Origin of the sequence: Micromonospora sp. NPDC005197, from assembly GCF_040608295.1 — a bacterium.
In the GTDB taxonomy this organism is placed as follows: Bacteria; Actinomycetota; Actinomycetes; order Mycobacteriales; family Micromonosporaceae; genus Micromonospora.
Genome location: NZ_JBEXHY010000005.1, coordinates 57,672 through 141,319 on the forward strand (window position 1 = coordinate 57,672; position 83,648 = coordinate 141,319).

An 83,648-nucleotide genomic window follows, 5' to 3' on the forward strand; every position below is an offset into this window, starting at 1 on the left:
CTGCCCGGCCACGGTGACCGCCGCGATGATCCGAGGGTCGCGGGTCAGTGTCGCGGCCAGCAGGGCCAGCGCCGGCGTGCGCAGCGCGTCCCCGAGCCGGGACGAGACGGCGGCGGACCAGAGCAGCCGGAAATCCCGGCCCAGAGCGGAGGAGGTCATGCCGCCGAACGTGCCCTCTCGACCGGGTCGAGGGTCAAGCCGCCGGGCGAAAGGGGGACGCGGGCCGTCGGTGATCATCGGTACGGTGGGCGCCGGCATCGGGACCGGGGAGAACTCAGGCGTGGACCACACTTTCCAGGTCGACCTGCGTGGCGTGGTCGACCTGCTCAGCCATCACCTCTACGGCAGCCCGCGGGTGTACGTCCGTGAGCTGCTCCAGAACGCCGTGGACGCGATCACCGCCCGGCGTACGACCGAGCCGGACGCCCCGGCGCTGGTCCGCATCGAGCCGCCGGAGATCACCGGCGACGGCACCCTGCGGGTGTACGACACCGGCGTCGGCCTGACCGAGGCGCAGGTGCACGAGCTGTTGGCCACCATCGGCCGCAGCTCCAAGCGCGACGAGCTGGGCTTCTCCCGGCACGAGTTCCTCGGCCAGTTCGGCATCGGCCTGCTCTCCTGCTTCCTGGTCGCCGACGAGATCCAGGTGCTCACCCGGCACGGCGACAACCCCACGGTCCGGTGGACCGGGTACGCCGACGGCCGCTACGCCGTGACCGTGGCGCCGCCGGAGGCCGCCCGCGTCGAGCCGGGCACCACTGTCACGCTGGTGCCCCGCCGCGACGCCGACCAGTGGTTCGCCACCCCGACCGTCACCGACCTGGCGCGGCTCTTCGGCTCGCTGCTGCCGGTCACCGTCCGGGTCGGCGACACGGTCACCACCACCGGCGAACCGCCGTGGTCGACCGCGCCGGGGGCGCCGCTCGACCGCGCGGCGTTGATCAGGTACGCCCGGGAGACGCTCGGCGTGGAGCCGTTCGACGTGCTGCCGCTGGCCGTGCCGGAGGCCGGGCTGACCGGTGTCGCCGTCATCCTGCCCACCCCGGTGAACCCGGCGGCCCGGGCCGGGCACCGCGTCTACCTCAAGCGGATGCTGCTCACCGAGAACGCCGACAGCCTGCTGCCGGACTGGGCGTTCTTCGCGCACTGCGTGGTCGACGCGACCGAGCTGCGCCCGACGGCCAGCCGCGAGGCCCTCTACGAGGACACCCTGCTCACCGCGACCCGGGAGGCGCTCGGCGATCAGGTACGCGGCTGGCTGGTCCGGCTGGCGCGACACGACCCGCACCGGCTGGCCGAGTTCCTCCAGGTGCACCACCTCGGCGTGAAGGCGCTGGCGCTGCACGACGACGAGATGCTCCGGCTGGTCGACAGGTGGTGGCCGATGGACACCAACGTCGGCACGCTCACGCTCGCCGAGTTCCGCGAACGCCACGGGGTGCTCCGCTACGCGGCCAGCCTCGACGAGTTCCGCCAACTCGCCGCCGTGGCGGCCGCACAGGACCTGGCGGTGGTGAACGCCGGCTACACGTACGACACCGAGCTGATTGAGCGGCTGCCGGCGGTGGACCGGTCGGTGCTGATCGAACGGCTGGAGCCGAGCGACCTCACCACCCGGTTCGAGGCTCTCGACCCGCAGGTCGAACTGGCGCTGCGGCCGTTCCTCACCGCCGCGCAGCGGGCCGTCGAACGGTCCGGCTGCGAGGTGGTCATCCGGGCGTACGACCCGGTCTCGCTGCCCGCGCTCTACCTGGTCAGCCGGTCGGCAGCGTTCAACGATCAGCTCGCCGCCAGCCGCGACCGCGCCGACGAGCTGTGGGGCGGAGTGCTCGACGCGCTCGCCGCCACCGCCCCGCCGGACCGCCCGCAACTGGTGCTCAACCACCGCAACCCGCTGGTCCGGCGGGTCACGATGCTTGGCGACCCGGAGCTGGTCGGCCTCGCCATCGAGGCGCTGTACGGGCAGGCGCTGCTGCTCGGCCACCATCCGATCCGCGCTGCCGACGCCGCGCTGCTGAACGATTCCTTCCTCGGCCTGCTCGGCCGGGCCGTGCCGGGACGGGAGTGACCATGAGCGACGAGGACCTGTGGCGGGTGCTGCGTGGCATCGCCGACATGCCGTACGGGGCGGGGCAGATCGCCGCGCTGGAGCAGTTGCTGCGCCGGGTCGACGCCGCCGACGACCGGCACCTCGCCTTCGTCACCCGGATGCAGGCCACCACCGGGTACGTCTACGGCGGTGAGCCGGCGAAGTCGTTCGTGACCTTCTCCTGGTGCCTGTCCGAGTTCGACCGCGACCCGCAGCCCTACCACCAGCGCCATCTGCACCAGTTGCTGTGGCACTTCAAGTACATGGTGTCCGGCCTGCTGAAGTTCCCCGAGGTGCCGCTGGACCGCACGTACGCGGTGCTCGACGACATGGAGCGGCGTTACCGGGCCGGTGGGCACAGCCTGCAGACCGTCCACAAGCACCGGTTCCGGGTCGCCGACCACGTGGGCGACGCCGAGGCCGCCGCGCACTGGTACCGGCTCTGGCAGACCACACCCCGCGACGAGCTGTCCGACTGCGCCGGCTGTGACCCGACGAGTCAGGTGGGCTACCTCGCCGACACCGGGCGGGACGCCGAGGCGGTGGCACTTGCCGAGCCGGTGCTCGCCGGCAGACTGACCTGCACCGAGCAGCCGCAGGCGATCCTCACGGCGCTCCTTCTGCCCTATCTGCGTACCGGCCGAGGTGAGTCGGCGCGCGACGCGCACCGGGAGGCGTACCGCAAGCTGCGCGGCAACCTCGCCGACCTGTGGGACATCGGCGACCACGTCGAGTTCTGCACGCTGACCGGCAACGAGGCGCGGGCGGTCGAGCTGGTCGAGCGGCACCTGGACTGGCTGGACCGGCCGCCGTCGCCGGCCGCCGCCATGCACTTCGCGGCGACCGCCGCGGCCGCGCTGCGTCAGGCTGGTGCGGCGACGGTGTACCGCCGGGCCGCCGAGGGCCGGCCGGCCGCCGAGGTGCCCGCGCCGACGCTGGCCGACGAGCTGGCCGGGACCGCGACCGCGCTGGCCGCCCGCTTCGACGCCCGCAACGGCACCACGCACCAGTCGGAGTGGATCGCCCGCCGGCTCGCCGTCCGGCCCAGTGGCGAGCACCTGCCGCTCTCCGCGAGCGTCCGCCGCCGTCCGGCCGATCCAACCGTTGCGCTCGGTGCGGCCACGCCCGCGTCCGCCGACCGAGGTGGCCGGGATCGGGCCGAGGCGCCCGCCGTGACCCTGCCCGCCGACGCCGACGCGGACGAGTTGCTGACCCTCGCCGAGGAGAGCTGGGGCCGACACGACCGGGCCGCGTTCCAGGCGGCGCTGGCCGCGTGCGACGACCGGTTCGGCTCCGCCGACCTGCCGGCGCGTACGGTCGCGCACCGGCTGGCGCTGCGGGCCGCCGAGCGCGGCGACGAGGACGACATCGAGGGCGCGGTCGAGTTGAACCGGGCGGCGCTGGACCTGTACCGCTCGGCGGGCGAGGAGGTGCCCGCCCAGGTGGTCGCCGGGCGGCTCGGCGTGCTGCTGACCAGGGCCGACGAGCACGCCGAGGAGGGGCTCGCGCTGGTCCGGGAGGCCGCCGAGGTGCTGGACCGGCTCGGTGACGCCCGGCAGCGGGCCGCGGGGCACGACCGGCTGGCGTTGGCGCTGCTGCACCAGCAACGGTGGGCGGACGCCCTCGCGGCGCTGGACCGGGCACCGGCCGACGCGGGTGGCGACCGGCACCTGGCGGCTCGGATGGCGCTGCACCGGGCACACCTGCTGGAGCAGTCCGACCGCGTCGACGAGGCCCGCGCCGCCGCCGAGGAGGCTCGCGGCATTGGTCGTGAGCTGGGCATCGGTGAACTGCTCACGGCGGCCTGCCTGGCCTGGGCGCGGACGGTCGACGACCCGGCGGAGGCGGTGGCCGCCTGCGACGAGGCGCTGCGGGTGGCGCCGGCGGACGCGGAGCTGCCCGTCCGGGTCGCCCGCGCGCGGGCACTGCTCTCCGCCGGCCGGGCCGCCGACGCGGTGGACGATTTCGTCGAGGCGGTGACGCTCTGCGTGGAGCGCGGCGCCGAGGGGGACGCGTTCCTGCGCTGGGAGCTGGCGAACGCGTACCGGATGGTGGGCCGGCTCGCCGAGGCGGCCGAGGTCGCCGAGGAGGCCGTGCTCGGCCTGGACCGGCTGGGCGCCCAGGCGGAGGCCGACCGCTGTCGGCACCTGCTGGCCGGCGTGTACGCCGGGCTCGGCGAGATCGATCCGGCGCTGGCCCTGCTGGAGCAGTTGTCCACCAACCTGGACGGCCCGGACAACCTCCCGCACCGGGCGCAGGTGCTGGAGGAGGCCGGCGGGATCCTCTACGACGCCGACCGGGACGCGGTTGCCGCCGAGCGGTTCGCCGCCGCCGCCACGGCGTACCGGCTGGCCGACCTGCCGTTGGACGAGCTGCGTGCCCGCCGGAGGGAGGCGTACGCCTGGTTCTGGTCCGACGACCGACCGGCGGCGGTCCGGACCATCGAGCTGGTGGACGGGTTGGCGGCCGCGTTGGCCGGGCAGCCGGAGCCGGAGCCGCCGGTGACGTACGAGCTGGCGATGGCGGCCGAGGCCGGTGCGCGGGTGTTGGTCGGGGAGGGGCGGCCGGACGAGGCGCTGAACCGGCTCGCCGGGGTGCCGGACCGGCTCCGGTCGATCGAGGCGTTCGGCGAGGCGGCCCAGGTCGAGATTCTCGTCGGTGAGCTGCTGCTGCGCCTGGACCGGCCGGCCGAGGCGGAGCCGCTGCTGCGCCGCGTACTCGGTGGGCTCCCGGCCGGCTCGCGGCCGGTCCGCCAGACGGCCTGGCTGCTGGCCCGCGCCCTGGACCTGCTGGATCGACCCACGGAGGCCGCCGCGCTGCGCGCGGAGCATGACCTCGACCCGGACGAGTAGACCTCTTCCCCGACCGGCCGGCCCCCGCCCGAGCGGGGGCCGGCCGGTGGCGTGGCGCACGCAACCGACCGGTAACCGCCGCCCCACCGCGGTCGGCTCGCGGTCTACGCTTGCCCCGTGACGGTGGAACAGCAGGCACGGGGTGCGGGCCGGCGCCGGTCCCGCAAGGACGAGATCCTGGAGATCGCGGTCGGTCTGTTCGCCGCCCGTGGCTATCACGGCGTGTCGATGGACGACATCGGTGCGGCAGCCGGGGTGACCGGCCCCGCGCTCTACCACCACTTCGCCGGCAAGGAGGCCATGCTGGCCGCCGCGCTGATCCCGGTCAGCGAGGGGCTGTTGGCCGGCGGCCGGGAACGCGCCGCCGGGCATCCGGACGACCCGCGCGGCGCGCTGGAGTCGCTGATCGACTTCCACGTCGAGTTCGCGCTGGCCAACCCGGCGGTGATCGCACTGCACCTGCACGAGCTGGACCGCCTGCCGGAGGAGCCGCGACGACGGATCCGCCGCCTGCAGCGGATGTACGTCGAGGAGTGGGTGACGGTGCTGACCGCGCTGCACCCGGGCATGCCCGACGGTGAGGCGCGGGTGTTGGCGCACGCCGCGTTCGGCCTGATGAACTCGACCCCGTTCCTGGGCGGCGAGGTGGACCGTCGGCGTCGCGCCGAGCTGCTGCGCGGCGCCACCCTGGCCGCCCTGCTCGCCTGAGCCCGGCCGCGCTGCTCGCCTGAGCCCCGGCTCGTCAGGAGTGGGCCGGTCGTGGTTCCCTGGCATCGTCCCACCATCCGGACGCCGGGAGGAAACATGATCGAGTCACTGCTGGTCGCCAATCGGGGCGAGATCGCCCGCCGGGTCATCCGGACCGCCAAGCGGCTCGGCATCCGCGCGATCGCGGTGTACTCGGAGGCCGACGCCGACCTGCCCTTCGTCGCCGAGGCGGACGAGGCCGTCCTCATCGGCCCGCCGAACCCGGCCCAGAGCTACCGCAACGTCGAGGCGATCCTCGCCGCCGCGAAGTCGACCGGCGCACATGCCATCCACCCCGGCTACGGTTTCCTGTCGGAGAACGCCGAGTTCGCCCGTACCGTCGAGGCGAGCGGGCTGATCTGGGTCGGGCCCGGCGCGGACGCGATCACCGCGATGGGCGACAAGATCAATGCCCGGAACCTGATGGCGGCGGCCGGCGTCCCGGTCGCGCCCGGCACCACCGACCCGGCCGCCGACCTGGACGCGGCGGTCGCCGCCGCTGCGGAGATCGGCTACCCGGTGATGGTCAAGGCCGCCGCGGGTGGCGGGGGCATGGGCATGGGCGTGGCCGTCGACGAGGCCGCGCTGCGCACCGAGTACGACAAGGTGCGCGCGTTCGCCGAGCGGATGTTCGGCGACGGTTCGGTGTTGATCGAGCGGTACTTCCCCCGGGTGCGCCACGTGGAGGTGCAGATCCTCGGCCTGGCCGACGGTCGGGTGGTGGCGCTCGGCGAACGGGAGTGCTCGGTGCAGCGGCGCAACCAGAAGCTGGTCGAGGAGTCGCCGTCCCCGGCAGTCTCGCCGGAGCTGCGGCAGCGTTTCCTGGCCGCGGCGGTGCGCGCCGGTGAGGCCGTGGGTTACCGCAACGCGGGAACTGTCGAGTGTCTGCTCGACCCGACCACGAACGAGTTCTTCTTCCTGGAGATGAACACGCGGTTGCAGGTGGAGCACCCGGTGACCGAGTACGTCTACGGGATCGACCTGGTGGAGGAGCAGTTGCGGGTGGCGTCCGGGCTGGCGCCGACGTTCGACCCGGACGCGTTGACGCCGAGCGGGCACGCGATCGAGATGCGGATCAACGCGGAGGATCCGAAGCGCTTCCTGCCCGGCCCCGGCGTGGTGAAGACCTGGGTGGAGCCCACGGGTGCGGGCGTCCGGGTGGATTCCGGCTACACCGGCGGCAACACGGTCACTCCGTTCTACGACAGCCTGATGGCCAAGCTGATCGTCAGCGGCGACACCCGCGAAGAGGCGTTGGAGCGCGCGAAGGCGGCGGTGGCCGCCTTCCGGATCGAAGGCCCGAAGAACAACCTCCCGTTCTTCGCCGAGCTGCTGGAGAACGAGGAGTTCCTCAGCGGCGCGTACGACACCGGCATCGTCTCCCGCATGCGCTGACCCGCCGTCATCGTTGATCAAGAGGTTCGCGTCAGGATTTCGGTCCTGGATGACGCGAACCTCTTGATCGACACTGGGGGGTGGCATGCTGGGAGAACCCCAGCACAGCTCTGTCACAGTGAGGTGACCCCTTGGCTGAACTGCCAGATTTCGTGTCGATTCGTGAGGTCGGGCCGCGGGACGGGCTGCAGAACGAGGAGCCGATTCCCGTCGACGCGAAGGTGCGGCTGCTCGACGCGCTCTCCGGCACCGGCGTACGCCGGATCGAGGCGGTGTCGTTCGTGCACCCGTTGGCGATCCCGCAGATGGCCGACGCCGACGAGGTGTGGCGGCGGGCCACGAAGGCCGACGGGGTGCGCTACTCGGCGCTGGTGCCGAACACCCGGGGCGCGCAGCGGGCCCTGGCCGCCGGGTTCACCGAGATCGAGGTGGTGGTGTCGGCCAGCGACACGCACAACCGGCGCAACGTCAACCGCTCGACCGACGAGTCGTTGAACGACATCGCCGAGCTGATCGACCTCCTGCACGGGGCGTCCGCGCGGGTCGAGGTGATCGTGGCGACCAGCTTCGGGTGCCCGTACGAGGGGGACATCGACCCGTGGCGGGTCGCCGGCATCGTCGACCGAGTGGTCCGCGACGGCGCGGACCGGGTGGCGTTCGGCGACACGACCGGCATGGCCACTCCGCGTCGGGTCCGTGAGCTGCTGACCGCGGTACGCGACCGCAACGCGCACGTGCCGGTGCTGCTGCACTTCCACAACACCCGGGGTACGGCGCTGGCCAACCTGCTGACTGCGCTGGAGCTGGGGGTGACCGAGTTCGACGCCAGCGTCGGCGGCTTGGGCGGCTGCCCGTACGCCCCGGGGGCCAGTGGCAACCTCGCCACCGAGGAGGCCGTGCACATGCTGCACGACATGGGCGTCGACACCGGCATCGACCTGGCTGCCCTGATCGAGGTGGCCGAGCTGGCCGAGGAGCTGCTCGGCAAGAAGCTTCCGTCCGGTGTGCTGCGGGCGGGCCCGCGTACCCGGCTGACGCCGATGCCGAGCTGAGGACGCGACGAAGGGGCCGGCGAACACGCCGGCCCCTTCGTTCGTGCCAGGTCGGTCAGTTCACCGGGGTGAGCACGCTCGGCCAGCTGTCCCGGAAGATGTCCGCGCTGCGGCCGGCGCTGCGCTCGGTGGCGCTGAGGGTGCCGGCGAAGAGGCTGCTCACCCGGTTCGCCTCGGCGGTGCTCGGGTACGGGTTGGTGCAGCTGGTGCCGGCGCTGCCGCCGGACATCAGGATCGCGCAGTTGCCGTTGTAGTTGTCCGGCAGGCCGAGGATGTGCCCGATCTCGTGGGTCATGATCCGCAGCGGGCTGTACTGCGCCGCCTGCTGGGTGTCGATGTAGACCCGGCCGTTGCCGAGGCTGGTCCGCACGGCGTAGGAGCCGCCGCCGGTGATCTGGTAGATCCGCAGGTTGGAGCCGCAGTTCGCGGTAAGCGTCAGGTTCGTGGTGGCGTTGTTCCAGATCGAGGCGGCCTGGTTGGCGGTGCCGGCGTAGGCGCCTGCCTGGCTGGTGTTGTAGCAGATGGTCATCGCGGCGGACGCGGGCGCGGGGTTGGCGACCGTGACGCCGAGCGTGGCAACTGCCGTCGCGACAAACGCGACGGCGAGCCGACCGAGTCGTGAGGTCATCGCTGACTCCTATCCGGGAGGGGGTGCCAGGAGCCTATCCACAGAGATTAATAGATTTCAATGTTTCGTTCAAAGAAGCGTCGGCCGGTCGTGGGTCGCCGGGAGGTGCGCGAATGCGATAGCCTAACGATCGTTCAGGTCAGTACGGGCGAGGGAGTCGGCGTGACGCTCGACGGTGAGGCGCTGGAGCAACTGCGCAAGCGGGCCCGGTCCGGCGGCGCGGACAAGTACCACGCGGCCAACGAGGCCAAGGGCAAGCTCTTCGCCCGCGAACGCGTCGCGCTGCTGGTCGACGAGGGTTCGTTTGTCGAGGACGGCCTCTACGCCAACGCGCTCGCCGACGGGCTGCCCGCCGACGGCGTGGTCACCGGCACCGCCACGATCGACGGGCGGCAGGTCTGCCTGATGGCCAACGACTCCACCGTCAAGGCCGGCAGTTGGGGCGCCCGGACCGTCGAGAAGATCATCCGGATCATCGAGCGGGCGTACGGCGCCGGCGTGCCGATGGTCTACCTGGTCGACTCCGCCGGCGCCCGGATCACCGACCAGGTCGACCTCTTCCCCGGCCGGCGTGGCGCCGGCAAGATCTTCTGGAACCAGGTCCGCGCCTCGGGTTCGATCCCGCAGGTCTGCGCGCTGTTCGGCCCGAGCGCCGCCGGTGGGGCGTACATTCCGGCGTTCTGCGACGTGGTCGCCATGGTCGACGGCAACGCGAGCATGTATCTCGGCTCCGACCGGATGGTCGAGATGGTCACCGGGGAGAAGACCACCCTGGAGGCGATGGGCGGCGCCAAGGTGCACACCGCCGAGTCCGGCGTCGGGCACTTCCTCTGCAAGACCGAGGCCGACGCGCTCGACGTGGTGAAGACCTACCTGTCGTACCTGCCCGCGAACTGGACCCAGGCGCCGCCGGCCGCGCCGGCGGTCGCCGCGCCCGCGAAGGCCGACCTGGCCGCGCTCGTGCCGGCCAGCGAGCGGCAGGCGTTCGACATGCGGCGGTACGTCAAGGGCCTGCTCGACGAGGGCTCCTTCTTCGAGATCCAGGCGCTGTGGGCCAAGGAGTTGACCATCGGGTTCGGCCGCCTCGACGGCCAGGTCGTCGGCGTGCTCGGCAACAACTCGATGTTCAAGGGCGGCGTGCTCTTCGTCGACTCGGCCGACAAGGCGACCCGGTTCGTGCAGCTCTGCGACGCGTTCAACGTGCCGCTGCTCTTCCTCAGCGACGTACCCGGCTTCATGGTCGGCAGCGCCGTGGAGAAGCAGGGCATCATCCGGCACGGCGCCAAGATGATCACCGCCATCTCCGAGGCGACCGTCCCGAAGATCTGCGTGGTGGTCCGCAAGGCGTACGGCGCCGGCCTGTACGCGATGGCCGGCCCCGGCTTCGAGCCGGACGCGACAATCGCGCTGCCCACCGCGAAGATCGCGGTGATGGGCGCCGAGGCCGCCGTGAACGCCGTCTACGCCAACAAGATCGCGGCGATCGAGGACGCGGACGAGCGGGCCGCCTTCGTGGCCGCCAAGCGGGCCGAGTACGAGCAGGACATCGACGTCGTCCGGCTCGCCAGCGAGCTGGTGGTGGACGCCATCGTCGAGCCGCACGACCTGCGTGGCGAGCTGGTCCGCCGCTTCGCCGCTGCGCGTACCAAGGACCGGCACTTCTCCCGGCGTCGGCACGGCGTGACCCCGGTCTGACCCTCGCCCCACCCCCACAGCGATCCGCCTGCGGCGTCACGAGCGCCGGGGCGGCCGTCCACACAGGAGGATGAGATGGACTTCCGGCTCACCGACGAACAAACGGCGCTGCGGGAGAGCGTGCGGGACTTCGCCCGCGAGGTGGTCGCCCCGGTCATCGCCGAGCACTACGAGCAGCACACCTTTCCGTACGAGGTGATCCGGCAGATGGGCAAGATGGGCCTGTTCGGCCTGCCCTTCGGCGAGGAGCACGGCGGGATGGGCGGCGACTACTTCGCGCTGTGTCTGGCCCTGGAGGAGTTGGCCCGGGTCGACTCCAGCGTGGCTATCACGCTGGAGGCGGCGGTCTCACTGGGCGCGATGCCGATCTACCGCTTCGGCACCGAGGAGCAGAAGGCCACCTGGCTGCCGAAGCTGCTCAGCGGCGAGGCGCTGGCGGGCTTCGGGCTCACCGAGCCGGGCACCGGATCCGACGCCGCCGGCACCCAGACGCGCGCCGTGCTGGACGGCGACGAGTGGGTGATCAACGGGTCGAAGGCGTTCATCACCAACTCGGGGACCGACATCACGGCCCTGGTCACCGTCACCGCCGTGACCGGCACGAACGCGGACGGCTCCAAGGAGCTGTCGACGATCATCGTGCCCACCGGTACGCCCGGATTCACGGTGGCCCCCGGTTACTCCAAGGTCGGGTGGACCGCCTCGGACACCCACGAGTTGACCTTCGACGACTGTCGGGTGCCCGCGGCCAACCTCCTCGGTGCCCGCGGCCGAGGGTTCGCCCAGTTCCTGCGGATCCTCGACGAGGGCCGGATCGCGATCGCCGCACTGGCCGTCGGCCTCGCCCAGGGCTGCGTCGATGAGTCGATCAAGTACGCGCAGGAGCGGGAGGCGTTCGGCCGCCCGATCGGCGCCAACCAGGCCATCCAGTTCAAGATCGCCGACATGGAGCTGAAGGCGCACACCGCCCGGCTGGCCTACTACGACGCCGCCGCCCGGATGCTGGCCGGTGAGCCGTTCAAGCGACAGGCCGCCATCGCGAAGCTGCACGCGAGCACCATCGCGGTGGACAACGCCCGGGAGGCGACCCAGATCCACGGCGGGTACGGCTTCATGAACGAGTACCCGGTCGCCCGGTTCTGGCGGGACTCCAAGATCCTGGAAATCGGCGAGGGCACCAGCGAGGTGCAGCGCATGATCATCGCCCGCGACCTGGGTCTCTGAACCACCCACACCGCACCTGGACGCGGCCCGGTCCCGCTCCGCCTCTCCCTGCCCGCCACCGGCCGGCCGTCTGCCACCGGCCGGCCGTTCGACGCCGGCTTGCTGTCTGACGCCGGCTTGCCGTCGTGGGCCGGCCAGCCGTTCGGCTGTCGGATTTTCGGCGAGCGGACGTCGGCAGACCGACGTTCGACTGCCGATGGTCGGAGTCGATCCGTACTCTTCGTGGCCATGACTCCGGAGCATGATCGGTCGCGGAGCTCGGCCGGTCGTAGCGGGCTGCCGGAGCTGCTGCGTGCGCACCGGCGCGCGGCCGGCCTGACTCAGGCGGAGCTGGCGTCCCGTGCCGGGGTCGGCGTGCGGACGGTGCGGGACCTGGAGCGCGGCCGGTCGGTCCGGCCGCAGCGCACCACCGTCGAGTTGCTGGCCACGGCGTTGGAGTTGGCCGGCGCGACCCGGGCGGCGTTCCTGGCGACGGCCCGCGGCGCCGCCGGCGGTGAGTCGCCCCGGCCGGACGTCATCTCGGGCACGCTCGGGGTTGGCGCCGGTGTCACGTCGACAGCCGGAGCCGCCCGGGCCGCCGCTCGGGTGGCCCTCCCCCCACCGGTAGCCCTGATCGGCCGCGACCGCGACGTCACCGAGCTGGCCGGAATGCTGACCGCGGAACGCGGCCCCCGACTGGTGAGCCTGGTCGGGCTGGCCGGGGTCGGCAAGACCGCGCTCGCGCTCGCCGTTGCCCACGCAGCCGCCCGCGCACATCCGGGCGGTGTGGCCGGCGTGCTGGTCGGCGAGGGCTCGGACGGACCGGACGTGCTCGCCGCCACGATGACCGTCCTCGGCGCGGCCCGGCTGCCGGAACTCGTCGCCCGGCTCGCCGGACGGCCGGCACTGCTGGTCATGGACGCGGTCGAGCGCGCCCCCGGCCCGGTGGCCGAGACCCTGCACCGGCTGGGCATCGTGCTGCCGTCGTTGCGGGTGCTGGTCACCGGACGGCACCCGGTCGGGCTGCCCGGTGAACGGGTCTGGCCGGTAGCCCCGCTCGAGGTGCCGCCGCCGGACGCCGAGCACTCCGGGCCGGCCACGCTCGGCTCGTGGCCGGCGGTCGCGCTGTTCACCGCGCGGCTCGCCCAGGTCCGTCGGGAGCCGCCGACTCCGGACGAGCTGCCGGCGTTGGCCGCCCTGGTCCGTCGGCTGGGCGGCCTGCCGCTGGCCATCGAGCTGATGGCCGCCCGGGGCCGGTTGCTCGACCTCACCGAACTGCTCGATCGGTACGGCGATCGCGTGCTCGACCTGACCACCTCGGCCGACCCGGCGGCCCGTAACCGCTGGGACGGGCCGGAGGCGGCCACCCGCCGCCCGTATGCCACCGATGCCACCCGGGCGGCGGTGGCGGTGACCCTGCGGGACGCGGTGGCGACCAGCTACCGACTGCTCGCGCCGGATGAGCGCGACGCGCTGCGGCGGCTTGCCATGTTCGGCAACCGGTGGTCGGTGGAGCTGGCCGAGGAGATGCTCGCCGACGAGGCCGACCGGGACGGTACGGTCGCCATCGATCCGGTCCCGCTGCTGGACCGCCTCGTCGAGCTCGGCCTGCTGAGCGTTCGCGGCACCGGGCCGTTCCGGTTCCGCCTGCTCGACGCGGTTCGTGACTTCGCCATCGAGCAGGCCGTGGGCAGTGGTGAGCTGACCTGCGTACGGCGTCGGCATGCGGAGGTGGTCGCCCGCCTCGTGGCGCGGACCGCCTCCGACCTGGCCGGCCCCCGGATGCTCGACGCGGTGCACCGGCTCGACGAGGTGAGCAGCGACATCAGCACGGCGCTGGCCCACGCGGCCACCGACGACCCGCTGACCGCGCTCCGTCTGGCGGCCTGCCTGCCCCGTTGGTGGCGCTTCCGGGGGCGCGATGTCGCCGGGCGGCAGTGGCTGCGGCGGTTGCTGGCCGACCCCCGAACCGCGGACGCGGACCCGATCCTTCGCGGCTGGGCCAGCCTCGGGGTGGCCCGGCTCGCCGCCGAGCACGGTGCCGAGGTCGACGAGTTGCCGACGGCGCGGGCCGCGTTGGAGGCGTTCCGACAGGCCGGCGACGTGACCGGCGAGCTGGAGGCGCGCAGCGTGCTCGGCGCGCTGCTGACCACCGTCGGCGGGCACGACGAGGCCCGGGAGCAGGCCGAGGCGGTGCTCCGGCTCGCCGCCCGCAACGGGCGGACCCGGGAGCTGGCGGTGGCGCAGAACAGCCTCGCCTGGCACGAGATCCGCATCGGTGACCTGGGCGCGGCACGCCGTCGGCTGGCTGCCGTGGACCGGCTCGCCGCCGAGGGCGGTGAGCAGCGGTTGCGGGTGTTGGCCTGGGCCAACCGGGCCGAGGTGTCCCGCCTGGAGGGCCGGTACGCCGATGCCGTCGACCAGGGCCGGCGCGCGGCGTCGGCACTGTTCGAGTTGGGTGACCCGGGGCATCGACGGCGGGTGCTCGGGACGGTCGGATTGGCGCTCGCGCAGGACGGGCGTGCCACGGAGGCGACCGAGGTGCTGACCGAACTGCGCGCGGGGGGCGCCGAGGCGACAGTTGTCGTGGCGGGCCAGCAGTGGGTGGAGCGGGTCGGACTCCCGCGACCGCGCTCGGACGACACGGTGTTGTCCTGGGGCGGGCCGGAGGCGGGTATCTGTGCGCTGATCGAGGGGAACCTGGCACTGCACCGGGGTGACCGGGAACTGGCGGCCGAGTGGTTCGCCGCCGCTGCCGAGGCCGGTCACGATCGGCGGGACGTGGTGGAGGCGCTGGTGGGCCTCGCCGCGAGCACGTCGGACCCGGCGGTTCTCGATCGTCTCGACCGGGTCTGCGAGGAGAGTGGCATCCGGTTGCTGCCGCAGGAGTCCGGGCTGCTCTATGCGCTGATGGCCGCGCGGGGCGGGTCCGTCGAGCGCTAGTTGGGCGCCCGTCGGTGGCCGGCCCGATGGAGAGTGGCGCGAGCGAAGAGCCCCCTTGGTGCTACCCCTCGCTGTTCGCCCGCGCCGTCACCCCCCGGTGATTCCCCGGTGGACGAAAGCCTGCCACCGCTGCCGGGGTGGAAGGTGCTCTTCAAGAGGTTTGTCCGGTCTGCAAAGTCAGTTCTGCCGGTCTTTCTGCCGGTGCTGCCGGCACCCGCCGCACGCCTCGGTCGACCGCTCGGACGTCGCCCCGACACGGCTCGACCGCCGCCGGTGACCCGGGTGGCCGCCGTCGGTGAGGTCGGGCGGCCACGGTCGGTCAGGCCCGGGTGTCAGCGGTCAGGCCGGGTCGCAGTCGTCGGCCACTTCCTGGTCGGTGCTGCCGGCGGTGGCACCGGGATGGACGGCGTCCCGCACTCGGCGCAGGCCGTCGAGCAGTGCCGCCAGAGCCTCGGGGTCGAGCTGGCCGGTGAACCACTGCTCGATGATCCGCAGATGGCCGGGCAGCGTCTCGTCGAGCCGCTGCATGCCGGCCGCGGTGACCACCGCGTACGAGCTGCGGCGATCGTTCGGGCAGGCTCGGCGGGTGAGCAGCCCGTCGCGTTCCATCCGGTCCACCACACGGGTCACCCCGCTGGTGGACAGTGACGTCTGCGCGGCGAGGTCGGTCATCCGCAGCTGGTTACCGGGTGAGCGGGCCAGTCGAGTGATCACCTCGAACTCGACCGTGGAGAGGTCGTGCTCCTCGAGTTGGGCGGCGAACCGGGCCGAGAGCCCGGCGTGGACCTCGTAGAGGAGGCCAACCGCGGTGATCCGGGGGTCGTCGAACACGTTGGTCACTCGTTAACCCTACCAGTCCTTGACAGAGGGAATGTTGTTGCGGTTATATTTGCTCAAGCAGTCGTTGGGCTACTAAACAATCTTCTGGAGGACACCAGCATGACCAGCAGCATCGATGCGGTTACCCGCGACTGGGACGGCCTCACCATCCCGACGGCCGGCACCTACGTGCTGGACGCGGCGCACAAGCGGGTCGGCTTCGTCGCCCGGCACATGATGGTGAGCAAGGTCCGCGGTGAGTTCAAGGAGGCGACCGCCACCATCACCGTCGCCGAGGACCCGCTGCAGTCCTCGGTCGTCGCCACCATCCAGGGTGCCAGCATCGACACCACCCAGGGCGACCGGGACGCGCACCTGCGCAGCCCCGAGTTCCTGGACGTCGAGAAGTACCCGACCCTGGAGTTCCGCAGCACCGGCGTCAAGTCCCGCCGCGGCAACGAGTTCGTGCTCACCGGTGAGCTGACCATCAAGGACGTCACCCGTCCGGTGGAGCTGGAGGTCGAGTTCGAGGGCGTGGGTCGCAGCCCGTTCGGCCAGGACATCTTCGGCTTCTCCGCGAGCACCGAGATCGACCGCGAGGAGTTCGGCCTGACCTGGAACGTCACCCTGGAGACCGGTGGCGTGCTGGTCGGCAAGAAGATCAAGATCGAGATCGAGGGCGAGGCCGTCCGCCAGGCCTGATCCCACGGATCACCGGTACGCCGGGCCCGCGCCGCACGTCGGCGCGGGCCCGGCGTCGTCCGTACCGAGGGCGTGTGAATTGTCACGACTTGTTGGCACCGCCACGGGGTCCGGCGCGGCAGCGACGGGGTAGAGATGGCGCCACGAGCGCATCCGCTCCGGCCAGCGTCGGATCACCGTCGTCGGCCTCTGGCCCTGGCCAGGCGAGCGCTCTTAACGTGGATGGTTCACAATGCGCTTTCCGGGACGGCAGGATCCCGACCGCGCCGGTTGTCGGGAGGACACATGGGCAGGGACGTCTCGCAGGGCGCCTTCACCCGGGAGGACCGCGTCCGCTACCGGCAGAAGGTCCGGCGGTGTCTGGACGTCTTCGCCCTGATGCTCGACGACTTCGGGTTCGACGCCGACCGGCCGATGACCGGCCTGGAGATCGAGCTGAACCTGGTCGACTCGCGGGCCGAGCCGGCGATGCGCAACGAGGAGATCCTCGCCGACATCGCCGATCCGCTGTTCCAGACCGAGCTGGGGCAGTTCAACCTGGAGTTGAACGCCGAACCCCGACTGATCGAGGGCGCCGGTCTCGCCGACTACGAACACGACCTGCGTAGCAGCCTCACCCGGGCCGACGAGCGCGCGGCCAAGTCCGACGCGAAGATCGTCCTGGTCGGCATCCTGCCCACCCTCACTGAGGGTCACCTGGTCGAGGACAATCTCTCCACCAACGAGCGCTACCGGGTGCTCAACGACCAGATCGTCGGCGCCCGGGGCGAGGCCATCGAACTCGACATCCGTGGCGTCGAGCAGTTGCAGACGCACACCGACTCGATCGCCCCCGAGGCGGCCTGCACGAGTCTCCAGTTCCACATCCAGGTCGCGCCGGACAGCTTCGCCGACTACTGGAACGCGTCCCAGGCCATCGCCGGTGTGCAGGTGGCGGTCGGAGCGAACTCGCCCTTCCTGTACGGCCGCCAACTCTGGGCCGAAACCCGTATCGCCCTGTTCAAGCAGGCCACCGACACCCGCCCGGAAGAACTCAAGGCTCAGGGCGTACGCCCCCGGGTCTGGTTCGGTGAGCGGTGGATCACCTCGATCTTCGACCTGTTCGAGGAGAACGTGCGGTACTTCCCGCCGCTGCTGCCGATCTGCGAGGACGAGGACCCGGTGGAGGTGCTGCACGCCGGCGGAGTGCCCCAACTGGGCGAGCTGCGGCTGCACAACGGCACCGTCTACCGCTGGAACCGCCCGGTCTACGACATCATGAACGGCCGCCCGCACCTGCGGGTGGAAAATCGCGTGTTGCCCGCCGGTCCGACGGTGGTGGACATGCTGGCCAACGCGGCCTTCTACTTCGGGCTGGTCCGTGGCCTGGCCGAGGCGGACCGGCCGATCTGGAGTCAGCTCACCTTCAGCTCGGCCGAGGAGAACTTCCACGCGGCGGCCCGACGTGGTCTGGACGCCGTGCTGCACTGGCCCCGGTTCGGTGACGTACCGGTCACCAAGCTGGTGCTGGAGCAGTTGCTGCCCGTCGCCGCGACCGGCCTGGACGGGTTCGGCGTCGACCCGGCGCAGCGGGACCGGCTGCTCGGCATCATCGAGCAACGCTGTCGTACCGGCCGCAACGGCGCCGTCTGGCAGACCGAGGCGGTCTGGGCGGCGGAGCGCCACCGGGGCATGGACCGCAGCGCCGCCCTGCACCACATGGTGCAGCGCTACGCGGAACTCCAGCGCTCCAACGAACCGGTCCACACCTGGCCCGTCGACTGAGCGCAACCCGCCGGCGGGGTCGGACCGGGAGTCAGTCGGTGGGGCGGGTGCTCCTCCGGGGCGGACGGGCACGCCGGGGTGCCGGGTCCTCGGTCGGCCCGGTGGTGGCGGGTTCGGCCAGAGCCGTGTCGTCCGGGGACGGCCGAGGCGTCGGTACCCGGGGTGCGGCGTTCGCGTCGCCCGACCGGGCCTCCGACCTGGTCACCGGCGACGTGGTCCTGCCGCGCCGAGGCGCCGTACCGGTCGAGGTGTCCGTCGCCGGCCCGTCGCCGTCCGGCCCAGCGCCGGTCGCCCGGCCGCCGGGAGTCGGTACGGTCGCGCCGGCCGAGGTGCTGCCGATCCGAGCGCCCGGGCGGGTGGTCGGATCGGGCTCCATCGGGGCGGTCGGTGCGGGCTGCGTGCCGGCGGCGGCTGACCGTCGGTGGGCAACGCGCCTGCGGCCGGCCCGCTCGGCGAGGACGGCGGCCAGCACCGAGCCGCCGACACCGGCGATCACCGCGTACGGGGCGATGAGCTGGGTGGAGAACTGTGCGGGCCCCAGCGTGACCCAGCGCGGCACCGTGGTCAGGTAGGCGAGCGCGACGAGCAGCGGACCGGCCGCGCCGGAGGCCGCCGCGCCGATCCGGTGCCCGTCCGACCGCGCGGCGCCCCGAGCCGCGAGCGCACCGATCAGGAACGCGGGTACGAGCGCCAGCAGCGCGCCGGGCCAGTAGAGCTGGCCCCCGATCCAGTACCGCGCGTGGTCCGGGTCGAGCTGCCAGGTGCCGAGCTGAGCGCCGGTGAGCCCGCGCCCGACGCGTACCCCGTCGATGACCGAGACCACCGCGAGCAGCCAGAGCCAGGCGGCCGTCGCGGTGACGTTCAGCGCGGCGGTGCGGGAGCGCAGCGCCCAGAGCGCGACGAACACGCCGATCAGAATGCCCAGCACCGCGTGCAGGGCGGCGACCCGTTGCGGCGTGCCGCTGTCGGCACCCGCGGCGACCCGGGCCGGTACGGCGACCAGCAGCACGGTGACCAGTCCACCGAGCCCGGCGCCGAGCGCCAGCGACAGCCTGCGGAACAGGCCGCCGGGCTCGTCGGGCGGCGTGTCGGCCACCGGTGCCGCTCGATCGACCGCCGAGGGCGGCCGGGCCCGCGCCGCGTCGGCGCCCTCGACCCGGGCCGGCGTTCCCTCTTCGAGCGCCGCCGGCTGCGGCAGAGCCGTCTCGGTCGCCGGGGCGGGTGCCGTCGGCTCGGCGCCGGTGGCCGGCTGGTCAACCGCTGGGGGTACGGCACGCTGGTGCAGTCGCTGCGCGCAGACCGCGCCGAGCACTGTCGAGCTGGCGGCGAGCCAGCTGGCCCAGGCGAGGCCATCCGCCCAGGCCGTGTCGTTGGCCCCGGCGTCGGTGGGCGTCCAGGTGATGACGCCGAGCCCGTAGCCGAAGCCGAGCTGCGCGGCGCCCGCGCCGGCAGCGACCCCGATCGCCGTCACGATCGATACTCCCCAGCCCCGTCTGGCCATGCCGGGCAGCGTAACGTCCCGTCGTCGGTGCGGCGAGTCGTGGTGACCCGCCGGTATGGACCGTCGGCACAACGTGATGGGCGGCTAACGGTACGGTCGCCGGTGATGAGGCGGTGGGCGGTATGACGGACGCGAACACGGGTCGGCAGGATTCCGCCGGCGGCCAGGCCGGCGGCGGTGGAAGCCGGGCCAGCGTGCTGCTCGGTGGCGGGCTGGTCGCGGTGCTGCTGGCCGTGGTCGGTGCGACAGGTGGCTGGCTGCTGGCCGGCGACGATGGCGAATCTCCGGCGAACCCGCAGGCGGTGGCCACCACGGCCGGTACGCCGACCGGCCGGGCCACCTCGTCCCGGCCGACCACCGGCCGGACCACGCCGTCCGCCCCACGGACGACCGCCTCCACGACGAAGGGGACCGGGCTGACCGTGCCACCGGTGGTCGGCGCCGACTTCGTGCAGGCCCGCGAGATGCTGCGTAAGCAGCGGTTGGGCTGGCGTCTGGTCTTCGGCGGCGGCACCGGCCGCACGGTGGAGAGCGCCTCGCCGGCCGTGGGCACCGAGGTGGCCCGGGGCGCCACTGTCCAGCTCCAGGTGGCCGGTCCGGCCCCCGCCGCCGAGGTGCCGGACGTGGTCGGCGACGACTGCGCCGAGGCGGCCGATGAGCTGGTCGAGGAGGGGCTCTACCCGCGTTACCGCAGTGGGCGCAGCGGGAAGGTCAGCCGGCAGGAGCCGGCCGAGAACGGCCCGGCCCGCTGGAACGACGAGGTGAGCATCTGGTGCGGGGCTGCGCCCCCGCCGAGCCAGCCGACCGTGAAGCCCACCCTCTGACCCGCACCGCTCTGCGGCGTCGACCCACCCGGCCTGGCCCGTCGGACACCAGCTGACCCGACCGCGGCACGCGGCTCGCGGCACCGATACCGGCCGATGTCGACGTGGGCGGTTAGGTTGACGGTCGAGGGCCACGGCGCCCGCCCGGTTCGGGAAAGGACGTGCGATGAGCGACGACCGCCAGGAGCCGCCCGCCGGGGAGCCCGAGGACGACCGTACGCGCCCCCTGCCGCCCCCCGGCGGCAACCGGCCGCAGCCGCCGGACCGCACCGCGTCGCCGGACGAGACGATGCCGATCGACCGGGCTGTTTCGGTTGGTCGTGGTGGGTCGCCGGACGAGACGATGCCGATCGACCGGGCCGCCGCGGAGCCGTCGGGTGACCGGACGGCGCGGATGCCGGTGGAGCGGTCGACGCCGCCGCCGTGGTCCGGGCGGGCCGAGGTGCGCGCGCCCCGACCGGCCGAACCGACTGCGGACTGGTACGTCGAGGAGCAGGGTGGCCGGCGTTGGTGGCTGCCGATCCTCTGGGGCGTACTCGCTCTGCTGCTCGCCGGGCTGCTCGGGGCGGCTCTGTGGGTGGTGCTCAACGCCCGGGACGACGACCCCGACAACCCGGCGACGCCGTCTGTCCCGCCGGCCAGTGCCAGCGCCCCGCCGAGCAGCAGCGCCCCGACCTCGGCGGCGCCCAGCAGCGCGACGCCGAGCAGCCCGGCGGCGACCACCGAGGAAGCGCGGCTACCGGTGCCGCCGCTGACCGGCCTGCCGCAGGCCACCGCCGAGAGGCTGCTGGACCGGCTCGGCCTGAGCTACCGAGTGGTGTACCGCCCGTCCGAGCTGCCGCCGGGGACGGTGGTCAGCACCGATCCGGAGGCCGGCGCGACGGTGCGGACCGACGAGGAGGTGCTGCTGGTGATCTCCCAGGCGCGGCCCTCGACCGCTACCAGCCCGACCAGCCCGAGCCCGACGGTGACGACCACGCCGTGACCGATGTTCACCACATCCGGCGGCGGGTGCCGACGAGGCCGAGGCCGGCGAGCGAGATGGTGAGGCCGAAGATCCCGGACCAGAACAGCGAGCGGCGGACGTCCGTGGCGGTGTGCCCCGCCGGTGCGGCGTCGCTGAGTTCCTGCGGTCCGTCGGACTGACCGCCGGCGCCGGCCCCGGCGGCCGGGCCGGCCGGGTCGGACGCTCCGACGCGTCCGTCGGGGGCATCGGCGCTGATCCAGCCCGATTCGTCGGCGGGCGGGTCCGCGTCGACCACGGTGATCTCCGGAGCCGGCACCGGAACGGCCAGCCGGGTGGACGACAACGCCGGGTCGCGGACCAGGACCACGATGGTGGTCACGGCGCCGAGGAGAGCGAGCAGTCCGAGAGCGTAGGTGATACGGGAGCGGTGGTGCCGCCGCACGGCGGGCTGATTGACCATGACCATCCCAGGCTCAGGGTCCTGGACGTGCGGTGGAACATGCCGGGGTGGGCGTACCGATTCTATGGCGACGGCACGCCTACCCGCGGCGGTTCGCGCTGGTCAGCCGACCCTGACCGGCGTACGGGCGACCGGTCGTCGGGTCCGTACGGTGTGCGGGCGGGGCTCCGGCGCGGCCTGCACCTGTCGCAGCCCTTCCCGCTGTACGAAGATCGACCGTCGGTTGACGGCATCGCCGGCGGCGTTGAGCTCGTAGCCGTCGAGCCAGAGCCAACCGTCGTAGGTCGGCCAGTCGAGCACCCGGATCACCCGGAACATGATCGGCCTGAGGAACTGGACACTCGCCGCGCGAGTCACGTGCAGAACGTCACCGGAGCGGGGAAGCACATGGGCTCCTGGGGAGGGAGAGCCGGCGTCGTGCCGGCGGGTGACTGGTCTGGGATGTCTCGGCCCGGTGACGGGATCGCGCCTCGTGGACCGGTTGGTGCGTGATGGTGGTCGGGCCGTACCCGCTGGTGGCGTGCCGCCACCCGACCATCACCTGACTGCTTCCGGGAACCGCGCCCACCGCCGCAGTCAGCTGGCTTGCAGCGGTGGGGTCATCACCCCGGCGCAGGTCTGAGTGGCGCCGGCCGGGCCCGCGCCCCGCCCGGCCATCCGGGGTCGGTGGGGTCACCACACCCGGAGAGCGGACGGAGACGCTGAGTGATCCGTGCCATACGGACAGACTGCATCAGCGACGTGCTTCATGCAAGTTGCACGTCGACTTTTGCCGATACGTGAGTCCGCCACGCAAAGCGGCGCTTGAAGCCATCCGCGTACGGACGGCACACTGAGGGCCGGTTTCGCCCGTCGCGGCCGGCCGATGACCGGCACCACCCCTCGTCGCGAACGCTCGCCGGTCGACGGTCGCGCCCCCGGTGAGCGGCAGCCAGTGGCGCGTCGACCGGAGGTAGCCCGAGAGTGGGGTCGAGCAACCAGCGGCGAGGACCAGAGACTCCGAGGCCGCGCAATGAGTGAGCGGCGCAGCCCGACGATCCGACGGCGGCGGCTCGGCGCCGAGCTGCGCCGGCAGCGGGAGTCGGCCGGGATCACCATCGAGGTTGTCGCCGAGCAGTTGGAGTGCTCGGCGTCCAAGATCTCCCGGATCGAGACGGGGCACACCACGGCCACCCCGCGCGACGTGCGGGACATGCTGAGGATCTACGGCGTCGTGGGTGCCGAGAGCGACGAACTCGTCCAGATCGCCCGGGAGGCGCGGCAGAAGGGCTGGTGGCACCCGTACAGCACGGTGCTGGTCGGGGCGTACGTCGGGCTGGAGGCGGCGGCGAGTTCGATCCGGGCGTACGAACAGCAGGTCGTTCCGGGCCTGTTGGAGACCGAGGAGTACGCCGGGGCGATGATCCGAGCCGCCCGTCCGGACTTCACCGCCGATCAGGTACACCAGAGGGTGCGTGTCCGTCTGGGCCGTCAGTCGTTGTTGACCCAGGACGATCCGGTCGATCTGTGGGTGGTGCTCGATGAGGCGGTGGTAAGTCGGCCGGTGGGCGGGGACGAGGTGATGCGCGGCCAACTCAGGCGGTTGGTCGAGGTGGCCGAGTTGCCGAACGTGACGCTCCAGATCCTCCCCTTCGAGGTGGGTGCGCACGCCGGCATGGACGGGACCTTCACGATCCTCAGTTTTCCCGAGCCCGGTGATCCGGATGTCGTGTACGCGGAGAACGCCACGGGTGGGCTTTTCCTTGAGAAGAGCGACGAACTGCAGAAGTACAGCTTCATCTTCGATCACATCCGCGCTGCGGCCATTCGTCCAGAGGAGTCCATCGCACACATCGCAAAACTGGCAGAGGAGCCGAGATGGCGACCAAGGGGTTCCCCGTGGACCTGACGCAGGCGACGTGGTTCAAGAGCTCGAAGAGCGGGCCGAACTGCGACAACTGTGTGGAGGTGGCGTACGTGACCGGGGCGGTCGGAGTGCGGGACTCGAAGGACAAGGCCGGCCCGGCCCTGGTCTTCGCTCCCGGCGACTGGCACGCCTTCGTCGCCGGCACCAGGGATGGTGTGTTGGGCTCGGTCTGACCGAGTGAGCAGTCGAGGTCCCCGTCCGGTCCCGACCGGGCGGGGACCCTCCGTGTCCCGGAGCGCCGCCGACCCGCAGCGAACGGCCGGGCCCGGTGAGGTTCCGCCGGGATTCCCGTCGCCACAGCGGGTCCGCCTCGTTGAACCGGTCGGTACGGCGCTGGTCGACGACCCGCCGCACCGACCCGCACCCGAGCGAGGCAGGCGAGACGGATGACGACGATCGGTTCAGAGAACCTCACCAACGGTCCGGGCAAGCCGGAGCGGTTCGGTGGCAAGTACCGCGGGGCGCGTCGGGACACCGTACTGACCGAGGTGGTCTCGACCGACCAGGAGCTGGACGGGCGGGAGGCGACGGCCCAGGAGGTGGCCGACGCGCCGCTCTCGCTGCCGTCGCTGGACCCGAACCCGCTGGTCGAGCCGTCGTTCCCGCCGACCGGCTGGCCGATGGAGCCGGCCGGTTCGCTGGCCGACCACCCGCTGCTGCGCGGCCTGCTGCTGGAATTGCCGCCGAAGGGCAGCATCCCGCCGCCGGGCTGGCTGGACCGCTGGTTCGAGGCGACCCGGGCGATCCTCGAGCTGCTATACGTGCAGGGGTCCGGCCGCTCGCGCTGACCGGGGCGCGGCGGGCTGAGCCCGCTCGGTGAGCCGGCTGTGCCGCAGCGCGTGCCGGACGCCGATCGCGGCCACCGCGAGTGCGCCGACGGTGATCGCCGGCCCGGTGACCCCGGGCTCGGCGCCGAGGTCCGCGCCGGCCGCCGCGATCACCGCCGGCACCGTCGCCAGGGCGGTCACCTGCAACGGCAACCCGATGAGCGGGTGCGCCGCGGCGGCGCGCAGCCCGTGCGGGGCGGGTGTCCCGGGTGCGGTGTCGAACGCGCCGGCCCCGGCCCGCAGGCGGCGGATCCGTCGTACGGAGCAGACGGCCACCACGAGCGCCGGGCCGGTGGCGAGGGTGAGCCCGACGGCGGCCCGGTCGACCGGCGCGGTGCCGGCGCTGAGCAGCCCGCCGATGGATACGGCCGCGACCAGCGCCACGCCCGCCAGCGCGAGCGCCAGCAACCATCCGGTACGCCGACGCAGCGCACGCGCGTCGCGCAGCCGGGGCAGTCGGTCGGCCAGGACCCCGGCGGCCAGCCAGACGGCGGCGACCGGCAACACGATGGTCAGCTGACTCTCCATGTCGGAGACTCTTCCCCGTCCGGGAGCGCGGCGAATCCGGGCCGGACCCCCGTTGGCCCCGGAAGCCGGGCCCGTAGGGGGCATCCCATCGACGTGATGGACGTTTCGACATGTTTATCTGCCCGGCCTCATCGATCTACTCTCGGCTCGATCGGCAAGTGTCGATCGGTGTGGTACCGGTGGTCGCGTTTCGCCGCCGGTCGGAGGGAGGTAGGGAGATGGGTCTTCCACGCAGGTCCGTACTGGTCGGGGTGACCGCCGCGACCGTACTGGCCGTCGGCACCCCGGCCCTGGCCGCCGAGCCCGTCGGCGTCGTCCGGGAGGCCGGTGGAGCCACCGCCGTGCCGGACAGCTACATCGTCGTCCTCAAGGACACCGCCGTGACCTCCAGCCGGGTCGGTGACACCGCGCAGCGGCTGACCGGCCGGCACGGCGGAAGGGTCGCCCGCACCTACGGCACGGCGCTGCGTGGCTTCGAGGTCGCCGTCAGCGCGGGCGCGGCGGCACGGATCGCCGCCGACCCGGCCGTCGCGTACGTCGAGCAGAACCACACGGTGTCGATCTCCGGAACGCAGGCCAACCCGCCCTCCTGGGGCCTGGACCGCATCGACCAGCGCAACCTGCCGCTGGACAGCTCCTACACCTACCCGAACACGGCGAGCAACGTGCACGCCTACATCATCGACACCGGCATCCGCTTCACCCACAACGACTTCGGCGGCCGGGCCACCTCCGGCTACGACGCCGTGGACGGCGGGTCGGCCGACGACTGCAACGGGCACGGCACGCACGTCGCCGGCACCGTCGGCGGATCCTCGTACGGGGTGGCCAAGGGCGTCCAACTGGTCGGCGTACGGGTGCTGAACTGCTCCGGCAGTGGCACCAACGCCGGTGTGATCGCCGGTGTCGACTGGGTCACCCAGAACGCGATCAAGCCGGCGGTGGCGAACATGAGCCTCGGCGGCGGCGCGAACAGCTCGCTGGACACCGCCGTCCGCAACTCGATCGCGTCCGGTGTCACGTACGGCCTCGCCGCCGGAAACGACAACGGCGCGAACGCCTGCAACACCTCGCCGGGGCGTACCGCGGAGGCGATCACGGTCGGCTCGACGACCAGCTCGGACGCCCGGTCGTCGTTCTCCAACATCGGCACCTGCCTGGACATCTTCGCGCCGGGATCCTCGATCACCTCGGCCTGGTACACGAGCAACACCGCGACCAACACGATCAGCGGCACCTCGATGGCCACACCCCACGTGGTCGGCGCGGCGGCGCTGCTGGCCAGCGCCAACCCGAGCTGGACCCCGCAGCAGATCCGCGACCAGATGGTGGCCAACGCGACCCCGAACGTGGTGGGCAACGCCGGTTCGGGCTCGCCGAACCGGCTGCTGTACGTGGGCACCGGAACCACCCCGCCGCCTCCCACCGGCTGCACCGGCACCAACGGCACCGACGTGTCGATCCCGGACGCCGGCGCGGCGGTGACCAGCTCGATCACGATCGCCGGCTGTGGGCGCAACGCCTCGTCGGCCTCCACGGTGGCGGTGGACATCGTGCACACGTACCGCGGTGATCTGGTCATCGACCTGCTCGCCCCGGACGGCAGCGCGTACCGGCTGAAGAACAGCAGCACCTCGGACAGCGCCGACAACGTGAACACCACGTACACGGCCAACGTGTCCGGTGAGGCCGCCGACGGCACCTGGCGACTTCAGGTGCGCGACACCTACTCGGCCGACACCGGCTACATCAACAGCTGGACCCTGACCGTCTGACCTGTTCCCCAGGGACGAGGCCCCATCCGGACGATCCCGGTGGGGCCTCGTGTCGTACCCGATCGGGGGTCAGACCGCGAAGGTGGCCGGCCGCTCGGTGGCCGGGGCCGGCGGGCGGGCCTTCCACAGACCGGTCTTCTGACCGGCGAGCCGGGTCAGGTAGGCGGGGTTGAGGATCACGTAGCGGCGCCAGAGCCGTTTCGGCTCCAGACCGAGCCGCCAGAACCACTCCAGGCCGGCGCGCTGCATCCACGGCGGGGGCTGGCGCAGCAGCCCGGCGTGGTAGTCGAAGGCCGCGCCGACCGCCATCAGCGGCATGTCGAGCAGCGGGCGCATGGCGTACGTGAAGACCTCCTGGCGCGGGCAGCCGAGCCCGACCAGGACGAGCCGGGCGCCGCTGGACCGGATCCGGTCGGCGATCTCGGCGTCCTCGCCCGGCTGGACCGCGCGGAACTTCGACGGCTCCACACCGGCGATCTTCAGCGCGGGGAACATCCGCTCCAGCGCCGGGATCAGCTTGGCCAACGTCTCCTCGGTCGAGCCGTACAGGTAGACCGGCAGCCCCTCGTCGGCGAAGCGGGAGAGCACGTGCAGGGTCAGCGTCGGCCCGTAGACGCGGTCGGTGAGCCCGGCGTGGTGCAGCAGGTTGAGCGCCCAGCGCACCGGCTGTCCGTCCGGGGTGACCACGTCGAAGGAGTTGAGCCGGGCATTGTGCGCGGGATCCAGCACACCGGTCATCACGCCGTGCACGGCCAACGCGGTAAGCGCGAGTGGCCGCCGCTCGTGCGCCGCGGTCACCACGGCGTCGGTCGCCGTGGCGTAGTCGGTGGCGTCGACGAGGACGCCGAGCACGTTGCGCTTGGTCTTGGCCGTCATGACTGTGGCACCCACTTGTCCACGTTGGCCTCGTAGATCTCCCGCAGGATCATCGGCACGTCGTACGTGATCTTCCACTCCGGGTACTGCTCCTCGAACCGGGCCATGCTGCTCACGTACCACTGGTGGTCGCCGGTGCGGGCCTGCTCGACGTAGTTGATCTGCGCCTCGCGGCCGGTGATCTCCTGGGCGATCGCGAACGCCTCGATGTGCGAGGTGTTCGAGTGCCGGCCGCCGCCGAGGTTGTAGACCTCCGCGGAGCGGGGCGACCGGAAGAACGCCTCGAACGCGGTCAGCACGTCGTGGGAGTGGATCGCGTCGCGGACCATCTTGCCCTTGTAGCCGAACAGGTTGTACGTCCGGCCCTCCATCACGCAGCGCATCAGGTAGGCCAGGAACCCGTGCAGCTCGGCGGCCGAGTGGGCCGGGCCGGTCAGGGTGCCGCCCCGGAAGCAGGCGGTCTTCATGTCGAAGTAGCGGCCGTACTCCTGCACCATCACGTCCGCGGCGACCTTGGAGGCGCCGAAGACCGAGTGCAGCGAGTGGTCGATCGACATCTCCTCGGTGATGCCCTGGTACCAGCGGTGGTCCTCGGGCAGCTCGTACCGGGTCTCCAGCTCGATCAGCGGCAGGCTGTTGGGCCGGTCGCCGTAGACCTTGTTGGTCGAGCAGTGGATGAACGGCGCGTCGATCGCGTGGCGGCGGGTGTTCTCCAGGATGTTGAGCGTGCCGCCGGCGTTCACGTCGAAGTCCGTGTACGGCTCCTTGGCCGCCCAGTCGTGGCTCGGCTGCGCCGCGCTGTGGATCACCACGGCGATGTTCGAGCCGTACTTCTTGAACACCTGCTCCAGACCGTCGCGGTCCCGGATGTCCACCGCGAAGTGGGTGTAGGAGTTACCCAGGTCACGGCCGAGCCGTTCCAGGCTCCACGAGGTGGAGCCGTCCGCACCGAAGAAGTACCGACGCATGTCGTTGTCGATGCCGACGACGTCCAGACCGAGGCCGGCGAAGTGCCGGACCGCCTCGGAGCCGATCAGACCGCCCGACCCGGTCACCAACGCGACACTCACACGCCACTCCTGGTCCATCGGAGGCAGAAACCATCGGAGCATAGCGTGACGCCCGGCACGCCCCGATATGACGGAAGGGCCCCGCATTCCGCGGAGCCCTCGTCTTGTGGTGGGGATGGGGGGAGTTGAACCCCCACGCCCTTTCGGGCACACGGACCTGAACCGTGCGCGTCTGCCATTCCGCCACATCCCCGTGGCACGACCCGAGACACTGTAGCCGCCCCGGACCCGCTGTCTCCAACAGGCCCCGGGAATACTACGCTGTCCCAGACGCTCGCCACGAGCGGTTACCGTTCGTGGCGGACGAAAGATTAGCACGGCAGTCCCGGTCCTTCCGAACGGGCCGGGAGCAGCCGGCCGAGCGGCGTGTGAGCTGCGCGCGCGCCGGCCGGATACCATCATGTCCTCGGGACCCGAGGAGGAGCCGGTGAGCGTGCTGCAACGCTTCGAGAAGCGTCTGGAAGGCCTGGTCGAGGGGGCCTTCGCCAAGGTCTTCAAAGGGGTGGTCCACCCCGTGGAGATCCTCAACGCCATGCAGCGGGAGGCCGAGGCGCACAAGGCGATCCTGGCCGGTGGGCGCACGTTGGTGCCCAACCGCTACGTGATCGATCTCTCGCCGTTCGACCACAGTCGTCTGGCGCCGTACGCCGCCGCGCTGGCCCAGGAGCTGGCCCAGTCGCAGGCGGAGTTCATCGGCGAGCAGGCCTGGACGGTCTACGGCGACGTGATCGTCGAGATCGAGCGGGGCGAGGGCCTGGACACGGGAATGTTCCGGGTCACCGCCGAGGTCTACACCGGCGGCGAGGTCGCCCCCGTGTCGGCGCCCGGCTACGACGCCGGCCCGCCCGCCTACCCCGCGTACGACCAGGGTGGCGGCTACGGCCCGCCGCCCGGGCACGGTGGCGGCCGCAACGTGCGGCTGGTCTCCGGTGACGGACGCACCTACCCGCTCCAGATGGGGTCGACGGTGATCGGTCGCGGCGACCAGGCGAACCTGCGCCTGCCCGACGTCGGCATCTCCCGGCGACACGCCCGGCTGGATTTCGATGGCGGCCAGGTTGTGCTGACCGATCTGGGCTCCACCAACGGCACCATGGTCAACGGGCAGCGGGTCTCCGCCGTCGCCCTCAACCCGGGTGACATGGTCCAGCTCGGCACCACGACGCTGACCTTCCGCGTGGACGGCTGAGCCGCCTTGCCGGCACTGGTCATCACCGTTGCCCGGTTCGGGTTCCTGATCCTGCTGTGGATCTTCGTGTTCACGGTGGTCGGCGTGATCCGTCGGGATCTCTTCGCGGGGGCCCGGTCCGGTCGCCTGGTGGCGGCACCACGCGCGGTTGGCGCCTCGACGGGGCAGGCGGCCAAACCGGCGAAGGTGAAGCGGGGCAGGGCGGCCCACCAGTTGGTGGTCACCGCAGGTCAGCTGGCCGGCACCCGCATCACCCTCGGTGAAGCGCAGATCACCATCGGTCGGGCCGAGGACTCCACCCTGGTCATCACCGACGACTACGCCTCCGCGCGGCACGCGAGACTCGTGCCGCGCGAGGGCCAGTGGTTCGTCGAGGACCTCGGCTCGACTAACGGCACGTACCTAGATCGCGCTAAGGTCACCGGACCAACCCCCGTACCCCTCGGCGTGCCGATCCGGATCGGCCGCACTTCCCTCGAATTACGGCCATGACTCTGACCCTGCGCTATGCGGCCCACAGCGACCGCGGTCTGATCCGTGACGGCAATCAAGACTCCGTCTACGCCGGGCCGCGGCTACTCGCCGTTGCCGACGGCATGGGCGGCATGGCCGCCGGTGACGTCGCCAGCAACATCGTCATCGGTGCCATGGCGCCGCTCGACGAGGACGTCCCAGGGGACGCTCTCGTCGATGCGTTGCGTTCGGCCGTGGGCACCGCCAACCAACAGCTCCGCGACACGGTGGACGCCAACCCGCAGTTGGAGGGGATGGGCACCACGCTGACGGCGACCCTCTTCTCCGGCAGCAAGCTGGGGATGGTCCACATCGGCGACTCGCGGGCCTATCTGCTGCGCAATGGTGAGTTCTCGCAGATCACCAAGGACGACACGTACGTCCAGATGCTCGTCGACGAGGGCCGGATCAGCGCCGAGGAGGCGAGCAGTCACCCGCAGCGGTCGCTGCTGACCCGAGCTCTCGACGGCCGGGACATCGACCCGGAGTACTCGGTGCGCCAGGTGCTGCCCGGCGACCGGTACCTCATCTGCAGCGACGGCCTCTCCGGCGTGGTGAGCGCCGAGACCATCGGCGAGACCCTGCGGGAGTACACCGACCCGCAGCAGTGCGTCGAGCGGCTGGTGCAGCTCGCGCTGCGCGGCGGCGGTCCGGACAACATCACGGTGATCATCGCCGACGCCACCGACCACGACATCGTCGAGGCCACCCCGATCGTCGGCGGCGCCGCCGCCCGGGACCGGGGCATGGCCACCTCCGCCGACGACTCGACCCCGGCCGCCCGGGCCTCGGCGCTCTCCGCGCCGCGCCCCGCGGCGCCCGAGGAGCCCAACGCGTCGGACGACGAGCCGGAGCGGCCGAAGCGCCGGCCGGTACGGACCGCCGCGATGGCGCTGGCCCTGCTGGTGATCGTCGGTGGTGCGGCCTTCGCCGGCTGGACGTACACCCAGCGGCAGTACTACGTGGGCGCCACCGAGGAGGGGCAGGTCGCCGTCTTCCGTGGCATCCAGGGGCAGATCGCCGGGATGGACCTGTCCACCGTGCACCGCACCAGCGGTACCCGGTTGGACGACCTCACGGTCGCCGCTCAGGACACGGTCAAGGTGGGCATCCGGGCCAAGAACGAGCCGGATGCCGAGCGCCAGCTCGCCGAGCTGACCAGCGACACCCCGACCAACCCCAACCTGAAGCCGATCTGCCCGCCCGACCCGGGCGCGGCGACCGGCACTCCGACGCCCGCCCCGTCCCCGACCCCGCCCGCGACGTCCCCGACGCCGAACACCAGCCCAAGCTCCGGCGCGGCGGTGAACGGGGTCGTCAGCGCGAGCCCGACCAACGCGGCCACCGCCGCCGGGACCGATCCGACCACCACACCCGACGCCACGCCCTCCGACTCGGCCACGCCGGCGCTCGACCCGGCCGGCTGCCGGTCTCCCGAGTGAGCGTCGGCTGAGATCCCAAGGACTCCACCCGTGACCGTAGCGGCCACACCGGCACCCTCGCCCGCCACCACGGGCGGGGAGTCCGGCGTACGCCTGGCCCGGTCCCGACGCAACGCCGAGCTGTCCCTGCTGCTGCTGGCGATGGTGCTGGTGGCCGCGTACATGGCGACCGTCGAGGCGAACCTTCTGGACACGGTCACCCCGGACTTCTGGATGCCCGCCGCCGCCCTCGGCGCGGTCTTCCTCGGCCTGCACCTGGTCATCCGGTTCCTCGCCCCGTTCGCCGACCCGGCCCTGCTGCCGGCGGTGGCCCTGCTCAACGGCCTCGGGGTGGGCTTCCTGCGCCGGATCGACCTGGGCGAGGCCGCCCCGGTCGACCGGGAGGATCTGGCCACCTTCGCCGGCATCGGCGGCCGGCAGCTCGCGTGGACGCTCGCCTCGGTGATCCTCGCCGCGGGCCTGCTCGCCATCATGCGCGACCACCGTTCGGTCTCCCGGTACGCGTACACCCTGGGGCTTGCCGGCATCGTGCTGGTGATGCTTCCGGCGGTGCTGCCGCGCAGCATCTCCGAGATCAACGGCGCCAAGCTGTGGATCCGGGTCGGCGGCTTCTCGCTTCAGCCGGGTGAGTTCGCCAAGCTGGCGCTGCTGGTCTTCTTCGCCTACTACCTGGTGCGCAAGCGTGAGGTGCTGTCGCTGGCCAGCCGGCGGTTCCTCGGCATCGACTTCCCGCGTGGTCGGGACCTCGGCCCGGTGGTCGTGGTCTGGCTGATCAGCCTCCTGGTGTTGGTCTTCGAGAAGGACCTGGGCACCTCGCTGCTCTACTTCGGCATGTTCGTGGTGACGCTCTACATCGCCACCGAGCGGGTCAGTTGGCTGCTGATCGGTCTGGTCCTCTTCTTCGGCGGCGCCTACCTCGCGTACGTCCTCGGGTCGACTGTCGGCGGGCCGTTCGCCAACTTCTACCTGCGCGCGGAGATCTGGCTGGATCCGTTCGCCGACCCGACCAACAAGGGCTACCAGCTCGTCCAGGGTCTGCTCGCCCTCGGCACGGGTGGACTCTTCGGGGCCGGGCCGGGCGGCGGTCAGCCGGACATCCTGCCCGAGGTGCAGAACGACTTCATCTTCGCCGGCATCGGCGAGGAGATCGGCCTGTTCGGCCTCTCCGCGCTGCTCGTGGTCTACCTGCTGATCGTGGAGCGGGGCCTGCGCGCCGCGCTCGCGGTGCGCGACTCGTTCGGCAAGCTGCTCGCCGGCGGTCTCGCCTTCACCCTGGGCCTGCAGGTCTTCGTGATCGTCGGCGGCATCAGCAAGCTCATTCCGCTGACCGGCCAGACCACCCCGTTCCTGTCCGCCGGTGGTTCGTCGCTGATGGCGAACTGGCTGCTCATCGCGGTCCTGTTGCGGGTCTCCGATGGGGCCCGGCGACCGGTGACCGGCGGTGCCGGCAAGGCGGCCCGGCCCTCGGGCGGCCCGCCCGAGCAGTTGCATGGTGCTCCCACGGAGGTGATCAAGCCGTGAACGCACCCCTGCGCCGTGTCGGCATCGTCGTCATGGTCCTGTTCGGTCTGCTCTTCGCGAACCTCAACTGGATCCAGGCGTACAAGGCCGACGAGTACCGCACCAGTGACTACAACGGCCGGGTCCAGGTCGCCGACTACAAGCGCAAGCGCGGCAACATCGAGGCTGGCGGCACGGCGGTGGCCACCAGCAAGGAGACCACCGGCAAGCTGAAGTTCCAGCGCACCTACCCGGGTGGGGCCAAGTACGCGCACGTGCTCGGCTACAAGCCGGTCAACCTGGCCGACACCGGCATCGAGCAGGTGGAGAACGACTTCCTGGCCGGCACCAGCGACCAGTTGATCGGCGACCGGTTCAAGGACATGTTCACCGGCGACGAGACCGGTGGCGGCAACGTGCTCCTCACGCTCTCGAAGCGGGCGCAGGACGTGGCGTACGACCAGATGCGCAACAACCAGGTGGATGCGAAGCGCGGCGCGGCGATCGCCATCGACCCGCGGACCGGTGCGGTGCAGGCCCTGGTGTCCATGCCCAGCTTCGACCCGAACCCGCTGGTCAGCCACAACACGACCGAGGCCGCGGCGGAGATCAACAAGCTGGAGCAGGACCCGGACGGCCCGCTGAAGAACCGGGCCCTCTCCGAGACGCTGCCCCCGGGCTCCACCTTCAAGATCGTGGTCGCCGCGGCGGCGCTGGAGAACGGCGTCACCAAGACGACCCCGATCCCGGCCGGCTCCAGCTACACCCCACCCACCTCGGGCAGCCCGATCCGCAACGCCGCCCCGTCGATCTGCCCCGAGCCGCAGGTCACCCTGCTGGAGGCGGTCACCGAGTCGTGCAACACCGGCTTCGCGCAGCTCGGCGTACGGCTCGGCGCCGACAAGGTCAAGGAGAAGGCCCGGCAGTTCGGCTTCGAGCAGGAGGACCTCACGGTCGGGCAGCTCGGCGAGGACGGTCTGCGGACGGCGGCCAGCCGGACCGGCGACATGCTGAACCCGGACGGCAGCACCGACCCGGCCGCGTTGGCCCAGTCCTCGATCGGTCAGAACAACGTCCGGATGACGCCGCTGCAGGGCGCGATGATCGCCGGTTCGGTCGCCAACGGTGGCAGCCAGATGCGGCCGTACCTGGTCCGGCAACTCCTCGCCCCGGACCGGACCACCAGCTACTACACCGCGAAGCCGCGGGAGCTGCGTCAGCCGGTCAGCGGTCAGGTCGCCAGCGACCTGCGCGACATGATGGTCAGCGTGGTCCAGAAGGGCACCGGCCAGAAGGCGGCGATCAGCGGCTACACGGTCGGCGGCAAGACCGGCACCGCGCAGTCCGCCCCGGACCGGCCCGACCACGGCTGGTTCATCGGCTTCGCCCTGGACAAGAACGGCAACCCGGTCTCCGCGGTGTGTGTCGTGCTGGAGCAGGCCGGCAGCGGCGGCAGCGCCGAAGCGGCCCGGATCGGCGGCCAGATCATGCGGGCCGCCATCGCCGACCCCGGGGGCCGCTGACATGCTCAGCCCCGGCGTCCAGCTCGGCAACCGCTACCGCCTCGACGAGCGGATCGCCAGCGGCGGCATGGGTGACGTCTGGCGCGGCACCGACCAGGTGCTCGGCCGGACGGTAGCGGTCAAGAGCCTGCTCCCCGCGCTGCTCGACGACCCCGACTTCGCCGAGCGGTTCCGGGGCGAGGCGCGGACCATGGCGACCATCAACCATCCCGGCGTGGTGGACGTCTACGACTTCGGCAACGACCAGCAGATCGCCTTCCTGGTCATGGAGTACGTCGAGGGCGACGCCCTGTCGTCCACGCTGAGCCGGGTCGGTCGGCTCACCCCGGCCCGGACGATGGCGCTTGTCGCGCAGGCCGCCGACGCGCTGCACGCCGCGCATGAGAAGGGCATCGTGCACCGCGACGTGAAGCCGGGCAACCTGCTGGTCCGTCCGAACGGCACGCTGGTGCTCACCGACTTCGGCATCGCTCGCTCCGACATCGTCGGCCAGCTCACCGCCGCCGGCTCGGTGCTCGGCACCGCCTCGTACATCTCCCCGGAGCAGGCCACCGGTCAGGTCGCCACCCCGGCGTCCGACGTGTACGCGCTCGGCGTGGTCGCCTACCAGTGCCTCGCCGGGCGGCGACCGTTCGAGGGCGACAACCCGCTCGACATCGCCATGCGGCACGTCCGGGAAACGCCCCGGCCGCTGCCGTCCGACATCCCGCCGCAGGTCCGGGCGGTGGTGGAACGGGCGCTGGCCAAGGATCCGGCCGCCCGCTGGCCGAGCGCCGCCGCGCTCGCCGGAGTCGCCCGCCAGCTCAAGGCCGCGCTGTCCCAGCAGGCCCGGGCCGGCGGTCACACCGGCCCGGTCTCCGGTGCGCCGTCCTCACCCGCCGCGCCCGGCCGGGCCCAGGTGCCGCAGTCGCAGCAGCTCCGCCCGCCGAACGCCCCGCACCGGCAGCCTCCCGTCGGGCAGCGCCCGACGACTGTCGCGCCGGCCCAGCAGCCCCGCCCCACAGCTGTCGCACCGGCCGTACCGCACGCGCGTCCGCCGGTCGCCCCGGCCGGCTACCCGCGCGGCGCCGCGGCGGTGCCGCCGGCACAGACCCGGCAGGAACAGCCACCGGCGTACGCCCGGCAGGCCGTCCCGGGGCTGCCGGCGCCCGAGCCGCGTCGGTCCCGGCCCGGGATGGTGCTCCTCGCCATCCTGCTGGCCTTACTGGTCCTGCTCTGCTCCGGCGTGATTTCCTACAACCTGCGGAAGCAGTCGCAGACCGGTGCGTCCGGGGCGTCGGCTTCACAGACCGTGACGTCCGGCGCGCTGCGGCTCGACGGACGCGACGATGCGACCCGGACGTCGTACCGTCGTGAGGTACGACTCCGGCCGGGTGACGGCGGGACGACGACGAGCGAAGGACGACAGACGCGATGACAGCGCAGGCCCGCCTGCTCGGTGGCAGGTACCAGGTCGGCGAGCTGCTCGGCTACGGCGGCATGGCCGAGGTGCACCGCGGTCGCGACCTCCGGCTCGGTCGGGACGTCGCGATCAAGATGCTCCGCACCGACCTCGCCCGGGACGCGACGTTCCAGATGCGGTTCCGCCGGGAGGCGCAGAACGCCGCATCGCTGAACCACCCGGCGATCGTGGCGGTCTACGACACCGGCGAGGAGACCGCGCCGACCGGCGAGACGCTGCCCTTCATCGTCATGGAGTTCGTCAACGGGCGGACGTTGAAGGAGGTCCTCGGGGCCGAGGGCCGGTTGCAGCCCCGCCGTGCGCTGGAGATCTGCGCCGACATGTGCGCGGCGCTGGAGTTCAGCCACCGGCACGGCATCATCCACCGGGACATCAAGCCGGGCAACGTCATGCTCACCCAGACCGGCCAGGTCAAGGTGATGGACTTCGGCATCGCCCGGGCGCTGGCCAGCGGCGCGACCACCATGACGCAGACCAGCGCGGTGATCGGCACGGCCCAGTACCTGTCACCGGAGCAGGCGCGCGGTGAGGCCGTGGACGCCCGCTCCGATGTGTACGCGGCCGGCTGCGTCCTGTTCGAGCTGGTCTGCGGGCACCCGCCGTTCGTCGGGGACAGCCCGGTCAGCGTCGCGTACCAGCACGTGCGGGAGACTCCGCCGACGCCGAGCGACATCAACCCGGACGTCACCCCGGCGGTCGACGCGATCGTGCTCAAGGCGCTGTCCAAGAACCCGCTCAACCGCTACCAGAGCGCCGGCGAGATGCGGGCCGACCTGCTGCGCGCCGCCGCCGGCCGGCCGGTGCTGGCCACTCCGGTGCTGCGCGAGGCCGAGACGGTGGCGATGGCCCCGGCCGGCGGCGGTGGCGGCTACCCGCCCGCCGCCAGCGGCCCGCAGACCCGGCAGATTCCGGCCCGGGTCGGCGATCCGCGCCAGCGCAAGGCGTCCTCCTGGCTGATCGCCCTGTTCAGCGCGGTCGGCGTGCTGGCGGTCATCGCCTTGGTCGCCGCCCTGCTGTGGAGTCAGCAGCAGGACAAGGACCTGAAGGCGGTGCCCACCCTCGCCGGCAAGGCCCAGGCTGCGGCGTTCACCGAGATCCAGAATTCGGGCTTCCTGCCGGTGGCGGGCGATCCGATCCTGGCCAACGACTGCACGAAGGGCACCGTCGCCAAGCAGGATCCCGCACCGGGCACCCGGCTGAAGGAGAACAGCCGGGTCACCGTCCAGATCTGCGACGGCAAGCCCAACGCCAAGATCCCTCCGGGTCTGGTCAACTCGCAGTTCGACAACGTCAAGCCCCAGCTCGATGCACTGGGGTTGGTCGTGAAGGAGAAGCCGGTCGACAACCCGGCGCAGAAGGGCATCGTGGTCAAGGTCAGCCCGCCCTCGGGGACCACCGTCCCTCAGGGCAGCGAGGTCACCGTCGAGGTCTCGCGCGGCAACGTCGACAAGGTCCCCAACGTCGTCAACTCCACCAAGGACGATGCCGCCGCCGAACTCCGCGCGGCGGGCTACGAGGTCAAGTTCCGCGACGGCGATGAGGTTGCGGCCGATCAGGCCGGACGCGTCCAGTCGCAGAGCCCGAAGGGCGGCACCGAGCTGGCCCAGGGCAGGACGGTGACCCTGGAGATCAGCATCCCGGAGAAGGTCGAGGAGACGCCCAGCCCGCCGGTGACGCCGACGCCGACGCCGAGCGGCACGCCGACCACGCCGGGCATCGGTGGTGGCTCCGGCCAGCCCATCTTCCCGCCGCCGGTCCGACTTCCCGAGGAGTAGCCGTCCGCGCCTGGGTGCGGAGCCTCCGGCCGGGCTCCGCCGTCGATCGTCCGAGGACGGGCCGGTGGCGTCGGCATCTGCTGCGCGGGGTTGCCCTGGGCGTGGTCGTGCTTGTCCTGAGCAGCGTCCCGTGGCTGTGGACGACGTTCGGAGCGCGCGGGCACACGTACGGCGAAGCGGACGCTCCCGCTGCCGACGTTGTGATCGTCCTGGGTACCGCGGTGACGGCTGACGGGCGGCAGCCGGGCGAACGGCTCGTCGGCCGTCTGGAGACCGCCGCCGAGCTGGTGCGTACCGGGCGGGCCCGGGTGGTGCTGGTCTCCGGTGACGGGGGCGGCGCGACAGGCGACGAGCCGACGGTGATGACCGCGTATCTGACCGAGAAGCTCGGCGTGGATCCCCTGCGGGTGGTGGCGGACCCGTTCGGCCTGGACACGTACGACAGCTGCGTCCGCGCGAGAGACGTGTACGGCGTCCAGCGGGCTCTGGTCGTGACGCAGTCCTATCACCTGTCCCGGGCGGTCACGCTCTGTCGGCACCTCGGCCTCAATGTCGACGGGGTCACCGCTCGATGCGATGGTTGCGGGCCCGGCCTGCTCGTCCGCAAGGCCGTTCGCGACTACTTCGCCAGCGGCAAGGCGGCCTGGGACGCGTTCCGGGGCCGGCCGCCCGCGGTCCGGTCGTCGGTGAGCCCCGCCGTGCGGGACGCCCTGCGAAGCTGATCGGCCGGTGCCGGTCTACGCGGCGGCGAAGGCGGCCCGGCGGCGGGCGTCCACCTCGGCGGCCAGCGCCGGGGCACGCTCCAGCGCCTCCGGGTGACCGCAACCGGCCAGCCAGTTGGCGAGCATCAGGTGACCGCCCTCGGTGAGCACCGACTCCGGGTGGAACTGCACGCCCTCGATGGGCAGCGTCCGGTGCCGCATCGCCATCACCACACCGGAGCCGGTCCAGCCGGTGACCTCCAGCTCGTCGGGCAGCGTCTCGGGGAGCACGGCGAGCGAGTGGTAGCGGGTGGCGGTGAAGGGGTCGGGTAGGCCGGCGAGCACGCCGACCGAGTGGTGCCGCACCTCGGAGGTCTTGCCGTGCAGCAACTCGGGGGCCCGGGTCACGGTCGCCCCGAACGCCTCGCCGATGGCCTGATGGCCGAGGCAGACGCCGAAGATCGGCAGCTCGCCCGCGTACTCCCGGATGACGTCCAGGCAGATGCCGGCCCGGTCGGGGCTGCCCGGCCCTGGTGAGAGCAGGATGCCGGCTGCGCCCACCCGGCCGACCTCGGCGACGTCGATCTCATCGTTGCGGCGGACGTCGGAGTCCACGCCGAGCTGGCCCAGGTACTGCACCAGGTTGAAGACGAACGAGTCGTAGTTGTCGATCACCAGGACGCGCATGGTCACCTGCTCGGAGTGGACGGCGCGGGATTGTTCTGGTCGGTGTCGTACGGCAGCTCGTGCTCGTCACCGGCCGGAGTCTCCCCGGTCACCGCGTCTCCGCCGCCCGGCTCCCCCGGAACGCCGGAGTCCTGGGTGACCTGCACGTCGTCGAAGGGCAGCAGCGGCTCGGCCCACGGGAAGGCCACGTACCAGAGCAGGGCCACCGTGGCGGCCGCGAGCAGCACCGAACCGACCAGCTTGCCGGCCAGGCCGAACGGGAGCTTACGCCAGATGAAGGCGTACATCGGGTCAGCCTCCCAGCTCCGTCGGGCGGCCCGCCGACTTGGGCTGTGTCCGGTCCAGCTCGGCGTGGATGATCAGGCGCTGGTAGTTGTCGAACTTGGGATTGCAGGTGGTCAGCGTGAGCATCCGCTTGGTCGGCTTCTTGTTCGGTTCGCCGGGCACCGGGGCCACCACCTCGACCTGCGTGGGCTTCACGATGCGGGTCCGCGCCACCCGGTAGATGTACCAGTCGGTCTTGCCCTCGACCACGATCGCGTCGCCCTCGTCCAGCTCGTCCAACCGCCAGAAGGTGGCCCGGTTGCGGTGACCCGCCACGGAGAAGTTGCCGACCTGACCAGGCAGTGCGCTGGTCGGGTAGTGACCCGGGGCGTATCGGATGTCTTGCTGCGTGACGCCCTCGACCACCACCCAGTTCTTGTCGAGCTTGGGGATGTAGAGGCCCGCGATCGGCTTGCCGTGCACCGGCGGGGACGGCTTGACGCTCGGGGTGGCCGACGGGGCGACCGTGGGGTCGTCGGTCGCGCCGCCCCATTCCTGGGCGAGTTGGCTGTTGAGGTCGTTCTGGTGGGCGTCGACGATGGCCGACTTGCCCCACACCTCGTAGCCGGCGAAGAGCAGCACGACCAGGCCGAAGGTGATCAGCACCTCGCCGGTGACCCGGATGCCGGTCCGCAGCCGGGAGCCCAACGACGGGCGGGTGAGCTCCGAGTAGACGCTCTTGTAGCCCTCGCCGGTCTGGTGCGGCCGGAGTTGGACCACCTGCTCGCCCCGACGGGGTCGGGGAGGCTCGCCGGCGCTGTCGTCCGCGCCGGCCGGCTCATCCGGCGTCGACGTACGGGGGACGGCGCCCATCAGCGCCGTGGCGTCCATGGCCGGAGGCCGGGTTGCCGGACCGGACGGTACGGCGGGGATGAGGGCTGTGGCGTTCGGGTCGGCGGGGCGGCCCGGCCCGGCTGGAGAGACCGGGGCACCCGCCGCGCTGGTCGGGCGTGCGGGACCCGCGCCAACCTTCGGGATGAACGCGGTCGGCGCATCGCCGCCGGACTGGGTCGCGCCGCTCGGAGGAGTCGAGGCGCCGGACGGGCCGCCGGCGGTCGCCGGGCGGGTCGGCGCGGTGCCGGGGGCTGGGCCGCGCGCGTGGTCGTTGCCCGGGGCGGCCGGCCGGACCGGCCCCTGCGCGGGGGACGCGGTCGGTCGGCCGGGAGCGGCGGCGGGGGGCTGGCCGGACCCGCCGCGTGGAGACGAGCCGGGCGCTGCGGCACCCGGCCAGGGCGGCGGTGCCGCCGGGCTCGGGTGGTGTGGAGCGCGCTGCGGGTCCGGTCGGCCGGCGCTGGGCGGGGCAGGGTGCTCGGCGCGCGGGCCGGCGGCGCTCGGCGGCTCGGGAGCTTCCGCCGGACGCGGTGCCCGTGGCCGGCCGGGTAGCACGGGCTCGGGCCAGTTGCCGGTCCGAGCCCGGCCCGGCGTCGGCTCGGGCCGCTCCGGAGTCGGCTCGGGTCGGTCGACCTTGGGCAGGAAGGCGGTCGGGTCGTCGGCCTGGTCCCGGTGTCGCCCGTCGCGGCGTTCGTCCGGGCTGCTCACCTGGGCACCGTCGCCGAGCGCAGCGCGGTCGAGTCCTCGAAGGCCTTGATGGTCACCGTGGAGACGGACTCCTTGTAGCCGAGTTGATAGTCGTCGACTGCGTCCTTGAACAACCGGACTCCCTCAGAGCTGGCGAGGGCCTGCTGGAGGGCAGCGGGATCGCCGATTGCTACGATCTTGAACGGTGGGGAGTACACCCGCCCATGGAGCAGCAGGGTGTTACCGACGCAGCGTACCGCGCTGGTTGCGAGCACGCGGACGTTCATGATTGACATGGCCTCCGCTCCACCCGCCCAGAGTGCGTTGACCACGGCCTGTACGTCGCCCTGGTGCACGACCAGGTCGTCGTTGGTGGCGTCGGTGTGGGCCTCGTCGTCGTGTTGGGGCGCGTCGTTCAGCTCGACAGTCACGGCCGTGCCGGTGACGGCGGTGAACCCGGCCGCCTTGAGGCTGCCCTGGGCCCGGGCCTGCTGGGCCTTGATTGGGGCGTCCGAGCCGGCAAGTGTGTCGGTGCGTTGCTGGACCTCGTCGCGCAGGGTGGCAGCGCGGCGTTCGCTCGCCTCGACCTGCTGCTCGCGCTCCTCGATGAGCTGGTTGAGCTGGGGCCGCCGGTCCTCGCGTAGAGCGGTGCCGCCCGCCGTGGTCGCGGTGGTGGTGAAGAGCAGCCCCGCTGCGGCGGCGATCAGGGGCACCCCGATCGACCAGCCTGGTCGCCGTTGGCGTGGCCGCCGGGGCAGCAGCCCGGCGACGGCCCGTCGGAGGGCCTTTTGCCAGGAGGCGGCGCCGGATGTGTACTCCACCGAGCGTTCCTTCCGCGTGTCGGGGACCGGTTCGTACCGGCCGGGCCGGTGATGCGAACAGTCCCGCCCTTTTCGGTCACTCCATGTACCTGCCTGACCCCATTCGTGGTCCAGGCGGCCGTTCGGGACTACGCTAGCTGTCGAACATTATTGGCCATGAACCGTCGCCTCCGCGTCCGGTTGTCAGGCCGGACGAGGTCGTCACCCCCTCTGGAGAGCGCCGTGCCCAAGTCTCAGGTCCGCAAGAAGAAGGTGTACACCCCGCCGACGGACGTCCGTCCGACGACGACGGCGGCGTCGCGCAAGCCTAGCCCGGTGTGGCTGCCGATCACCGCGGTCGCCCTGATCGTCGCGGGCATCGGCTGGCTGGTCGTCTACTACCTCTCCGAGCAGGAGTACCCGGTCGCCTCGTGGCAGTACTGGAACCTCGCGGTCGGCTTCGGCGCGATGGTCGCGTCGCTGGTGCTGCTCTCGCGCTGGCGCTGAGCCTCTCCCGCTGACGCTGGGCCTGGCCTGGGCGCCGCCGCGCCGAAGGATCCAGGTCACCCGCCACGCCCCTGCCCGGCGGGACCGGGCGGGGCACCCTATGGTGTCCGCAGGCAGCGTGGCCTACTGCGAGATGACTCACGTTACTGCTGGGTAACCTTGCGCGTAGGCTGCACTGCATGACCGAGCGGAGCGAGGTCATCGACCGGTCCGGTCGCAGGTGTGGCAGCGGCGCGACGCTGGCTTCGTCCTGCCCCGGTCCCGGTTGCTGAACCGCTCGACAGGCAGCAGACCGGGGAGGCCAACTCGATGGGCAGCGTCCAGATCGTCACCACGATCCTCGCGGCCGGCATCACCGCCGTGGCGGTGTGGCTGGCGGTGCGCGCGGTCATGAAGATGACGGCCGTCATCCGGCTGGGGCAACCCGCTCCGGAGCGGTTCACCGACAAGGGCGCCCGCACGAAGAAGATGCTGGTGGAGACCGCCGGCCACACCCGCATGCTCAAGTGGGGCGTGGTGGGTGCCGCGCACTGGTTCGTGATGGTCGGCTTCGTCGTGCTGTCACTGCTTGTGCTCGAGGCGTACTTCGAGGTGGTCACCCCGACCGGCGGGCTGCCGATCATCGGGCACTGGACGATCTTCGGCCTGGCCACCGAGGTCATCGGCGTGCTGGGCCTGGTCGGCATCCTGGTGCTGATGGCGATCCGGCTGCGCAACCGGCCCACCCGCCCGGGCGGTCGCTCCCGGTTCACCGGCTCGACCATGTGGCAGGGCTACTTCGTCGAGTGGATCGTGCTGCTGGTCCTGATCTTCGGGTTCGTGATCCGGGGCTTCAAGGTCGCCACCGACCACTTCGAGTACCCGGTCTGGGCCACCCCGGTCAGCCACGCCGTCGGCGCGGTGCTGCCCGACTGGCAGGACGGCGCCAGCGTCGCCGCGCTCATCAAGATCATTATCTCGATGACCTGGCTGATCGTCATCTCGCTGAACGTCACCATGGGCGTCGCCTGGCACCGGTTCCTGGCGTTCCCCAACATCTTCTTCAAGCGTGAGCCGGCCAAGCCGGCCGGCTCCGGCCTCGGCGCGCTGCGCCCGATGATGAGCGAGGGCAAGCCGCTCGACTTCGAGGAGGCCGACCCGGAGAAGGACCAGTTCGGCGTCGCCCAGGTCGAGCAGTTCACCTGGAAGGGCCTGCTGGACTTCAGCACCTGCACCGAGTGCGGCCGCTGCCAGTCGCAGTGCCCGGCCTGGAACACCGGCAAGCCGCTGTCGCCCAAGCTGCTCGTGCTGAGCCTGCGCGACCACGCGTACGCCAAGGCGCCCTACCTGCTGGCCGGTGGCGGCAAGGACCTGACCGGCGAGGAGAAGGCCACCCAGGCGCAGCTCGCGCACCTGGACGTGCTGGCCCTGGCCGAGGCCGACAAGCCGTTGATCGGCACCGCCGAGGAGGGCGGGGTCATCGATCCGGACGTGCTCTGGTCCTGCACCACCTGCGGCGCCTGCGTCGAGCAGTGCCCGGTGGACATCGAGCACGTCGACCACATCGTCGACATGCGCCGTTACCAGGTGCTGATCGAGTCGAGCTTCCCCTCCGAGGCCGGCGTGATGCTGCGCAACCTGGAGAACAAGGGCAACCCGTGGGGCGCCCCGCAGAACACCCGCGAAGACTGGACCAAGGGCCTGGACTTCGAGGTGCCCCGGGTCGGCGAGGTGGACGACTTCGAGTACCTGTTCTGGGTCGGCTGCGCCGGCGCGTTCGAGGACCGGGCCAAGAAGACCACCCGCGCCGTGGCCACCCTGCTCAACGAGGCCGGCGTGAAGTTCGCGATCCTCGGCGAGGGCGAGACCTGCTCCGGCGACCCGGCGCGACGGATCGGCAACGAGTTCGTCTTCCAGATGCTCGCCCAGCAGAACGTGGAGACGCTGAACGAGGCGTTCGAGGGCCGGGAGAAGGCCAAGCGCAAGATCGTGGCGACCTGCCCGCACTGCTTCAACACCCTGGGCAACGAGTACGGCCAGCTCGGCGGCGAGTTCGAGGTGGTCCACCACACCCAACTGCTGGCCCACCTGGTGTCCACCGGCAAGCTGACGCCGGTGCAGCCCGTCGACGGCGGCGTGACCTACCACGACCCCTGCTACCTGGGCCGGCACAACCGGATCTTCGCGGCCCCTCGCGAGGTGCTCGGGGACGCCATCGAGGGCGAGATCACCGAGATGCCGCGCAACAGCGAGCGCTCCTTCTGCTGCGGCGCCGGCGGCGCCCGGATGTGGATGGAGGAGAAGATCGGCAAGCGGATCAACGTGGACCGGGTCGAGGAGGCCATGGCCACCGGGGCGAAGACCGTCGCCGTCGGCTGCCCGTTCTGCTCGACGATGCTCAACGACGGGGTCAACGGCAAGGGTGCCGGCGAACAGGTCGAGGTGATCGACGTGGCGAGCGTCCTGCTGCGCTCGGTGAAGCCGGAGCAGCCGCGGGGCGACAAGGAGTCCGCGCCGGTCGCCGGCTGAGGCGTACCGCGAAAATCATCGGACGGCGGCGGCGCCCACGGGGTGCCGCCGCCGCGCCCGACCGGGGCCCGGCATCGCGCACCCGGCGTGGCACAATCGCGGCCGAGGTGAGACGACATCGACGGCCTGCTCTGGACCACGCTGCTGCCACTGGTCGGCTTCGTTGCGCTGACCGCCGGCAACGCGTTCTTCGTCGCGGCCGAATTCGCCCTGGTCACGGTCGATCGGGCGGAGATCGACCGCCGGGCCGCGGCCGGCGATCAGGCCGCGCTGAAGGTCCGCACCGCGCTGCGTGAGCTGTCCTTCCAGCTCTCCGGAGCGCAGCTCGGCATCACCATCACCGCGCTGCTCACCGGCTACCTGGCCGAGCCCGCCCTGGCCCGGATCTTCACCCCGCTGCTGCGCCCGGTCGCCGGGGAGAGCACCGAGCGTTTCACCCCGTTCCTGGCGCTGGCCCTGGCCACCCTCATCTCCATGCTCTTCGGCGAGCTGGTGCCCAAGAACGCGGCGCTCGCCCAACCGATGCCCGCCGCGCTGGCCACCGCCGGGCCGATGCACACCTTCTCCCGGACGTTCGGCTGGGTGATCCGGGGCCTGAACGGCTCGGCGAACCGGCTGGTCCGGGCGCTCGGCGTGGAGCCGCAGGAGGAGCTGGCCAGCGCCCGCTCACCCGAAGAGCTGGGCCTGCTGGCCGCCATCTCGGCCCGCGCGGGCGCGCTGCCCACGGACACGGCGATGCTGCTGCGCCGCACCATCCGGTTCGGCGACAAGCGGGCGGCCGAGGCGATGACCCCGCGGGTCGACGTGGTCGCGCTGCGCGCCACCGCCACCGTGGCCGAGCTGCTCGAAGAGTCGCGGCGGACCGGACGGACCCGCTTCCCGGTGTACGAGGAGACCCTGGACCTGGTCACCGGTGTGGCCGGCGTGCCGGACGCGCTGGGCGTGCCGTTGGCCGCGCGGGCGTCGACCATGGTCGGGTCGGTGGCCCGGGAGCCGGTGTACGTGCCGGAGAGCCTGGACCTGGACGGCGTGCTGGCGGCGTTGAAGGCGGCCGGGGCTGACCTGGCCATCGTGGTCGACGAGTACGGCGGCACGGACGGCGTGGTGACGATCGAGGACCTGGTCGAGGAGTTGGTCGGGGAGATCGCCGACGAGTTCGACCCGGCCAGTGTGGACGACACCGGGCCGGTCGAGCTGACCGTGCCGGGCGGGGAGCGCGCGGTGCTTGTCGACGGGGTGCTGCGCTCCGACGAGCTGGCCGAGCAGACGGGCTTCCGGCTGCCCGAGGGGCCGTACGAGACGCTGGCCGGCTTCCTGATGGCGCGACTGGGGCACATCCCGCTGGCCGGCGAGACCGTCGACGCGGACGGCTGGGAGTTCACCGTGGTGGAGGTGGAGCGGCACCGGATCGAGCAGGTCCGGGTGCTGCGCCCGGCGGAACCGGACACCGATGACTGAGCTGCTGGTGACCGTGCTGCTGCTGCTCGGCAACGGGTTCTTCGTGGGCAGCGAGTTCGCGCTGATCGCGTCCCGGCGGACGGTGATCGAACCGTTGGCGGCCGGCTCGAAGCGGGCCCGCTGGGCGCTGTCGGCGATGAACCAGATCCCGCTGATGATCGCCGGTGCGCAGCTCGGCATCACGGTCTGCTCGCTGGGCCTCGGCGCGATCGCCGAGCCGGCGCTGGCTCATCTGCTGGAGTCGCCGTTCCACGCGGCCGGCCTGCCCGAGCGCGCGGTGCACCCGGTGGCGTTCGTGCTCGCGCTCGGCGTCGTCGTCTTCCTGCACACGGTGGTCGGCGAGATGGTGCCGAAGAACATCACGCTGGCCGGTCCGGAGGTCTCCGCCCTCTGGCTGGGCCCGGCCATGCTGGCCTTCTGCGTGGCCACCAAGCCGTTGCTGCTGGCGATGAAGTGGGCGGCCCGCCGGGTGCTGGCGTTCTGGCGGATCGAGGCGACCGAGGCCGTGAAGACGGTGTTCACCGCCGAGGAGTTGGCCGGGCTGGTGTCGCAGGCGCGTACGGAGGGGCTGCTCGACGCCGAGGAGCACGCCCGCATCACCGGGGCCCTGGCCCTGCACACCCGGACGGCGGCGGACGCGTTGCAGCCGTGGTCGACGGTGGTCACGGTGGCCGAGGACGTCTCCCCGGCGTCGCTGGAGGTGCTGGCGACCCGGACCGGCCGGTCCCGGTTCCCGGTGGTGCAGCGGTCCACCCGGCGCGTACTGGGCTTCGTGCACGTCAAGGACGTGCTCGGGTACGCCGGGCAGGGTCGTCGGGCGCCGGTGCCGGCGGAGGTCTACCGGCCGCTGGCGGTGGTGCCGCCGGAACGCACGCTGGCCGATCTGCTGCTGGCCATGCGCCGCGAACGGCGGCACATGGTGCTGGTCAGCGACGGTCGGCGTCCGCTCGGGGTGGTCACGCTCGACGATGTATTGACCGCAATCGTTGGTTAATTGACCAACACCCTTGGTGTGCAAGCGGTTGCGTGACAGTGATGGTGACTCGGCTCGCCTTGATTCCGGTCCAACGCTTCCCTAATGTGGGGCACCGACCGCTGTGGGTCGTCTGCCTCGGCCCTTCCCTCACGCGAGGCGCCCGGCGGTCGGTTGCAAAGGAGTCGGTGCCGGTGGCAACCATGCCCCCTCATCGTCACGCCCCGGGACTGTCCGCTCGGCCGGGCGGTCTACGCCGGGTCGCCCATCGTCTGCTTGTGCTGGTCGCCGCCGCTGCGGTCGGTGCCGGAATGCTCGCCGTGCCGGCGCAGGCCGAGCCCACGGTCGACGAGATCGAGGCGCAGATCGACAAGAAGTGGGAGCAGTTGGAGCCCACGATCGAGCAGTACAACAAGGTACGGGCGCAGCTCAAGGTCAACCGGAAGAAGTCGACCGACCTGCAGAAGAAGATCGAGCCGCTGGCCCTGCAGAGCGAGTTGGCGCTCAACCGGGTCGGTGACCTCGCGTCCCGCTACTACATGTCGGGCCCGTCGCAGGAGATCGGCGCGCTGCTGATCAGCGCCAAGCCGGACACCCTCACCGAGCAGCTCACCCTCCTCGACCGGCTGGCCGCGCAGGAGCGCAAGCAGGTCGAGGGCGTGCTGGCCGTGCGGGCCAAGTACGACAGCGAGAAGCAGAAGCTCGACGCGCTGATCGCCACCCAGACCAAGCAGCAGAACGAGCTGGCGGCCAAGAAGAAGCAGATCGACGCCGAGATCAAGAAGCTCGAGGCGTCGATGCCCAAGACCACGGTCAAGACCGTCGGCTGCCCGACCATCAACGGTGTGCTCGCCGTGGCCGCTCAGAAGGCGATCAAGACCGCCTGCCAGCAGGTCGGCGACCCGTACGTCTGGGGCGCCACCGGCCCGAACTCGTTCGACTGCTCGGGCCTGACCCAGTACGCGTACAAGTCGGCCGGGATCTCCCTCACCCACCACACGGGTGACCAGTGGAACGAGGGCAAGGCCGTGTCGCGCGCCGACGCCCGTCCCGGTGACCTGGTCTTCTTCTTCTCCGGCCTGAGCCATGTCGGGCTCTATCTGGGTAACAACCAGATGGTGCACGCGCCTCGTGCCGGCAAACCGGTGCAGGTTTCCAGCATCACCACCATGCCGATCGCCGGGTTCCGCCGACCCGGCTGATCCAGCGGACGCCACGAGGGCCCTCGGTCGGATGACCGGGGGCCCTCGTCGTATGTCGTTCGTCAGCGGGGAGCGCCCACCGGGGACGGCAGGAGCTGCACGTCGGCGAGGTCGACGTACATGATGCGGTGGCCGAACTGGATCTGCGCGTACCGGTTCTTGCCCCGGATCACCGTCCAGTCGCCGGGCGAGGAGCCGTCGAACGTGCTGGCCCGGTAGTACTCGCCGGCCAGCACCGCGCCGACGGTGTAGCGCTGACCGGCGGCCAGCGTGTACTGCAGCGGTGAGATCGCCTGGTAGGGCACGCCGGCCGGGTAGGCCGCCTGCTCCGGGTAGGCCCGCCCGTACACGGGGATGGTCGCCCGGCCCGGCTTCGGAACGGCGACCACGCCGACGGTCCAGGTGGCGGTCGGCGCGGACGCCGGGTTGTGGAACCAGGCCCGTTGCCCGAGGTACCAGATGGCCGTCCAGTCGCCCTGCCGGCCGGCCAGCGCGTACGTCTGGCCGGCGGAGGCCCGCGCCCCGTGGTCCGACACGTCCATCGTGTTCGGGGTGCCGTCCGGGCGGAGCGCGATGTCGTTGACCAGCGGCGCGTCCGCGGACGGCGCGGTGTGCAGCACCACCGACGAGGAGCCGCGCGGCGCGCAGGGTGTTCCAGGGGTGACGCACCCGGTGAACGCCGGTTGGTTGGTCGCGTAGTCGGGGTCGATCCGGACCAGCCCGGTGGCGGGGGTGCCGGTGTCCAGTCGCGGTGCGTGCAGCAGGTCGAAGTAGTGCGTCCAGTCCCAGTAGGGCCCCGGGTCCCAGTGCATCCCGCGCACGGTCGACGCGACGGTGCCGGGCACGTTGTCGTGGCCGATGATGTGCTGGCGGTCCAGCGGGATGCCGTACCGCAGCGCGAGGTGCCGGACGAGCTTCGCCGAGGTCCGGTACATCGCCTCGGTGTACCAGGTGCCCTGCGCGGCGAAGCCCTCGTGTTCCAGCCCGATCGACTTCGCGTTGACGTACCAGTTGCCGGCGTGCCAGGCGACGTCCTTGGTCTTGACGTGCTGGGCGATGTGCCCGTCCACCGAGCGCAGCGAGTAGTGCCAGCTCACGTAGGTCGGGTCCTGGACGAGTTTCAGGGTGGTCGCCCAACTCGCCTCGGTGTCGTGGATGACGATGTACTCGATCTTCTGCCGGGCGGGCCGGTCGGAGAGATCGTGGTTGCCGTAGTCGCCGTCGCCGAACGCCTCGTAGGGTGCCGGGATCCACTCACAGGAGACGGTCCGCGGGCACTCCAGGCCGTCCGGGCGGGCGAGTCGTCGCAGGCCCAGCCGGTCCAGCCAGGAACGCTGGGGTTGGACCGCGCGGGCCGGCAACGTGACCCGCTGGCCGTCGTCGGTCACGCGGGTCTCGCCGGCGCCGATGGTGGTGAAGACCTCGTCGGCGAAGGCCGCCGCGGCGTCGGCGCTGTCCGCGCCGGCGTAGCGGGCCACCGCGCCGTACCAGGTGGCGGGGTCGGTGCCGGCGCCGACCGGGGCGCCCACCTCCCGTTGGTACGCGGCCAGCAGCGCCGCCCCGCCCCGGATGTTGGTCGTCGCGTCGCTGCGCAGCGCCTCGGGGGCGGCGCCGGTCAGCGCGGCGGCGGCGTCGACGGTCTGCGTCGCAGCCGTGGGCGGCGCGGGATCCGTGGCCGGCGCGGGTGCCAGGACGGCACGGGAGTCGTCGCCGCGCGGATCCTCGGTGCCGGCGTCGTGGTGGCCGCGCGCGGGTAGGGCGGCCACGTGGCGGGCATCGGTCAGGTGCATCGGTCCGTAGCCGCCGCTGGTGCTCGGGGTGCCGGCGTTGCTGTCCCAGCGGGACTCCAGGTAGGAGACCCCGAGCAGCACGGCGGTCGGCACGCCGTACTCGGTCGACGCGGCGGCGTACTGCTGCTGACGGTCGGCGGCCGGTGCGGCGGAGGCGGGGCCGGCGCTCAGCGGTACGGCGGCCGTGGCGATGACCACGGCGACCGCGAGCGATGCGCGCCGGCCGGCGGACAGGGTTGGACGTTCCATCGAACCCCCTAGATTTGACTGGTAACGGTGTGGTCACCTTCGCGCCGGTCGGGAGTCCGCGTCAATACCTTTCCATATATCAAACTGCATCGAAAGAAAGCTTCACGCACGCTCGGTGACCTCCTCCAATCGGTACGGAGTGTCACGGCCGCACGGGTTGCGGATCGGTAACGGCCGTCTCTACTCTGGTCATTTGTCGGCCCGGTAGCAGGTCTGCCCATCCCGGGCGGTAACGGACCGACACCGCCGAGTCGCTTGCGAGCGAGCCGGGGACCCAGGTTCCCCCGGGGTGAATCCGCAGCCAATGCGGTAGGGCGCCAACTTCCCGCCCGAACCCGTCAGCTAACCCGGTAGGCGGTCAGGAAGAAGGAGTACGGAACCCCGGTGGCCCTCCATGCCCCGCGGCCGTCGTCCGAACGGTCGGCCTCGGCCGACCCGACGTCGACAGTGCCGCGTCCACGCTGGTCCCGCTTCACCACCGCCCTCGCCGCCCTGGTCGGCGTAGCCGTCGTCCTGACGGGCAGCGCCACGGCGGCGCACGCGGATCCGTCCGTCGCCGAGATCGAGCGCCAGATCGACGCCGACTGGAACAAGCTCGAACCGGTCATCGAACGGCACAACGCCACTCGCGCGGACCTGGCCGTGAAGCGCAGGCAGGCCGACGCGCTCGCCGCCCGCATCGCGCCCCTGGAGCGCCAGGTCGACGCCGCGATGAACAAGGTAAGCGCGCTGGCCGTGCGCGCGTACATGGGCGAGAACCTGTCGACCGTCAACACGATGCTCGGCAGCCGGTCGCCCGGCGAGGTGGTCGGGCAGCTCGAGATGCTCGACCGGTTCGCCCACAACCAGCAGGAGGACGTCCGTCAGGTCGCCGACCTCCGCGACGAGCTGGCCCGGCAGAAGGCGCCGCTGGACGAGATGGTGGCCCAGCTGACCCGGACCGAAGCGCAGCTGGCGGCGAAGAAGAAGCAGATCAACGACGAGATCGACCGGCTGCAGAAGCTGCGCCTCAAGGTGTACGGCAATGGTGGCGGCGGTCCGCTGCGTCCGGCGCCCTGCCCGGCCAGCTACCCCGGCGGCGGCGCGGGCACGGCGGTCAAGTTCGCCTGTGCCCAGATCGGCAAGCCGTACGTGTGGGGTGCCGAGGGTCCGAACTCGTACGACTGTTCCGGGTTGATGCTCGCCGCGTGGGCGAAGGCCGGTGTGTCGCTGCCGCACAACGCCGCCGCGCAGAGCCGGGTGACCAAGAACGTCAGCAGGGGCGATCTGCGCCCCGGCGACCTGGTCTTCTACTACAGCGACATCCACCACGTCGGCATGTACGTCGGCAACGGCTGGGTGGTGCACGCCTCCCAGGCCGGTCAGCCGATCAAGATGAAGAAGGTCGACGACGGGCCGATCCACAGCTACGGCCGTCCCGGCTGACCAACGCGGGACGCAGCAGGGCCCGTCGCGATCTCGTCGCGGCGGGCCCTCGTCGTCCGCTATCTATCGCGTCGGCCAGGCACGCCAGTTCTGCCAGGAGCGGCTCGGCGTCGGCCCCCGCTGCCCCTGGTAGCGCGAGCCGTAGACCACCGAGCCGTACGGGTGCTCGGCCGGCGAGGAGAGCCGGAAGATGCAGAGCTGGCCGATCTTCATGCCCGGCCAGAGGGTGATCGGGAGGTTCGCCACGTTGGACAGCTCCAGCGTGACGTGACCGGAGAAGCCCGGGTCGATGAACCCGGCGGTGGAGTGGGTGAGCAGGCCGAGGCGGCCCAGTGAGCTCTTTCCCTCCAGCCGGCCGGCGAGCTGGTCGCCGAGCGAGATCACCTCCAGCGTCGAGGCGAGCACGAACTCCCCCGGGTGCAGCACGAACGGCTCGCCGTCGGGCACCTCGACCACCGATGTCAGGTCGTCCTGCTGCATGGCCGGGTCGATGTGGGTGTAGAGATGGTTGTTGAACACCCGGAACAGCCGGTCGAGTCGTACGTCGATGCTGGACGGTTGGACCAGGGTGGGCTCGAACGGTTCCAGGCCCAGCGTGCCGGCCTTGATCTCGGAGACCAGGTCACGGTCGGAGAGCAGCATCGGACCACCATAGCCGCGTTGGCCGGACCGGCCGGATTCGGTGCCGGTGACCAGCGCGTCGAGGTCGCTGCTCGTACATTTGTTCGATAGAATGTCGGCATGGCTTCCTGGTCCGAATTCGCCGCCGACGAGCCCCGCCTCGCCGACGGGATCCGCGTTCTCCTGCAGCAGTACGGGCCGGGCTTCGGCTACCTGGCCACGGTCCGCGCCGACGGCGGGCCCCGGGTCCATCCGGTCTCCCCGGTCATCACCGACGAGGGTCTCTTCTGCTTCATCATCGACTCGCCGAAGCGCCGCGACCTCGAACGGGATGGCCGCTACGCGCTGCACTCGTTCCCTCCGGAGGAGAGCGACGACGAGGCGTACGTGGCGGGCCACGCCTGGCCGGTCACCGACCCGGTCCAGGTGGCCCGACTGGCGCAGAGCGCCCGGGCCGAGCCGCAGGTCGACTGGCGGCTGTTCGAGTTCACCGTCGACGTGGCGATGTTGACCCGTCGCGAGCAGCACGCCGCCGGCGTTCCGGGTGTCACCCCGAGCCGCCCGGCCGTGCGGGTCTGGCTGGACCCGCAAGCCCCGCCCGCACCGGCCGCGCCTGTCGCCGTACCGCAGACGCGCCCGACCCGCCGCAGCCTTGACGTCCAGTGCACGGCCGCCTGACCACGGCCCTGCTGTCCAAAAAAACGCCGGTGCCGGCTCCGTCGTGACGGAGCCGGCACCAGGTGTACGCGAGGAGAGCTACGCCGCGCGGTACGCGTTCCACGCGGTCAGCATGCGGCTCGCCTGCCCCGGGGTGAACTGGTACATGCACGAGTCGTAGGTGTAGTCCATGAAGTTGGTGATCGGGTCCAGGCCGGTCGCCGAGCAGGTGTTCCGCCCGGTCGGGCACTCGTACGCCGGCGACGCCTCGGCCGGGGTGTCGCTGACGCTGTCACCGGAGCCGCCGCAGCCACCCTGGAAGGTGTGGTAGAGGTTCAGCCAGTGACCGATCTCGTGGGTGCCGGTGTCGCCCTGGTTGTAGTTGGTGGCGGTGCCGCCCGGCAGGGACTCGTTCAGCACGACCACGCCGTCCATGGTGCTGAGGTTCTGCTGCGGGAAGGTCGCCCAGCCGAGCAGGCCGCCGCTCAGCTCGCCGAGGTAGATGTTGAGCGTGTTCTTGCCGCCCACCCGCAGCGACGACTTCATCGACCGCTCCGCCGACGAGCCGTTGACGATCGGGTACCAGGACGGGTTCGTCACCCGGTTGATCTTGTCGAGCCGGAAGGCGAAGGCGGTGGCAGCGCCGCCGGTTCCGCCCGCGTAGGCCTGGTTGAGCACGCTGATCTGCGAAGTGATCATCGAGTCCGGGATGTTGCCGCCGGCCCGGGTGCTGTTCTCCTGGATCACGTGCACCACCACCGGGATGGTGACGGTGGCCAGCGTCGTGGCGCCGGCGCCGGCCCGGAAGTTGGCGCGCTCGCGCAACGCCGCCGCGAGGTCGGCGTCGCGTTCGCGGACCTGCTTCGCGGTCAGCTCGTTCGGGTCGTGCGTGGCCGCCGCGCCGGGCTTCACCCGAGCGTTGGCGTGGCTGTCGGCCGGCTCCGCGCAGGCGCCGCCCGGCGCCGCGGAGAAGGCCGAAGCAGCCGGAACGACGCCCACCGCAGCGGTGCTGAGCAGCAGCGCGAGGGTCGTCGACGCGACACCGGCGGCACGCCGGGTCAGCAGGTTGGGACGGAGTCCCATGGGCCCACCTCTTTCTGGCGGCGTGACAGGGGGTGTGTCACGCCGTGGCTGAAACGTGTGGCAGACGTTACAACCCATCGACACATTTGAGAACGCCCATATCTTGCCGTCACGAAACTTTTTCCGAGGTGACGGCGTCCCGCCGGCGCGTGGGGGTGGCTGGGTGCACCGGTTCGACGACTCGGGTACAGTGGTGCCGCCCGCGGGTGTAGTTCAATGGCAGAACATCAGCTTCCCAAGCTGACAGTGCGGGTTCGATTCCCGTCACCCGCTCCACGACCGAGGCGCTGACCAGGACGAGAGTCCCGGTCAGCGCCTTCGATGTTGCCGCGCGCGCACGTCCCTGGGCTGCCTCGCTCCTACCCGTTAGGGTCCGGTCAGGAGGTGGTCGCGTGTTCACCGAGGCTTTTCCCATCGTGACGACGCCCGACCTGCCGCGGTTGATCGCGTTCTACCGGGACGTCGTCGGCTTCGAGCTGACCTACCGGTTCCCGGAGGACGGTGAGCCGGAGTTCGTAGCCCTGCGGCTGGGCAGCAGCGAGCTGGGCCTGGCCGCCGACCCGCATGCAGGCGACCCCACCCTCTCGCGCCGCTGGGAGTTGTGCGTGTACGCCGACGACTGCGACGCGGCCGTGCACGTTCTGCGCGCGGGTGGCGCGACGGTCACCGAGGAGCCGGTCGACCAGCCCTGGGGTGAGCGGTCCGCCAGGGTCACCGACCCGGACGGCAACCGGCTGCTGGTCCTCTCCCGCCTGGCTTAGGGCATGTGTCAAGGGCCCTTTGCCGGACCGCCGCCCGGACTCCGCCTCGGCCCGACCGAAGACTTCGGACTGGCCGCTGCCATCGCAGGTCGCAGATCTTGGACAGTTTCCGTTAGCTGCTAACGGAAACTGTCCAAGATCTGTGCGCCGACGGCTCCCGCCTGTAGTGGCGGTCACCGTCTCCAGAACAGGAGATGGGTGACTCCGCTGGGGCTGGGCACCGACTCCAGGTGGAAGCGGTCGAGAAGTTCGTCGGGGCTCCCCCACAGCCGCTCGCCCCGGTCGAGGTCGACGGGCGCGACGGCGATGTGCATCGTGTCGACCAGGTCGGCCTCGAGGAACTCGCGGATGACGGCCACCCCGCCACCGAGGCGTACGTCCCGACCGTCCGCTGCCTCCTTGGCCTGGGCCAGCGCCTCGGCGGGGCTGGCGTCGAGGAAGTGGAACGTGGTGTCGGACAGGGTGAACGACGGCCGTACGTGATGGGTGAGCACGAAGACCGGCGTGTGGAACGGCGGGTTGTCCCCCCACCAGCCCTGCCACTCGTGGTTCTCCCAGGGGCCACGCTGGGGGCCGAACTTGTTGCGACCCATGATCTCCGCGCCGATGTTGCACTCGGCGTCGCGGGTCAGGTAGTCGTCCAGGCCGCGCGTGCCGCCCGGCTCCGTGCGGTACACGAAGCTGGCGGTGGCGGAACGCCAGGAGAACAGCGGGGTGGGGTCGGCGTGGCCGAAGGGCCGTTCCAGGCTCTGCCCCTCGCCGGTGCCGAACCCGTCCTGCGAAACGTTGAAGCACTGCACCCGCAACAGTTGTGGCATGAAAAGCTCCTCGTGAGGTTGATGAATGCGCGGGTCAGTTCGTGGTCGCCGTCGGGCCGCCGCCGCGGCCCCGGTCGTCGAGCACGAGCGGGGCGCGACCGCTCACCTCGTACCGGATGTGGGTGACCTGCGGGGTGGGGATGACCCGGGTCGGCGTCAGCTCGATGGCCTCCTTGTCGCCGAGGTCGAGGTCCGCGTCGAACAGCCGTAGACCGGTGCCGAGCACGACCGGTACGACGTGCAGTTCCAACTCGTCGAGCAGGCCGGCCTTGAGCACCTGCCGCACCAGGCTGCCGCCTCCGGCCACGGCGACGTTGCGGCCACCGGCCACTGCGCTCGCCTGCTCGACGGCGCTGGCCACGCCGTCGGTGACGTAGGTGAAGCTGGTGCCGCCACCGCGCAGCAGGGTTTCGCGGGGTCGGTGCGTGACGACGAAGACCGGCGCGCGGAACGGCGGCTCCTCGCCCCAGGGCACCTCACCGCCGTCGGCCATCCGCCGGCCCATGACGTACGCGCCGGCCGCGTCGAACGTCTCGGCCATCACGTCGGAGTTGGCGTCCTGCTCGCCGCCGGCGAAGCCCTGCCGCTCGCGCCACGCCATCGCGTCCGTCGCCCAGCGGGTGATCCGAAAGAAGCCGGCGCTCTCGGCCGAGTCGATCCAGTCGCCGTCGCCGTCGAACAGCGGGCCGGCGTAGAAGCCGTCCACCGACACCGACAGCTGTGCGGTCACCTTCGTCATGTCGCCTCTTACCTCTCCTCGGGTGGCGCCCACCGGGTGCCTGCTCGCAACGAGGTCGGAGCCGATCAGGACGCCCCTACCACGGCCAACTGTGACGTGGGACACACAGGGGGAGGGTTATGGCCTGCGGTCGATGATCGCCGCCTCGATCCGCAGACCGATGCCGGTCAGGATGAGAAAGGCGGCCAGGATCTGCGGTTGGAGCCCGCCGGTGCTGGAGAGCAAAGTGAGCAGCGCCGTCATGAAGCCGGCAATCAGCGACACGGTGCCCAAGACTCGTACCGTGTCGGCCCGCCGTGACCGCTGGTCCACCACGGCCGAACCGTAGCGAAGGCCCAGCGTCCGCGATGCCCCGCCACGGGCGGGCGAGGCTCAAGTTTGCCCGTTGAGCCAGGTGCCCGAGGGCGCGTAGCCGATGCTGAAGCAGGGGCATCGGACGCGGCTAGGCTGGCGATCATGCGGATTGGCATCGTGATCCTCCCGGACCAGCGTTGGGCCCAGGCGCAGCGTCGCTGGCGGCAGGCCGACGAGTGGGGCTTCGACCACGCCTGGACGTACGACCACCTGGGCTGGCGGGACCTGGTCGACGGCCCGTGGTTCGACTCGATGACCACGCTGACCGCCGCCGCCACGGTGACGTCCCGGATCCGGCTGGGCACGCTCGTGGCGTCGCCGAACTTCCGGCACCCTGCCGCCTTCGCCCGGCAGATCACCACGGTGGACGACGTCTCGGACGGCCGGCTGCTGCTCGGCCTGGGCGCGGGCGGCATCGGCTTCGACTCGGCGGTGCTGGGCGGTGAGACGCTGCCGCCGCGCCAGCGCGTCGACCGGTTCGCCGAGTTCACCGAACTGCTGGACCTGGTCCTTCGGGAGGACGGCACCACCTGGCGTGGTGACTGGTTCGCCGCGGTGGACGCCCGCAACAACCCCGGCTGTGTCCAGCAGCCGCGGGTGCCGTTCGTCGTCGCCGCGAACGGCCCGCGATCGATGCGGCTGGTGGCCCGGTTCGGTCAGGGTTGGGTGACCACCGGCACCGACGCCGATGACGTGGAGGGCTGGTGGGGCACCGTGTCGGCCCTGTCGGCGCGGATGGACCGGACGCTGGACGAGGCCGGCCGCGACCCGGCGACGCTGGACCGCTACCTGTCGTTGGACGCCGCGCCGGTGTTCTCGCTCAGCAGCGCGCAGTTCTTCGCCGACCAGGTCGGTCGGGCCGCCGAACTCGGTTTCACCGACGTGGTGACGCACTGGCCGCGAGCGAGCAGTTGGTACGCCGGCGACGAGGCCGTCCTGGGCGACGTGGCGACGCGACTGCTGCCCGAGCTGCGCGGATAGCGAGGGCTCAGGTGCCCAGGTCTCCGGTGGCCACGCCGCCCTCGCCGCCGGAGACCAGTCGCAGGCGCAGGCAGACGATCGGAGTGTCGTCGTCGACGGGGGTGCCGAGCCGCGCCCAGTAGGCCGAGTGCCCGGCCCGCCACTCCTCGATCGAGCGATCACCCTCGCCCTCGGCGCGGGCGAACTCCCAGGGCACGTCGCCGAAGCGCACCACCTCGACGCCGGTGATCTCCACGACGCCGGCCAGCGCGTCGTCGTCGTCGACCAGCGCGAGCCGTTCGCCGACCTGCTCCAACTCCTCGCCCTCTTCCGCGTACTCGGCGAGCCGGCCGGCCGTCGCGGTCTTCACGCCGGCCAGCACCAGGGTGTTCAGGCTCGCCCGCAGCTCGCCGGGGGTGCCGAGGGTGAGCGTGCGCAGGTCACCGATCCGAGGCCACATCCTGCCGAGGCTAGGCCAGCGCGGCCGGCACCGCCGCCGCAATTCGTCCGGCGCTGCTCAGATCAGCTGCCCGGCGTAGCCCGCGGCGTCGAGCAGCCGCTGGTCACCGCTGGCCGCGTGGGCGTCGAGGACCGCGTCGGCGAGCTTGACCACGTGCGCGTCGCCGTGTCGGGCCGCGCGAGCAAAGACCTCCGCCGGGGTCGCGACGGTCACCGACGGCGGGGCGATCCCGTCGGTCGGGGCGTACACCGAGGTCACGGCCGCCGTCGCGGCCCAGGCCGCGGCGAGGCTCGGCGCCCACAGCGCCCGGTCGAGAGCCGGCAGGGTACGCAGCACGGCGGTCGGCGCGGTGACCGCGTGCACCAGCATGACCGGCTCCGCGTGCCCGAAGCGCAGGTAGTCGAGGCCGGCACGGTGCACGAGCGTGACGAGCCCGCGCTCCGCCTCGGTCGGCGTCCGCGCGGGGCGCAGCGCCGCGAGCGCAGGTTCCCATCGGGGTACGCCCACCAGCCGACCCAGTCGATCCCGGATGCCCCCGGTCTGGTCGTCGATCCGGGGCACCCCGGCCAGCGCGGCGGCCACGTCCGGCCCGGCGGCGTCCGGGTGGGCCTCGGGTGGGTTCGACGTGACCGAGGCGAGCAGCCGCTCGGCGCCGGGCACCGGCTGCCAGCGGGCCGCCCAGTAGCCGAGGGCCTGACCCAGCTCGGTGAGCCGCTGCGGGTTCGCGTCGTGCAGGTGCAGGGCGCGTACGGCGTGCCCGACCCGGATCACCCCGTGCGTGGCGCCGGCGGCGATGCCGGGCAGCAGTCGGGGCCACCAGGTGCCGAGCACGTCCCGCCACGGCTGCTCGCGCAGGTGCCGGTCGAAGTACGCCAGCCAGTCACCGGCCCGCTTCGCGTCGCCCAGCGCCGCCCGCCAGTCGTCGATCGGGCGCAGCCCGCGGGGCAGCTCGTCGAGCCGGGTGAGGTAGTCGTCCAGCCAGCGGTGCACCCGTTGCTCGTGCCCGTGCCGGGCCAGCGCCTCGACGGCCATCGGGCCGTGGTTGGAGAGCCAGCCCTCGTATTCGGGTCCGTTGCGGTGCAGCCGGTCGTACGCCTCGTCGAGAATTCCGTCGCTCATGCGTCGATCGTCGAAGGTGAAGTGGACTTCAGGTCAACCCGGCAGATCCGCGCCGGCGATCAGGCCGGTGATCCGCAGTGCGGTGGCAGTCTCGGGCGGGCAGTCGACGGCCACCACTGCGGTGCCGAGCACCTGCGCGCCGCGCTTGGCGCAGATGTCGTAGAGGGCGTGCAGCTGCGCGCCCGTGCGGACCCAGTCGTCCACGACCAGAACGCGGTCGTCGGGGCCGAGGTGCCGGTCCCGGACGGCCAGGTCGACCTGCCGGCCCCGGTAGTCCGGCGGGCTCTGCGCCCAGGTGAGCGGGCCGGCCGGCAACCTTCCGTCGCCGGGTTTGTGGGCGGCCACGAAGCCGACCCCGAGGGCGGTGGCGGCCAGTGGCCCGAGCAGCAGGCCGGTGACCGCCGGGGCGAGCACCACGGTCGGCCGGGCGGCCCGGTACGGCGCCACCAGGGCCGGTCCCAGTTCGGCCAGCACGGTGGGGTCGCGCCACCAACCGGAGATGTCGCTGACCAGGTGGCTGGCGTCCGGGCCGGGGTCGATCCACCGGAACAGGGCGGCCAGGCGTTCGGTCAGCTCAGCGGGCATCCGTCCATCGTGCGGCACGGGCGCTCGGCGCGTCCGCACCCGGGCCGGTCGACCCACCCCGGCTCGGATGATCGGCTACACGTACTATGCCAAATACGGGCAGATCACCATGATCACGTTGACTTCGGAAGTGCTTCTCTCGTTACGGTCCGAACCGGTTTGTTCAGTCGACGAAAGGACCGGGCCGGTGGCAGGCAGGCACTCCCGTACCCGCATCTTCTCCTCCCCGGCGGGCATCGCGGCCACCGCTGCGGTCGGCGTCGCTCTCGCCGTCGGGGGCACCGTCGGCGCCGTCCAGCTGACCTCGGGCTCCGGGCAGTCGGGTCAGGCGACTCTCGACCTCACCCCGACCACCGCCCCCGCCAGCCTCGCCCCCAGTTCCCCGACCGCGTCACCGAGCGCCAGCGCCTCGCCGAGCGGGACGGCCAGCCCGTCCGCCAGCCGGTCGCCGCAGGCCGCCTCCCGGGCTAAGGCCCGCACCGAGTCGCCGAAGCCGCGCCCGACCGCGAAGAAGACCACAGCGGCGGCGAAGGTGCTGGAGAGCGGCTCGTGTGGCGCCTCCTTCTACTCCGACGGGCAGCTCACCGCCAACGGCGAGTCGTTCAACCCGAACGAGTTGACCGCGGCGCACAAGACGCTGCCGTTCAACACCAAGGTCCGGGTGACCAACCCGAGCAGCGGCAAGTCGGTCGTCGTGCGCATCAACGACCGTGGCCCGTTCATCGACGGTCGCTGCCTGGACCTGTCCCGCGCCGCGTTCGCGACCATCGCCTCGACCGACGTGGGCGCGCTGACCGTCCGCTACGAGGTGCTGGGCTGAGCGCAGCCGGGGCGGCCGATCCGGCCACAGGGCTGGGCCGGGCGGACAGAACATCCTCGGACGACGGGCCAGGTTCATTCACCGGTTCACGTGGATCAGGCATGCTGTCCCTCGTACCCACGCGACTCCTCCAGTCGGGCCGTAGCCCGCTGAGCCCCGGATCCCGCGCCGGCCTCGGCGCGGCCCTCGCCCTGCTCGCGATCGTCTCGGGGCTGGAGTTGGCCGACGGCCGTCGGGCGCACTACGTCGCGCTTCTGGTGGCCGCCCCGGTCCTGGCCGCCGCCCTGGCGGCCTGGCGGGTGGTGCTGGGTGTGGGTGCCGTGGCGACCCTGATCGGGGTGGGCTTCGCCCTGTTCGACCCGAGGATGATGCTGGTGACCTCGGTCAACGTGGTCGGCGTCGCGGTCGCGAGCGGGCTGGCCGTGGCGGTGGCCTCGATACGCCAGCGGCAGGCGGAGCAGATCGCCGAGCTGACCAAGCTGGCCTCGGTGGCCCAGCAGGCGGTGCTGCGCCCGCTCGGGCCGCAGGTCGGCATGCTCTCGGTGGCCGGTCGCTACATCTCCTCCACCGCCACGGCCGAGATCGGCGGCGACCTGTACGAGGCGATCGACACCCCGTACGGCGTCCGCATGATCATCGGTGACGTGCGCGGCAAGGGCCTGGATGCGGTTCGGCTGGCCAGCATCGTCCTCGGCTCGTACCGGCACGTGGCCTACGAGCGGGCCGACCTGCGCGCCGTCGTCGCCGACCTGGATCGTGCGGTGGCCCGCAACGTCGGCGACGAGGACTTCGTGACCGCCGCGTTGGTCGAGGAGCGGGGTGGGACGCTCACGATCGTCAACTGCGGGCACCCGTCGCCGCTGCTGCTGCGCCGGGGCGCGGTGATCCCGCTGGAGCCGCCGGCGCCGGCGCCGCCCCTCGGGTTCATGCCGGTGGTGCGCCCCCGCGTGGAACGCCTGGAGCCCGGCGACCGCCTGCTCCTGTTCACCGACGGTCTCGGCGAGGCCCGGCGGGACGGTGAGTTCTTCCCCACCGCCGACCGGGCGTGGCGGCTGCTCGGGCACGGCACGGTCGCCGACGGGCTCGCGTCGCTGGAGACGGCCCTCGTCGAGTGGGTGCACGGGCACCTGGACGACGACATCGCCCTGGTCCTGATGGAGTACGTCGGTGCCCGCACGGGCGCGACGTCGGCCGTGCCGAGCTGGGAGGTCGGCGCCGCCGAGAGCTGAGCGGGGCGTCCGGCGCGCAACTGTGTAATCGCCGTCACTTACGTGATCGGCTTGTCGCTGCCTACCCGCGAGTAATACAGTCGGGGTTACTGATCGGTAACACCTGTCCGGAAGCGGGGCCAGCGAGCATGACCCACTACAAGAGCAACCTTCGGGACCTCGAGTTCAACCTGTTCGAGGTCTTCGGGGCGGACCGGGCGTTCGGCCAGGAGCCGTACTCGGACCTCGACACCGACACCGCCCGGAGCTTCCTCGCCGAGGTGGACCGCCTCGCCCGCGAGGACCTGGCCGCCAGCTACACGGACAGCGACCGCAACCCGCCCGTCTTCGACCCGGCCACGCACACCGCGCCGCTGCCGGAGTCGTTCAAGAAGTCCTACCAGGCGTTCATGGACTCCGAGTTCTGGCGGCTGGACCTGCCGCCCGCGCTGGGTGGCACCAACGCCCCGCGGGCCCTCTGGTGGGCCCTCGCCGAGCTGGTGCTCGGCTCGAACGCGCCGGTCTGGATGTACGCCTCCGGTCCGTCCTTCGCGCACGTGCTGCACGTCGAGGGCACCGAGCGGCAGAAGGCCTGGGCCAAGCTCTTCATCGACAAGCAGTGGGGCTCCACGATGGTGCTCACCGAGCCGGACGCCGGTTCGGACGTGGGCGCCGGCCGCACCCGCGCCATCCAGCAGCCGGACGGCACCTGGCACATCGAGGGCGTCAAGCGGTTCATCACCTCGGGTGAGCACGACCTGAGCGACAACATCGTCCACTACGTGCTGGCCCGCCCGGTGGGCGTGGAGGGCGTCGGTGGCCCCGGCACCAAGGGCCTGTCCCTCTTCGTGGTGCCCAAGTTCCACTTCGACGAGACCACCGGTGAGCTGGGCGAGCGCAACGGCGTCTACGCGACCAACGTCGAGCACAAGATGGGCCTGAAGGTCTCCAACACCTGCGAGGTGACCTTCGGCGAGCACGGCGTACCCGCCAAGGGCTGGCTGCTCGGCGACAAGCACGACGGCATCCGGCAGATGTTCATGATCATCGAGTACGCCCGGATGATGGTCGGCACCAAGGCGATCGCCACCCTCTCGACCGGCTACCTCAACGCCCTGGAGTACGCGAAGAACCGGGTGCAGGGCGCCGACCTGGTCCAGCAGGCGGACAAGACCGCCCCGCGGGTCACCATCACCCACCACCCGGACGTCCGCCGCTCGCTGCTGCTGCAGAAGTCGTACGCCGAGGGTCTGCGCGCCCTGGTCCTCTACACCGCCACCTGGCAGGACAAGGTCGCCATCGCCGAGGCGTCCGGCGACGAGAAGGCCATCAAGCTGGCCAAGCGGGTCAACGACCTGCTGCTGCCGCTGGTCAAGGGCGTCGGTTCGGAGCGGGCGTACGAGCTGCTCGGCCACGAGGCCCTGCAGACCTTCGGCGGCTCCGGCTTCCTGCAGGACTACCCCCTGGAGCAGTACGTCCGGGACGCCAAGATCGACACCCTGTACGAGGGCACCACGGCCATCCAGAGCCTGGACCTGATCTTCCGCAAGATCGTCCGGGACAACGGCAAGGCGCTGATGGCGGTCGCCGGCGAGATCCAGGAGTTCATCTCCTCCGAGGCGGGCAACGGCCAGCTCAAGGAGGAGCGGCAGGCGCTCGGCAAGGCGCTCGCCGAGATCCAGAACATCCTCGGCACGCTGACCGGCTGGCTGGGCGAGGCGCAGGGCGGCGACACCCGCGCGCTCTACAAGGTCGGCCTGAGCAGCCGGCGGTTCCTGCTGGCCATCGGCGACCTGGTCGTCGGCTGGCTGCTGCAGAAGCAGGCCGACGTCGCGCTCAAGGCACTGGCCGGCGAGGTCTCCGCCACTGACAAGGCGTTCTACACCGGCAAGGTGGCCGCCGCCCGGTTCTTCGCCCGCGAGGTGCTGCCGCGCATCGGCGCCGACCGGCGGATCATCGAGGGCGCCGACCTCGACATCATGGACCTCCCGGAGGAGGCCTTCTGACCGTGCCACGGCACGCCTGAGCGGTTCCGGGTCGCACCACCCGGCGCTGACGTCGACGGCCGGTGGGGCAACCGCCCCGCCGGCCGTCGCTGGCTTCGCGGCCGAGACATTGGCTGAGCCCGGTCGGATAAGCCGGTGCCGTGGCGGGTAACCCGCCGTGACCACGAAAGGGAACGCCCAGAGCCACCGCACGGGGGAGTGCAGCGCACATGGGTGTAGGAAGCGGCATCTTTCTCATCGCGCTCGGCGCGATCATGACCTTCGCGATCAGGGCCAACGTCTGGTGGATAGACCTGCGCGCGGTCGGCTGGGTGTTCATCCTGGCCGGGCTGGCCGTGCTGCTGACCACCCTCTGGTTCTGGCAGGACCGGCGCAAGCGGGCCCGGACCCTCATCGTGGAGGAGAACCGGCTGTCCCATCCGACGGCGATGATGCCACCGCCGCCGGACCCCCCGCCGCCGACCGCGCCGCCGTCCTGACCCACGCCCGCCTGAGCACGTACGCCTGAGCCACCCGTCGCGCCCGACGGGTGGCTCAGCCGCGTGCGGTGTGCCGCTGCGCGACCGGCGCCCCGCCTCGGCCCCACTCCGTCCAGGCGGACACGCCGCGGTGCACCGCCAGCTCGGCGGTCCGTAAACCCTCCTCGTCCACCGTCTCCGGGTCGAGAAACGCGGACAGCAGCGAGACGCCCGGGTTGTGGGCGATCAGCAGCACGACCCGAGCTGCCGAGTCGGCGGTACGGACCAGCGCCAACAGTTCCTCGGGGTGGGCGTCGTACGCGCCGGGCTCGTAACGGACGGTCGGGCGGGGACCGGTCGGCCCTCCCTCCGGCGGCGAACCGGCCATCCCCATCGCCACCCCGTGCCAGGTCTGGCGGGTGCGCCGGGCGGTCGAGCAGATCACCACGTCGGGCAGCAGATCGTGGTGGGCCAGCCACGCGCCGGCCGCCGCCGCGTCGGCGTCCCCGCGGGCGCTGAGCGGGCGCTCGGCGTCGTCCGTACCCTCGCTGCCCTGCTCGGCCTTCGCGTGCCGGAGCAACACCAGTGTCCGCGTCTCGGCGTGGCTGTCCGTCATACCACCAGCTTGCCCGATTGGCGATCTTCCTGCCGGGGTAAGTCCAGGGATGCCGCACCCCTACCAACGGCCGCGGCGGACCGTACGCCAGGTTAGAGCCGAGGAGCGAGACATGGGCATTGGTGGCAGCATCTTCCTGATCGCGCTGGGCGCGATCTTCGCATTCGCCGTGGAGGCCGACCTGGGTTGGCTGAACCTGGCCGTGGTCGGTTGGGTGTTGATGCTCGCCGGTGTCGCCGGCCTGCTCGCCACCCTCTACTTCTGGAACAACCGCCGCCGCACAGTGGTCGCCGCCCCGGTCCGCGAGGAGCGCGTGGTGGCCGACCGGGTGGTGCCGGTCCAGGACGACCAGGTCATGCGGGAGTACCGCGAGGTGCGTCGGCCGGGTCGCCCCGTCTGATCCCTCGCTCGCACACTCCGGGGTCCCGCAGCGTGGCGGGGCCCCGGCTCGCGTGTGTGGGGGTCTGCCTCAGGCGAACAGTGCGAAGTAGATCGCGATGTGGTGGCACAGCGCCGCCAGCAGCGTGCACGCGTGGAAGAACTCGTGGTGGCCGAAGACGGTGGGCCACGGGTTGGGGCGGCGCAGCGCGTAGAACACCGCGCCGACGCTGTAGATGGCACCACCGACGATCAGCAGGACCAACGCCGTGACGCCGCCGCCGTGCAGGATGTCCGGCAGCATGGCGACCGCGACCCAGCCGAGCGCCAGGTAGAGCGGCGCGGAGACCCAGCGCGGCGCGTGCGGCCAGACCAGCTTCAGCGCCACACCACCCAGGGCCCCACCCCAGACCAGGGCCAGCATGATGGTGGCCTGCTGGGTCGAGAGCAGCATGACGCAGAGCGGGGTGTACGTGCCGGCGATGAACACGAAGATCATGCAGTGGTCCAGCCGGCGCATCACCTGGTAGCCGCGCTCCGACCACACCCGACGGTGGTACAGGGCGCTCGTGCCGAACAGCCCGCAGACCGTCAGGCTGTAGATGACACAGCTCACCAGGGGTGCCCAGCCCGGTCGGGTGGCGGCGATCGAGCAGAGCACGATCCCGCCGACCACGGCGACGAAGAAGGCGTACGTGTGCAGCCAGCCGCGCATCCGGGGCTTACCGATGTCGACCGGCTTCAGGCGAAGCGGGGCGGAGGTGGTCACGACATCAGGTTACGGCACCGTAGGTTACTTTCAAGTAGTCAGGCCGGTGACACCGAGCACCGTCACCGTTAACACCGGGTCGGCACGGCATCGGCGAGGATGAGCGGATGCGGATCCGACCCGCCGGTGCGCACGCCCTGCTGCTCGACTGCACCGCCCCGGCCGACATTCCCGAGGCGGCCCTGGTCGAAGCGTGGCGGGCCGAGTTGTGGCGCCGCCGCGAGCAGGGTGACCTGAACGCGGTCGAGATCGTGCCGGCGGCCCGCACCGTTCTGCTCGACGGCCTGCCCGACCCCACCGCCACCGCCGACCTGCTGTCCCGCTGGGCGCCGGCGGTCACCGCCGCGGCTGCTGCCACTGAGCGCGACGGCGTCGCGGCCGGCGCCACTGAGGACGACGGCGTCGCGGCCGGCGCCGGGGGCGGCGACACGACAATCGGCGGCGGCCACGGCGCGGAGGTCGTCGTTCCGGTCGAGTTCGACGGGCCGGACCTGCCGGTCGTCGCCGGCCACTGGGGCGTCGACGTGTCGGCCGTGCTGCGCCGCCTGACCAGCACCCGGTTCCGGGTGGCGTTCTGCGGGTTCGCCCCCGGTTTTCCCTACCTGACCGGGCTCCCCGCCGACCTGGCGCTGCCCCGGCTGCCCACTCCCCGCCCCCGGGTGCCGGCCGGCTCGGTCGCCCTCGCCGGCCCGTACGCCGGCATCTACCCCAGCGCGTCCCCCGGCGGCTGGCTGCTGGTCGGCCGGACCGACCTGCCCCTCTTCGACGTCGACGGCGACCCGCCCGCCCGGCTCGGTCCCGGCACCCGCGTCCGCATGGTGGCGACGACGTGACCCGGCCCGCCGAGATCGAGGTGCTCCGCGCGGGCGCCCTCACCACCGTGCAGGATCTGGGCCGGCCCGGCTGGGCGCACCTCGGCGTACCCCGCTCCGGCGCTCTCGACCCGACCGCCCTGCGGCTCGCCAACCGGCTGGTCGGCAACGCCGAACAGGCCGCCGGCCTGGAAATCACCCTGACCGGCTGCACACTGCGGCTGACCCACGCCGCCACCGTGGCGCTCACCGGTGCCGAGGTGGCGGTCCGCGCCGGGGACCGGCCGGGCGACATTGGCCGCCCGCTCACCGTGCCGGCCGGGACCGTGCTGCGCGTCGGCCCCGCCCGTCGGGGCGTACGGAGCTGGCTCGCCGTGGCCGGCGGGATCGACGTGCCGCCGGTGCTCGGCAGCCGCGCCACCGACACCCTCGCCGGGCTCGGCCCGCCCGTGCTGCGCGACGGCGACCGGCTGCCGCTGGGCGTGCCGCCGGCCGAACCCGCGCCGGTGGACGTGACCATCGGCCCGGCACCCGCGCCCGAACTGCACCTGAGCGTGCGCCTCGGCCCCCGCGACGACTGGTTCACCCCGAGCGCGCTCGACCTGCTGTTCGGCACCGCGTACACCGTCAGCCCGGTCAGCAACCGGGTCGGAGCGCGGCTCGCCGGCGCGGCCCTGCCCCGCGCGGTCGCCGGCGAACTGCCCAGCGAGGGCATCGTGCTCGGCGCGGTACAGGTGCCGGCGGACGGCCAACCCCTGATCTTCCTCGCCGACCATCCGACCACCGGCGGTTACCCGGTCATCGGGGTGGTCACCGACGTGACCCCGCTCGCGCAGGCCCGGCCAGGTACTACCGTCAGATTTCATGGACCTCAACGCTGACCTGGGCGAAGGATTCGGCATCTGGCGGCTCGGTGACGACGACGCGCTGCTGGGCCTGGTGACCTCCGCCAACGTGGCCTGTGGCTTCCATGGCGGTGACCCGTCCACCATGCGGCGGGTCTGCGAGGGCGCGGCGAAGCGCGGCGTCGCGGTGGGCGCGCAGGTCGGCTACCGGGACCTGGCCGGCTTCGGCCGGCGGCACATCGCGTACGACTTCGCCGAGCTGCGCGACGAGATCACCTACCAGTTGGGCGCGCTGGACGCCTTCTGCCGGCTGTTCGGCACCCGGGTCCGCTACCTCAAGCCGCACGGGGCGCTCTACCACGCGGCCGCCACCGACGAGTCCCAGGCGGCGGCGGTGGTCGCCGCCGTCGGCGGCCACGACCCCGAACTGCCCGTGCTCTGCCTACCCGGCTCGACGCTCGCCCAGCTCGCCGTCGGCGCGGGCCTACCCGTGGTCGCCGAGGCCTTCGCCGACCGCGGCTACCTGCCCAACGGGTCGCTGGTGCCGCGCGGCGCACCCGGCGCGCTGATCACCGATCCGGAGGAGGTGGCCACCCGGGCGGTACGGATGGCCACCGAACGGACCGTCGTCGCGGTGGACGGCACCGTGATCCCCTGCCCGGTGGAGTCGATCTGCGTACACGGGGACACACCGGGGGCGGTCTCCGCCACCGAGCTGGTCCGCGCCTCCCTGATCGACGCCGACGTCCCGCTCGCCCCGTTCGCCGCTTAGGCGTCCAGGCCGCGCAGGACCAGCGGAAGCCGGGACGCCGCGCCGTCGACCACCCGCACCGGGACGCCCCAGTCCTGCCGGGTCAGGTGGCAGGCCGCGTGCTCGACGTCCGCGTCGCAGGTCGCCGCCTGGGCGGTCACCTGGAGCACCCCGCCGGTCGCCTCGCTGTTGAGCACCAGCCGACGGGACAGCTCGGTGCCGGTGCCGGCGCCCTCCACCAGCAGCTCCGGTGGGGAGGCGGACACCACCAGCCGGGTCGACGGCCCGAACGTCTCGTCCAGCTTCTGCCCCGGCGCGGGCGTGAAGACGATGTCCAGGATGACCTCGCCCGCCGCCACGTCGGTCGGCTTGCGCTCGGTGCGGTGCCGGGGGCCGTCCACGGTGCTCGCGCCGGCCGCCGACAACGCGCCGGGCGCCAGCCGGGTCAGGCGGTGCGCGGCGGACTCCACTACCAGCACCTCACCGGCCGGGGTGAGCACCAGGTCACTCGGCTCGGCCAGCCCGTCCGCGACCGTGGACACCTGGCCGGTGGCGGGGTCGAAGCGGCGCACCGCGCCGTTGTAGGTGTCCGCGATCAGCACCGAGCCGTCCGGCAGCGCGCACACCCCCAGCGGGTGCTGGAGCAGCGCCGACTCGGCCGGCCCGTCCACGTGCCCGAAGTCGAAGAGCCCCTGCCCGACGGCGGTGCCCAGCACCCCGTTCTCGACGTACCGGACGGAACTGGTCTCGCTGTCGGCGATCCAGAGCCGGGCGCCGTCGGCGGAGACGGACAGCCCCGACGGCTGCGCCATCCACGCCTCGGCCAGCGGGCCGTCGCGCAGCGCCTCCACGGTGGTGCCCGCGTACATGCCGGCGGTCCGCTTGATCGGGTCGAACCACCAGAGCTGGTGGATGCCCGCCATCGCGATGATCAGCTTGTCGTCGTACCAGGCCAGGTCCCACGGTGAGGACAGGTCCACGGAGAGCGCGTCGTGCGCGTGGTCGTCGACCGAGGCACGCCACTGCCGGCCGCTGCCGGCCACGGTGACCACCTCGCCGGACTCCAGCCGTACGCCGCGCAGCAGGTGGTTGACGGTGTCGGCGACCACCAGGTCGTAGCCGGCCACCTCGGCGACGTGCGTGGGCAGCAGGCAGAGGCCCTGCGGCTCGGAGAAGGTCGCCGCCTCGGCCGGCCCGTCGGCCCGACCCCGCTCGCCCGAGCCGATGCGGCGAACCGGCGTCTCGCCGTCCGGAGCCACCTCGACCAGGGAGTGCCGGGCCGAGTCCGAGACCAGCAGGTTGCCGTCCGGCAGCAGCACCGCCTTGCCCGGGAAGCGCAGCGCGGTCTCCGGGGCCGGCGGCGGAACGTACGGACCGGTGCCCCGGTGCAGGGTGCCCTTCGCCTCGTGGGTGGCGATCAGCTCGTCGATCAGCCGGGCCAGCCCTTCGGCGTGGCCCTCGCCGGCCATGGTGGCCACCACGTAACCCTCCGGGTCGATCACCGACAGGGTCGGCCAGGCGCGGGCCGCGTACTGCTGCCACATGTCCAGCTCGGGGTCATCGAGTACGGGGTGGTGCACGCCGTACCGCTCGACGGCGGCGGCCAGCGCGTCGGGGTCCTTCTCGTGCTCGAACTTCGGCGAGTGCACGCCGATCACGACGAGCACGTCGCCGTACTTCTCCTCCAGCGGCCGCAGCTCGTCGAGCACGTGCAGGCAGTTGATGCAGCAGAAGGTCCAGAAATCTAAGATGACGCAACGACCTCGAAGATCCTGCAATGTCAGGTTTTGTCCACCCGTGTTAAGCCACTGCCGGCCCCGTAGTTCCGGCGCACGTACACGCGCTGTCGTTGCCATGCCTGTCAGCCTGCCACGGCGAGGCCTTCCGTATCGGTCGTCGTGACCCGGACGACAGAAAGCGTCGAGGCGTCTTAGCCCGAGCCGCCTTCATTGCGTTCCTGACGCCTCGCGGCGTACTCGCGGACCTCGGCTGCATCCCAGATTCGGCTGACGGTCAACGTCTCCATCGAGGCCGGGAAGCCGACGGCGCGGGGTGCCGGCTGACGTCATCTTCGACATGAGCATCTTCGACGACCCTGAGGCACAGCGACTCGCCGAGATCATGGCAGAAGAGTCCGCCTAGCCCCACGACAACGACGAAGCGCCGCGCCTTCCGGCACTGCCGCGTTGCGTTCAAGCTGTTGATGACCCTGGGAACCATCGGGCGGTCATCCCGCTGGTCCGCCAGTTCGGACCGTCCCGGTAGGACTTAACAGGGCTCTCTCGGCGGGTGTCTACATCGACCTGGGTGACCGACATTGCACGGGGCGCGCCTGGCTTGGGCCGGGACTGGATGCGCCACTACAGTCCGAGGAATGCCGGACATGGTGCAGCCCCAGGTCAAGTTGATCGCGTGGACCCGATTCGCGGCCTCGGACGACGTGCCGGCGTCGACCGACGCCGAAGGCGGCCGGGACGCCGGCTAGTACGACGACGGCACCCGCGCCAACGGGTGCCGTCGTGAGCAGCACTCGCGTCAACGAGTGCAGGTAACGAGATCACCAAGCCCTTCCGACGAAGAAGAAACAAGGAGGCTCGCCTGTGAGCAGAGTACGTCGTAACACGGATGAGGTTAAGAAGGCCCCTGGAAACCGTGACGTGTCGCCCAGAGGTCTTGCGCTGCTGGTGGCGGCCGTTCTTGCTGGCTACATGGTCATGGAGAACCCGAAGGCCGCTACCCCGGCCCTCGTTGCCGTGGGCGTTCTCACGGTCCTGAACCAGCTTGTCCGGCGGGATCGGGACCCGGACCAGGAGTAGACCCTGAGTGAAGCCCTCGGTCGACCGGATCACCCCGGCGGACGAGGGCTTCACCTTGTTCGACGTCGGCAGCCCGCCGCCAAAAAGCCGAGGCCCAGCGGCTTGCGGAGATCGCGGCCGAAAACGCGTCATAGCGTGTAAACGCCGAAGCGCCCCGTCCCGGCAGACGCCAGGACGGGGCTTTCACGTTTGCAATGGCTTGAATGAACCTCTACTCGACCTAGTCCCGGCTCGTAGCCGACTTGTCACGGTGCGATACGCTGCCAGCAGCGAGAGGAGTAAGACACCGTGCGATCTGTCTTCGATCGGTGAGGTTGCGGCGTGGATCGGCTTGGCCCTATTAGGTGGGGTAGCCGGCAACGCCGCCTATGACACTCTCAAATATTTTGCTCGCCGCTATGCGCGCAGACGTGATCTGCCCCGTTGGTCGCCACCGGATTATCCGCAGGCACGACGGCAACGTGGTGGCGGGCGGATAAAGGGCAACCGTTGGAACTCTGCGCGCAACGCTGCCGGGTCGGGCCCGAGGCCCAGCGACTCGCGGAGAACGCGCCATAGCGTGTAAACGCAGAAACCCCTCGCCGCCGGATACGGTCCGGCGGCGAGGGTTTCTCGCTCGCGACGCACCGCCTACAATCGGTCAGATGCACTGATGCAGGAGGATAATTTGCACAACGGTGAGGACGAGGAGCTTCGTCGCATCCGCGAAAATCTTCTCGGTCGTCGCGCCGATCCTGACCCACAAGTCGCCGATATCGGCGCGATGGCGGATCTGGCGTTGAAGAAGTACGACGATCTTGAGTCGGGCCTGCGCGCGCTTGGCCTCAATCGTCGTGAGCGCGAGGACTTGCTTCGTCGTGGGACCAGCCCGAGGCCCCGCAGCGGTGACCGCGACCGCACTACCGCTCTGAAGCGCATTCGGTACTACATCGACGAACAGGTTGACTGGACGAAGACCAGCGCCAACCGGATCGAGGTCCTTGCGACGTGGGCTGTTCTGTCGAATTATGACGTCGACAAGGTCAAGGAGTGGTTCAGCAAGGGCGTCGATCCGCTGAGCTTCGCCGAGGTGTTCGAACTCGGAAAGAACGACTTTCGACCCCAAGACCTCTTCACCGAGATCAGCGGTAAGACGGTCGCGCAGCATCTGCGGGAGGGCAGTTCGGTGCAGTGGTGCCTTCACGCTCTGCATTTCGCGCGGCAGCATGAGGCGTCGATGCGGAACGAGCGGCCGTAGCGCCTCGCGAAGTAGCCTGAGGGGTCACTCTCGGGCGTCACTGTGCATGATATCGGGGAGCGTCTATATAACCTCGCTGCCCGTACGGTGCCTGAGACGCTATGCCGCTTCGGTGTGGGGAAGAGGTCAAGGGGGGCCCTCCCCCCAGGGTCACGGTCAGTAACCCTCACGCTGAGTCAGTCGCGACTCGCGACGCTCGCGGCGAGGACGCGACGTGCAGGACGTCCAGGTCAGGAGGTGGGCCGGGACGGGCCGGCGTGCGCCGACATAGGCGAGGGCCCCCGGGTTTCCCGAGGGCCCTCCGTCCGTGTCGCTAGTAGGGCTGGCGAACCTGTCGGACCACGTCGGTCGGATCGAAGTCGTACAGGCCCTGATCGGCCGGGGCCCGGCCAGACACCGGGGCGAGCCTCGGGGCTTCCGGCTGAACCTCGGCCTCGGCGGCGAGGAGTGTCGACCGCTCGACGGTCAGGCGGCGGGCGTCCCGCTGGATCTCGGCGGCGGTGTCCCCCTTGATCATCGCGGCCAGGGCGTCACCGAGGCCATAACGCCGAGCGGCGTCGGCGACGAGCCAATCTCGGTCCGCCCGGGGTTGCGGCTCAGCCTTTGCCCGCTCGGCCTCCTGAGCAGCCGTCACGGCTCGCGCGACCTTGTCGGCTGTCACGTCACGCCCCCTTGAAGAAGGCGACGGGCGACACGCCGGGCGTGGTGTCCGGCCGGTCCCTGGCGAGCCGGTCGCGGACGGCGTCGACCGGGTCCGTCCCGGTTGGCCACGGGGCCGCGAAGTTCTCGACTGCCAGAGCGTCGACCAGGACGCGGAGGGCGGCCACCCCGCGCTTACCGGCGTCCTCGTGCCGGTCAACCTCGCGCGAGTAAAACCCCTGGGCGACCATGAACGCGGCGTTATCGCGGTTCTGGCGCAGGTAGGCCCGACTCGGTTCCCAGCCCTGGGCGGCGGCCAGGCGGTCGGACGTCTCGCACGTCCGCGCGGCGTACGCCCGTTCGTGCGTCTCGATCAGGTCGCCGACTTCGGCCAAGACCTCGGCCAGCTTCGGCCGCACGGCCTCGGCCATGGCGCGCTGGCGGTCGGCGGCGAAGCGGGCGACCTCGGCCCCGACCTTCCGGCATTCGGCGTTCACCGCCTCGGCGGCCCTGGCTTCGGCCTTGACCGCCTCGCCAGCGACGCGGGCCAGAAGTTCGGCCTTCGCCTCGTACGGGGCCGGCGTGGGGCGCGACTCAATCTTCGCGGGGATCTTGGCACCCGCCGCGATCTTCTTCGCAGTCTCAGCCTGTGCCCGCTCCCACGCGCCGAGGTCGACGCGGTAGGCGTCCTCGGCGTCCTGGTAGGCGTCCTGCGCGTCCTCGCGGCGGCGGGTCGCCGCGTCCAGGGCGGCGACGGCGGCGGCCAGGGCGGCGAACTCGGGCCGGTCGAACGACTCAGGAAAAAGCGGATACCGGGGCCGGGGCGCTTCCGACGCGCCGCTCATGTTGGCGAGGATGCGCCGGGTATCCGCGCCAGTAAGCTCGGTCCCTTTGCGGACCTCGGCCGTCGGTTCGTCGCCCCGGGCTGCGGCGGCGACGGCGTTCGGGTCGAATGGCTGGGCTGCGGTCGTCATGGGCTCTCTTCCGTACGGTAAGACCCCCGCCAGACGTGTTCTGGCGGGGGATCAGGGGCGGGCGGTAGTTGGCCGGGTCGGCTTAGTTCCGGTCGTTCTAGGGCTTGCCCTCGGGGGTTGACGGGTCGGTCTCGCCGGGGGCCGCGACCAGCCGGAAATACAACCGACGACCGCCAGGGCCGAGCGTGCTGCGGCGGACGGCGATCCCGAGTGCGCCGAGGTCCGATCGGGCCCAGCGGACGAACGATCCGGCGGAGGTCGCGCTGACGGCGGCCGGGCTTTCGGGGATCTCGCGGAGGAACAAATCGTGTAACTGGCCGACGGTGGCGTGGTATTCGCCGCGTCGGCGTAGGACCTGCTCGGCGATGACGCGAGCGACGGCCGGGTCGGGCGGTTCGTAGGGCATGGGCGCGGCTTTCCTGACGGGACGGGTGTCGGGGGCGGTATCGACCCGGACCAAGCCCGTCGCGGGGAGAGACACCCGGCGGGCCCCGACCACAGGCCAGCCGTACCCGGGTGACTTCGGATACGGCTGGCTACGTCGACCGGACCACCTCTGACGGTCGACGCGGGGTACGCGAACGCCCCGAGGTCGCCGACATCGGCGGGCCGGGGGCGTCGAGGTGTTGCGGCTATGCGGCCCGGCGGGCGCGATGCGCGGCGAGGTCGACAACATTTGCGGCGCCGCTAATCGCGGGGGTGGTCACCGCGGAATTAGTGGCGGTGGCGGCCTGGCGCTCGGCGAGAAGGTCGGCGAGGCCGTCGAGGGCGTGGGTACGCCACTCAACGGTTAGGCGGTCCACGATCGCGGCGGCGAGGTCTCGGCGTTGCTTGCGGTCCATCGGCGTTGCCTCCTGGGAAACGACGAACACGGGGCCGCTGGCTCGCCGCTTGCGAGGTCCGCAAACCGCCTCGGCCAGCTTGTAAAAGTGAGTGCGGCCTACCGGCGTCGCGCCGGCCCGCTCAGCCGAGGCGACGTAGGCGCGGTAGACGTCGGCCGCCGGGTGCGCGCCGGGACCTGTCTGGTCGCGCCAGGTAGCGAACCACTGGGCGGCCACGACGGACGGGGCACGCGGGACCCGGCGGGCCCGGTCATACTCGCGGCGCTGCTCGGCCGTCCAGCCGGCGGCCGGGCGCTCCGGTTCGCCGTCGCGGAACAGTGTCAGGCCGGCGTCGTCCAGCGCGGGAAGCTCGGCGACGACCGCTCGGGCGACCGCCCGCGCCCACGGGGACCGCACCCCGAACGCGGCCAGGGCGCGCGAGTCACGGACGGCGCGGGCTACATCGGACGACGTCGAGGGCGGGGCGTCCGGGAGGTGCGTCACGACCAGGGCGACGCGGCCGGCGAAATCGTCGGCCGACAGGTAATCGGCGCGGACCGGGTCGGCGGCGCTGCGCTGGGCAACCGTGCGGCGCTCGACGGTGTCTGTGTCGTACTCGGCCACGGTCACGCGCTGGACGTAGCCCCTAGTGAACATCGGGGCCAGGGCCTGGCCGAGGCGTACGGCGTCGAGGGGCTGAACGTCGGGCCGCCGTAGGAGGTTCGAGTAAGCGGGATCAGCCAGCCGGGGCCGGGGCGCGTAGTAGTCGTGAGCGATGGCGGCCAAGTGGGCCGCCGGGGTTGGTGGCGGGTCCTGGTCGGACACGTCAACTCCTCGGGGTCAGCGCCGGGAAGGCGGGGCGTTCACTCTGTGAGTGGGCCAGGGGGATGCCAGGTGTTCAGCCGGGCGGGGGCCGGGCGACGTCCAGGGCGAGTGATGGTTGTTGCAAACGGGCTAGGTTTCGTCATTCCTATATCTCTCTTCTAGTTCTTCTCCTCCTCCTCCAAAGAAGAGATAAGGGAGTGACGAAACCTAGCCATGTTGCAACAACCATCACTCGGCCTTCGGCCCGTTCCCGGCGTCCTCCCGGCGGCCCTGGAAAGCCGAGAGCCCGCCGGGCCCCACGCGGGGACTCGACGGGCTCTCGGCGGCGCTAGGCGGCGGTGTCGGCCAGGTCGGCGACGACAACCGCCGGGCTTGGTGGATCGGGGCCGGCTTCAGACACGGGCGGGGCCTCCTGAGCATCGTGTCTCTTGCGGACACAGGAGGAGTGGGCCAGGGATGCGCCAGGTGTTCACGGAAAAATGAGACCCGCCCCGGGGCCGTCCTCCACGGGGGAAGAGGACGGACCCAGGGCGGGCGATCGGGGAGGTCGGCTACCGGCGTTCAGCCCAGCCGACGAAGCGCGGGGTCAGGTCCGGCAGGGTGGCGTCCGGGTTGAGCTTCGTCAGGTCGGCCGTCGCCTCCTCCTGAACCTTCGCCATGTGCACCAGTAGGCCCGGCCGATCCTCGCGGAACTTGCCGAGGAGGCGCAGCTTCGCGGCCGAACAGGGCCACAGGATGCCGCAGGCAGGGCAACGCCACGAAGGACGCAAGGGGAGGTGATCTGCGAGACGCACCATCAGCCGACCCGTACCGGCGTGCGGACCACCGGGCGGCGGGAAGTCTTCCGGACGACCGGGGGCGAGTCCTGCCAGATCAGGCCGGCGGGCATCACGAACAGGGACCGGCACGCGACCGCGTCCCCGCTCGCGGCCAGCTCGTAGCCGTCCAGCCAGAGCCAACCGTCGTACGTCGGCCAGTCGAGTATCCGAATCACGCGCACGGTGATCGGGCGCATGAACTGCACACTCGCGGCGCGGGTCAGGCGCAAGACGTCGCCCGTCTGCGGCTTCCGGGCGGTCCCGGTCATGCGGCGGCCCTCCAACGGCGGTCAGGAACGCGGTTACGGCGGCTCACCGGCCAGATAGGGACGATCGTCCCCGGCGGCCAAGGAATCGGCGGTGGCGTCGCCGGTTCAGGCTTCGGGTCGGGCTTCGGCTCAGGCGGCTTGTCCGGCACGTCGCTCCCCCTGCTCGTAGCTCTGGGAAGGGGGCCCGGCCTCGGTGCTCGCCGTCGGTTCGGCCGGGCCCCCGGTTACGAACGCGACCGCCGGGTCTCGGGTCCCTACCGGCCGCGCCGTCTACCTAGCACCCTGCAATCAGGGGACTACGCTCGGAAGGAGGTCGATGCTTTCAAGGGCTTTCATCAGGGGGACGTGTGGACGATCTCGGCGCGCAGTTGCGGCAAGCTCGTACCGAGGCCGGCGTCTCGCTTGCCTCGGTTGCTGCCCGGTCGTGCTACTCGGCTTCACACCTGAGCAACGTCGAAGCCGGACGCCGGACCGCGACTCCTGACATCGTGCTCGCCTACGCGCGGGCGCTTGGGGAGGGTGACGTGAACCGTCGACAGGTGCTCGGGCTCGCGGCCGGCGTCGTCGGCCCGGTCGTAGCGGGCGAGCTAATCCGGGCTGGGTTTAGCGCGGCGCTCGATGGGCGAGGGGCCGAAGAGGACTGGCGCGAGCGAGTCGACCAGTACGGGCGGGACTACATGGCCGTAGGCGCGGCGGTGCTTCAGGCCCGCCTCGCGAGTGACCTCGTAATTCTTCAGCAGCACCTCGACACGCCCCGCATGTGGACGCACGCCGCGCGGGCGCTCGTGACCTACGGCAAGACCACGTCCAACCCGGCCGAGGCGATCCGCTGGTACGACCTCGCCGCGACGGCCGCCGACCGCGCCGACGATCTCGGCATGCGTGTCTGGGTACGCGGGCGAGCCGCTATCGCCCTCGCCTACGAAGGGGCGTCACTGCCGACCGCCCGGCGCTACGCCGACCAGGCCATCGCCTTATCTGACCGGCCGTCACTCGGGCGCGTACAAGCCCTTATGGCACAGGCGCACGTCGCGGCCGGACGCGGCGACGAGGCCGGGGCCATCTTGCAGGACACCGAGGCCCGGCGGGTCTTCGATCACGTCGCGTCGCCCGACGGCGAAGTCTCCGACACCGCCGTACCGCCATGGCGCATGGCGACCTTCCGCAGCATGTTGTACGCCCGCCTCGGACTGCTCGGGCCGGGCAACGAAGCGCAGCAGGAAGCCGACCGGACGCGGCCGGCGGGCCTGCCTCGCTTCGCGACGCACATCGAGCTACACCGGGGACTGACGATGGCGAAGGCCGGCGATAAGACCAGCGGCGTCGCCTACGCACGTCGGGCATGGGAAGCGCTGTCGGCCGAGCGCCGATCGCAAAGCCTCGCCCTGATGCTTCGCGAAGTCGAGCGTGCCTGACGACACGCCGGCACGCCACAGCGCTATTGATGCCCGAATCCGAGAACTATGCACGGCATTCGGATGAGTGGCGTTCACCCGAACGGCCAACAGGAACGTAAGTGACGGTGAGCGCGGGTCCGTTTCGGTAAGGAGCGGTAAGAGGCCGTCGCCAACGCACATGCCGCAGCGCGAGCTACAGCGCTCACGGGGCCGCAGGACACTGACCCTCGCTCGCCGTACCGTTCCCGGCGTGACGAGCGAAGAGCAGACCAGCAGCGCGCCGCGCGACCGGCACGGCCTGATCCTCGAATACCTCCGGACGGCCCCGGCCTTTCTCGGCGGCCTCGCCGGCTTGCTTGGCGCATTGACAGCACTTCTCGCTCTGCTAGTCCAATGACGGCCGGCAATCCAAGAAAGACGACCAGGGCGCGAAGCCGGCGTCACACGGCCGCAGCACTTCGTACCCGGCTGACACTGGCCCGTCCGGCGTCAGCGTCACTCGCCGGACCAGGATCGCGCCGTCAGGCATACGGCGCGGCATCGGACCTGGCGGCGGTCAAGGCCGGGTCCATCGGATGTTCTCGCCAGGGCATCAAGTCTCGACGTCGGGGGCCGACCGGCGTGTGTCCGGTCGGCCCCGGCGGGCGGGTCAGGCGGTAACCAGTGCCGTCGGGCGGGCCGCCTGGCGGCGGCGTGGCGGCACGGTGGCGGCGGGCATATACCGGCGGGCGGTACGTTCGGAGACGCCCAGGCGGGCCGCCACCTGAGCAGGCGTCGCGCCCGCCGTCTCGGCCAGGACCGCCGACACCCTGGCGGCGGTCTTCGGCGGTGCCGCCACTAGATCGGGCGCGGCCGGCGGGATGTCAACACGGGCTACGAGCGGCAACATCCCAACGCCGGACGAGATGACCGGCGGGCGATGCCGGGGCGGCGCAAGGACGGTCGGCGCGGAGGTACCGGGAGGACTAGGGACGGCCTCAACTTGGCGAGGGGTACCTCCGGTAGGGATCGCCTCGGCCGACGCGTCTGCGGTCCTCTCTTGAGGGTCATGAGCGATCGCGGGCGTCCGGGCAAAGACGAGTTTCACCAATGCCATGAAGGCGAGCGCGGGCACGGCCGACAGCAGCCAGCCCGATACGCCCGGCTTCGCCACGGCGAGCTGAGCGGCCAGTGAAAGGCACGCCGCCCCGACCAGCAGGGCGAGGGGGTACCCCGTCGGCGAACCCGCCCGACGCCGCCTCCGGATTTCCAGCAGCGACGCCACGGGGACCAACTCGGATACACAGGCGTTGACCCAGCCGAAGGCGTTCGGCGTCCCGTCAGGGCTGTTCGCCATCGTCCAGGCGTGTACGTGGCTAAAGCTCGCCCAGCCGGCCGCAGCGCCGACAACGAGCAGGATCAGGACCAGCAATGCGCCCTCGGCGCGTTCGGTGCGGCTCATGCGACGGCCAGACGACGCAGGTATGCCGAAACGTCGGCCAGAGCCACGACGGGCACGCCGTGAAGCGCGGCGTACACCGGCTCGGCAAACCCTTCGGCCCCGGGGAGAATCACGACGACGTCAGCGGCGCGGGCGGCGTCCATGTCGTCGGCGACCAGGGCGACGAGGTCGTCAGCGTCAGCCGGATCAGTGGCGGTCGCGGTGACGACCAGGTAGCCGGCGTCCAGCAGGGCGGCCACGGCGGCGGCGAGGGCGTCGGCGGCTACGGCGGGAGCGGCGACATAGGCGCGGGGTCAGTAGGGTTGAACACAGCGAACCTCCTGGGGTTCGTTAGGGCCCTGGTCGGCGGCGGAATCGCTCGGCCGGGGCCTGTCATATGCGGTTGTGGTGTCTGGTCTCAGGCGTCGGCGGACACAGGCTCGGGCTCGTCGGCCCAGGTGAAGCGCAGACGCGCGGCGGGGTCGAACCGGTAGCCTCGGCGACCCTCGGCGGGCGTGATCGTTATGGCGTTCAGGGCCAGGCCGAGAAGGTCGCGCCGGTCGGCGAGAGTGGCGGCGTCCCAAGCTTCGCGAGCTAGCACCGGATCAAGTAGCGGGCTAATGTCCGCCTCGGGCAACGGGAACTCGGCGAGGTTGCGACGCAGCCCGGCGACACGGACGGTCAGCCGTTCGTGCAAACGGGCCCAGCGCTGGACCGCCTCGGGGCCGACGAACTCGCCGCGCAGGTATCGGGCGTCTTCGAGGTCGACCAGGGTGGCGTTAGCGTCGTCCAGGGCGGCTGTGATGGTTGTGCGCTCGCGGATGACGGCGGGGTCGTGGCGGGCGACCCATCGTTCAGCAACGGCGTCTAGCAGTGGGTCGCCGGGCTCGGTCGCGGCGAGGCGGTTGACGAACGAATCGACCACGGCGCGGTCTACGGCGGCGATAAAGGCCGTGGTGTGCGCCGGACAGGGACGGCCGAGGCGGCGAGCCTGACAGACGTACGACTTGCCGGCGGCTGACATGCGCCCGCCGCAGCCCCCGCACCGCAGATAGCCGGTCAACAAGTGCGATACCTCGGCCCGGACCCCGCGATTGCGTCCCGTCCGATCGGCGGCGGCGCGACCTTCGAGGAGGCGCACAGCCTGTAGTTGCTCGGCCGGCGTGACGATCCCTCGGCCGACCTCGACGGCCTCGCCGGTCTCCGGGTCGCGCCACGGAACGACCTTCGCCGTGTACTTCCCGTTGCGTTTGATCGTCTCCGGGAGTAGTCCGGCGAACGCGGGGGACTTGAGCAGAGTCGATAGCGTCCCGACGGCCCAACTACCGCCGCGCGGAGCGGGGATCTCCCGGGCGTTGAGGTCGCGCGCGATCCTCACCAGCGGTTCGCCGGATAGGGCCCGGTCGGCGATCTCGCGGGCGGTCGGCGCGGTGCGTGGGTCGTGGTCTAGCCGGCCGTCTTCGCCGACGGCCAGGCCGTACGGCGGCTGTCCCCCGATCCATCGGCCGAGAGTGCGAAGGTGAGCCTTCGCACTGGCGACGCGAAGGCCGATGTTCGCGGATTCGCTGCGGGCGACCTCGGACAGGAGGGCGAGCACGAGCCGGGCCTGAGAGTGCGACGTGTCGAGGCCGTCCTGTACGAAGACGATCCGCCCGCCGACCTTCTCGACGTCGTCAAGGACTTGGCCGACCTGGCCCATGCCACGCCGGGACAGGCGGTCAACCTTCCAGACGACCAGCGTTCCGACGGTGCCAGTCGTGAGGGCAGACACGGCGGCGTCGAACCCGGCGCGGTCGACGGCCTTATAGCCGGACCGGCCCCGGTCGATGTGGACGGTACGGACCTCTAGCCCGGCGCGTACGGCCCAGGCCCGACAGTCGGCCTCTTGGCGCTCGATTGCGGTCTTTCCCTCACGGTCGAGGGACAGGCGTAGGTAGAGATCGGCGAGGTGTTCGTGATGGGACATGGCGAGGACGCTAGGGCCTCGGCACGTGAGTTACAAGCTTCTTCTAGGACATCCAGAAATCAGCGAGGACGATCTTGCCGCGCAGATCCTGCAAGGTCAGGTCCTTGCCGCCGGTGTTGAGCCACTGCCGGCCCCGTAGTTCGGGTGCCCGTACGCGCGCTGTCGTTCCCATGCCTGTCAGCCTGCCACGCCTCGCGGGCCCGCCCGCCGTGACCCGGGCGACAGAGCTGTCAGCCAGGCGATCGGTGGCAGCTCAGCAAGGCGATGCTCGGCGTGTCTAGTTGCTCAGCCGCCATCGATCAAGGAAACGGGTCCCGACATCGACTGCCATCTGGATTTCGGGTCGGGTCGGCCGAGGAATCCGACAGGGCCTAGCCGCGGCCGCCCTCGTTGCGTTCCCGGCGCTTCGCTGCGTACGCGCGGACCTCGGAGGCGTCCCAGATGCGGCCGACGGTCAGTGTGGAGCCAATAACGTCCGATCTGGTCCGCCGCTCCCGCGGTTGGGCGAGCGAGCCGACACGGACCGACGCCCAGCCGGTCCGAGCGCCGTGTCTGCTGCGCTCTCCGGCGAATCGGACCAACGTGGGGTGGCGCCGGTGAACGCGCACTGGCCGCAGCGCCCGTCGTGGGACTGCGAGGCGTGTGGACAGCCGTACCCCTGTCCTGAGGCTCGGGCCATGTTCGCGGTCGGTGACCCCTGGGCGGCGGCGACCTACCTCGCGAGTCAGTTCGTGGCTGCCGTGAACGACCTTCCGACGGTGCCGGTGGTCGACCTGTACGCACGGTTCCTGCTATCCGTGCCCCTACGCGCGCGAAGAGGCGGTGGCGCAGGGCCGAGTGCCCGCCGAAGTCGCCGTCGAGGTGGCGGCCTACGTGACTCGTCATAATGCGACGACGAGCCTGCGCAGGCATCTGTTGACCCCGAAGGCCAGACCGGGGTGGGTCAGCGGCCGAGCGCGCCGACCTCGCTGATCTCGGTGGCGAGGGTTGGACAGACCCAGATCGCTCGGCCGGTGCGTACCACCGCCGTCAGAGGGTGACTCACCGGATGCTCGGGACAGGGTGGCCAATTGGTGGCGCGGCCCAGAGACCACAGCGCCTCAATCGCCCACTCCTGAACCTGGGCGGCGAGCGTGACGAGCTGGGTAACGGTCGGTTGGCCAAGGTCGACCGAGACTCCCTGGCCAGAACCATCGGCAGCGTAGAGAAAGGCGCTGGCGGTATGGGGGTCGTCTCGCCACGGTTCGTCACGAAGGTCGGGCTGCACCCCGCCGTGCGTCTCGAGATCGGACAGAATCAGCTCCAGCGCCGCCGCCAGTTCGCGTTCCACAAGCGGATTGTGCCCGAGTTTGAGTTTGGTGAAGCGGGCGGGAACGACGACGGCGGAGCCACCGGTGGCCCGGGCACCGCCCGAGATGCGGTATAAATGGTGGCCGGCATGAGGCAGAAAGGAAAAACGGGGGGTATGGGAAGATTG

78 protein-coding genes, 2 tRNA genes, 2 pseudogenes and 1 riboswitch (1 of these 83 only partly in view) are annotated in these 83,648 nt (G+C 71.5%); of the genes and pseudogenes, 46 read left to right on the top strand and 36 right to left on the bottom strand.

The annotated features are described in order from the left end of the window. Positions 1 to 159: the beginning of an MFS transporter gene (locus ABZU46_RS03795; protein ID WP_354854894.1), read on the bottom strand. 1,098 nt of this gene lie to the left of the window's left edge; the window shows 159 of its 1,257 coding nt (coding positions 1–159); its start codon is at positions 157 to 159; its stop codon lies beyond the left edge, outside the window. Between the two features lie 121 nt (positions 160 to 280). Here ABZU46_RS03795 and ABZU46_RS03800 point away from each other — a divergent pair, with 121 nt between their 5' ends. From ABZU46_RS03800 to ABZU46_RS03820, 5 genes are all read left to right on the top strand, one after another. Continuing rightward, positions 281 to 2,068, top strand: a complete 1,788-nt coding sequence (locus ABZU46_RS03800; RefSeq protein ID WP_354854896.1) for an HSP90 family protein — start codon at positions 281 to 283, stop codon at positions 2,066 to 2,068. Positions 2,069 to 2,070: 2 nt separating this feature from the next. Further along, entirely contained in the window at positions 2,071 to 4,941 is a 2,871-nt protein-coding gene (locus tag ABZU46_RS03805) for a hypothetical protein (RefSeq protein ID WP_354854898.1), read from the top strand. Positions 4,942 to 5,058: 117 nt separating this feature from the next. Continuing rightward, positions 5,059 to 5,649, top strand: a complete 591-nt coding sequence (locus ABZU46_RS03810) for a TetR/AcrR family transcriptional regulator (protein ID WP_354854900.1) — start codon at positions 5,059 to 5,061, stop codon at positions 5,647 to 5,649. Between the two features lie 96 nt (positions 5,650 to 5,745). Next, entirely contained in the window at positions 5,746 to 7,083 is a 1,338-nt protein-coding gene (locus tag ABZU46_RS03815; RefSeq protein ID WP_354854902.1) for a biotin carboxylase N-terminal domain-containing protein, read from the top strand. A 131-nt stretch (positions 7,084 to 7,214) separates the two neighbouring features. Further along, positions 7,215 to 8,135: a hydroxymethylglutaryl-CoA lyase gene (locus ABZU46_RS03820; RefSeq protein ID WP_354854904.1), complete on the top strand. Its 921-nt coding sequence runs from the start codon at positions 7,215 to 7,217 to the stop codon at positions 8,133 to 8,135. A gap of 55 nt (positions 8,136 to 8,190) precedes the next feature. On the opposite strand, the gene ABZU46_RS03825 is transcribed toward ABZU46_RS03820, so the two are convergent. Continuing rightward, entirely contained in the window at positions 8,191 to 8,763 is a 573-nt protein-coding gene (locus tag ABZU46_RS03825; protein ID WP_354854906.1) for a snapalysin family zinc-dependent metalloprotease, read from the bottom strand. 162 nt (positions 8,764 to 8,925) lie between these two features. Between ABZU46_RS03825 and ABZU46_RS03830 the strand changes: the two genes are divergently transcribed. The 3 genes from ABZU46_RS03830 (at position 8,926) to ABZU46_RS03840 (ending at position 14,604) form a co-directional block, all read left to right on the top strand. Next, complete coding sequence (locus ABZU46_RS03830) at positions 8,926 to 10,458, top strand: acyl-CoA carboxylase subunit beta (protein WP_354854908.1); 1,533 nt, start codon at positions 8,926 to 8,928, stop codon at positions 10,456 to 10,458. Between the two features lie 75 nt (positions 10,459 to 10,533). Next, positions 10,534 to 11,682: an acyl-CoA dehydrogenase family protein gene (locus ABZU46_RS03835; protein WP_354854910.1), complete on the top strand. Its 1,149-nt coding sequence runs from the start codon at positions 10,534 to 10,536 to the stop codon at positions 11,680 to 11,682. Between the two features lie 228 nt (positions 11,683 to 11,910). Next, positions 11,911 to 14,604, top strand: a complete 2,694-nt coding sequence (locus ABZU46_RS03840; RefSeq protein WP_354854911.1) for a helix-turn-helix domain-containing protein — start codon at positions 11,911 to 11,913, stop codon at positions 14,602 to 14,604. A 339-nt stretch (positions 14,605 to 14,943) separates the two neighbouring features. Here ABZU46_RS03840 and ABZU46_RS03845 read toward each other — a convergent pair whose 3' ends face one another. Continuing rightward, positions 14,944 to 15,444 carry a MarR family transcriptional regulator gene (locus tag ABZU46_RS03845; RefSeq protein WP_354854913.1) on the bottom strand — a complete coding sequence of 167 codons (501 nt, stop codon included), beginning with the start codon at positions 15,442 to 15,444 and terminating at the stop codon, positions 14,944 to 14,946. Positions 15,445 to 15,543: 99 nt separating this feature from the next. Here ABZU46_RS03845 and ABZU46_RS03850 point away from each other — a divergent pair, with 99 nt between their 5' ends. Together ABZU46_RS03850 and ABZU46_RS03855 are read left to right on the top strand one after the other, a co-directional pair. Next, on the top strand, positions 15,544 to 16,125 hold the full coding sequence (locus ABZU46_RS03850) for a YceI family protein (protein WP_354854915.1): 582 nt from the start codon (positions 15,544 to 15,546) through the stop codon (positions 16,123 to 16,125). Between the two features lie 285 nt (positions 16,126 to 16,410). Further along, positions 16,411 to 17,889, top strand: a complete 1,479-nt coding sequence (locus tag ABZU46_RS03855; RefSeq protein ID WP_354854917.1) for a glutamate--cysteine ligase — start codon at positions 16,411 to 16,413, stop codon at positions 17,887 to 17,889. Positions 17,890 to 17,920: 31 nt separating this feature from the next. Here the strand turns inward: ABZU46_RS03855 and ABZU46_RS03860 are convergent, their stop codons facing one another. After that, a complete protein-coding gene (locus tag ABZU46_RS03860; RefSeq protein WP_354854919.1) occupies positions 17,921 to 19,390 on the bottom strand; it encodes a hypothetical protein in 1,470 nt (489 codons plus the stop codon). Between the two features lie 122 nt (positions 19,391 to 19,512). On the opposite strand from ABZU46_RS03860, the gene ABZU46_RS03865 reads away from it, so the two are divergent. Together ABZU46_RS03865 and ABZU46_RS03870 are read left to right on the top strand one after the other, a co-directional pair. Continuing rightward, complete coding sequence (locus ABZU46_RS03865; RefSeq protein ID WP_354854921.1) at positions 19,513 to 20,214, top strand: PASTA domain-containing protein; 702 nt, start codon at positions 19,513 to 19,515, stop codon at positions 20,212 to 20,214. 166 nt (positions 20,215 to 20,380) lie between these two features. Beyond that, entirely contained in the window at positions 20,381 to 21,199 is an 819-nt protein-coding gene (locus ABZU46_RS03870) for a PASTA domain-containing protein (protein ID WP_354854923.1), read from the top strand. Positions 21,200 to 21,206: 7 nt separating this feature from the next. Here ABZU46_RS03870 and ABZU46_RS03875 read toward each other — a convergent pair whose 3' ends face one another. Next, on the bottom strand, positions 21,207 to 21,647 hold the full coding sequence (locus ABZU46_RS03875) for a hypothetical protein (protein WP_354854925.1): 441 nt from the start codon (positions 21,645 to 21,647) through the stop codon (positions 21,207 to 21,209). Positions 21,648 to 21,743: 96 nt separating this feature from the next. Next, positions 21,744 to 22,028, bottom strand: a complete 285-nt coding sequence (locus ABZU46_RS03880; protein WP_354854927.1) for a hypothetical protein — start codon at positions 22,026 to 22,028, stop codon at positions 21,744 to 21,746. Positions 22,029 to 22,653: 625 nt separating this feature from the next. Here ABZU46_RS03880 and ABZU46_RS03885 point away from each other — a divergent pair. The 3 genes from ABZU46_RS03885 to ABZU46_RS03895 all read left to right on the top strand — a co-directional run bounded on the left by ABZU46_RS03885 (position 22,654) and on the right by ABZU46_RS03895 (position 24,335). Then, positions 22,654 to 23,529: a helix-turn-helix transcriptional regulator gene (locus ABZU46_RS03885; protein WP_354854929.1), complete on the top strand. Its 876-nt coding sequence runs from the start codon at positions 22,654 to 22,656 to the stop codon at positions 23,527 to 23,529. Beyond that, complete coding sequence (locus ABZU46_RS03890) at positions 23,499 to 23,720, top strand: DUF397 domain-containing protein (protein ID WP_007454112.1); 222 nt, start codon at positions 23,499 to 23,501, stop codon at positions 23,718 to 23,720. Before ABZU46_RS03885 ends, ABZU46_RS03890 begins: the two co-directional genes overlap by 31 nt. A gap of 213 nt (positions 23,721 to 23,933) precedes the next feature. Beyond that, the gene (locus ABZU46_RS03895) at positions 23,934 to 24,335 is read left to right on the top strand and encodes a hypothetical protein (RefSeq protein ID WP_354854931.1); all 402 of its coding nucleotides are present in this window, start codon (positions 23,934 to 23,936) and stop codon (positions 24,333 to 24,335) included. Here ABZU46_RS03895 and ABZU46_RS03900 read toward each other — a convergent pair. Beyond that, entirely contained in the window at positions 24,303 to 24,902 is a 600-nt protein-coding gene (locus ABZU46_RS03900) for a hypothetical protein (protein ID WP_354854933.1), read from the bottom strand. The two genes, ABZU46_RS03895 and ABZU46_RS03900, sit on opposite strands and share 33 nt — an antisense overlap. A gap of 218 nt (positions 24,903 to 25,120) precedes the next feature. On the opposite strand from ABZU46_RS03900, the gene ABZU46_RS03905 reads away from it, so the two are divergent. Continuing rightward, the gene (locus tag ABZU46_RS03905) at positions 25,121 to 26,677 is read left to right on the top strand and encodes a S8 family serine peptidase (RefSeq protein WP_354854935.1); all 1,557 of its coding nucleotides are present in this window, start codon (positions 25,121 to 25,123) and stop codon (positions 26,675 to 26,677) included. A 69-nt stretch (positions 26,678 to 26,746) separates the two neighbouring features. Here ABZU46_RS03905 and ABZU46_RS03910 read toward each other — a convergent pair whose 3' ends face one another. The 3 genes from ABZU46_RS03910 to ABZU46_RS03920 all read right to left on the bottom strand — a co-directional run bounded on the left by ABZU46_RS03910 (position 26,747) and on the right by ABZU46_RS03920 (position 28,816). After that, complete coding sequence (locus tag ABZU46_RS03910) at positions 26,747 to 27,553, bottom strand: WecB/TagA/CpsF family glycosyltransferase (protein WP_354854937.1); 807 nt, start codon at positions 27,551 to 27,553, stop codon at positions 26,747 to 26,749. Next, positions 27,550 to 28,665 (bottom strand): NAD-dependent epimerase/dehydratase family protein, encoded by a 1,116-nt coding sequence (locus ABZU46_RS03915; protein ID WP_354854938.1) that lies wholly within the window; start codon positions 28,663 to 28,665, stop codon positions 27,550 to 27,552. Before ABZU46_RS03915 ends, ABZU46_RS03910 begins: the two co-directional genes overlap by 4 nt. Before the next feature lie 65 nt (positions 28,666 to 28,730). Further along, positions 28,731 to 28,816, bottom strand: a tRNA-Leu gene (locus ABZU46_RS03920). Between the two features lie 207 nt (positions 28,817 to 29,023). Between ABZU46_RS03920 and ABZU46_RS03925 the strand changes: the two genes are divergently transcribed. The 8 genes from ABZU46_RS03925 to ABZU46_RS03960 all read left to right on the top strand — a co-directional run bounded on the left by ABZU46_RS03925 (position 29,024) and on the right by ABZU46_RS03960 (position 38,749). Continuing rightward, complete coding sequence (locus ABZU46_RS03925) at positions 29,024 to 29,812, top strand: DUF3662 and FHA domain-containing protein (RefSeq protein ID WP_007454122.1); 789 nt, start codon at positions 29,024 to 29,026, stop codon at positions 29,810 to 29,812. Between the two features lie 6 nt (positions 29,813 to 29,818). Further along, positions 29,819 to 30,304, top strand: a complete 486-nt coding sequence (locus tag ABZU46_RS03930; protein WP_007454124.1) for an FHA domain-containing protein — start codon at positions 29,819 to 29,821, stop codon at positions 30,302 to 30,304. Then, the gene (locus ABZU46_RS03935) at positions 30,301 to 31,767 is read left to right on the top strand and encodes a protein phosphatase 2C domain-containing protein (RefSeq protein ID WP_354854941.1); all 1,467 of its coding nucleotides are present in this window, start codon (positions 30,301 to 30,303) and stop codon (positions 31,765 to 31,767) included. Before ABZU46_RS03930 ends, ABZU46_RS03935 begins: the two co-directional genes overlap by 4 nt. A 30-nt stretch (positions 31,768 to 31,797) precedes the next feature. After that, positions 31,798 to 33,288, top strand: coding sequence for an FtsW/RodA/SpoVE family cell cycle protein (locus ABZU46_RS03940; protein ID WP_354854943.1), 1,491 nt, complete (start codon positions 31,798 to 31,800; stop codon positions 33,286 to 33,288). After that, positions 33,285 to 34,790 carry a penicillin-binding transpeptidase domain-containing protein gene (locus ABZU46_RS03945; protein WP_354854945.1) on the top strand — a complete coding sequence of 502 codons (1,506 nt, stop codon included), beginning with the start codon at positions 33,285 to 33,287 and terminating at the stop codon, positions 34,788 to 34,790. Before ABZU46_RS03940 ends, ABZU46_RS03945 begins: the two co-directional genes overlap by 4 nt. Before the next feature lies 1 nt (position 34,791). Next, positions 34,792 to 36,207 carry a protein kinase gene (locus tag ABZU46_RS03950; protein WP_354854947.1) on the top strand — a complete coding sequence of 472 codons (1,416 nt, stop codon included), beginning with the start codon at positions 34,792 to 34,794 and terminating at the stop codon, positions 36,205 to 36,207. After that, positions 36,204 to 38,027, top strand: coding sequence for a Stk1 family PASTA domain-containing Ser/Thr kinase (gene pknB, locus ABZU46_RS03955; protein ID WP_354854949.1), 1,824 nt, complete (start codon positions 36,204 to 36,206; stop codon positions 38,025 to 38,027). Before ABZU46_RS03950 ends, pknB begins: the two co-directional genes overlap by 4 nt. Before the next feature lie 101 nt (positions 38,028 to 38,128). Then, positions 38,129 to 38,749 carry an ElyC/SanA/YdcF family protein gene (locus ABZU46_RS03960; protein WP_354854950.1) on the top strand — a complete coding sequence of 207 codons (621 nt, stop codon included), beginning with the start codon at positions 38,129 to 38,131 and terminating at the stop codon, positions 38,747 to 38,749. 15 nt (positions 38,750 to 38,764) lie between these two features. On the opposite strand, the gene ABZU46_RS03965 is transcribed toward ABZU46_RS03960, so the two are convergent. Genes ABZU46_RS03965 through ABZU46_RS03980 form a run of 4 tightly spaced genes read right to left on the bottom strand, consistent with a single transcriptional unit; the run spans position 38,765 to position 42,078 of the window. Next, the gene (locus ABZU46_RS03965; RefSeq protein ID WP_354854952.1) at positions 38,765 to 39,415 is read right to left on the bottom strand and encodes an aminodeoxychorismate/anthranilate synthase component II; all 651 of its coding nucleotides are present in this window, start codon (positions 39,413 to 39,415) and stop codon (positions 38,765 to 38,767) included. 2 nt (positions 39,416 to 39,417) lie between these two features. Next, the gene (locus tag ABZU46_RS03970) at positions 39,418 to 39,702 is read right to left on the bottom strand and encodes a hypothetical protein (protein WP_354854954.1); all 285 of its coding nucleotides are present in this window, start codon (positions 39,700 to 39,702) and stop codon (positions 39,418 to 39,420) included. A gap of 4 nt (positions 39,703 to 39,706) precedes the next feature. Further along, a complete protein-coding gene (locus ABZU46_RS03975) occupies positions 39,707 to 41,278 on the bottom strand; it encodes a class E sortase (protein WP_354854956.1) in 1,572 nt (523 codons plus the stop codon). Next, positions 41,275 to 42,078, bottom strand: coding sequence for a DUF881 domain-containing protein (locus ABZU46_RS03980; protein ID WP_354854958.1), 804 nt, complete (start codon positions 42,076 to 42,078; stop codon positions 41,275 to 41,277). The genes ABZU46_RS03975 and ABZU46_RS03980 overlap by 4 nt, the downstream gene beginning before the upstream one ends. A 222-nt stretch (positions 42,079 to 42,300) precedes the next feature. Here ABZU46_RS03980 and ABZU46_RS03985 point away from each other — a divergent pair, with 222 nt between their 5' ends. From ABZU46_RS03985 to ABZU46_RS04005, 5 genes are all read left to right on the top strand, one after another. Then, positions 42,301 to 42,564, top strand: a complete 264-nt coding sequence (locus ABZU46_RS03985; protein ID WP_007454145.1) for a cell division protein CrgA — start codon at positions 42,301 to 42,303, stop codon at positions 42,562 to 42,564. Positions 42,565 to 42,873: 309 nt separating this feature from the next. Next, the gene (locus ABZU46_RS03990; RefSeq protein WP_354854960.1) at positions 42,874 to 45,072 is read left to right on the top strand and encodes a (Fe-S)-binding protein; all 2,199 of its coding nucleotides are present in this window, start codon (positions 42,874 to 42,876) and stop codon (positions 45,070 to 45,072) included. A 144-nt stretch (positions 45,073 to 45,216) separates the two neighbouring features. Then, the gene (locus ABZU46_RS03995) at positions 45,217 to 46,530 is read left to right on the top strand and encodes a hemolysin family protein (protein WP_354855013.1); all 1,314 of its coding nucleotides are present in this window, start codon (positions 45,217 to 45,219) and stop codon (positions 46,528 to 46,530) included. Then, a complete protein-coding gene (locus ABZU46_RS04000; RefSeq protein ID WP_354854962.1) occupies positions 46,523 to 47,524 on the top strand; it encodes a hemolysin family protein in 1,002 nt (333 codons plus the stop codon). Before ABZU46_RS03995 ends, ABZU46_RS04000 begins: the two co-directional genes overlap by 8 nt. 167 nt (positions 47,525 to 47,691) lie before the next feature. Beyond that, on the top strand, positions 47,692 to 48,705 hold the full coding sequence (locus ABZU46_RS04005; protein WP_354854964.1) for an NlpC/P60 family protein: 1,014 nt from the start codon (positions 47,692 to 47,694) through the stop codon (positions 48,703 to 48,705). Between the two features lie 62 nt (positions 48,706 to 48,767). Here ABZU46_RS04005 and ABZU46_RS04010 read toward each other — a convergent pair whose 3' ends face one another. Then, positions 48,768 to 50,744, bottom strand: coding sequence for an N-acetylmuramoyl-L-alanine amidase (locus tag ABZU46_RS04010; RefSeq protein ID WP_354854966.1), 1,977 nt, complete (start codon positions 50,742 to 50,744; stop codon positions 48,768 to 48,770). A gap of 234 nt (positions 50,745 to 50,978) precedes the next feature. Beyond that, a riboswitch (cyclic di-AMP (ydaO/yuaA leader) is annotated at positions 50,979 to 51,115 on the top strand. 13 nt (positions 51,116 to 51,128) lie between these two features. Between ABZU46_RS04010 and ABZU46_RS04015 the strand changes: the two genes are divergently transcribed. Further along, complete coding sequence (locus ABZU46_RS04015; RefSeq protein WP_354854967.1) at positions 51,129 to 52,169, top strand: NlpC/P60 family protein; 1,041 nt, start codon at positions 51,129 to 51,131, stop codon at positions 52,167 to 52,169. A 63-nt stretch (positions 52,170 to 52,232) separates the two neighbouring features. Here ABZU46_RS04015 and dcd read toward each other — a convergent pair whose 3' ends face one another. Beyond that, positions 52,233 to 52,811, bottom strand: coding sequence for a dCTP deaminase (dcd, locus tag ABZU46_RS04020; RefSeq protein WP_266247661.1), 579 nt, complete (start codon positions 52,809 to 52,811; stop codon positions 52,233 to 52,235). 99 nt (positions 52,812 to 52,910) lie between these two features. Between dcd and ABZU46_RS04025 the strand changes: the two genes are divergently transcribed. After that, positions 52,911 to 53,468, top strand: coding sequence for a pyridoxamine 5'-phosphate oxidase family protein (locus ABZU46_RS04025; RefSeq protein WP_354854969.1), 558 nt, complete (start codon positions 52,911 to 52,913; stop codon positions 53,466 to 53,468). Between the two features lie 78 nt (positions 53,469 to 53,546). On the opposite strand, the gene ABZU46_RS04030 is transcribed toward ABZU46_RS04025, so the two are convergent. Further along, positions 53,547 to 54,530, bottom strand: coding sequence for a zinc metalloprotease (locus ABZU46_RS04030; RefSeq protein WP_354854971.1), 984 nt, complete (start codon positions 54,528 to 54,530; stop codon positions 53,547 to 53,549). A 202-nt stretch (positions 54,531 to 54,732) separates the two neighbouring features. On the opposite strand from ABZU46_RS04030, the gene ABZU46_RS04035 reads away from it, so the two are divergent. Both ABZU46_RS04035 and ABZU46_RS04040 read left to right on the top strand, forming a co-directional pair. Then, positions 54,733 to 54,806: transfer RNA gene (locus tag ABZU46_RS04035), tRNA-Gly, on the top strand. Between the two features lie 116 nt (positions 54,807 to 54,922). Then, positions 54,923 to 55,291 (top strand): VOC family protein, encoded by a 369-nt coding sequence (locus ABZU46_RS04040; RefSeq protein WP_354854973.1) that lies wholly within the window; start codon positions 54,923 to 54,925, stop codon positions 55,289 to 55,291. A gap of 173 nt (positions 55,292 to 55,464) precedes the next feature. Here the strand turns inward: ABZU46_RS04040 and ABZU46_RS04045 are convergent, their stop codons facing one another. The 3 genes from ABZU46_RS04045 to ABZU46_RS04055 form a co-directional block, all read right to left on the bottom strand. Further along, the gene (locus tag ABZU46_RS04045) at positions 55,465 to 56,109 is read right to left on the bottom strand and encodes a dihydrofolate reductase family protein (RefSeq protein ID WP_354854975.1); all 645 of its coding nucleotides are present in this window, start codon (positions 56,107 to 56,109) and stop codon (positions 55,465 to 55,467) included. A gap of 34 nt (positions 56,110 to 56,143) precedes the next feature. Then, positions 56,144 to 56,848 carry a dihydrofolate reductase family protein gene (locus ABZU46_RS04050; protein WP_354854977.1) on the bottom strand — a complete coding sequence of 235 codons (705 nt, stop codon included), beginning with the start codon at positions 56,846 to 56,848 and terminating at the stop codon, positions 56,144 to 56,146. Positions 56,849 to 56,965: 117 nt separating this feature from the next. Next, a complete protein-coding gene (locus ABZU46_RS04055; protein ID WP_354854979.1) occupies positions 56,966 to 57,163 on the bottom strand; it encodes a hypothetical protein in 198 nt (65 codons plus the stop codon). A gap of 141 nt (positions 57,164 to 57,304) precedes the next feature. On the opposite strand from ABZU46_RS04055, the gene ABZU46_RS04060 reads away from it, so the two are divergent. Next, positions 57,305 to 58,183: an LLM class flavin-dependent oxidoreductase gene (locus ABZU46_RS04060; RefSeq protein ID WP_354854981.1), complete on the top strand. Its 879-nt coding sequence runs from the start codon at positions 57,305 to 57,307 to the stop codon at positions 58,181 to 58,183. Between the two features lie 7 nt (positions 58,184 to 58,190). Here ABZU46_RS04060 and ABZU46_RS04065 read toward each other — a convergent pair whose 3' ends face one another. From ABZU46_RS04065 to ABZU46_RS04075, 3 genes are read right to left on the bottom strand one after another with little or no spacing between them, the layout of a single operon-like run. Then, a complete protein-coding gene (locus ABZU46_RS04065) occupies positions 58,191 to 58,622 on the bottom strand; it encodes an ASCH domain-containing protein (protein WP_354854983.1) in 432 nt (143 codons plus the stop codon). Between the two features lie 57 nt (positions 58,623 to 58,679). Continuing rightward, positions 58,680 to 59,741 (bottom strand): hypothetical protein, encoded by a 1,062-nt coding sequence (locus tag ABZU46_RS04070; RefSeq protein WP_354854985.1) that lies wholly within the window; start codon positions 59,739 to 59,741, stop codon positions 58,680 to 58,682. A 33-nt stretch (positions 59,742 to 59,774) separates the two neighbouring features. Then, a complete protein-coding gene (locus tag ABZU46_RS04075) occupies positions 59,775 to 60,326 on the bottom strand; it encodes a phosphoribosyltransferase family protein (RefSeq protein WP_354854987.1) in 552 nt (183 codons plus the stop codon). A 187-nt stretch (positions 60,327 to 60,513) separates the two neighbouring features. On the opposite strand from ABZU46_RS04075, the gene ABZU46_RS04080 reads away from it, so the two are divergent. The 4 genes from ABZU46_RS04080 to ABZU46_RS04095 all read left to right on the top strand — a co-directional run bounded on the left by ABZU46_RS04080 (position 60,514) and on the right by ABZU46_RS04095 (position 64,839). Then, a complete protein-coding gene (locus ABZU46_RS04080) occupies positions 60,514 to 61,146 on the top strand; it encodes a septal ring lytic transglycosylase RlpA family protein (RefSeq protein WP_354854988.1) in 633 nt (210 codons plus the stop codon). A 101-nt stretch (positions 61,147 to 61,247) separates the two neighbouring features. After that, positions 61,248 to 62,375: a PP2C family protein-serine/threonine phosphatase gene (locus tag ABZU46_RS04085; RefSeq protein WP_354854989.1), complete on the top strand. Its 1,128-nt coding sequence runs from the start codon at positions 61,248 to 61,250 to the stop codon at positions 62,373 to 62,375. Between the two features lie 128 nt (positions 62,376 to 62,503). After that, positions 62,504 to 64,360, top strand: coding sequence for an acyl-CoA dehydrogenase (locus ABZU46_RS04090; protein WP_354854990.1), 1,857 nt, complete (start codon positions 62,504 to 62,506; stop codon positions 64,358 to 64,360). A gap of 209 nt (positions 64,361 to 64,569) precedes the next feature. Then, entirely contained in the window at positions 64,570 to 64,839 is a 270-nt protein-coding gene (locus ABZU46_RS04095; RefSeq protein WP_007454197.1) for a DUF6458 family protein, read from the top strand. Positions 64,840 to 64,894: 55 nt separating this feature from the next. Here ABZU46_RS04095 and ABZU46_RS04100 read toward each other — a convergent pair whose 3' ends face one another. Beyond that, positions 64,895 to 65,434 (bottom strand): histidine phosphatase family protein, encoded by a 540-nt coding sequence (locus tag ABZU46_RS04100; protein ID WP_354854991.1) that lies wholly within the window; start codon positions 65,432 to 65,434, stop codon positions 64,895 to 64,897. A gap of 112 nt (positions 65,435 to 65,546) precedes the next feature. Here ABZU46_RS04100 and ABZU46_RS04105 point away from each other — a divergent pair, with 112 nt between their 5' ends. After that, on the top strand, positions 65,547 to 65,834 hold the full coding sequence (locus ABZU46_RS04105; protein ID WP_354854992.1) for a DUF6458 family protein: 288 nt from the start codon (positions 65,547 to 65,549) through the stop codon (positions 65,832 to 65,834). A gap of 69 nt (positions 65,835 to 65,903) precedes the next feature. Here the strand turns inward: ABZU46_RS04105 and ABZU46_RS04110 are convergent, their stop codons facing one another. Continuing rightward, positions 65,904 to 66,581 (bottom strand): hemolysin III family protein, encoded by a 678-nt coding sequence (locus ABZU46_RS04110; RefSeq protein WP_354854993.1) that lies wholly within the window; start codon positions 66,579 to 66,581, stop codon positions 65,904 to 65,906. A 107-nt stretch (positions 66,582 to 66,688) separates the two neighbouring features. Here ABZU46_RS04110 and ABZU46_RS04115 point away from each other — a divergent pair, with 107 nt between their 5' ends. The 3 genes from ABZU46_RS04115 to ABZU46_RS04125 are packed head-to-tail and all read left to right on the top strand — an operon-like array spanning position 66,689 to position 69,010. Further along, positions 66,689 to 67,414, top strand: coding sequence for an allophanate hydrolase subunit 1 (locus ABZU46_RS04115; RefSeq protein ID WP_354854994.1), 726 nt, complete (start codon positions 66,689 to 66,691; stop codon positions 67,412 to 67,414). Beyond that, positions 67,411 to 68,274 (top strand): biotin-dependent carboxyltransferase family protein, encoded by an 864-nt coding sequence (locus ABZU46_RS04120; protein ID WP_354854995.1) that lies wholly within the window; start codon positions 67,411 to 67,413, stop codon positions 68,272 to 68,274. The genes ABZU46_RS04115 and ABZU46_RS04120 overlap by 4 nt, the downstream gene beginning before the upstream one ends. Next, entirely contained in the window at positions 68,258 to 69,010 is a 753-nt protein-coding gene (locus tag ABZU46_RS04125) for a 5-oxoprolinase subunit PxpA (RefSeq protein ID WP_354854996.1), read from the top strand. The genes ABZU46_RS04120 and ABZU46_RS04125 overlap by 17 nt, the downstream gene beginning before the upstream one ends. Here the strand turns inward: ABZU46_RS04125 and ABZU46_RS04130 are convergent. Next, positions 69,007 to 70,845: an NHL domain-containing thioredoxin family protein gene (locus ABZU46_RS04130; protein WP_354854997.1), complete on the bottom strand. Its 1,839-nt coding sequence runs from the start codon at positions 70,843 to 70,845 to the stop codon at positions 69,007 to 69,009. The two genes, ABZU46_RS04125 and ABZU46_RS04130, sit on opposite strands and share 4 nt — an antisense overlap. A gap of 527 nt (positions 70,846 to 71,372) precedes the next feature. On the opposite strand from ABZU46_RS04130, the pseudogene thyX reads away from it, so the two are divergent. Together thyX and ABZU46_RS04140 are read left to right on the top strand one after the other, a co-directional pair. Beyond that, positions 71,373 to 71,462, top strand: a pseudogene (thyX, locus tag ABZU46_RS04135) (FAD-dependent thymidylate synthase); the annotation flags it as partial. Positions 71,463 to 72,457: 995 nt separating this feature from the next. Then, positions 72,458 to 73,042 carry a hypothetical protein gene (locus tag ABZU46_RS04140; protein WP_354854998.1) on the top strand — a complete coding sequence of 195 codons (585 nt, stop codon included), beginning with the start codon at positions 72,458 to 72,460 and terminating at the stop codon, positions 73,040 to 73,042. A 313-nt stretch (positions 73,043 to 73,355) separates the two neighbouring features. Here ABZU46_RS04140 and ABZU46_RS04145 read toward each other — a convergent pair whose 3' ends face one another. From ABZU46_RS04145 to ABZU46_RS04165, 5 genes are all read right to left on the bottom strand, one after another. Continuing rightward, entirely contained in the window at positions 73,356 to 73,703 is a 348-nt protein-coding gene (locus tag ABZU46_RS04145; protein ID WP_354854999.1) for a hypothetical protein, read from the bottom strand. Between the two features lies 1 nt (position 73,704). Next, positions 73,705 to 74,655 (bottom strand): hypothetical protein, encoded by a 951-nt coding sequence (locus ABZU46_RS04150; protein ID WP_354855000.1) that lies wholly within the window; start codon positions 74,653 to 74,655, stop codon positions 73,705 to 73,707. A gap of 97 nt (positions 74,656 to 74,752) precedes the next feature. After that, the gene (locus tag ABZU46_RS04155; protein WP_354855001.1) at positions 74,753 to 75,136 is read right to left on the bottom strand and encodes a hypothetical protein; all 384 of its coding nucleotides are present in this window, start codon (positions 75,134 to 75,136) and stop codon (positions 74,753 to 74,755) included. Between the two features lie 151 nt (positions 75,137 to 75,287). Next, the gene (locus tag ABZU46_RS04160) at positions 75,288 to 76,301 is read right to left on the bottom strand and encodes a hypothetical protein (protein WP_354855002.1); all 1,014 of its coding nucleotides are present in this window, start codon (positions 76,299 to 76,301) and stop codon (positions 75,288 to 75,290) included. Between the two features lie 796 nt (positions 76,302 to 77,097). After that, positions 77,098 to 77,388, bottom strand: coding sequence for a hypothetical protein (locus ABZU46_RS04165; RefSeq protein ID WP_354855003.1), 291 nt, complete (start codon positions 77,386 to 77,388; stop codon positions 77,098 to 77,100). A gap of 347 nt (positions 77,389 to 77,735) precedes the next feature. On the opposite strand from ABZU46_RS04165, the gene ABZU46_RS04170 reads away from it, so the two are divergent. Both ABZU46_RS04170 and ABZU46_RS04175 read left to right on the top strand, forming a co-directional pair. Then, positions 77,736 to 78,803 (top strand): helix-turn-helix transcriptional regulator, encoded by a 1,068-nt coding sequence (locus tag ABZU46_RS04170; protein WP_354855004.1) that lies wholly within the window; start codon positions 77,736 to 77,738, stop codon positions 78,801 to 78,803. 232 nt (positions 78,804 to 79,035) lie between these two features. Next, on the top strand, positions 79,036 to 79,182 hold the full coding sequence (locus ABZU46_RS04175; protein WP_354855005.1) for a hypothetical protein: 147 nt from the start codon (positions 79,036 to 79,038) through the stop codon (positions 79,180 to 79,182). 678 nt (positions 79,183 to 79,860) lie between these two features. Here the strand turns inward: ABZU46_RS04175 and ABZU46_RS04180 are convergent. The 5 genes and pseudogenes from ABZU46_RS04180 to ABZU46_RS04200 form a co-directional block, all read right to left on the bottom strand. Continuing rightward, positions 79,861 to 80,226 (bottom strand): annotated as a pseudogene (locus ABZU46_RS04180) (hypothetical protein); the annotation flags it as partial. Next, positions 80,223 to 80,465, bottom strand: coding sequence for a hypothetical protein (locus ABZU46_RS04185; RefSeq protein WP_354855006.1), 243 nt, complete (start codon positions 80,463 to 80,465; stop codon positions 80,223 to 80,225). The pseudogene ABZU46_RS04180 and the gene ABZU46_RS04185, both read right to left, overlap by 4 nt. Positions 80,466 to 80,623: 158 nt before the next feature. After that, positions 80,624 to 82,171 carry a recombinase family protein gene (locus tag ABZU46_RS04190; RefSeq protein ID WP_354855007.1) on the bottom strand — a complete coding sequence of 516 codons (1,548 nt, stop codon included), beginning with the start codon at positions 82,169 to 82,171 and terminating at the stop codon, positions 80,624 to 80,626. Between the two features lie 43 nt (positions 82,172 to 82,214). Further along, entirely contained in the window at positions 82,215 to 82,343 is a 129-nt protein-coding gene (locus ABZU46_RS04195; protein WP_354855008.1) for a hypothetical protein, read from the bottom strand. Between the two features lie 771 nt (positions 82,344 to 83,114). Continuing rightward, positions 83,115 to 83,648, bottom strand: a 534-nt coding sequence (locus ABZU46_RS04200) for a hypothetical protein (RefSeq protein ID WP_354855009.1), incomplete at its 5' end; no start/stop codon positions are given.

What these genes read in the sequence shown, in the direction of transcription:
- ABZU46_RS03805 (WP_354854898.1), top strand. Translation starts at nt 2,071, where the DNA reads ATGAGCGACGAGGACCTGTGGCGGGTGCTGCGTGGCATCGCCGACATG.
- ABZU46_RS03815 (WP_354854902.1), top strand. Translation starts at nt 5,746, where the DNA reads ATGATCGAGTCACTGCTGGTCGCCAATCGGGGCGAGATCGCCCGCCGG.
- ABZU46_RS03825 (WP_354854906.1), bottom strand. Translation starts at nt 8,763, where the DNA reads ATGACCTCACGACTCGGTCGGCTCGCCGTCGCGTTTGTCGCGACGGCA.
- ABZU46_RS03835 (WP_354854910.1), top strand. Translation starts at nt 10,534, where the DNA reads ATGGACTTCCGGCTCACCGACGAACAAACGGCGCTGCGGGAGAGCGTG.
- ABZU46_RS03840 (WP_354854911.1), top strand. Translation starts at nt 11,911, where the DNA reads ATGACTCCGGAGCATGATCGGTCGCGGAGCTCGGCCGGTCGTAGCGGG.
- ABZU46_RS03850 (WP_354854915.1), top strand. Translation starts at nt 15,544, where the DNA reads ATGACCAGCAGCATCGATGCGGTTACCCGCGACTGGGACGGCCTCACC.
- ABZU46_RS03855 (WP_354854917.1), top strand. Translation starts at nt 16,411, where the DNA reads ATGGGCAGGGACGTCTCGCAGGGCGCCTTCACCCGGGAGGACCGCGTC.
- ABZU46_RS03860 (WP_354854919.1), bottom strand. Translation starts at nt 19,390, where the DNA reads ATGGCCAGACGGGGCTGGGGAGTATCGATCGTGACGGCGATCGGGGTC.
- ABZU46_RS03865 (WP_354854921.1), top strand. Translation starts at nt 19,513, where the DNA reads ATGACGGACGCGAACACGGGTCGGCAGGATTCCGCCGGCGGCCAGGCC.
- ABZU46_RS03870 (WP_354854923.1), top strand. Translation starts at nt 20,381, where the DNA reads ATGAGCGACGACCGCCAGGAGCCGCCCGCCGGGGAGCCCGAGGACGAC.
- ABZU46_RS03875 (WP_354854925.1), bottom strand. Translation starts at nt 21,647, where the DNA reads ATGGTCATGGTCAATCAGCCCGCCGTGCGGCGGCACCACCGCTCCCGT.
- ABZU46_RS03885 (WP_354854929.1), top strand. Translation starts at nt 22,654, where the DNA reads ATGAGTGAGCGGCGCAGCCCGACGATCCGACGGCGGCGGCTCGGCGCC.
- ABZU46_RS03890 (WP_007454112.1), top strand. Translation starts at nt 23,499, where the DNA reads ATGGCGACCAAGGGGTTCCCCGTGGACCTGACGCAGGCGACGTGGTTC.
- ABZU46_RS03895 (WP_354854931.1), top strand. Translation starts at nt 23,934, where the DNA reads ATGACGACGATCGGTTCAGAGAACCTCACCAACGGTCCGGGCAAGCCG.
- ABZU46_RS03900 (WP_354854933.1), bottom strand. Translation starts at nt 24,902, where the DNA reads ATGGAGAGTCAGCTGACCATCGTGTTGCCGGTCGCCGCCGTCTGGCTG.
- ABZU46_RS03905 (WP_354854935.1), top strand. Translation starts at nt 25,121, where the DNA reads ATGGGTCTTCCACGCAGGTCCGTACTGGTCGGGGTGACCGCCGCGACC.
- ABZU46_RS03910 (WP_354854937.1), bottom strand. Translation starts at nt 27,553, where the DNA reads ATGACGGCCAAGACCAAGCGCAACGTGCTCGGCGTCCTCGTCGACGCC.
- ABZU46_RS03915 (WP_354854938.1), bottom strand. Translation starts at nt 28,665, where the DNA reads ATGCTCCGATGGTTTCTGCCTCCGATGGACCAGGAGTGGCGTGTGAGT.
- ABZU46_RS03925 (WP_007454122.1), top strand. Translation starts at nt 29,024, where the DNA reads ATGTCCTCGGGACCCGAGGAGGAGCCGGTGAGCGTGCTGCAACGCTTC.
- ABZU46_RS03935 (WP_354854941.1), top strand. Translation starts at nt 30,301, where the DNA reads ATGACTCTGACCCTGCGCTATGCGGCCCACAGCGACCGCGGTCTGATC.
- ABZU46_RS03950 (WP_354854947.1), top strand. Translation starts at nt 34,792, where the DNA reads ATGCTCAGCCCCGGCGTCCAGCTCGGCAACCGCTACCGCCTCGACGAG.
- pknB (WP_354854949.1), top strand. Translation starts at nt 36,204, where the DNA reads ATGACAGCGCAGGCCCGCCTGCTCGGTGGCAGGTACCAGGTCGGCGAG.
- ABZU46_RS03965 (WP_354854952.1), bottom strand. Translation starts at nt 39,415, where the DNA reads ATGCGCGTCCTGGTGATCGACAACTACGACTCGTTCGTCTTCAACCTG.
- ABZU46_RS03970 (WP_354854954.1), bottom strand. Translation starts at nt 39,702, where the DNA reads ATGTACGCCTTCATCTGGCGTAAGCTCCCGTTCGGCCTGGCCGGCAAG.
- ABZU46_RS03990 (WP_354854960.1), top strand. Translation starts at nt 42,874, where the DNA reads ATGGGCAGCGTCCAGATCGTCACCACGATCCTCGCGGCCGGCATCACC.
- ABZU46_RS04000 (WP_354854962.1), top strand. Translation starts at nt 46,523, where the DNA reads ATGACTGAGCTGCTGGTGACCGTGCTGCTGCTGCTCGGCAACGGGTTC.
- ABZU46_RS04010 (WP_354854966.1), bottom strand. Translation starts at nt 50,744, where the DNA reads ATGGAACGTCCAACCCTGTCCGCCGGCCGGCGCGCATCGCTCGCGGTC.
- dcd (WP_266247661.1), bottom strand. Translation starts at nt 52,811, where the DNA reads ATGCTGCTCTCCGACCGTGACCTGGTCTCCGAGATCAAGGCCGGCACG.
- ABZU46_RS04025 (WP_354854969.1), top strand. Translation starts at nt 52,911, where the DNA reads ATGGCTTCCTGGTCCGAATTCGCCGCCGACGAGCCCCGCCTCGCCGAC.
- ABZU46_RS04030 (WP_354854971.1), bottom strand. Translation starts at nt 54,530, where the DNA reads ATGGGACTCCGTCCCAACCTGCTGACCCGGCGTGCCGCCGGTGTCGCG.
- ABZU46_RS04045 (WP_354854975.1), bottom strand. Translation starts at nt 56,109, where the DNA reads ATGCCACAACTGTTGCGGGTGCAGTGCTTCAACGTTTCGCAGGACGGG.
- ABZU46_RS04050 (WP_354854977.1), bottom strand. Translation starts at nt 56,848, where the DNA reads ATGACGAAGGTGACCGCACAGCTGTCGGTGTCGGTGGACGGCTTCTAC.
- ABZU46_RS04060 (WP_354854981.1), top strand. Translation starts at nt 57,305, where the DNA reads ATGCGGATTGGCATCGTGATCCTCCCGGACCAGCGTTGGGCCCAGGCG.
- ABZU46_RS04065 (WP_354854983.1), bottom strand. Translation starts at nt 58,622, where the DNA reads ATGTGGCCTCGGATCGGTGACCTGCGCACGCTCACCCTCGGCACCCCC.
- ABZU46_RS04070 (WP_354854985.1), bottom strand. Translation starts at nt 59,741, where the DNA reads ATGAGCGACGGAATTCTCGACGAGGCGTACGACCGGCTGCACCGCAAC.
- ABZU46_RS04075 (WP_354854987.1), bottom strand. Translation starts at nt 60,326, where the DNA reads ATGCCCGCTGAGCTGACCGAACGCCTGGCCGCCCTGTTCCGGTGGATC.
- ABZU46_RS04085 (WP_354854989.1), top strand. Translation starts at nt 61,248, where the DNA reads ATGCTGTCCCTCGTACCCACGCGACTCCTCCAGTCGGGCCGTAGCCCG.
- ABZU46_RS04090 (WP_354854990.1), top strand. Translation starts at nt 62,504, where the DNA reads ATGACCCACTACAAGAGCAACCTTCGGGACCTCGAGTTCAACCTGTTC.
- ABZU46_RS04095 (WP_007454197.1), top strand. Translation starts at nt 64,570, where the DNA reads ATGGGTGTAGGAAGCGGCATCTTTCTCATCGCGCTCGGCGCGATCATG.
- ABZU46_RS04100 (WP_354854991.1), bottom strand. Translation starts at nt 65,434, where the DNA reads ATGACGGACAGCCACGCCGAGACGCGGACACTGGTGTTGCTCCGGCAC.
- ABZU46_RS04105 (WP_354854992.1), top strand. Translation starts at nt 65,547, where the DNA reads ATGGGCATTGGTGGCAGCATCTTCCTGATCGCGCTGGGCGCGATCTTC.
- ABZU46_RS04115 (WP_354854994.1), top strand. Translation starts at nt 66,689, where the DNA reads ATGCGGATCCGACCCGCCGGTGCGCACGCCCTGCTGCTCGACTGCACC.
- ABZU46_RS04125 (WP_354854996.1), top strand. Translation starts at nt 68,258, where the DNA reads ATGGACCTCAACGCTGACCTGGGCGAAGGATTCGGCATCTGGCGGCTC.
- ABZU46_RS04130 (WP_354854997.1), bottom strand. Translation starts at nt 70,845, where the DNA reads ATGGCAACGACAGCGCGTGTACGTGCGCCGGAACTACGGGGCCGGCAG.
- ABZU46_RS04140 (WP_354854998.1), top strand. Translation starts at nt 72,458, where the DNA reads ATGCAGGAGGATAATTTGCACAACGGTGAGGACGAGGAGCTTCGTCGC.
- ABZU46_RS04150 (WP_354855000.1), bottom strand. Translation starts at nt 74,655, where the DNA reads ATGACGACCGCAGCCCAGCCATTCGACCCGAACGCCGTCGCCGCCGCA.
- ABZU46_RS04165 (WP_354855003.1), bottom strand. Translation starts at nt 77,388, where the DNA reads ATGACCGGGACCGCCCGGAAGCCGCAGACGGGCGACGTCTTGCGCCTG.
- ABZU46_RS04190 (WP_354855007.1), bottom strand. Translation starts at nt 82,171, where the DNA reads ATGTCCCATCACGAACACCTCGCCGATCTCTACCTACGCCTGTCCCTC.
- ABZU46_RS04195 (WP_354855008.1), bottom strand. Translation starts at nt 82,343, where the DNA reads ATGGGAACGACAGCGCGCGTACGGGCACCCGAACTACGGGGCCGGCAG.